Below are 112,044 nucleotides of genomic sequence, written 5' to 3' on the forward strand. Positions count from 1 at the left end.
GGGCGCTATTATTAAAAAAAAATGGGGGGGCGGGGGGGGGGGGGCGGTGGGGGGGGGGTTGGGCGGTTTCGTGGTGTTGGGGGCCGGCCCCGCTTTGGGGGGGGGGGGGGGGGCGGCCCCCCCCCCCCTTCCGCTCTTACAGGTGCTGGCCGAGGAACGTCAGCGTCCGGCCGTGTGCGAGCGCCGACGCCTTCGCGTTGTACGACGCGCGATCGCCGCAGTTGAAGCCGTGGTCGGCGGCCGGGTAGACGTACAGTTCCGAATCCGCGCGGCTCGCGAAACGCTGGCGCACCGCGTCGACGGCGTCGGCGGGAATGTGCGTGTCGAGTTCCCCGTAGTGGAACTGGATCGGCGCCTTGACCTGATCGGCCTTATCCAATTGATTCTGAATGCCGCCGCCGTAGTAGGCCACGGCCGCATCCACCGAGCCTTGCGCCGCCGCGAGATACGCGAGCCGGCCGCCGAAGCAATAGCCGATCGCGGCGACCTTACCGCTCACTTCCGGCAGCGCGCGCAGCGCCGTGGCAGCCGCGCCGACATCCGCGACGGCCGAATCCACATTGGTCTTTTGCAGCAGCTCCATCGCCTTCTCGCGATCCGCGCCTTCGTAGCCGAGCTCGACGCGCGGCTGCGTGCGCCAGAAAACGTCCGGCGCGAGCGCGACATAGCCATCGGCGGCGTATTGATCGGCGACGCTGCGGATATGCGCGTTCACACCGAAGATCTCCTGCAGGATGATCACAGCGGGCCCCGTCCCCGTCTTGGGCACCGCGAGGTAGCCCTGAAAGCTGCCGCCGTCGGCGGGAATGTCGATCCATCGGGAAGTCACGGTTACGGTCACGTCGATGCTCCTTGCTTGGTTGACTGATAAGAACGCAGGCGAGTGAGTTTGCCAGCTTTCCCTTTCAGCCGCCTGAGCGCGGTCCTTCGTTGACGGGAGGCAGGCACGCGGATTGACCATGCAGGTGATTTTAGAGGTGCATGCCTAAAGCCCAAGCGTTAAACGGCTTTTGAAACTGGCTAATGGCGACGGGCGGCGCGCGATTATCGGCGGACTTGCGAAAGAACTAGAAGGCGGGCCGAAACCCGCATCGGTTGGGCCTCGCGGCGCGACCGCCACCACAAACGGGCGGCGTTCTCAACTGGCCGTTAATCGGTAGTCACACCAGTATCTTAAAAAACTTCCCTAAATTAATTTGACAACCCTACACTTCTCGCGCGGTGCGGATGGCGGCTGCCACAAACAGCCGGCCGGAAGGACTTGCCAAGTGCAATACGATGCATCCGGCGTGGTCGTCCACGGGACTGAGCGATCGTGATGAAAACGGGGCACAGGGCGATTACGTTGTTTTTGGGACCGAAACTGGAGACTTACATGAACACCAAGCTTCACAAAGTGTTGCCGATCAGCGCCGCAGCCGTGCTGTTCGCTACGTTGGCAACGTCCGCAGCAGCCGACCAGGTCGTCAAGATCGGTCACGTCGCACCGCTGACCGGCGGTATCGCTCACCTGGGCAAGGACAACGAAAACGGCGCGCGGCTCGCAGTCGAAGAGATCAACGCAAAGGGTCTCACCATCGGCGGCCAGAAGGTCACCCTGCAACTGGACCCGCAAGACGACGCAGCCGACCCGCGTACCGCCACGCAAGTCGCGCAGAAGCTCGTCGACGACAAGGTCGTCGCAGTGGTCGGTCACCTGAACTCCGGTACGTCCATCCCGGCATCGAAGATTTATAGCGACGCGGGCATCGTCCAGATCTCGCCGTCCGCAACGAACCCGACCTACACGCAGCAAGGCTTCAAGACGACGTACCGCGTCGTCGCGACCGATGCGCAGCAAGGCCCGGCGCTCGCGAACTACGCGGCGAAGAACCTGAAGGTGAAGAGCGTCGCCGTGGTCGACGACTCGACCGCGTACGGCCAGGGCCTCGCGAACGAGTTCGAGAAGACCGCGAAGTCGCTGGGTCTGAAGGTCGTCTCGCACGATGCGACCAACGACAAGGCCGTCGACTTCCGCGCGATTCTGACGAAGATCAAGGGCGAGAACCCCGACGCCGTGATGTACGGCGGCATGGACGCGACCGGCGGCCCGTTCGCCAAGCAGGCGAAGCAGCTCGGCCTGCGCGCGAAGGTGCTCGCGGGCGACGGCGTCTGCACGGAAAAGCTGGCTGACCTCGCTGGCGACGCGACCGACAACGTCGTCTGCTCGGAAGCAGGCATGGCGCTGGAAAAGATGGAAGGCGGTCAGGCATTCGCTGCGAAGTACCAGAAGCGTTTCGGCCAGCCGATCCAGATCTACGCGCCGTTCACGTATGACGCCGTGTATATCATCGTCGACGCAATGAAGCGCGCGAACTCGGTCGATCCGGCCAAGATCCTCGCCGCGATGCCGAACACGGATTACAAGGGCGTGATCGGCCAGACCACCTTCGATTCGAAGGGCGATCTGAAGCACGGCGTGATCTCGCTGTATGACTACAAGGCAGGCAAGAAGACGCTGCTCGACGTCGTCAAGATGTAATCGCAGTCGGGCGTGAGCCCAGAAGACGCGCGGACTTCGAAGGTCCGCGCGTTTTTTTATATCTTCAGGCGCCTGAGGATGCGCGGACCGATCAGCGCGATCGCCGCGCAGCACGCCGCGACGACGCACAGGCCGATGGGCAACGTGCTCACCTGCGCGACGCCGCCAATCAGCACCGGCCCGAGCAGCAAACCGAAGTACGCGAGCCCGGCGACCTGCGCAAGCCCTTCGGCCGCCGTGACGCCTTCGACGCGCGCCGCCGCCGCGAAGAGCACCGGCATCATGTTCGCGAGGCCGAGGCCCATTAGCGTAAAGCCCGTCATCGTGACAAACGCGTTCGGCACGACGAGCGCCATCACCATGCCGACGAAGGCGAGCCCAGCGCTGCCGAACACGAGTTGCGGGGCGCCGAAGCGCGCGCGCACCGCATCGCCGCCGAAACGCCCGGCCGCCATGCCGCCGGAAAACGCGGCGTACGCGGCGCTCGACAACGACGGCGACGCCTCGACCACATCGCGCATATAGACGGTGGCCCAGTCGTACATGGCGCCTTCCGCAATCAGCGCGACGAGCGCCAGGCCGCCCAGCGCCCACAGCGCCCCCGAGCGCCAGCGATTCGAGGACGACGCCTTCGCGTGCGCCTCGTGATGCGGCACGTGCGGCAGCACCGACGGCATCGAAGCCAGCAGCACGACGAGACTCGCGCCGGCTGCGAGCGCCAGATGCGCCGCCGGCGCGAGCCCGTGCGCGAGGAGCGTGCCGCCGATTGCCGCGCCCGCCATCCCGCCGATGCTGAACATGCCGTGCAGCGACGACATGATCGGACGCCCGAGCGCCTCTTCGACGGCGCTCGCTTCTGCGTTCATCGCGACATCGAGCGTGGCCATGCCCGCGCCGAACACCGCGAGCACGATTAGCAGCAGCCAGAAAGACGGCACGACGAGGATCAATGCGCCGCATACGGTCATCGCGACGCCGCCCGCCATGCATGCCGTGCGCGTGCCGGCGCGCGCGATCCACGATCCCGTGGTGATCATCGCGAAAATGGAGCCGCCGGCGACCGCGAACAGCGCGAGCGACAGCATGCCGGGGCTGAGCGCGAACTTGTCGCGCACGGTCGGGACGTGGACGCCCCACGACGCGTACATCATGCCCGCGATGAAGAAGACGGCCATCGTGGCGTAGCGGGCGCGCCGGCGCGTGGCTTGAGGAAGACTGCGATGCACCGCGAGCGATGGATTGGACTCGCGGGTGGAAGAAGCGGAAGTCGAGTCGGACACGGTTGAGCCGTTGGAAAAGTGGCGCGTGACGGCAATGACGCGGGACAACCGCCGATCATGCCGCCTTTCGCGAGAGCTTACGATTCTATCGAACGGCCAGGAGACACGCTGACCGGGCTGATTTACCATTTTCGGCAGTTCACATGTAGACCTCTTTTCATGAATATTCCGCCGCAAGCGCCGCTTCATTTGCTGCATCGTGTTTCGGAAGGAACGCTCGCGACTCATTCGCGCGATCCGGCCGGCTTTCCTTATCCGACTGCATTGCCATTCGCGCTTACCGCGCGGCATGCGCCGATGCTGCTCATCAGTCACCTCGCGGAACACACGCGTAATCTCCAAGCCGATCCGCGCGCCGGGTTTCTCGTCGCGCATGCCAATGGCGCAAGCGTCCTGGAAGGTCAGCGCCTGACTTTGCTGGGCACGTTCGAACCGGCGGCGAAACCGGATCACGAACAACTCGCGCGGCGATATCTGCGCTATCACCCGGATGCGGCGCGTTATCTCGCGTTAGGCGACTTCGCATTCTGGGTACTGTCGACGCGGCGCATGCGCTATATCGGCGGCTTCGGGGCGATGGGCTGGCTCGATGGAAATGAGATCGATCCGCTGGAACCGTTGAGCGATGACGAAGAAGCCGCGCTTTGCGCATTCTCCGACACCCATGCAAGCCGGCCAGCCGACGTTCAATTAATGGGGATAGACCGATACGGCTGCGATCTGCTCGAATCCGGCATGCGCAATCGTTTTACGTTCGATAAACCCAAGCTGAATGCTGAAGAACTGAAAGCCGCGCTCATAGACTGTTTCGAACGGCACGCGTAAGACGCATCGACTCGTATGCGCTTTACGACGACTGCTGACTGTCGCTGAGCCAGAAAATTGCATGAGAAGCTGCCATCTCATGAGAATTTGTGTGCAATGCAGAAGTGTTGTTTTCGTCTCATGCGATTCTCAGGCTCATCGGACACTGAATCGGAGAATTACGTCAACGTCAGCGCGTCAGCGTTCAATACGATGAGCGAGTCGGCAAATGTTACGAGTAATTAGCCAATACAATTAATCGTAATCCTTCTATGCCGCGATTTAGCGGAAATGTGTTAATCTGCGATTCAGTCCGAGGCTATACTGATAACCGAAGAGCGAGCACTCGACTCGCAAGCCAATACACTACTTAGGGATTTGCCATGCCTTCATACAAGGAACTGCTCGCACAGCGCGAGTCTCTCGAGCGTCAGATCGAAGAAGCGAAGTCGCGCGAATACGCCGAAGTACTTAATGAGATCAAGCAGAAAATGGCCGATTACGGCATCACGCTTCAGGAATTGGCCGGTGGCCGAGGCGCGAAAACCGCTAAGGCATCGCGCAGCCGCACGGGTGTCGCGCCGAAATACCGTGATCCCGAGAGCGGCAGCACGTGGTCCGGCCGCGGCAAGCCGCCCAAGTGGATTGCGGGTCAGGATCGCGATAGTTTCCTGATCGGCAAATAAGCCGCGCTTCGGTCAGAACGCGAAAAGGCCGCGCCCGAAGGCGCGGCCTTTTCGTTTTAGCCGCGCTATTCGCTCACTGTACTCAGTTAATCGTGCGGCGAGAATGCGTCGCGTTATTAAGTCGTTGATTCGAAAGCGGAACCGCCGGGTGCCTGATAAAATGCTGTCAATGAACACCGCGAGCACTTTACATGACACTTTCGACGGCGCATGCCACTGAGAAGCACGATGTCGCAGTTCGAACGACCTGGACGAGTATCGCGCTTAACAGCGGACTTACTACCGCCCAGCTTGCGGTCGGTCTTACTGCGCATTCGCAGGCATTGATTGCGGACGGCGTTCATTCGCTCGCCGATATCGTTTCGGATCTCGTCGTTCTGATTGCAAACCGAAAGGCGGCGGCCGTGCCGGACGTGGATCATAACTACGGTCATAGCCGTTACGAAACCGTGGCGTCGCTATTCCTCGGTGGATTGCTGATTGCCGTCGGCGTCGGCATGTTATGGCGCGCTGGCGCGCGCATCATGAATCTCGGCGAAATACCGCCGGTTCATGCGAGCGCCCTGGTCGTCGCCATAATCGTTCTTGTTTCCAAAGAGGCGCTGTTTCGCTATATGCTGCGCGCGGCTGAACGCGTGCGGTCCGCAATGCTCGTCGCGAATGCGTGGCATGCGCGATCCGATGCGGCTTCTTCGCTTGTAGTCGCGCTCGGCATCGTCGGCAGTCTCGCAGGATTCCGTATTCTCGATCCCATTGCGGCGGCGCTTGTCGGTTTTCTGGTAGGCCGAATGGGTTGGACGTTCGCGTGGGATGCGCTGCAAGACCTTTCGGACCGCGCGCTGGATGAAACGACCACTACCGATTTTCGCGGCCTTTTGCTGGGAACACCTGGCGTACGTGATGTGCACGACTTGCGTACCCGCAAAATGGGCGATCTCGCCATTGTCGACGCGCACATTCTGGTGGACCCGCTGATTTCGGTTTCAGAGGGGCATTACATCGCCGAGTCCGCGCGGGCGCATATCCTGGCCGATTCCCGGGTAATCGACGCGCTCATTCACGTCGATCCCGAAAGCGATGCGGTGAATCCGCTGCCCGGCAATTTTCCGCTGCGTTCCACGGTGACGAAGGCGGTGACCTCAGCGTTTTCGGAGCAGGGATTATCCGTCGATACATTGAACCTGCACTATCTGAAGCGCGGCTTCGACGTGGAAATTGTTCTGCCGTACGCGGCGGAGAGCGAGACGGCTCCCCGACTCGCGAATGTCGATCTGGATGCGCTCAGGCGAAGACTGGGCGCGCGTCAGATTCGCGTGACGCAGGCTGTGAAAGTGGCCGCGCCTCAGCCTGCAAGAAACGCCGCAGAATAGGCGCGCGGTTAAAGCGGCAATTGGGTATCGAACTTGATTTCCCGCAGAACGACGCTCGTGCGCACTTGCGCGACCGCTGGAATCTTGAAAATGCGATCGTGAAGAAATGCGTCGTACGCCTTGATATCGGGCGCGACGATCTTCAGGATGTAATCGGATTCGCCCGTCGTGCTGTAGCACTCGGTCACCTCGGGACAGGTGGCGATTTCGCGCTCGAATTGCTCGACTCCGCCTTCCGTATGGCGCGTCAGATGAATATGCGCGAGCGCGCAGACGTGCAGCCCGAGCTTTTCACGGTCGAGCAGCGCCGTATAACGCTGAATGACGCCGGACTGCTCCATGTCCTTGATACGGCGCCAGCACGGCGTACTCGACAGCCCGACCTGATCGGAGATTTCCTGAACGGAACGCCGCGCGTCCAGTTGCAGAAGACGCAGGATTTTTTGTGAGAATGTATCGAGAGTCAACTGCGCCTCCGTTCGGTCGCGATCTGACTCCAATGGTAGAGGCCCCAGAAAAGAAGCGCAATGCAACGTGGGCGCAACGAGGGAGATTCCCTAACTCATTGCCCTGCGGGCGGCGTTTTACCTTCAGGACGATTTTGCGTCGGTTCGTCAGCGCTCGCTGCCGATTGCGATGACGCCAAAGCCGCCTGCGACGCGCGCAGATCGGCGAGCATGTTGCAGAAGAGCGCGCCTTGCTCGATGGCGTCGTCGAGCGCCACATGCGTGTGCGGCAAGTCATCGAACCAGTGCTTCGGCAAGCGCGGCTTGATCGCCTTCCGATACGGCAGGCCGGTGATGGCGAAGGCGAGCGTCTTCATGTCCAGCGCCGACCACGAAAACGGGCAGCGTTGGGCGAAGCGCATCATGTACCAAAACATGTGTGTGAAGTCGAAGCCCGCCGGATACGCGACGAACACCGGCTTGCCCGGCAGCGCCTCGACCCATTCGACGTAATTCACGAGCGCCACTTCCGGCTTCTGCAGATCGGTCCGGCATGCGGCCCACGCTTCGGGCTGCGTTTTCCACCACGCGGCCTGCACCGGATGCGGGGCCGCGCCTTCCAGCGTTTCCAGATTCGCGGAGAAGGTGGCGATGAGTTGCTTGTCGGCCGTGTACGCCGCCGACGCGAAACTCAGCATCGAGTGCGGGCCGGGAATCGGGCCGTCGGCTTCGACGTCGGTGCTGACGTAGATCTCGGGAATCGCGTTCATGCGGCGACCCCATCGCGCACGAACGGATTCGTGCGGCGTTCCTCGCCGAAGGTCGATGCCGGGCCGTGGCCCGGAACGAACGTCACGTCGTCGCCGAGCGGCCAGAGCTGCTCGCGAATCGAACGGATGAGCTCGGCGTGATTGCCGCGCGGAAAGTCGGTCCGGCCGATGGAGCCGGCGAACAGCACGTCCCCGACGAACGCGAGCCGATGCTCGCGGCTGAAGAACACGACATGCCCCGGCGTGTGGCCGGGACAGAAGAAGACTTCCAGCGTCTCGTTGCCGAACTGGACGGTCTCGCCTTCTTCCAGCCATCGGTCGGGCGTGAATGCTTGCGCGTTCGCGAAGCCGAACCGCTGTGACTGCGCCGGCAACTGGTCGATCCAGAACGCGTCTTCCTTCTGCGGCCCTTCGATCTGCACGCCGTAATGATCCGCGAGCGCCTTGGCGCCGCCGCAATGATCCAGATGACCGTGCGTCAGCAGAACCTTCTCGACCGTCACGCCCTGCCGATCCACCTCCGCGATGATCCGCTCGATGTCGCCGCCCGGATCGACGACGGCCGCGCGGCGCGTCGCCTCGCAAACGACGATAGAGCAGTTCTGCTGGAACGGCGTGACGGGAACGAGAGTGACTTTCATCGGTCTGTCCGGGGGACGGCGCCTGTAAAAACGTTCATTGTACCGGCCGCTCCGAAGACGCGACGGTCGCGTGCGAAGGCTTGGGAAAGGCTATGGCAATCGGAAATTCTTGCGCCCATAGGCAGAATCAATGACGATTTCCACAGTCGGCGCAGCCAGACCCCGCTTTTTTTGTATAATGGGCTCACTAGTGCATGGATTTGGTCATGCCGTCAACGGGCGACTGCCGAAACGCCAGTGCGTTTTTACAATCGCCATCAGTAAGCTGTTAGGGGTCGAAAGCCTCGCAACTGCAACTCAACGCACCTTCTTGTAGGTGCACACGTCTTGTCCAGCCGGGCGCTGCGCGTCCGTTCGATGGCCTTTGCCGCCGTCACGCTGGATGGGGCCTACGCCGCCGTTCCTGCGCCGTCTCGTCGTCGAGGCGGGCACGAGCGTGATGCCACGTTCGATGGCGGCATGTGGGGTCTGGTCAGGCTGCCGGGGACAGGTTGCGCCAGACGTGAACGATAACCGGGCGTTTGCGGCACGAGTACGCCGCATCCGAGCATCAGTCTGCCGTTCGCCGAGGCGAGCGGCGCGCTGCTTTGCGCGGAGAAGCCTTTGGCTGCCTGACGCGCGCTCACAAGCGCGGCGCGGCGGCCCTTTACCGTTGGTAACCGCCTATGAATGCTCGATTCATTCGACATATCGCAAGCCTGTTCGCTGTCGGCGTCCTGGCAGGTTGCGCCGCGCCCGGTTCGGGCGACGTCGCGTCATATCATCAGACCACGCCTACCATTAGCATGGCAAGTGCCCGCTCGAATGCGCCGCTCGCGTTCGACACGAACCTGAGCACGGTTCCGGCCGACACCGCGAACAAGAGCCAGTCGCTCTCCGAAGCGCAGCCGATCACCGACGGTCCGGACGTCGGCGCGTTCGAACAAAAGGGCAAGGCTTCGTGGTACGGCCGCTGGTTCCATGGCCGCAAGACGGCGAGCGGCGAGAAGTTCGACATGAACGCGATGACCGCCGCCCACCGCACGCTCCCGCTCGCCTCATGGGTGCGCGTGACGAACGAGTCGAATCACAAGACCGTCGTGGTGAAGATCAACGATCGCGGTCCTTATGTGCGTGGCCGCGTGATCGATCTGTCGTATGCCGCCGCCGCCGCGCTCGGCATGCGCGGCGCGGGGACGCAAAAGGTGAAGATCGAAGGCCTGACGCAGCAGGAAGTGCGTGCGGCGCGCGAGCAGTCGCAGTCGCTCGCGGACGACAGCGTGAACTGAGCTTTTTCGCGCTGCTAGGACATGGACGGGCCGTCTTTCGACGGCCCGTTTTCATTCCTGCGCCGGCTTTTTGAGCTGCAGCGCGCGCTCGTACAGCGCATTGCGCGGCGCGCCCGTCAACGTCGCCGCAATCCGCGCCGCGCTTTTCACCGACAACTCCTCCAGCAGCGTAAGAAGCAGCGCATCGTGCGCGTCCTCGGCATCCTCCGCTTCGGGCGCGCCTTCCACGACGAGCACGAACTCGCCGCGCTGACGGTTCGCATCGCCTTCGAGCCACGTTGGCCCTTCGGCCAGGGTGCAGCGATGCAGGCTCTCGTGTAACTTCGTCAACTCGCGTGCGATCAGAAGCTGCCGCTCGCCACCCAGCGCATCGGCGAGCGCGCGCGTCGTTTCGACAATGCGATGCGGCGCTTCATAGAAGACGAGCGCCATCGGATGATGCGCCAGCGTGCGCAATTGCGAGGCGCGCTGCTTGGCCTTCGCCGGCAAAAAGCCGACGAACGTGAAGCCGTTGACCCACGCGCCTGCCGCGCTCAATGCGGTGACGACCGCGCTCGGCCCCGGAAGCGGAACCACAGCCAGGCCGGCTTCGCGCACGGCATCGACGAGACGCGCGCCGGGATCCGAAATGCCGGGCGTGCCTGCATCCGACACACACGCGACGCGCTCGCCGCTACGCAGATGTTCGATCACGCGCTCGGCCGCGCTGCGCTCGTTGTGTTCGTGCACGGCGATGGACGGCTTCGAGATGCCGTAACGCGCGAGCAGTTGCGCGGTGTTGCGGGTGTCTTCGGCGGCGATGCGATCGACGAGCGAAAGCACATGAAGCGCGCGCACGGTGATATCCGCGGCATTGCCGATGGGCGTAGCGACGACGTAGAGCGTGCCCGCCGGATATTGCTGCCTGGCGGCCAGTTCAGTGATTTGCAGCATGTGCGCGGACGGGCGTAGAGCAAAGAGGAGAGGACGTCATTTTGCCACGCGCGCTTCGGCCTGCCCGCCGACAACTTTCACGAGGCACGAATGTCCAAAACGCTCGGCGATGCCTTCGAGGCACGCGCGCTTCACTATCTCGAACGCCAGCGCATGCGTCTTGTCGCGCGAAACGTGCGCTGTCGCGGCGGCGAGATCGATCTCGTGATGATCGATGAAGGCGGCGCGCTGGTGTTCGTCGAAGTGCGGGCGCGCAGGAGCCGCCGCTTCGCGGACGCAGCGACGAGCATCGGCGCGACGAAGCGCGCGCGCCTCGTGCGCGCCGCGCAGCACTATTTGACGACGTGGCGCGGCGCGCTTCCGGCATGCCGCTTCGACGTGATCGCGTTCGACGCGGGCGAGATTCGCTGGTTGCCGGATGCGTTTCGCGCGGACGAGTCTTAGCGCGCGGTTCGGCGCAGGGTGCATGCGGTAAACTGCGCAGACTCAACGCCGGAACGCTCGCCGCGATTTGCGCGCGCTTCGCTACCAACGCCACACGCAACGAACGCCGCATCGCGGCCGAACACCGAGAGTCGATGTCAGTCGAACGCATTCAACAGCAATTCCGCGACAGCGCCGCGCTCACGCTCGAAGCACTCGATACGCTCGCGGTGCCCATCGCGGCCGCCGTCGATACGCTGTTCAGCGCGCTTGCCAACGGCTCGAAGATTCTCGTATGCGGCAACGGCGCCTCGGCGGCGGACGCTCAACGCTTCGCGGCCGCGCTGATCGGCCGCTTCGAGCGCGAGCGCCCCGGCTTGCCGGCTGTCGCGCTCACCACGGATTCCTCGATTCTCACGGCCATCGGCAACGACTTCGCGTTCGAGCAGATCTTCTCGAACCAGGTCCGCGCGCTCGGACACGCCGGTGACGTGTTGCTGGCGATCAGTTCATCGGGCAACTGCGTGAACGTGCTTGCCGCCGTGCAGGAAGCGCACGAACGCGAGATGGTCGCCATCGCGCTGACCGGCGACGGCGGCGGCGCGATGACCGACGTGCTCGCCGATACCGACATCCACATCTGCGTGCCGTCCGAGCGGACCGCGCGCATCCACGAAATTCATCTGTTGACCATTCATTGCCTGTGCGACGGCATCGACGCGATGCTGCTGGGCGAAGACTGAATCCAAAAGGGGGAACGGAGTTGATGAAGAAGACACGCGTCAAGGCGGCGCTGGCTCAAGCCACGCTGACGGTCAGCCTGTTGTCCGGCGTCGCGCTGACGCTGCAGGGCTGCGCGCTCGCCGTGGTGGGCGCGGCGGCGGGCGGCACGCTGATCGCCACGGATCGCCGCACGCTCGGCGCGCAGACCGAAGACCGCGAGATTCAGGTGAAGGCGCTTTCGCGGATCAAGGAAAACGTGTCCGATCAGGCGCACATCAACGTGACGGTGTTCAACCGGCGCGTGCTGCTGACGGGCGAAGTGCCTGACGACGCGTCCAAGCAAAAGGCCGAAGCTGTCGTGCGCGATATCAACAACGTGGGCGGCATCGTGAACGAACTGTCGGTGCAGCCGGCAAGTTCGATTTCGTCGCGCGCCAACGATTCGTACCTCGAAGGCCGCGTGAAGACCGCGATGGTCGGCGAGAAAGATCTGTCGACGAACTACTACAAGGTCGTGTGCGAGCGAAGCATCATCTATCTGATGGGCCTCGTCACGCAGGACGAAGGCGCGCATGGCGCCGATGTCGCGGCACGCGTGTCGGGCGTGGAGCAAGTCGTGAAGGTCTATCAGTACATCAAGCCGGAGGAGGCGAAGGCGCTGGCAGCGGCGGCGGCGTCGGGCGCCAGCGCATCGACGGCGGCGACGCCCGCGCCTGCGGAAGCGACGGTCGGCACGGTGCCGGATTCATCGGTGAGCTCCCGACCGCTCGATCAGCAGTCTCCGGCGCCCGTCAAGAATTCTGATGTGCGTCCGGGCAGTTCCAGTTCAGCGAAGTAATGGTGCGTGAAGATGGTTGAAGCAAGGTTTGTCGTGGCTGCGTTGTTGGCGGCATCGGGTTATGCGGCGGCGGATCAGCCGGTTGCGTCGGTCTCCTCTGCGAGCGCGATGGCGATTGCGCGCAGCAATGCGTGCATGGGTTGTCACGCGGTGGATCGCAAGCTCGTGGGGCCGTCGTTCCAGCAGGTCGCGCAGAAGTACAAAGGCGATGCTCAGGCGAGCGCGAAGCTCGCCAAGAAAGTGAGGGACGGCGGTGCCGGCGTGTGGGGCTCTATCCCGATGCCCTCACACCCGGCGATGAACGATGGCGACATCAAGACCGTCGTCGCGTGGGTGCTCGCGGGGGCGCCGCAGAAGTGACATGTTCTGGCGCAGCGGAGGGGCTTGCTTGCAGGCCGCTTCGCTGTGGTAGAATCGCACTTCGTTGGGGGGGTAGCTCAGCTGGGAGAGCGTCGCGTTCGCAATGCGAAGGTCGGGAGTTCGATCCTCCTCCTCTCCACCACGAATCCCAAAGGGCTCGGCACCACACCGAGCCCTCTGTATTTTCCGCGCCTCGCACACACCACATCCCGCGTACACTGCCCTCACGCACCCCGCGAGCGAGCAACGCACCATGCCCATCCAGATCCGCGAAATCGATCACGTCGTGATTCGCTGCATCGACCTCGACGCGATGATCCACTTCTACCGCACCGCGCTCGGCTGCGCGGTCGAGAAAGAGCAGCGCGATATCGGTCTCGTGCAGATGCGCGCCGGACGCTCGCTGATCGATCTGCTTGCCGTCGGCGCATCCATCGACCGCCCGGAGAGCGGTCAGCCTGGCGCCGGCCGCAACATGGATCACCTGTGCCTGCGCGTCGAACCCTTCGATGCCGCCGCGCTGCGCGCGCATCTCGAGACGCACGGCGCGCGCATCGGCGAAGAAGCGCGGCGTTACGGCGCCGAAGGCTTCGGTCCGTCGCTTTATCTCTTCGATCCCGAAGGCAACATGATCGAGCTCAAAGGGCCGCCGGAAGCCTGACCCTCACGCGCCCGGCGCCTTCAGCACGTCCCAGCGAATCGCCACCGGATCGACCGTCGCGCTGCCGAGCGACGCCTCGCCATCCTGTACCGTCAGTTGCAGGCGCATCGTCCGTTCGGCCAGCTTGCCGAGCGCTTCCGCCACGCCGTCCGCGAGCGACCACACCGTCACGTTCTGCAGGCGCTCGACCTTCGCGCGCACGCCCTGCCACCAGATGTCCGCCGTCTTTCCCGCGTACGCGATCACCACCACCCGGTCCGCGCGCCCGCTCGCCTTCGCAATGCGCCGTTCGTCGGGCTGGCCGGCTTCGATCCACAGCTCGATCTGGCCGGTGAGGTCCTTCTGCCAAAGGTCGGGCTCGTCGGTATCCGAAAGGCCCTTGCAGAATTCGAGTCGCTCGTCGGCGAAGAGGCCGAACGCCGCGACGCGAATCATCATGCGTTCATCCGTCTCGGACGGATGCCGCGCGATGGTCAAGGAGTGATCGCCATAGTAATGACGGTCCATGTCGGCGATCTGGAGATCGGCCTTGTAAATGGTGGATTTCAGAGCCATGCAGCGATGACGCCGGCGCTCGCGACCGGCGATTCATAAGAAGTTGGAAAGCGGCACGGCGCAACGGCGAAAGCCGCACATCGGACGCGATGAGCCCGACATTGTGCGGCGAATCGATGTGGAATTGGAAGTGCGGATCGCGCGGTCACCCCGAGCGGGCGACCGCGCCGTTTTCAAGGCGCTCGAATACGACGGCCTATTGATCGATAAAGCGATCCGCGGTCCACATGCCTTGCGTGTCGCTATTCGCTGCATTCACGAATTCGATGTCGTGGCCGACCACGCGCAGCACGCGAAAATGCGAATCCACCGGCGTCGATATGCACTCGTAGCCTTCGAAAAACTGCTGCATTCGCTGATGCTCGCCGGCTCTCGCGTGCTGATCCGCTGAATCGAATTTATCTTTCGACAAGCAGCCGTACGAATTCGGCCTGAATTTGAACGTCTGCTGGGGCTGGATGGCGTTGTCCTGCGCATAGGCCGCGGAGACCGCGACAACCAAGCTCACCACGGCGAAGACAGCACTGGCGCGTTTCTTCATGAATAGAGCCTCCGGACTCAAGCCGCGACATTAGCAACGTATATAAAACCCGTTCCGTGAACTCATGCTAAATGAGCGGCGTCGCGTTGCAAGCATATGTTGTGTGCGATTGCAACAAGACGCAATGTCGCAGTTTTTATCTCCGAGATTACTCGCGGTCCCCGTTACGACGAACGGCCGATTAACGGGCGAAAGTGAAAACGAATTCACCGAAAGGCGCGTGTTGGTGCGGCGATTTGTCTCGTTCCGCTTTTGATGCGCCGCAGAAGCGGTCCCAGTCGGGCCGCGACAACGCGCATAGCAGCCGACGGTCAGTGGCGGAAGCTAGCCGAACGGCCTATTGTCACGCACGCCGGTTCGTGGATAAATCGACGGCATTACTCAAGGAGAACTCGGAATGACGCTCGCTCAATGGCTGCCGTTCGCAATCGCTTCGGCGATCCTGGTGGCGATTCCCGGGCCGACAGTCCTGCTCGTCGTCTCGTACGCGCTCGGCCACGGCCGCAAATACGCGCTTGCCACGACGGTTGGCGTCGCGCTCGGCGACCTCACCGCGATGACTGCTTCCATGCTCGGTCTGGGCGTGGTGCTCGCGGCATCGGCGGAGCTTTTCATGGCCGTGAAATGGATCGGCGCGGCTTATCTGTTCTATCTCGGCGTAAAGCTGTGGCGCGCGCCCTTCGTCGATACCGACGCGGTCAAGCCGGCTGGCGAACTGCGCACGAGCCGGATCATGGCGCACGCCTACGCAGTCACTACGCTCAATCCCAAAAGCATCATTTTCTTTGTCGCCTTCGTGCCGCAGTTCGTAGATCCGCACGCGGCGTCCGTCTCGCAGATCGCCATTCTGGAAGCTACGTTCGTGGGCATCGCGGCGGCGAACGCGTTCGCTTATGCGCTGCTCGCATCGGGAGCGCGCCGCGCGATCCGCAAGACTTCGGTGCAGCGCGCCGTGAACCGCACCGGCGGTGCGTTGCTGATGGGCGCGGGCGTGTTCGCCGCGGCTTGGAAGAGGGCGGCATGAACGGCATCGACGACTGGACCGCCAGCGCGCGGCGCGTGTATTTCGCGCTGCTCGACGACTGGAATCGGCAGGACGCCGCCTCCATGGCCGGGCGCTTTGCCGAGCGAGGCAGCCTCGTCGGCTTCGACGGCAGCGTCATCGACGGTCGGGCCTGCATCCAGGCGCATTTGACGCCGATCTTCGCGGCGCATCCGACGCCGCTTTTCGTCGCAAAAGTGCGCGAGGTCAGGCGCATGGCGGCCGGGCAGACGTTGTTGCTGCGGGCGGTGGCCGGCATGTGGCCGCGCGGACAGGACGCGCTCGATCCGCGCTTCAATGCCGTGCAGACGCTCGTGCTTTCCCTTTGTGACGGAGCGTACGCGATCGAGATGTTCCAGAACACGCCGGCGGCATTTCACGGACGGCCCGAGGAAGCCGAAAAGCTCACGGCCGAATTGCGTGAGTTGGGGCCTCCGCGCTCGGCTTGACGGCTTTACTTCCCGATGCAGAACCGGCTGAAGATAACGCCGAGCAGATCGTCGGAAGTGAATTCGCCGGTGATCGCGTTCAGGCTGTCCTGCGCCAGCCGCAATTCTTCGGCGAAGAGGTCGAGCACCTGCGATTGTTGGCTCGCGTGGTCGGCGGCGAGCGCAAGATGCTCGCGTGCTTCGCGCAGCGCAATGAGGTGCCGTTCGCGCGCGAGGTACACGCTTTCGGCGCCCGCCTGCCAACCGGCGATTTTCAGCAATTGCTCGCGCAGCAGCGCTATGCCGTCGCCCGTCTTGGCGGACAGGTTGACTTCGCGCGCTTGGTCGTCGCCTTCGCGCACGGCGGCCGGCGCGCCCGCGAGATCTGTCTTATTCAGCACGCGAACGACCGGCACGCCCTGCGGAAAGCGGGCAGCAATCGACTCGTCGTCGGAGGTCATCCCGGTGCGAGCGTCGAGCAAGTGGAGCACGACGTCCGCGCGCTCGATCTCGCCCCACGTGCGCTCGATGCCGATGCGCTCCACTTCGTCTTCGGTCTCGCGCAAGCCGGCGGTGTCGATAATATGCAGCGGGATGCCCTCGACCTGAATCGTCTGCGCAACCTTGTCGCGCGTGGTGCCCGCAATCGGCGTGACGATCGCCAGTTCCGCTCCGGCGAGCGCATTCAACAGCGACGATTTGCCGACGTTCGGCTGGCCCGCCAGCACCACCGACATACCCTCGCGCAGGAGCGCGCCTTGCCGGGCATCCGCGAGCACGCGATCCAGCCGTTCGCGGATACGCGCGAGCTTGCCGCGCGCGTCGGCGGCTTCGAGAAAGTCGATCTCTTCTTCGGGGAAATCGAGCGTCGCCTCGACCAGCATGCGCAGCGTAATGACGTCCTCGACGAGCGCGTGAATCTCGCGCGAGAACGCGCCTTCCAACGAGCGGCCGGCTGAACGCGCGGCGGCTTCCGTGCTCGCTTCGATCAGGTCGGCGACGGCTTCGGCCTGCGCGAGATCCAGCTTGTCGTTGAGAAACGCGCGGCGCGTGAACTCGCCGGGCTCCGCGAGCCGCAGGCCGAAGTCGCGTCCGGCCTCGATCGCCCGTTGCAGCACGAGTTGCAGCACGATCGGCCCGCCGTGGCCCTGCAACTCCAGAACGTGCTCGCCCGTGTACGAATGCGGTGCGGGAAAGTACAGCGCGATGCCGCGGTCGAGTGCCTCGCCGTTGCCGTCGATGAACGGCACATAGCTCGCGTGGCGCGGCGTGAGCGGCTGGCCGCACAGCGCCTGCATCGCGTGCTGCGCGGCCGCCTCGCCCGCCCGCCCGAATGACAGCCGCACGACGCCGATTCCGCCGCGCCCCGGCGCGGTGGCGATAGCGACGATGGGATCGGTGTCGTTGGTCAGCATGGCGGCGGTCGGAGGGGTGCGTCGGGAGGAGCCGGCATTGTATCGCGCGTTCATTGATCCGATTCGCTAGGACAATTCTTGCATTATCTTAAACAAGATACGATTTCGGATCGCGCTGTGCAGCAGCGTATTGACTGGCGCACCGACCGATGCGCCCGCACGCACGGTCAGACAGGATTTGCATGGCTGACATCAGGCAAGCATCGAGTCGCTTATACAGGATAAAGACCGTCTGTAACACGTGATATCTAGCGCAGGTGGTTGACGTATAGGCAGCGATTGCCTTGCACAATTGAACGCATGCCAACACAGCAAGAGAAGGCCGATTTCTCAGAACGGCTCAAATTTTCCATGGCCCGCGCCCCCGAGAGGATGCGGGGCGCGACCGATCTCGCGAACAAGTTCAATCTGCGCTACCAGGGCGAGCCGGTGTCTCCGCAAACCGCGCACAAGTGGCTCACCGGGCGCTCCATTCCCACGAGCGACAAGCTCCAGACACTCGCTGAATGGCTAAAGGTGGATCTCCACTGGCTGCATTACGGCCCGCCGCCGAGCGGCGGGGCGCAGACGGCGCCAAAGCCGCTTCCCCGCGACGAAAAGTACCCGGCGTCCGAGGTCACGCTGGAACTTGCGTCGAAGATCGAGGCGCTGTCGCCGCATCATCGGTATTTGCTGGAGGAACTTATCGACCAGTTTTATGGGGCGATGAAGCGCTAGAAGGCCACGAGCCATCATTTTTCACCAATTTTTTCGCTCGTGTGGTTGCGATTCCGAGCTTGAATTATCCTGCCTGAGACGCCCGCCGGATAAGGCCGAGCGGGTTGTCTCTTCTCGCGCCGCAACCTTGGTTGAGGAAACCGCAATCCAGGCGTTGCGACGCAAACGGCAAAATCTTTGAAACTTGCTGCATGAAAAATTTTCTAGATTCGGCCAAATTCGGGGAGCAATTGCGGCGTGCGCTCGAGGCCAAACGAGACGAGATCGAGACGCTGCCGCGGTTCAAGGAGAAGCGGTTCAGGACGGATAGCGGCGCCGATTTCTTACTTTTTTGGAATCACCGTTATCCGCATTCCACCATGGCGGAAAACACGGCACGAAACTGGGTTCTGGGGAGGCGCTTCCCACTCAAAAGCAACTGGCCCCTGCTAACTCATCTCGTAGGAAAAACGGAAGCATGGCTGCGCGGCTGGGAAGACGATGAAGCAGCTTCTCGCTCGTCCGTCGAAGCTGCGGAAGTGTTGCCGCCGTACGCCGAAGAAGATAAACCGCGAAGAAGACGTGAATTAATCGACGAGATCGGCGACAAGTTGCAGCAACTGAGGTCGCTAGAGTGAATTCACTTTTGCCCAAGCTGTAAGCGCGGCTCAAAAAAAACGCCCGGCAAAGCCGGGCGTCTTCACATCCAAAACAGCAGTCAGGAACTCAAGCCACCTTCTTCTTACGCTGTCCCATCATCCGCGTGATGTAGTACTGCTGCGCGATCGACAGCACGTTGTTCACCACGTAATACAGCACGAGACCAGCCGGGAAGAAGAAGAACATGACCGAGAACGCGATCGGCATGAACATCATCATCTTGGCTTGAACGGGGTCCGGCGGCGTCGGGTTCAGCTTCGTCTGAAGGAACATGGACACGGCCATCAGCACCGGCAGGATGAAATACGGGTCCTGCTGCGACAGATCGTGAATCCAGCCGATCCACGGCGCGCCGCGCATTTCCACCGACGACAGCAGCACCCAGTACAGCGAGATGAACACCGGAATCTGAATCACCACCGGCAGGCAGCCGCCGAACGGATTCACCTTCTCGGTCTTGTACAGCTCCATCAGCTGCGCGTTCATCTTCTGCGGATCGCTCTTGAAGCGTTCGCGAATTTGCTGCATGCGCGGCGTGATTTCCTTCATGCGCGCCATCGACTTATAGCTCGCCGCCGACAGCGGGAAGAACACGGCCTTGATGAGCAGCGTCAGCAGCACGATCGCCCAGCCCCAGTTGCCGACAAAACCGTGAATCTTCTCGAGCAGCCAGAAAAGCGGCTTGGCGATGATCGTCACCATGCCGTAGTCCTTCACCAGCTCCAGACCCGGCGCGATGCCTTCCAGCATGCGCTCTTCTTCCGGCCCGGCGAAAAGACGCGCATCGACGGTCACGCTTTGTCCCGGCGCGATGGTCTGCACCGGCTGCTGCACGCCGACGCGGTACAGGCTCGGGTCGATCTTCTGGACATAGATATCGCGCTGCGCGCCTTCCTTCGGAATCCACGCGGACGCGAAGTAGTGCTGCACCATCGCGACCCAGCCGTTGTTCGCGGACGGCTCGAACGTGGCCTTGTTTTTGTCGATGTCGCTGAAATCGATCTTCTGGAAGTGCTTCTGATCGGTATAGACAGCCGGCCCGATGAACGTGTGCGAGAAGCGCGGCGTCTCCACCGGCGTGTTGTCGCGCACGAGTTCCATGTAGAGCTTCGGCGTGACCGGCGCATTGCCGACGTTCTCGATCTTCGTATCGACGTTGATCACGTAGCTGCCGCGCGTGAACGTGTACGTCTTCACGACCTTCACGCCGCCCTTCACCGGCGATTCGAACGCGAGCGTCAGCGTCTTCGCGTCGCCCGACAGCGACGTCTGGCCCGGCACCGCCGTGAAGACGTCGTTGTGATTCGGGAAGTCGCCGCCGAGCAGGCCGGTGCGCGCGAGATACGTGTGGTTCGCGGTGTGATCGAAGAGCGTGATGTAGAGGTCGGGCTGCTTGCCGTCGCCTTCCTTCAGCAGCGAGAGCTTCGAGAGCGTGCCGCCGCGCGTGTCGATCTCACCGGAATACACGTCCGTCGTGAACTTGACGAGCTGCGAAGCCGCCGTGGCGGGCGGCGTCGAGGTGCCCGGCGCGGCGCCGGCCGGCGCGTTCGTCAGTTCGGAAGGCTGCGCGCCCGGGGTGGCCGAGCCCGGTGCCGGGTTGCTGGCGGTCTTGGCCGGCTGCGTCGCGCTCGGGAAGAACATCGACGGGCGCCCATGGTCGCGCTGCCAGTTGTCGAACAGCATGACAACTGACACGAAGAAGATGACCCATAGGACGGTGCGTTTGATATCCATGCGTTGTCTCAGTGTCGATCGGTAAGCGCATTTGCGCCGTTTAGTGGTGAATGCTTTTCTTGGGCGGAACCTGCAGCCGGGCTATCCGCCTGCGTGGAAGCGGATGAAGAACCGGGAGCACGGGACGGTGTCGGCACGAGATCGACGCCGCCCGCCGAAAAGGGATGGCAGCGGCAGAGCCGTTTTGCGGCGAGATACGTGCCATGCGCGGCGCCATGATACTGGATTGCCTCGCGCGCGTAGTCGGAACAGGAAGGGTAAAAGCGGCACCGGTTGCCGAGCAGGGGGCTGATCGCAACCTTGTAGAAGCGCAACAACGCGATGAGTGCCGTTTGCATAAGCTTCGCGCTGCGCGCCCGGCTTGCGGTGAGAGGCAAACCGACGCGGCCCGCGCTTCATGACCCGGAAGGGCCGGATGATTCGTCGACGGCGGGCGCCGAAGGCGGCGCCGCCACGGGTTCGGCCACGCGGCGCGCTGCTTCGCGCACGGCACGGTCGAAGAGTGCTTCCAGTTCGCCGCGGCACAACGCACCGAGCGGCGGCGAACTGGCGCTCGGCATCGCCTTGCGGTCGATTTTCGCGTGCAGCCGCACGAGGATGTCGAATCCGCGCAGCTCTTCGCGACGCAGCCGGAACGCTTCGCGCGCAAGCCGCTTGATCAGATTGCGCGTGACGGCGCGCGGCGCCTGCTTTTTACCGATGACGAGCCCGAGCCGCGCTTCGTTGCCCGTGGGCTTTCCGTACAGAACGAAGTGCGGCGAACGCCGCCAGGGGCGCAAACGAAAAACGGATGAGAACTCATCCGTTTTCAGCAGCCTTGCGGCCTTGGGGAACGCGGCCGACGCCGGCAACTCGACGATGTCCTGTTTCAAGACTTCTGTGCGGCGCTCGGCAAGCGGCTCGCCACCTTCCGATGCGTCCGTCTCCGAACGCGACGCGGCTGCGAGCAGCACCGTGCCTGTCTTAGATAGCCAGGCGCTTGCGGCCCTTCGCGCGGCGAGCGTTGATGACCTTGCGGCCGCCGGCGGTCTTCATGCGAACGCGGAAGCCATGGGTGCGCTTGCGGCGCGTCACGGAAGGTTGGTAAGTACGTTTCATGGTGCTCTCACTTGAGTTGATTGACCGCGCGGGCTTGGCTCCAGTGTGGTCACTGCAAGCACGATGGCCGGAGGTTCAGGAATTCTGTTTTCGCGGAACCCGCTATTTAAACCGTTTTCCTATTGACCGTCAATAGTTTAGCGCCCATCGACGGTCCAGCCCGCGTCTTTCGCCCTCTTTCGGCGCGGTGATGTGACCCTGTGGATAACTCGCGCGCCGCGAGGGTTTGGCGTTAGAATCTCGCCTTACTCCCAAATATCCGCCCGCTGCTTCGGCCCGCCGTTCGCCCGCAAACCCTTGCGGCGTAAGCCTCCGGAGCATGCCTGCTTGGCCGTGCCGGGACTTGCCGACCCATCCGACGAAATCGGACGCGTTCGGCAAGCATGGCCGCAGGTGGCGCGCAGCAACCATAACGACCGCACTCGATGAACGATTTCTGGGAACACTGTTCCGCACTGCTGGAGCGCGAGCTCACGCCTCAGCAGTACGTCACGTGGATCAAGCCGCTGACCCCGGTCGACTTCGATGCCGACGCGAGCACGCTGCGCATCGCCGCGCCGAACCGCTTCAAGCTCGACTGGGTGAAAAGCCAGTTCTCCGGACGCATCGCGGACGTGGCGCGCGAGTTCTTCAGCGCGCCCATCGACGTGCAGTTCGTTCTCGATCCGAAAGCGACCGCCCGCAGCGCTGTCGGCGGCGCGCCGAACGCCGCGCCGCGCGTGAGCGTCACGCCGCCGCGTCCGCCCGCGCCGGCGGCTGCGCCCGCCGCGCCCTCGGTAGTGGCGCACGCGAACGCGACGGCGCACGTCAACGCGCTCGCTGCCGAAGCGGCGCAGCAGGCGCAGTCCACGCAAGATGAACAGGTCGACCTCGATCTTCCGAGCCTCGACGCCAACGAGGCCGCTGCTGGCCGGCGCACGTGGCGGCCGGGCGGGGCGCCGTCGGCGGGCGGTGAAACCGATTCCGCCTACGAACGTTCGAAGCTCAATCCGGTGCTCACGTTCGACAACTTCGTGACCGGTAAGGCGAACCAGCTTGCTCGCGCGGCGGCCATTCAGGTGGCGGACAACCCGGGCATCTCGTACAACCCGCTCTTTCTGTATGGCGGCGTCGGCCTCGGCAAGACGCACCTGATCCACGCCATCGGCAATCAACTGCTGATGGACAAGGCCGGCGCGCGCATCCGCTACATCCATGCGGAACAGTACGTGTCCGACGTGGTGAAGGCGTACCAGCGCAAGGCGTTCGACGACTTCAAGCGTTATTACCACTCGCTCGACCTGCTGCTAATCGACGATATTCAATTCTTCTCCGGCAAGTCGCGCACGCAGGAAGAATTCTTCTATGCGTTCGAGGCGCTCGTCGCCAACAAGGCCCAGGTCATCATCACGAGCGATACCTATCCGAAGGAAATCTCCGGCATCGACGATCGCCTGATCTCGCGCTTCGACTCCGGTTTGACGGTCGCCATCGAGCCGCCGGAACTGGAGATGCGCGTCGCCATTCTGATGCGCAAGGCGATTTCCGAAGGCGTGAGCCTGTCGGAAGACGTGGCGTTTTTCGTCGCGAAGCATCTGCGCTCGAACGTGCGCGAACTGGAAGGCGCGCTGCGCAAGATTCTCGCGTACTCGAAGTTCCACGGCCGCGACATCACCATCGAGCTGACCAAAGAGGCGCTCAAAGACCTGCTGACGGTGCAGAACCGGCAAATCTCGGTCGAGAACATCCAGAAGACGGTCGCGGATTTCTACAACATCAAGGTCGCCGACATGTACTCGAAAAAGCGGCCGGCCAATATCGCGCGTCCGCGTCAGATCGCCATGTATCTGGCGAAGGAACTGACGCAGAAAAGCCTGCCCGAGATCGGCGAGCTGTTCGGCGGCCGCGATCACACGACCGTGCTGCACGCGGTGCGCAAGATCGCCGCCGAGCGCGGCAACGACGCGCAGCTGAACCACGAACTGCACGTGCTGGAACAGACGCTGAAGGGCTGACGAGAGCCGCCGGGCGGCGCGCGGCGGCAGGCGTCGATTGTTGCGCGTGCAAGCCTGTTTATTGGCGGAAACGCCCCCAATTTCTAGGGAGCCGTGCTGTTTTCAGGCACAATACAGGTTTGCCGTCCGCTGGCCTGGACGGTTCTGAAGCGCAAGCTTTCGCGAGTGACCGGCGGGGGGCCGGCAACGCGTGTTACGAGGTTGTCCGGCGGGCGAACGGTGGCGCTACGGTGGCGAACCGCCCGGACAGGCCGTCACATCAATGAAGGAACTCTATGCAACTGGTCAAGACCGAACGAGATAATCTTCTAAGGCCGCTGCAAACCGTGAGCGGTATCGTAGAACGCCGCCATACGTTGCCTATCCTCGCCAATCTGCTCATCACCAAGAACGGCGCGGACGTGTCGTTCCTTTCGACGGACCTCGAACTTCAGATCACCACGCGCGCCGACTTCGGCGTCGGCGGCGATCAGGTCGCCACCACCGTCGCCGCGCGCAAGCTGCTCGACATTCTGCGCGCCATGCCCGCCGGCGAAGTCGCGCTCGACCTCTCCGACAAGCGCCTCACCGTGCGCTCGGGCAAGAGCCGCTTCAACCTGCAGACGCTCGCCGCGGACGAGTTCCCCACGGTCAACCAGGCTACTGACTTCGGCGCGAGCCTGTCGGTTCCCCAAAAGACGTTCCGCCAGCTGCTCGGCATGGTGTATTTCGCGATGGCCCAGCAGGACATTCGCTACTACCTGAACGGCATGCTGCTGGTGGTGGACGGCGATCAGCTGATGGCAGTAGCCACCGACGGTCACCGCCTCGCGTTCTCGTCCATGAAGATCGAAGGCGCGTTCCCGCGTCAGGAAGTGATCATTCCGCGCAAGACCATTCTGGAATTGCAGCGTCTGCTGGAAGACATCGACGACACGCTGAAAATCGACATCGCTGCGACGCAGGTGAAGTTCACGTTCGGTCAGGTGGAACTGGTGTCGAAGCTGGTCGAAGGCAAGTTCCCCGACTTCCAGCGCGTGATTCCGAAGTCGCACAAAAACACGTTCGAGATCGGCCGCGAAGAATTGCAGCGTTCCCTTCAGCGCGCGGCCATTCTCACGTCCGACAAGTTCAAGGGCGTGCGCTGCCTCGTCGAACCGGGCCAGCTCAAGATCATGTCCACGAACGCGGACCAGGAAGAAGCGCAGGAAGAACTCGAAATCGCGTATCAGGGCGATACCGTCGATATCGGATTCAACGTCACGTATCTGCTCGACGTGCTCGCGAATCTGAAGGTCGACACGCTCCAGGTGGCGCTCGGCGACGCGAATTCCAGCGCGCTGATCACCATTCCGGAGAACGAGGAATTCAAATACGTGGTGATGCCGATGCGCATCTGACGCGTACGACACCGACCACACTCCAAGGGGCGACGCGCCCCTTTGGCGTTTTTAAGGTGTTTTGAAAAGTTCGAGCATTTACGAGCAGTTATCGAAGCAGTGTCGAAGCAGTGACGCAGAACCGGAAGAAATCCATGACTGAAAACACACATTCGCAACCCGACAACAGCTACGGCGCATCCTCCATTCAGATCCTCGAAGGGCTGGAGGCGGTGCGCAAGCGTCCGGGCATGTATATCGGCGATACGTCGGATGGCACCGGTCTGCATCACCTCGTGTTCGAAGTGCTGGACAACTCCATCGACGAGGCGCTGGCCGGCTACTGCGACGACATCCACGTGACGATTCACGCGGACAACTCCATCTCCGTGACGGACAACGGCCGCGGCGTGCCCACGGGCCTGAAGCGCGACGACAAGCACGATCCGAAGCGCAGCGCCGCCGAAATCGTGATGACCGAGCTGCACGCGGGCGGCAAGTTCGACCAGAACAGCTACAAGGTGTCGGGCGGCCTGCACGGCGTGGGCGTCTCGTGCGTGAACGCGCTGTCCGAATGGCTGCGCCTCACCGTGCGCCGCGACGGCAAGAAGCACTTCATGGAATTCGCGCGCGGCGTGGTGCAGAACCGCGAGATCGTCGAGGAAGACGGCGTGCAGTATTCGCCGATGCCCGTCGTTGGCGACACGGAAAAGCGCGGCACAGAAGTCCACTTCCTCGCGGATGCGACCATCTTCGGCAATGTCGAATTCCACTACGACATTCTCGCCAAGCGCATGCGCGAGCTGTCCTTCCTGAACAACGGCGTGCGCATCCGCCTGACGGACCTGCGCACCGGCAAGGAAGACGACTTCGCATTCGCGGGCGGCGTGAAGGGCTTTGTCGAATACATCAACAAGCAGAAGCAGGTGCTGCATCCGACCGTCTTCCACGCGACCGGCGAGCGCGAGAATGTGACCGTCGAAGTGGCCATGCAGTGGAACGACAGCTTCAATGAAAGCGTGCTCTGCTTCACGAACAACATTCCGCAGCGCGACGGCGGCACGCACTTGACCGGCCTGCGCGCCGCGATGACGCGCGTCATCAACAAGTACATCACGGACAACGACATCGCGAAGAAGGCGAAGGTGGAAACCACCGGCGACGACATGCGCGAGGGTTTGTCGTGCGTGCTCTCCGTGAAGGTGCCGGAGCCAAAGTTCAGTTCGCAGACGAAGGACAAGCTGGTGTCGTCGGAAGTGCGCGCGCCGGTCGAGGAGGTCGTCGCGAAGGCGCTCGAAGACTACCTGCAGGAAACGCCGAATGACGCGAAGATCATCACGGGCAAGATCGTCGATGCCGCGCGTGCGCGCGACGCGGCCCGCAAGGCGCGCGAGATGACGCGCCGCAAGGGCGTGCTCGATGGCATTGGCCTGCCGGGCAAGCTCGCGGACTGCCAGGAGAAGGACCCGGCGAAGTCGGAGATTTATATTGTCGAGGGCGACTCGGCGGGCGGGTCGGCCAAGCAAGGACGCGACCGCAAATTCCAGGCGATTCTCCCGCTGCGCGGCAAGGTGCTGAACGTGGAGAAGGCGCGCTTCGACAAGCTGATCTCGTCGGAGCAGATCGTGACGCTCGTGACGGCGCTCGGCTGCGGCATCGGCAAGGACGATTACAACCTCGACAAGCTGCGCTATCACCGCATCATCATCATGACGGATGCGGACGTGGACGGCGCGCACATTCGCACGCTCTTGCTGACGTTCTTCTACCGGCAGATGCCGGAGATCGTCGAGCGCGGGTATATCTACATCGCGCAGCCGCCGCTGTACAAGATCAAGGCGGGCAAGGACGAACGGTACATGAAGGACGCGCACGAGCTCAACCAGCACATGCTGAAGCTCGCGCTACAGGGTTCCGAACTGATTCCGAGCGAAGGCGCAGACCCGATTTCGGGCGATGCGCTCGGCGAACTGGCGCGTGCGTATTTGCTGGCGCAGGCGGTGGTGGATCGCATCAGCCGCATTTACGACGCGGCCGCGCTGGAAGCCGTGATGGATGGAGTCGTGATCGATCTGTCGACGGAGGAAGCGGCGGCTGCATCGGGGAAGGCGCTCGAAGCGCGGCTGCGTGCCGATCCGCTGAAACCGGAAGTGACGGTGGAGCCGGCCTACGATCAGGTGCGCGAAGTGCGCTCGCTGCATATCAAGCGGCGTCATCACGGCAACGTGAAGGTTTCCGTGTTCGACGAAGACCTGCAATTGACCGCTGACTACAAGCAACTGGTTTCGACGGCGGATACGTTCAAGGGCTTGATCGGTGAAGGCGCGCTGATCAAGCGCGGCGAGCGGTCGATGGCCGTGTCGGACTTCAAGAGCGCAATGAAGTGGCTGATCGCGGACGCGGAACGCAACGTGTCGAAGCAACGCTATAAGGGGCTCGGGGAGATGAATCCCGAGCAGCTTTGGGAAACGACGATGGACCCGAACGTGCGGCGTCTGCTGCGCGTGCAGATCGAAGACGCGATTGCGGCCGATGGCATCTTTACGACGCTGATGGGCGATGACGTCGAGCCGCGTCGGGCGTTTATCGAGAGCAATGCGTTGCGGGCGGGGAATATTGATGTTTGAGGGGAGCGGGGCAAACCCCGTCGCCCGCATTTGAATCAAGCAGCATGCAGCGCCGTCACCCGCCCGACATCCTTCAACGCTTCGAGGCGTTGAAGGTGTGGCAACGCGGTGACGAGCGCGCGCCTCATAAGCCATTACTGATATTGCTCGCGCTCGGCTTGTACCGCCGCGGAGTCCGCGAGGTGCCGTTCAATCAGTACGAAAGCAAGCTGAACGAACTCTTGCGCGAGTTCGGCCCTTGGCGGCGCACGCTGTATCCGGAGATGCCGTTTCTTCGCCTGCAGAGCGACGACGTCTGGCGGGTCGCCGCGCGCCGCTCGGGCGCTCTGCTCGCGTCCAACGCGGCGTTGACCAAGACGCAGCTGCGCACCGTCGACGCCACCGGCCGGTTCTCCGATGACGTCCTACGCACCTTCGACAGCGACCCGCAAGCCATTAGCGACGTCGCGCGTGGATTGCTCGACGCGCATTTCCCGGACAGCATGCACGAGGACATTCTCGCCGCAGTCGGCCTCGCGCTTGACGCGCCGCTGACAGCCAAAACGCGCCGCAGTCCAGACTTTCGCAACGACGTGCTCAGGGCGTACCAATACCGCTGCGCCCTGTGCAACTTCGACATGCGCATCAGCAACCGCACGATCGGCCTCGAAGCCGCGCACATCAAATGGTTCCAATTCGAGGGACCGGATGTCGTCGAGAACGGTATCGCGCTCTGCTGCCTGCATCACAAGCTCTTCGACATCGGCGCCTTCACGCTCGGCGACGAGCGGCGCGTGCTGGTCTCCGAAGAAGCGCACGGCACCGACCAATTCGACCACATCTTGCTACGGCATCACGGCAACCGACTGAACGCGCCCGTCAGAGCGGAACATCACCCGTCGAGCCGGTTCGTCGCCTGGCATCGCACCCAAGTCTTCCGCGGACAACCGCGCCCCCTCTAATCCCCGAAGCCCCGCGCCAACCCGCGTACACTTCGGCTTCGAGCCAATCCATCGCGCGCGGGCGCACCCCGCGCGGATCGCAATCAAGAGAACTTCCCCCATGTTCACCTGCCGAAACCAATCCTGCCAAGCAGAATGGCAGCCCTCGGACGTCGTCATCAAAAACGAAGGCCAAGGTTTGCTGTTCCGCTGCCCGATGTGCGGCGCGCGTAACTACGTGACGCGCCACGAGTCGCCGGAGGGCGCCGTCTCCTACGAACAAGTCAGCGACATCCCGCCGCGAGGCTCGCATTAACGCCATGACCACCGACACTTCCTTCGCGAACCTGCCGCTTTCCCCGGCGATGCAGGCGAACCTGCAACAACTCGGCTACGCGTCGATGACGCCGATTCAGGCCGCCAGCCTGCCGCATGCGCTCGCGGGGCACGACCTCATCGCGCAGGCGAAAACCGGCAGCGGCAAGACCGCGGCCTTCACGCTGCCGCTGCTCGCGCGGCTCGACGCGAAGCAATTCGCCGTGCAGGCGCTCGTGCTCTGTCCGACGCGCGAGCTCGCCGATCAGGTCACGCAGGAAATCCGCCGCCTCGCGCGCGCGGAAGAAAACGTGAAGGTGCTGACGCTGTGCGGCGGAACGCCCATGCGTCCGCAGATCGCGAGTCTCGAGCACGGCGCGCATATCGTCGTGGGAACGCCGGGGCGCATCATGGATCATCTGCAGCGCGAAACGCTTTCGCTCGCCGCGGTCCGCACGCTCGTCCTCGACGAAGCTGACCGCATGCTCGACATGGGCTTCTTCGACGACATCGCGTCCGTCGCGCGGCAGTGCCCGAAGGACCGGCAGACGCTGCTCTTTTCTGCGACGTATCCCGAAGGCATCGCGAAGCTGAGCCAGCAGTTCCTGCGCAATCCGCGGGAGATCAAGCTCACCGAGCAGCACAGCAATGCCAAGATCAAGCAGCGGTTCTATCAGGTGGAAGACCACGAGCGGCTGCACGCCGTCGGGCTGTTGCTGGATCACTATCGTCCGGTGAGCACGCTCGCGTTCTGCAACACCAAGCAGCAATGCCGCGACTTGCTCGACGTGCTGCGCGCGCAAGGCTTCGAGGCGCTCACGCTGCATGGCGAGCTCGAACAGCGCGAACGCGATCAGGTGCTCGTGCAGTTCGCCAATCGCAGTTGCTCTGTGCTCGTCGCGACCGATGTGGCGGCGCGCGGGCTCGACATCGCGCAACTGGAAGCGGTCATCAACGTCGACGTGACGCCGGACCCGGAAGTGCATGTGCATCGCATCGGCCGCACGGGGCGCGCGGGCGAGGAGGGCTGGGCGCTGTCGCTCGCAAGCATGGACGAAATGGGACGCGTGGGCGCCATTGAAGAAGCGCAGCGCGCGGAAGTGGAGTGGCATCCGCTGTCGGAACTGACGTCGGCCGAGCCCGGGCATCTGAAGCCGCCGATGGCCACGTTGCAGATTCTCGGCGGACGCAAGGACAAGATCCGCCCGGGCGACGTGCTCGGCGCGCTCACCGGCGATGCGGGTTTCGACGGCGCGCAGATCGGCAAGATCAACGTGATGGATATGGTGACTTACGTGGCGGTAGAACGCGGCATTGCCGATGACGCCATCCGCAGGCTCGGCGCCGGGAAGCTGAAGGGGCGCAAGGTGAAGGTGCGGCGGATCTGAGCGGCGGCATTTAGTTCGCTTCTGCGTCACGCGGGCCGCCGCGGGTTCGGTGTTGGACGTTGCAGGCGGCAAATCCGGGCCGCTTCGATTCATGCCCGCGCCGTGTCAGTCGACGCCGCACTGGGCTCGCGCGTCGCCACAGCGGCGACTTTGGGTCCCTTGGATTTCGTCGCGTGCTGCGGGTGGCCGAACCGGACGCCTTCGATTGGGTCCGGCGTGTCGTCGGATACACCGCCGTTCCCGCGTTGAAGCGGCGAGTCCGGCGCGTCGGATTCACGCTCGCCCCAATGCCGACAACGCCGCGCCAGCGTCGCGCGTCGCCCGTAACCTGCGGCAAGTAACGCCTTCGATGCGGTCAAGCGGCAACTGCCGCCGCGCAGAATCGGCTGGTCCCAACGGCATGTTTCAGCGCACGTACGCGACCCCGCGACGCCACGCTTCCGCTGGGCAACACGAGCTTCTCGGTGCGCCCGCTTTAGCCAACGCCTTGCCGAAAAGGTGCGTCCCAATCACCGCGACTCACTCCCGCGCCATCCCCGCCGCCGAGCCGGCATCACGCGTCGCCAGCCGCAACCCGCTCGCGACGCTCGCCGCTCCTGCAAAGCCCGCGCCCAGCGAAAGCGCGAGCGCCGGACCGTGCTTTCCCGCGATGCCGAAACACAGCGCCACGAGCGCCGCGCCCGTCGCCTGCCCGACGAGCCGCGCGGTCGCGACCACGCCGCTCGCGCCGCCGCTTCGTTCGCGCGGCGCGCTGGCCATGAACGCCTTCAGATTCGGCGACTGAAAGAAGCCGAACCCCGCGCCGCAAACTGACATGCGGATGCAAATATCCAGCGCGTGCGGATTCGCGGGCAGCGCCGCGAGCGACACCATGCCGGCGCACAGCATGGCGAGGCCGATGCCGCCGAGCAGACCCGGCGGGTAGCGGTCGGACAAGCGCCCCGCGATGGGCGCCATCAACGCGACGAGCACCGACCACGGCGTCATCAGAAAGCCGGTTTCCACCTGCGTGCGGCCGAGCACCGTCTCGAAGTAAAACGGCAGCGACACGAACGCGAGTCCTTGCGCGGCGAACGAGCAGACGGCGGTCATCGTGGACAGCGCGAACATCGGGCGTCGAAAGAGATCGACGGGCAGCATCGGCGCGGGATGCCCGCGCTCGCGCCGAAGCATCAGCGCGCCCGCGACGAGCGCAACGGCCAGCGCCGCGAGCACCGTGTGCGACGGCGCGCGCTGCGCCGCTTCGCCGAGCGCGAAGATAAGCGACGCGAACGTGACGACGTTGAGCGCCGCCGCCACGCGATCGAAGCCGTGCGCGCTGCGCCTCGTTTGCGGCAGCGCGGGCCACGCAATGAAAAGGGCGAGCACGCCGACCGGCAGATTCACCGCGAAGAGCCACGGCCACGTCCCGAGCGACAGCACGATGGACGCCACTGTCGGCCCGACCGCGAACGCAATGCCGACGATCAGCGCGTTCAGACCGACGCCGCGCCCGAGCCGGTGCAGCGGAAACAGCGCGCTGATCAGCGCCGTATTGACGCTCATGATCGCGCTCGCGCCGAGCCCTTGCAGCAGCCGCGCGGCGACGAGCGTCGGCAGCGACCACGAGAACGCGCATATCGCGGATGCGATCGTGAACACGACGAGCCCGCCCAGATAAACGCGCCGGTGCCCGACGATGCCGCCGAGCGCCGCGAACGGCAGCAGCGTAGCGACCATCGCGAGCTGGTACGCGTTGATGATCCAGACGGACGCGGCCGGCGTCGATCCGAGGTCGGCGGCGATGGCGGGCAGCGCGGTATTGGCGATGGCGGTATCGAGCGTGGCGAGCGCGACGGCCAGCAAAATGGCGGCCATGCCGCGCCGCTCGCGGGAGGTCATCGCCGCATCGGGGTCGCGGGGTGCGGATTGGGCGGGATCGGCGGGCACGTCGTGTTCCGGATGTAAGCGGAAGAAGAATAATCCAACACGATACGGGAACGCGACGGATCGCGCTCGAACGCGTCGACGGCGGTTATGCTGTGACGACCAAAACAGGGAGACGGAGCATGGCCATTCGAATCGTGCGGCTCGGCTCACCGCGCAGCGAAAACGAAGGCTTGCGCATCGGCACCGTTCGCCGGCCGCCGCGCGGCGTGCCGAAAGCCGAGTTCGCGAGCCGCAACTTCTATGACGTGTGGTACCCGAACCTGGCGCCATCGGCGGAACGGGTGGCCGAGGCGCTGAGCGCGCAGACGGAGAAGGAGTGGAGCGCCTTCGTGAGGAAATACAAAGCGGAGATGGCGACGCCGGAGGCGAGCAGGTCGCTCGACCTGCTCGCGGCGCTCTCGCATACGACCAATCTGTCGGTCGGGTGCTACTGCGAGAATGAGGCGCGGTGTCACCGGTCGGTGCTGCGAGAGCTTTTGCTCAAGCGCGGCGCGGAGGTGGCATAGGCGCGATAGACGCCTGTGGGAGCGTCTATCGCGAATGCTTCAGTCGGTGCCGAATTTCGGCGAGCGAGGGCCGTAGAGCAGGCCTGTCTTGTCGCCCGTCGCGAGCAGGCGCTGGCTCGTCAGACCCGCAACGTCGAACGATTTATCCGTCAGCGAGTGCGTGACCTGTTTGGCGATGCCGCCAACCACCATGCCGATCAGGCTGCCGTTGCCCGCGCCGACGTTGTAGCCGACCTCGTTGCCGTTGGCCGTGGCGGAGCCTTTCCACAGTTCGTCGCCCGAGCGGAGATCGACGAGCTTCGCGTTCGCCGACACGACCGTCTTGCTGTCGACGACGACGAACTTCGTGCCGTAGCTCGTGACCGTCGTGTACAGCGCGGCGTCCGCGCCGAAGATTTCGCGGAGCTTCGCGGGCGCGACGTTCTGGATATCGGTGGGCGTGGTGAGGCCGTTGTGCTTGAACGTTTCGTCCATCTCGGCCACCGGCACGACGTAGTAGCCGGCTTCGGCGAGCGGCATCGTCATTTGCGCCAACATGCCGTGCGTCGCGCCGATGTCCGACGTGTCGTTGATGGGCGGCAGCACGAGAATCGAATGCGGCTTGCTATTGCGGAACGCGGTGTAGTCCGTCTGATTCGGCGCGCGCGAGGCGCAGGCGCTCAGCATCAGCAGAGCGGAGAGCATCGCGAGGAACTTGCGAGAGAAAGTCATGGTCATGGCCGGCGCTTATTTGAGATGGCTCAACAAAAAGTCCATATAAACGGACGACTCGGGAAAGGATTGCTTCTCGGCATTCAGTTCCTGCCGGGCGGAATCGACCTGTCCGACGCTTGCGTACAGCGTACCGAGATGCGCATGGAATCCCGGCGGCAACGCATTGCCCTTCGCGAGAATCTGCTGCCGCGCTTTTTCCAGTGCATCGATCTGCTCGGCCGGGCTCTTCTGGCCTTTGAAGTATTCGTACACCTGGGGCTGATAGCCGTCCCATTGATAGAGCGGCGGCGTGCCTTGGGTGGCGCAACCGGCGAGCAGCGCGCACGCTGCCGCGACCGGCAGCGCGAGGCCGGTCAAGAACTGCTTCTTGTAATACATGGTGAGACCTGCTGATGAGTGATGATGCTGTTACTTCGCGGCTTGCAACGCGCCCGCGTCGACCTTTTCCACGAGGTGGTTGACGGCTTCCTGAATCGCCAGATCGAGCACTTTGCCGTTGAGCGTCGAGTCGTAGCTGGCGGTGCCGCCGAAGCCGATGACTTCGCGATTCGACAGGCTGTATTCGCCCGCGCCCTGGCTGGATGCGACGACTTCGGAGGTCGTGGCATCGACGATGTTGAGGCTGACCTTCGCGTACGCCACTTGCGTCTTGCCGCTTCCGAGCACGCCGAAGAGTTCGCGATCGCCGACGTCCTTGCGGCCGAACTCCGTGACATCGCCGGTGATGACGTAGCTCGCGCCCTTGAGCGCCTGGTTCTTGTTGGCGAACGCGGCTTCCTGCTTCAGTTCGTTCAGGTTGTCGCGCTCGAGGACAGTGAAGCGGCCGCTCTGCTGCAGCGTCGTGAGCAGAATGGTCTTCGCCTGACTGCCGACGCGATCGACGCCGTCCGAGAACACGCCGCGCATATAGCTGGAGCGGTTGTCGAACTTGCCGACGGATACGGCGACCGGCTTGCCGGCGTAGTGCGTGCGGGCGCTGCTGACTTCGGGTACCGGCAGTGAGCGCGATGCTTCGGTCGCGCATCCGCACAAGACGGCGGCGACGGACGCAGCGACGAGCGCTGTGCGGGCTTTCGGGACTTTCATGGTTTTGCCTCCGGGAATGCGCCGTCGTTCCCGCGTGTCTGTCTGACTGCGACAGAATGGGCGGACGGCGGAAATGGGAGGCGAATTGTTAAGCCATTCGGGGAGCGGGTTTTTCGGAGCGGTCCGAAAGTTCGAAGGGCTTGTCGTGCGGGCGAGGCTGTGCCAGCGCTGCGCGCGAAAAGGAATGCGCAAAAGAAAAAGGCCGGTCCGCTTTCGCTAGACCGGCCTTGAGAATTCTTGGTGGGGCGTGAGTGACTCGAACACTCGACCTACGGATTAAGAGTCCGCTGCTCTACCAACTGAGCTAACGCCCCAACAGAAGCGAAATTATAGCGGCAGAATTTCGAAAAGCGCAAGCCCTCCGCATGAAAATTCGACGCCGCAACGACGCACGCGCCGAACAGCGCGCGCCACAACAGCCGTTATCATGACGCATCGCCGAACCATCGTTCGATTCGTCAACTCATTACGGAACAGGAAGACATGGACGAAGCCGCCATCCGCGCGTTGCTGGACCGCATCCTCGCGCCGTGGGTCCGCGAGCTGTCGCTCGCGCCCGAGGCCATCGGGACCGACTCCGTCACGCTGCGTCTGCCGTACTCGGACCATCTGCGTCACGCGGGCGGCGTCATCTGCGGTCAGGTGTTCATGGCCGCCGCGGATACCGCGATGGTCGTCGCCATATCGCACGTCATGGGCGGTTTCTCGCCGATGACCACTGTCTCCCTCAACACCACGTTCATGCGCCCGGTCAAGTCCGGCGACGTGCTCGTCACGGCGCGCGTGATGCGGCGCGGGCGCAATCTCGTCTTCGGCGAAATCGACATGCACGACGACCAGGACGAACTCGCCGCCCACGCCACGACCACCTACGCGCTCATCAACAAAGACCAGTAAGCAATGTTCGATCAAGTCGTATTCGCGGGCGGCGGCAACCGCTGCTGGTGGCAAGCCGGATTCTGGAACGTCGTGCAGCCGGAGCTGGACCTCCGGCCGCGGATCATCGCGGGCATTTCGGCGGGCGCGGCCACCGCCTGCATGCTCTACACGAACGATGCGCGCTGGGTCATGCGCTATTACGCGGACGTCCTGCGCGGCAACACGAAGAACGCCTACTGGGGCAATCTTCTGCGGCGCCAGTCCGTGTTTCCGCATTACCGCATCTACCGGCAGGCGCTACTTGATATCTTCGCGGATCGCTTCGGCGAACTGGCATCGGCACCGGAAATTCGCATCGGCGTGTCGCATCTGCCGCGCTGGCTCGGCGCGCGCAGCGCCGTCGCGGCGGGCCTGATCGCCTATAACATCGAAAAATACGTGCGCAAGGCGCTGCATCCAACGCTCGGTCAGGCGCTCGGCTTCCATCCCGAGTTCGTGACGGCGCAGGAATGCGCGACGATCGAAGACCTGGCCGACCTCGTTCTGCAATCGTCGAGCACGCCGCCGTTCACGCCGATCCTGCGTCGCAACGGGCGTCCGGTGCTCGACGGCGGCATGGTCGACAACGTGCCTGTTTCCGCGCTCGACGCGTCGCCGGGCACGGTGCTCGTGATGGTCACGCGGCTGTATCCGCGCGAGCGCATGTTCGTCGTGCCGCACGGCGAGCAGCGGCGTCTTTACGTGCAGCCCTCGCGCAAGGTGCCGATTTCGAGCTGGGACTATACGAGCCCGTCGCAGATGGAGCATGCTTACGACCTGGGTCGCGCGGACGGCGAAGACTTTCTGGAACGCCTGCCGCGTCTTCTGGACACCGCGTCGCATATCGCCTGAGTCTGAGTGGAGGCATGCCGTGTCGAAGCTGCATCGCTATCAACTGACCGTCGCGTGGACCGGCGATCTCGGCTCCGGCACGTCCGCCTACGACGCGTACTCGCGCGATCACCTCGTGCGCGTCGCCACCAAGCCCGCAATCGAGGCATCGAGCGATCCGGCGTTCCGCGGCGACGCCGCCCGTCACAATCCGGAGGAGTTGTTCGTGGCGTCGCTCTCGTCGTGCCACATGCTCTGGTATCTGCACCTTTGCGCGACGAACAAGGTCGTCGTCACCGGCTATGTCGATGACGCCATCGGCACGATGCAGGAAGAGCGGGGCGGAAGCGGGCGCTTCGTCGATGTGCTGCTGCGCCCGAAGGTGACCATCGGCGCGGGCGGCGACGCGGCGCTCGCCGCGCGGCTGCATGAAGACGCGCACCGGTACTGTTTCATCGCGAACTCGGTGAATTTCCCGGTGCGCTGCGAGCCGGCTATCGACGTGTCGACGCTCTGAACGTCAACGGCGGCGCGCGTGCTGAAGCGCCTCGGGATTCGCCACGCTCGACATATCGCCGGCATCGAACGCGAGAATGTTCTTAAACGCCGCGCTGAAGTACAACTCGTAGCTTTCGCGCTCCACGTAGCCGATGTGCGGCGTGCAGATCACGTTTTCCATGCGCAAGAGACCGTAGCCTTGCAGAATCGGCTCGCTTTCGTAGACGTCCACCGCGACCATGCCCGGCCGGTTGTGATGCAGCGAATTCAGGAGCGCGTTCTCTTCGAGCAATTCGGCGCGGCTCGTGTTGACGAAAAGCGCAGTCGGTTTCATGCGCATGAGATCGTCCGTTTTGACGATGGCGCGCGTTTCGTCGTTCAGACGCAGATGCACGGTGAGCACGTCGCTTTGCTCGAACAACATCTCACGGCTTTCCGCGATCGCCACGCCGTCCTCGCGCGCCGCTTCCTGCGAGTGCTCGCGGCCGTAGACGAGCACGTTCATGCCGAACGCCTTGCCGTAGCCCGCCACGAGCCTGCCGATCTTCCCGTAGCCCCAGATGCCGAGCGTCTGGCCGCGCAGCACTTGCCCGAGCCCGAAGTTGGGCGGCAGCGCGGACGTCTTCAGTCCCGACTGTTGCCACGCTCCCTGCTTGAGATTGGCGACGTACTGCGGAATGCGCCGCTGCGCCGCCATGATCAGCGCCCACGTCAGTTCGGCCGGCGCGACGGGTGAACCGGTTCCTTCCAGTACCGCGATTCCGCGCTCCGTACACGCGTCGATGTCGATGTGGCCTCCGCCCGCGCGGCCGGTCTGGCTGATCATGCGCAATTTCGGGCACTTATCGAGCAACTGCGAACTAATGCGCGTGCGTTCGCGAATGAGCACCAGGGCGTCCACTTCCGACAGTCTGCTAGCCAACTGTCCGAGCCCACGCACCGTGTTATTGAAGACCTTCACCTCATGGTCATCGAGCAGACGGAAGCAGTCGAGCTTCCGGACGGCGTCCTGGTAGTCGTCGAGAATGGCGATTTTCATGGAATGTGATTGCGTATTGTTGGGCATTAAACCTGCTGCGTCGTCGAACCGGCGATTGAAAGAAGCGCGGATTAACTTCGGGTAATTACCGATAAATCCGTGCTATTCCGCCGAAACCTGTGCTTTATGCGCAGCGTCAATGTCTCGCTGCCATGCGGTGTTATGCTTGATTCCCCTTAATCGGCGGCGGATAAAGGTCCGCGTCGAGAAGCGAAAAATCGCGGCGCCCATTGCGGAAAACACGGTAATCAGCAAGGGGACAGGCCGCTTAGTATCTCTTTTTAACAGTTTGTTCCTTTGCGGCGCAAGCCACGGCAGGAAGCGCCCGAAGGTCAGCAAGAGTCACGCCCCGGGGACGCCGCACTCGGCTGGTCGACCGCATTTGCGTGAGCACGCTTGCGCGAAGCGCCCGCGGTCCCGTCGAAACGCCTCTCGCAAGCAGCGTCCGGGCGCACGGTTTTTCATTGCAGAAGAACGGAGACAGCTCGATGAACCAGTCCGCAGTAGTCGAACAAAACAATAACAATGCCATCGACGTCGAAGCGCCGGCCTATGTCCGGCACGCGAGACTGATCGAATGGGTTCAACGCGTCGCGGCGCTTACCAAGCCGGAACGCATCGTCTGGTGCGACGGCTCGCAAGAGGAATACGACCGGCTCTGCGCACAGATGGTGGCTGCCGGCACCATGAAGAAGCTCAATCCCGAAAAACGCCCCAACTCGTACCTCGCGTGCTCCGATCCGTCGGACGTGGCGCGCGTCGAGGACCGCACGTTCATCTGCTCGCAGCGTCGCGAAGACGCAGGCCCGACGAACAACTGGATCGACCCGCAGGAAATGCGCACTACGCTCGACGGCCTCTTCGAGGGCGCCATGCGCGGCCGCACGATGTACGTCGTGCCGTTCTCGATGGGCCCGCTCGGCTCGCCCATCGCGCATATCGGCGTGGAACTGTCGGATAGTCCGTACGTCGTCACGAACATGCGGATCATGACGCGCATGGGCCGCGAGGTGTACGACGTGCTCGGCGCGGACGGCGAGTTTGTGCCGTGCGTGCACTCGGTCGGCGCGCCGCTCGCGGACGGCCGCCAGGACGTGCCGTGGCCGTGCAACGACACGAAGTACATCGTGCATTTCCCCGAATCGCGAGAGATCTGGAGCTTCGGCTCGGGCTACGGCGGCAACGCGCTGCTCGGCAAGAAGTGCTTCGCGCTGCGCATTGCATCGACCATGGGCCGCGACGAGGGCTGGCTCGCCGAGCACATGCTCATTCTCGGCGTGACCTCGCCGCAAGGGCGCAAGTACCACGTCGCGGCGGCATTCCCGTCCGCGTGCGGCAAGACCAATTTCGCGATGCTGATTCCGCCTTCCGACCTCGACGGCTGGAAAGTGACGACCATCGGCGACGATATCGCGTGGATCAAGCCGGGCCGCGACGGCCGTCTGTACGCGATCAACCCGGAAGCAGGCTATTTCGGCGTCGCGCCGGGCACGAGCGAAAAGACCAACTTCAACGCGATGGCGACGTTGAAGGAGAACGTGATCTTCACGAACGTCGCGCTGACCGATGACGGCGACGTCTGGTGGGAAGGCATGACGGACACGCCGCCCGCGCATCTGATCGACTGGCAGGGCCGCGACTGGACGCCTGCCATTGCGAAGGAAACCGGCGCGAAGGCCGCGCATCCGAACGCGCGCTTCACCGCGCCCGCGTCGCAGTGTCCGTCGATCGATCCGGACTGGGAGAACCCGGCCGGCGTGCCGATCGACGCCTTCGTCTTCGGCGGAAGGCGCTCGAACACGGTGCCGCTCGTGACCGAAGCGCGCGACTGGAAGGAAGGCGTGTACATGGCCGCGACGATGGGCTCTGAAACCACGGCCGCCGCAGCGGGCCAGCAGGGCGTTGTGCGCCGCGATCCGTTCGCGATGCTGCCGTTCTGCGGCTACAACATGAGCGACTACTTCGGCCATTGGCTCAAGATGGGCGAGCGCCTGCAAGCGCAGAAGGCAAAGCCGCCGAAGTTCTTCTGCGTCAACTGGTTCCGCAAGGGCGAGGACGGCAAGTTCGTGTGGCCGGGCTTCGGCGAGAACATGCGCGTGCTGAACTGGATGGTCGGACGCATCGAGGGCACGGCGAGCGGCGACGAACACGCGTTCGGCATCTCGCCGCGCTATGAAGACATCGACTGGGGCGCGCTCGATTTCACGCGCGAGCAGTTCCAGCAGGTCATCTCGGTCAACGACGCTGCATGGCGCGACGAACTCACGCTGCACGACGAGCTGTTCGCGAAGCTTCAGCAAGGGCTGCCCGACGCGCTTCCGGAAGCCAAGGCGGACATGGAAAAGCGTCTCGCTGCCTGATCGTCTCCGCGTTGCATCGCCCGGTGGCTGACGCTGCCGGGCGCGCCTTCCCTTCAAGAAGATGACCGAACGGTCATCTTTCTCCGCCCAACGCGTTTCTCAACGATTTTTTCTAAAAACCACGGCGCGTCCGCAACTTCTGCACGAATCTTCGAGTCCTAGGATAATTCTGAATTGCCTTGCAGCAGGATTTATAGCCGCGTGGCGGCAGGAGTTGTCCCATGGATCATTTGCAGTCGATGAAGGTGTTTGTTCGCGTGGCCGATCTCGGCAGTTTCGCCCGGGCCGCAAGCGCGATGGACATCTCGAACGCGGTGGCGACGCGCCACGTCGCCGATCTCGAAAGTCGTCTCGGCACGCGTCTGCTCAACCGCACGACGCGCAGCCTTTCGCTCACGGAATCCGGTCAGGTGTATCTGGAGCGGGCGCGCCAGATTCTCGATGAACTCGAAGATGTCGAACAGATGGTGGTCGCGCGCAATCACGAGCCGCTGGGTTCGCTGCGCATCGTCGCGCCGGTCGTGTTCGGGTTGCACAATCTCGCGCCCGTATTGCAGACGTACGCGCAGCGATATCCGAAAGTCGTGCCCGACGTGACGCTGGTGGATCGCCAGGTCGATTTGGTGGAAGAAGGGTTCGATGTCGGCATCGTCATTGCGCGGCAGGTGAAGAGCGCAAGCGTCGTGACGCGACGCCTGACCACGGGCTGCATGACCGTGTGCGCGACGCCCGAATACCTCGAAAAGCACGGCACGCCGACGCGGCCGGAACATCTGCTGGAGCATCCGTGCCTGAGCCTGCCGTCCGAATACTGGGGCGACGAGCGCGTGTTCACGGGTCCGGACGGCGAAGTGCGCGTGCGTCCGCAGAACGTGATCATCGCGAACAATACGGAAATGCTGCGCCAGTTTGCGTTGCTCGGCATGGGCATCGCAATTTTGCCGAGCTATCTGATCGGCAACGACATGAATCGCAATCAACTGGTGCGCCTGCTCGGCGACTATCAGTTGCCGCAAGTGGAAATCAATGTCGCGTATCCGAGCCGGCGGCACTTGCCCGCGAAGGTGCGCACGTTCATCGATCATCTCGTCGAGCACTTCAGCCAGACGCCGAATCATCAGCTCGGCGAGCAGTGGATTCGCGATGGCGTCGGCAAGCCGGCGGCCGCGAGCAGCGCGGACGCCCACTACGCCCACGACGATGAAGCCAAAGCGCCGCCGCCCGCGCCGCGTTCCCGCTCGATGGACGGCGAACTCGGCCCGAAGCTGGCGAAGCCTTCGAGAACGCGAGGGCGTGTGCCGGCAGCGTCGCCGTTCTGATCGACGGCGCGCCTTCAAGCGCGCATCGGATGAAAAAAGAGCCCGCGAATCGCTTCGCGGGCTCTTTTGTTTCTAGACCGGCGCGGCGGATCAACTCGCTTTACGCGCCGCCGTCTTCTTCGCCGCCGCTTTCTTCGCGGGGGCTTTCTTGGCCGCGACCGTCTTCGTCGCCGCCTTCGCCCGCGTCGTCTTCGCGGCTACGGCGACGTCGCTATCGCCTTCGTCCGCGCTGTCGGACTGGGCATCGGCGGTCGCGCCGCGCTTCGCCGCCGCTGTCTTCGCGCCCGGCTTGGCCTCTTTCTTCTCGAATTCGAAGCCGATCTTGCCGTCCGGTTGCTTGACGAGATACGCCTTGAAGTTACGCCCCGTCCGCGACGACTTGAAGTTCGTCAGCAAATCGGTGCGGCCTTCGTTCAGCAGCTTTTCCATCTGCTCGCGCGCAATCTCCTGTTGCAGGATCACTTTGCCCGAGCGGAAATCGCAGGTCTTCGGATTCGCGACCGAGTTCTCGCACACGAAACTCATGCCGTGCTCGAACACGCGCGACTGACACTTCGGACACGCGCCGACCGGCGTCTGCTCGGAGAAATCGGGCGGTTCGCCGTCCTCGCCGCCGGTGTCCTGACCGAAATCGAACTCCAGCTTGAAGTTCTTGATCTCGTCGTCGAACGCGAGCTTGAGAATGGCCGAGAACGGACGACCCATCTTGCTGCGGAAACCCGACAGCGGACCGATGGTTTTCTCGCGCAGCAGTTCCTCGACTTCCGGAATCTCGAACTGACGCCCGCCCGGAATCTTCGAGATCGAGAACTCGCACTTCGTGCAGGCAAAGCGCCGGTAGTTCTCCTTCACCTGCGCGCCGCAATTCGGGCACGGCGTTTCCAGCGTCGCGTAATCGCCGGGAATCGTGTCGGAGTCGTATTCCTTCGCGCGCTTCACGATGGTTTGCGTCATGCGCGCGATTTCCTGCATGAACGCATCGCGATGCAGGTTGCCGCGCTCCATCTGCGAGAGCTTGTGTTCCCACTGGCCGGTCAGTTCCGGCGCGGTGAGTTCCTCGACACCGAGGCCGCGCAAGAGCGTCATCAACTGAAAGGCCTTGGCCGTCGGAATGAGCTCCCGGCCCTCACGCACCATGTACTTCTCGCCGAGCAGACCTTCGATGATGGCGGCGCGCGTCGCTGGCGTGCCGAGGCCCTTCGCAGCCATTGCGTCGCGCAATTCCTCGTCTTCGACGAGCTTGCCCGCGCCTTCCATCGCCGACAGCAGCGACGCCTCGTTGTAACGCGCGGGCGGCTTCGTCACGAGCCCATGCGCCTCGACCTTCTCGACGTCGACCGTTTCGCCCTTCTGCACCGGCACGAGATTGCCTTCCTCGCCCGCGGCTTCGCGGCCGTAGACCTGCAACCAGCCCGGCTCGACGAGCACCTTGCCCTCGGTCTTGAAGTGATGCCCCGAGACTTCGGTGATGCGCGTGGTGACGAGGTATTCCGCCGCCGGGAAGAACACGGACAGGAAACGCTTGACCACGAGGTCATACAGCTTCTGCTCGGGCTCGGACAGCGCTTTGGGCGCTTGCAGCGTCGGAATGATGGCGAAGTGGTCGCTGATCTTCGAATTGTCGAAGATGCGCTTGTTCGGCTTCACCCAGCCCTTGTCGAGCACCTGCTTGGCGAACGGCAAGTAGTTGTTGCTCTCTTTGAGCATGGTCAGCGTTTCCTTGACCGTGCCCAGATAGTCTTCCGGCAGCGCGCGTGAATCCGTACGCGGGTAGGTCAGGACCTTGTGCTTTTCATACAGCGCCTGCGCGAGCCCGAGCGTGTTCTTCGCGGAAAAGCCGAAGCGGCTGTTGGCTTCGCGCTGAAGGCTTGTCAGGTCGAACAAGAGCGGCGACATTTGCGTGGACGGCTTCGATTCTTCCGTCACCGTGCCGGTCTTGCCGCGGCACGCCGCGACGACCGACTCGGCCGCCGCGAGGCTCCACAGGCGCGAGTCGCGCTGCTCGGGATCGTTCTCGACGCGCTTGAACTTCGGGTCGAACCAGCGGCCCTCGTAGAGGCCCTTCGCCGCAATGAATTCCGCGCGCACTTCCCAATAGTCGCGCGGCACGAACCGGCGAATCTTCTCTTCACGTTCGACGACGATCGACAACGTTGGCGTCTGAACGCGGCCGACGGTCGTCAGGAAGAAACCGCCGCCCTTGCTGTTGAACGCGGTCATCGCCCGCGTGCCGTTGATCCCGACGAGCCAGTCCGCCTCCGAGCGGCAACGCGCGGCGTCCGCGAGCGGCTGCATGTCGGCGTCGCTGCGCAGATTCGCGAAGCCTTCGCGGATGGCGGCGGGCGTCATCGACTGAAGCCACAGGCGCTGGATAGGCTGCTTCGCTTTGGCGTGCTGCGCGATCAGGCGGAAAATCAGCTCGCCCTCGCGCCCCGCGTCGCATGCGTTGATGAGCCGGTCGATATCCTTGCGCTTCAAGAGCTTGGTCAGGACCTTCAGCCGGGATTCGCTCTTCGCGATGGGATTCAGATCGAAATGCGGCGGAATCACCGGCAGATTCGCGAAGCTCCATTTGCCGCGCTTGACGTCGTATTCCTCCGGCGCGGCAATCTCCAGCAGGTGGCCGACCGCGGACGAGAGCACGTAGTCGTCGCTCTCGTAGTACTCGTCATGCTTGGTGAAGCCGCCCAGCGCGCGCGCGATGTCGTTCGCGACGGAGGGCTTCTCAGCGATGATCAGGGCTTTGGACATGACTCAATATGGTTGGGAACTGGCAGCGGCCCCGTTTGGACCGCTATAACGACCGCTTTATAGCACACGGTTTGCGCCGTGCGCGTCGCGGTTTCGATAACGACGCTCGGCGAAGCGGCGCCCGGGCGCGTTTCAGGACCCGCAATCGGGTCGCGCCGGTTCGTTTTGTCTACGCCGTAGCAAGCGCCGGGCGCAGCTTGGGCGCGCCGGTCATGTCGGGCAAGGCGGTGAGGTCCGTGAGCATGCGCTCGACGATTGAGACCTGCGGCAGCACCGTGCCGAAAAATCGGGTCGTGACGGAATCCTCGATGAGAATCGTCGGGAAATTCTCGACGTCCAGGTCATCGAACCGATCCGCCTGGTTCTCGATGTCGATCCACGCGAAGCAGATGTCCGGATGCGCGTCGGCCAGTTTATTGAAGCCGTCGCGATAATCCCGGCACGTTCCGCACCATTCCGCGCACAGGCAGGCGACGAACAGCGTGCCCGGCACGGCGAGGCGTTCGGCGATTTGTTCGGCGTCGGTATCGAGATTGAACGCGGACATGGGGTTGAAACAATCCTTTCTTATGGCGAAGCCGTGCGGCGCAATTTCTCGCGAATGTAGCACGAGGCGGGCTCAGGAGCGTTCGAGCGCCCCGTACCGGCCCCCCGGCAGCGCCGCCGCCAGCCCGGCGAGTTCGAGCTGAAGCAGCGCGCCCTGAAGCGCCGCGCCGTCGAGATCGGTACGCTCGGCCAGAATTTCAAGCGTCGCCGGCGCGTGACCGAGCGCGGCGAGCACGCGTTCGGCGTCCTCCGTCGGCGCGTCGGCAGTCACGCGGGCGGACGCCCACGACGCGCTCGGCGCTCGCGGCTTGCCGCGCCGGCCCGATGCGGCGCCGTGAGCGGCCGGGAAGCCGAACTCTTCGAGCACGTCTTCCGGCGTCTCGACGAGCTTCGCGCCCTGTTTGATGAGCCGGTGACAGCCTTGCGACAGCGGCGCGTGAATCGATCCGGGAATCGCGAACACGTCGCGCCCGATCTCGGCGGCAAGGCGCGCGGTGATGAGCGAACCCGAGCGCATCGCGGCTTCGACGATCAGCACGCCGCTCGACAACCCCGCGATCAGCCGGTTGCGTTGCGGGAAGTTCGCGGACCGCGCAGGCGTGCCGAGCGGCCACTCCGACAAGATGGCGCCGTCGCGGGCGATTTCGTGCGCGAGCGTGTGGTTGTGAGCCGGATACACGAGATCCGCGCCCGTGCCGATGACGGCAATGGTCCCCGCGCGGCCGTCGAGCGCGCCGCGATGCGCGGCCGCGTCGATGCCGAGGGCGAGCCCCGATATGACTGCGAGCCCCGCATCCGACAGCGCCCGCGCGAAGCGCCGCGCGTCTTCCGCGCCTTGCGGCGTCGCGTTACGGCTGCCGACGATCGCCACCGCCCGCGACTGAAGCACGTCGAGCCGTCCTTTCGCGTACAGCACGGGCGGCGGGTCGGGCATGGTCAAGAGCGCCTGGGGATAGTCGGCGTCTGCCAGCGTGAGCAGGTGATTGCCGGGCTCCGAGGCCCAATCGCGCACACATTCAATATAGTCATCGAAGGGAACGCCTTCGATGTCCGCTGGCGGCGCGGTCACGGCTTTCGCAGCGCTTTCGTCGGTGGCGCGGGCGAGCGCGGCGAAGCTCTCTGACAGCACTTCGAGCGGGCCGCCGAACGCGCCGAGCAACGTGCGCAGCGCGAGCGGGCGCAAGCCTTTCGCGTGCGCGAGCCACAGCCACGCGCGGAATTCGTCGGATTCGAGTGCCGGCGCGTCGCGTCCAGCAAGGGGCGCCGGGTCGGTCGGCAGGGTGTCGGTCGTCATGTTAAGATTTTTGATCCCGTACAAAGAATGAATCGTCGCCCGCCGCGCTGCCGGTCCGTAGCGACGCTGTCTGCCGCTTGCCGGCGGCGTTGAATCCCGTGGATTCGCCCGCATATCTTCGGCAAGCCGCAAGGCCCCCGCAACCTGGCCGAATGGCCGACTTCACCGCGTCGCGGCGCGTGTAGATAATCCGAATCATGGCTCTGCTCAAGATACTCAACTACCCGGATAAGCGGCTGAACAAGGTGGCCAAGCCGGTCGCCGTCGTGGACGACCGCATCCGCAAGCTCGTCGCCGACATGGCCGAGACGATGTACGCCGCGCCCGGCGTCGGCCTCGCGGCCACGCAGGTGGACGTGCACGAGCGCGTGATCGTCATCGACGTTTCGGACGCGCACGACGAACTGATGGTCTTCATCAATCCGGAAATTGTCTGGGCGAGCGAGGTCAGGAAAGACTGGGAAGAGGGCTGTCTGTCGGTGCCGGGCATCTACGACATCGTCGAGCGGCCGGAGCGGGTCCGCGTCAAGGCGCTGAACGAAAAGGGCGAGACGTTCGAGCTCGATTGCGAAGGGCTGCTCGCCGTATGCGTGCAGCACGAAATCGATCACCTGGACGGACACGTGTTTGTGGAATATCTGTCGCAACTCAAGCAGACGCGCATTCGCGGGAAGATGAAAAAGCTCGAAAAGGCGCTGTAACCGGCGGTACGATTCACGTTTTTGCAGACGCGCCGAACGCGCTTTCTCCGATGACTCAATCGCTGCGTGTGGTTTTCGCCGGTACGCCTGAATTTGCCGCCGCCGCGCTCGCGGCCATCCACGCGGCAGGCTTTCCGGTTCCTCTCGTTCTCACGCAGCCCGACCGTCCCGCCGGCCGCGGCATGAAGCTGACTGCCAGTCCGGTCAAGCGTTTCGCGGTCGAGCACGGTCTTCCGGTCGCGCAGCCGACGTCGCTCAGGCGCGCGGGCAAGTATCCGCAAGAGGCGGCGCAAGCCATCGATTTGTTGCGCGCCACGCCGCACGATGTGATGGTCGTGGCGGCATACGGGCTGATCCTGCCGCAGGAAGTGCTCGATATCCCGCCGCGCGGCGCGATCAATATTCACGCGTCGCTGTTGCCGCGCTGGCGCGGGGCCGCGCCGATTCATCGCGCGATCGAAGCGGGCGACGCGCAAACGGGCATCACGCTCATGCAGATGGACGCCGGTCTCGACACCGGCGCCATGATCCGCGAAGTCCGCACGCCCATCCTTCCAGACGACACCACGGCCACGCTGCACGACCGGCTCGCGCAGATGGGCGCGGAACTGATCGTCGCGGCCCTGCGCGATCTGGAACGCGACGGCACGCTTCCCGCCACGCCTCAGCCGGAAGACGGCACCACTTACGCCGAGAAGATCGCGAAGCACGAGGCGGCGCTCGACTGGCGTCGTCCGGCGGACGAACTCGCGCGGCAGGTCCGCGCGTTCGATCCGTTCCCGGGCGCGTCCGGCACGCTGGACGACACGGCGATCAAGGTCTGGTCGGCGCAGCCGCTCGGCAGCGCGCACGGCGCGGCGGGTGCGCAGCAGCCGGGCGTCATCCTGGACGTCTCGCCGGAAGGCATCGTCGTGGCTTGCGGCTACGGCGCGCTCAAGCTGACGCAGCTTCAGAAGCCGGGCGGCAAGCGGCTCCCGGCGCGCGAATTTCTCGCGGGAACGCCTCTGGTAAAGGGGCAACGTTTCGCCGTTCACGACGACGCGCGCAGCATAGAATAAAAAGTCGCTCACGTTTTTCGGGGTTCCCCCATGCTCGGCATCACAGGTTTCGCCTTCTTTCTCGTCGCCGTGTTCCTGCTGAACGTCACGCCGGGGCCGGACACCGCGTACATCGTCGGGCGCAGCGTTGCGCAGGGACGCGGCGCGGGCATTGTCTCGGCGCTCGGCATTTCGGCGGGATGCGTCGTGCATACGCTCGCTTGCGCATTCGGCCTCACCGCGATCCTCGCGGCATCCGCGACGGCGTTCACCGTCGTCAAGATCGCGGGCGCGCTCTATCTGATCTACCTCGGCGTGCGGCTCATCTTCGCGAAGCACGAGGCCGCGAGCGAATCCGCACCGAACAAGGCCAGCGCCAGGAGCGCGCCGAAGTCGCTCCGTCAGCTTTTCGCGCAAGGCTTCGTGACCAACGTGCTCAACCCGAAGGTCGTGCTCTTCTTCGTCTCGTTTTTCCCGCAGTTCGTCGCGGCCGACAGCCAGCACAAGACGCTCGCCTTTCTCACGCTCGGCCTCGTGTTCATTGCGATGAGCACCGTCTGGAACAGCTTTGTTGCGTGGATAGCAGGCAGCGTCACGCAACGCTTCTCCGGCAAACCGGGCGTCAAGCGATGGCTGGATCGCGGCGTGGGCGGCGCGTTCGTCGGTCTCGGCATCAAACTGGCCACTTCGCACCGATAGTTGAATTTTTTGCGGATGCCCCTATCTAACGTTTTGCTTACAATGAGCGTCCCGGCCGACGTGGCCGGGACCACCGCGCACATGGCGCACCGTGTCTAGGGAGAAGGAGCTCCGCATATGTTCAACTGGGTCAAAACCGCGATGCTGATGGCAGCGATCACGGCCCTTTTCGTCGTGATCGGCGGCATGATCGGCGGGTCGAAGGGCATGATGCTCGCGCTCGTCGTGGCGCTCGGCATGAATTTCTTCTCGTATTGGTTCTCGGACAAGATGGTCCTGCGCATGTACAACGCGCAGGAAGTCGACGAAACCACCGCGCCGCAGTTCTATCGCATGGTGCGCGAGCTGGCTACGCGCGCGCAGTTGCCGATGCCGCGTGTCTATCTCATCAACGAAGACGCGCCGAACGCGTTTGCCACCGGCCGCAATCCGGAGCACGCGGCGGTCGCGGCGACGACCGGCATCCTGCGCGTGCTGTCCGAGCGCGAAATGCGCGGCGTCATGGCGCACGAACTCGCGCACGTGAAGCATCGCGACATTCTCATCTCGACCATCTCGGCGACGATGGCCGGCGCGATTTCCGCGCTCGCGAACTTCGCGATGTTCTTCGGCGGGCGCGACGAGGAAGGCCGTCCGGCCAATCCGATCGCGAGCATTGCCGTGGCGATTCTCGCGCCTATCGCGGGCGCGATGATCCAGATGGCGATTTCCCGTGCGCGCGAATTCGAAGCGGACCGCGGCGGCGCGCAGATTTCGGGCGATCCGCAGGCGCTCGCAAGCGCGCTGGAGAAAATTCACGCGTACGCGTCGGGCGTGCCGTTCCCGGCGGCGGAAGCGCATCCGGCCACCGCGCAGATGATGATCATGAATCCGCTGTCGGGTGGCAGCATCGCGAATCTGTTCTCGACGCACCCGGCCACGGAAGAGCGCGTCGCGCGTCTCATGGAAATGGCGCGGACCGGGCGCATGTAAGCGCGTCGCATCGGTAGTCGAATACAAGGCCGCTCCGGCATGTCCGGGCGGCCTTTTTGTTTGTTCCCTGCGCACGGGTCGCCTTTGTGGCGCACGTTACAATCGTCGTTTGATATGCGCGCGCCAGCCGCAAGACTCCCATTTCGACATGACCGACAAGCCTTCCCGGCGATCCGCCGCCGCGCAACAGCCGCACGCGCACTCCCGCATGAGCGCGCTGCATCTCGCGCCTGATTCGCTCGCGTTCGCGCTCGACGGCGCGGCGCAAGCCGTCGGCGCGGTGCGGGCCGGTTCGGCGTTGCCGGCGGCAATCCAGACGGTCGCGGCGTCGGGCAAGCACGCGGCGGCGCGCGGCGCGATTCAGGACATCGCGTATCGCACGATGCGCCGGCTCGCCCTCGTCGATGCGCTCTTGCACAAGCTCGTGCGCAAGGCGCCGCCGCCGCATGTCAGCAACGTGCTCGCGTGCGCGTTCACTTTGCTCGCGGACGACGAAGCGCACGCGGCCTATGCGCCGTTCACCGTGGTCGACCAGGCGGTGAGTTCGATCGCCGCGCGGCGCGAGTTTTCTTTCGCGAAGGGGCTCGTGAACGCGGTGCTGCGCAACTTCCTGCGCGAACGGGACGCGCTCATCGCCGAAGCGATGCAAAGCCCCGTCGCACGCTGGAACTATCCGCAATGGTGGATCGACGCCGTGAAGCGCGCCCAGCCCGAGGCATGGGAGCGCATTCTCGCGGCGGGCAATATGCAGGGGCCGCTCACGTTGCGCGTCAACGCGCGGCACATGACCGTGAGCGCGTATCTGGAGCTTCTGAAGGCTGAGCACATCGAAGCGCGCGCAGCGGGGCAGCACGCGGTTCGGCTGAACACGCCGATGCCGGTCGATCGCATTCCCGGCTTTGCGGACGGCGTGGTGTCCGTGCAGGACGCGGGCGCGCAACTCGCCGCGCAATGGCTCGATGTTCGCGACGGCATGCGCGTGCTCGACGCGTGCGCCGCGCCCGGCGGCAAGACCGGCCACATTCTGGAGCTGGCGAATGTCGAACTCGTCGCGCTGGAAAGCGATGCGACGCGAGCGAGCCGCATCGCGCAGAATCTGGAGCGCCTGAAACTGCAAGCGGACATTCGCGTGGGCGATGCAGGCGATCCTTCGCAGTGGTTCGACGGCGCGCCGTTCGATCGCATCCTCGCGGACGTGCCATGTTCCGCGTCGGGCATCGTGCGGCGGCATCCGGACATTCGCTGGCTGCGGCGAGCGTCGGACATCGCCGCGCTCGTCGCTGAACAAAGACGAATTCTCACGGCGCTGTGGCCGCTCGTCGCGAAAGGCGGCGAACTGCTCTACGTGACGTGCTCTATCTTCCCGGAGGAGGGCGAAGAACAAGCCCGCTGGTTTGGAGCGTCGCATGAAGATGCGGTACGATTGGACGCGCCGGGGCAATTGTTGCCGACAGCGGCGCGCGCAAGCGCGGGTGCGGTTCAAGCGTCACCGGACGGTACACATGCCGAACGCGCCGGTTCCGGCGAGGCAGAGAACGCAGGTCCGCCGTCGAGCTTCAACGCGGAAACCTTCGCGGATCACGACGGATTCTTCTACGCGCGCTTTCAGAAACGGTGACGATCAAACGCTTTTTTCCGCTTCGGCTCGCGGCCGTCATCTGGACTGCGCTGACGCTCTGGCTAAGTTTCGCGCCGGCTGCGCCCGCCTTCGCCGAGACCATCTCGGTGCAGCGCGCGTCCTTGCAGGCGGACAACAACGGCTGGAGCCTCGATGCGCATTTCGACTTCGATCTCAACAGCAGTCTCGAAGAAGCCGTGAATCGCAGCGTGCCGCTCTATTTCACCATCGACTTCACGCTTTCACGGCCGCGCTGGTACTGGTTCGACGAAGAGCCGGTCAATGTCTCGCAAAGCATTCGGCTCTCCTTTCAGCCGCTCACGAACGAATACCGCGTCTCGACGGGCGGGTTGCAATTGCGCTTCGCGTCGCTTGCCGAGGCGCTCGCGGTCATCAAGCACGTGGCGTCGTGGCACGTGATCGACCGTAATCAGGTGCATGGCGGAGAAACGTACACCGCATCGGTGCGCATGCAGTTGGACATCGCGCTGATGCCCAAGCCGTTCCAGATCGACGCGGTCAACAACCGCGACTGGAACCTGTCCTCGGATTGGAAGCGGTTCACTTTTACGGCGGCGGAACGTGCGAAATAGATTTCGACGCGGCCGCACGGACATGAAGAGTTTCGTGGTTCGGTTGCTGGTCACTACAGTCGCGCTCACGGCGGTTCTGCTGCTCGTGATGCTCGCGCTCGCAAGTGCGAATACCGAATTCTTCGACCGCTATTACGGCTGGCTCTACGCGGCGAACGTGGCGGTGGCGCTCATCTTCATGCTGATCGTCATCAGCCTGACGCTGATAATCGTGTCGCGCGTGCGGCAGGGGCGCTTCGGCACGCGGCTGCTTGCCAAGCTCGCGTTGATTTTCGCGCTCGTGGGCGTGCTGCCGGGGGCGATCATCTACGTCGTGTCGTATCAGTTCGTGTCCCGAAGCATCGAGTCGTGGTTCGACGTGAATGTGGAAACCGCCCTCACGTCGGGCTTGACGCTCGGGCGCGGCATGCTCGAAACGTCGCTCGCGGACTTCAAGAATCGCGGCCGGCAAATGAGCGATCAACTCGCGAGCGCCGATCCGTCGAGCCTCACGCTGTCGCTCTTGCGGCTGCGCGATCAGTTCGGCGTTCAGGACGCCGTCGTGTTCGAGCGTCCGCGCGATCAGTACAACCGCGAAGACCTGAACGCCGGCGGACCGTTGCAGCGCGTGGCGGGCTTGCGGACCATCGCGCAGGCGTCGGGCAACTACTATTCGCTCTTGCCCACGAACGAGCCGACCAGCGCCATGCTAAAGGAAGCGCAGGATCGTCCGTTCGGCGCGATCGAAGGAGAAATCGACGGCGATCCCAAGTCGAACGGGCCGAAGGGCGCGCTGCGGCTGCGCGTCATCACGAAGATTCCGGACCCGACGACGACCACCGAATTCCAGCACGTCGACCGCTTCTTGCAGATCGAGCAGCCGGTGAGTCAGGAACTCGCGCGTAATGCCGACGCGGTGCAGCGCGCGTATCGCGAGTATCAGGAGAAGCGGCTCGGGCGCACGGGCTTGCGCAAGATGTATATCGGCACGCTGACGCTTGCGCTCTTTCTCGCCACGTTCATCGCGATGATGCTCGCGCTCGCGCTCGGCAATCAGCTTGCGCGGCCGCTTTTCCTGCTCGCGCAAGGCACGAAGGAAGTGGCCGAAGGCGACTACACGCCCAAACGCGAGATCAATTCGCGCGATGAACTCGGCTTCCTCACGCAGTCCTTCAATGCGATGACGCGCCAGCTTTCGGAAGCGCGGGCGGCGGTCGAGAACAACCGCATCGCGCTCGAACATTCGAAGGCCTATCTCGAAAGCATTCTCGCGAACCTCACGGCGGGCGTGTTCGTGTTCGACCGGCAGTTCCGGCTCACCACCGCGAATCGCGGCGCGGAGCGCATCTTCCGGCAGCCGTTTCGCGCCTTGCTGGGGCATCCGCTCGAACAGATCGACGTGCTCGCCGAATTCGGCGCGATGGTCAAGAAAGCGTTCGCCGAGCGCGATGCGGCGGCCATTGGCAGCGGACATCCGACGGGCGATCGTGGGCACTGGCAGCAGCAGGTCGCCGTGACCGTGCCCGGCGAGAACGATCCGCTGACGCTCCTTGTGCGCGGCACGCAATTGCTGAGCGCCACCGAGAGCGACACCGAAGACGCCGAGACCACCGGCTATGTCGTCGTGTTCGACGACATCTCCGACGTCATTTCCGCGCAGCGTTCCGTGGCGTGGGGCGAAGTCGCGCGGCGTCTCGCGCATGAGATCAAGAATCCGCTGACGCCCATTCAGCTCTCCGCGGAGCGTCTGCAAATGAAGCTCGCCGACAAGCTCGCGCCGCAGGACGCCGAAGTGCTCAAACGCGCATCGACGACCATCGTGAATCAGGTACAGGCGATGAAGCACATGGTCGACGACTTCCGCGAATACGCGCGCACGCCGCCCGCGGTGCTCGGCAACCTGCAGTTGAACGATCTCGTCGGCGAAGTGCTGGCGCTTTACGGCATCGAAGAAGGCAAGAGCCCGATCAAGGTGGACCTCGCGAAGCTGCCCGTGATCCGGGGCGACGCGACGCAGATTCGCCAGGTCATCCACAACCTGCTGCAAAACGCGCAGGACGCCGTCGCCGATGTGCCGGAGCCGCGCGTGCTGCTCGAAACGAGGACAGTAGAATATGGCGAGCCCGATGCCTCGGGTCATGCGCGCGTCGCGGTTCGTCTGAGCGTATCGGATAACGGCGCGGGCTTTCCCGCGCGCATCCTGTCGCGGGCGTTCGAGCCTTACGTGACGACGAAGGCGAAGGGCACGGGTCTGGGACTTGCAACGGTGAAGAAGATCGTCGACGAGCATGGCGCGCGCATCGACATTCGCAATCGGTCGAAAACAGGCGACGTAGTAGAAGGCGCGCAAATCTCGATTCTGTTTCTTCAACTCGCGGACGACACCGCCGCCGATGGCGCAGCGCCTTCGACTCCGGCGGCCGCGAAACAGGGAACGACAAAAGCAACAGTGCAGACAAGGGCAGCTTAAATGGCAACCATCCTGGTGGTAGACGATGAAATGGGGATCCGGGAACTGCTCTCCGAGATCCTGAGCGACGAGGGGCACGTGGTGGACGTGGCGGAGAACGCGCAGCACGCGCGCGAATACCGCTTGCAGCAGACACCCGATCTCGTCCTGCTCGACATCTGGATGCCCGATACCGATGGCGTCACGCTTCTGAAGGAATGGGCCGCGCAGGGCAAGCTCACGATGCCGGTCATCATGATGTCGGGCCACGCGACCATCGACACGGCGGTCGAGGCGACGAAGATCGGCGCGCTGAATTTTCTCGAAAAGCCCATCGCGCTGCAGAAGCTCTTGAAGGCGGTCGAGCAGGGACTCGCGCACGGCACGGCGGCACCCGCTGCGGTCGCGGCGGCCAAGCCTGCGCTTAGCGCGGGTTCGTCGGGCGTGCCGATCGCGGCGGCATTGCCGACGGCTTCGGCCTTCAACGCATCGCCCGGCGATGCAGGCGCGGGCAGCGCGGGGCAAAGTCAGGCGGGACAGACGGCGTCGATCTCTTTCGACATTCCTCTGCGCGATGCGCGCGACGCGTTTGAGCGCGCGTACTTCGAATATCACCTCGCGCGCGAGAACGGCAGCATGACGCGCGTCGCGGAAAAGACGGGGCTGGAGCGCACGCACCTGTATCGGAAGCTGAAGCAGCTCGGTGTCGATCTCGGAAAGAACAAGAACGAAGTTTGAGGCGCACGCTGAAGTTGAACTGGGTGAAAGCGTGAAAAATTCGGTGAAAGGCTTGAGCACCGTGCCTGTCTCTGATATAGTCTCACTTCTTCGTTGGCCCGGTAGCTCAGTTGGTAGAGCAGCGGATTGAAAATCCGCGTGTCGGTGGTTCGATTCCGCCCCAGGCCACCAGAATGCAAGAAGCCCGAGAGTGTTTTCGCTCTCGGGCTTTTTCATTTGCGGCGCCGTGTTGTTCAGCGGTGCGGATCACGCGCTTTGAGTGGGCCGGCCGCGAGCCGGCGAACAATCGTTCAGCGTGATAAAATCCGCGTCGAATTAAGGACTTGCCTCGTCCTCGGACCGCAAGTCCTTTTCTTTTCGATGCCCGAAAAGCATCGGCGAATGGCCTCGCAGGTTGCTATCGGAGGCATAAGGGCCGCCTGCGTCCGACAAAACGCCACCGGCCTATACTGGATTCGCAGATCGCCGCAGCGCGCGTGTTCAACGCGACGCCGGTTAATCGACCGGCCATGCGACCGGCCATGCGGCGCACGACGCCAATCTCATACACGGAGTTTTCACGGTGACTCGGATAGACGCGAAGGACAGCGCTCTCGTGCTGTTTTCCGGCGGACAGGACTCGGCCACGTGCCTGGCATGGGCGCTCGACCGCTATAAGACCGTCGAGACGCTCGGCTTCGACTATGGCCAGCGGCATCGCGTCGAACTGGAATGCCGCGACGGGTTTCGCGCAGCGGTCGTCCGTGAGTTTCCGCATTGGGCCGAGCGGCTCGGCGAGGACCACATGATCGACTTGTCGGTGCTCGGCGCGATCAGCGATACGGCCATGACCCGCGAAATCGAGATTCAGTCGACCGCAAACGGCCTGCCGAACACCTTCGTGCCGGGGCGCAACCTGCTGTTTATGACCATCGCGGCGGCCCTCGCGTATCGGCGCGGGTTGAAAGTGCTCGTTGGCGGCATGTGCGAGACGGATTTCTCGGGGTATCCCGATTGCCGCGACGACACCATGAAGGCGTTGCAGGTCGCGCTGAATCTCGGTATGGAAACGCGGTACGCGCTGGAAACGCCGCTTATGTGGCTCGACAAGGCCGACACCTGGCGTCTCGCGGAAACGCTCGGCGGCGAGGCGCTCGTCGAACTGGTTCGCGTGGAGACGCATACGTGCTATGTCGGCGAGCGTTCCGAACTGCACGAATGGGGCTTCGGCTGCGGCCAGTGCCCGGCGTGCAAGCTGCGCAAGCGCGGCTACGAGGCGTATCGCGCGGGCGAGCAGGTCACCATCGAACCGGTCTGATCTCGAAGACAGACCACAGCCAGATCACACGGACTACAGAGCAGTCATGACGTACGCGGTAAAGGAAATTTTCTACACGTTGCAGGGCGAGGGCGCGAACGCCGGACGTCCGGCCGTGTTCTGCCGCTTCGCCGGCTGCAATCTGTGGTCGGGCCGCGAGGAAGATCGCGCGGAGGCGGTGTGCCGCTTCTGCGACACGGATTTCGTCGGCACGGACGGCGAAAACGGCGGCAAGTACAAGACGCCCGCGGACCTCGTCGCGAAGATCGCGTCGCTGTGGCCCGAGGGCGCGGCGCACAAGTTCGTCGTGTGCACGGGCGGCGAGCCGATGTTGCAGATCGACCCGCCGTTCGTCGACGCGCTTCACGCGGCGGGCTTTGAAATCGCCATCGAAACGAACGGTTCGATGGCCGTGCTGGAGAGCATCGACTGGATTTGCGTGAGCCCGAAGGCCGACGCGCCGCTCGTCGTGACCAAGGGCAACGAACTGAAGGTCGTCGTGCCGCAGGACAACCAACGGCTCGCGGAGTACGAAAAGCTCGACTTCGAGTACTTCCTCGTGCAGCCGATGGACGGCCCGTCGCGCGACATCAATACGAAGCTCGCGATCGACTGGTGCAAGCGGCATCCGAAATGGCGGCTGTCGATGCAGACGCACAAATATCTGAATATCCCCTGAAAGACGATCGAGCCGACGTGCAGACGATTACCCGAAAACTCGAATTCGATGCGGGCCACCGCATTCCCGATCACCGCAGCCAGTGCCGCAACCTGCACGGGCATCGTTACGTGCTCGAAATCACGCTGCAAGGCGAACTCGTCGATACGGAAGGCGCGCCGGATCGCGGCATGGTGATGGACTTCGCCGACGTCAAGTCTCTCGCGATGGAGCATCTCGTCAACAAGTGGGATCACGCGTTCATCGTCTATGAAGGCGACGTGAAAGTGCGCGAATTCCTGCAATCGATGACGGATCACAAGACGGTTGTGTTCGACCGCATTCCGACCGTCGAGAACATGGCGGCGGTCGCGTTCCGCATTCTCGCGGATGTCTATGACGCCCACTATGGTGTCGATCTCAAGCTCAAGCGCGTGCGGCTCTACGAAACGCCGAACTGCTGGGCGGACGTGGAGCGCGCGTAAGCGCTTGGGCGTCGAAGGCGCGGCGAACGTCCGCGCCGTTGTCACGGTATGATCGCTCGGTGAGTCGGCCAACTCTGGCCGACGCCACGCAGTGCATGTCGATCATCCGGAGCGCAACATGCCGTCACTCTTCCCGTTGTACCTGTTCGACGCATCGCGCGAATCGCGCTCCCACGGAGCCGCGCGATGAGCACCTTCACCAATCCCCTCAAGCAACGTCTCGCCGATTCCGGTCCGCTCTTCGGCCTGTGGCTGTCGCTGTGCAGCGCCGATGCCGCCGAAGCGCTCGCGCACGCCGGTTTCGACTGGCTGTGCATCGACATGGAACACTCGCCGAACGATAGCCGCGATGTGGTCGAGCAGCTTCGCGCGATCGCCGCCGCGCACTTGCCGACCGAGCCCGTCGTGCGGGTGCCGTTCGCGGAAGGCTGGCTCGTCAAGCGCGTGCTCGATGCCGGCGCGCGCACGCTGATGTTCCCCAACGTGCAATCGGCGGAAGACGCGGCGCGCATCGTGCGGCTCACGCGCTATCCGACCGAGGCGCAGCTCGAAGGGCTGCGCGGCGTCGCGGGCGCGGTGCGGGCGGCGGCCTACGGCATGCGGCGCGATTACGTGTCCGGCGCGAACGAGCAGATTGCGACCATCGTGCAGATCGAGTCGGTGGCGGCGCTTGCCGCCGTCGATGAGATCGCCGCGACGCCGGGCGTCGATTGCCTGTTCATCGGCCCGGCGGATCTCGCCGCGAGCCTCGGCCATCTCGGCGATAGCAAACATCCGGACGTGCACGCGGCGATCACGAAAATCGCGGACGCCGCGAATCGCGCGGGCAAGTGCAGCGGCATTTTCGCGCTCGATGTCGCGAGCGCGCGGCAGTACGCGGAAGCGGGCATCAAGCTGGTCTCGATTGCCGCCGACGTGATGTGGCTTTTGAAGGCGACGCGGCAGGCGTTGCAGGAGGCCAGAGCATGAAGGGCGCTTGGCGTGGCGGCGTGGCGGCGGCATCGGCTGCGCTCGTCTTGACGATGGCGGGCGGCGCGAACGGGCAAGGCATGCCGAAGCCGACCGATCTGGCGACGCAAAACGCCGTTGCGGATTACAACGCGGGCAATCTCGTCGCGGCGCGCTCGGAGTTTCGTCGCGCGGCGGAGAAGGGCAGCCGTCTCGCGCAGTTCAATTACGCGATGATGCTGCTGAACGGCGAAGGCGGCGCCGCCGATGTGCCCGAGGGCAAGAAGTGGCTGCGCCGCGCCGCCGATGCGAACATGACGCACGCGCAGTATGTCTACGGCAAGATGTACGACGACGGCGAGTTCGTGGAGAAAGACCCGGCGGAAGCGCACCGTTGGTTTCTGCGCGCGGCGAATCAAGGCCACGTCCAGGCGGAACTGGCGCTCGCCAATCAGTTTCTGGACGGCCGCGGCACCGCTCGCGACAACACGCAGGCGTTCACCTGGTACAAGAAGGCCGCGCAAGGCGGCGACATGACGGCGCAGTACGTCGCGGGATCGTTCTACGAGCGCGGCGGCGATGGCGTCGAGCGCAATCTCAACGTCGCGCGCGCGTACTACGCGGCGGCCGCTGCGCAGGGTGACCCGGCCGCGAAGCTCAAATACCTGCAGTTGAGCGCCGAGATCGAGCAGCAGAAACCGCCGCCACAGGCGCAGCCGCAGTAATCGCGCGCGGCGTTAGCTTTGCATCAGCCGCTTCTGCCGCGCGACGCTCATGATGAGCCCCACCGCGACGCCCAGCGTGGTCAACGCCGTGCCGCCGTAACTCATGAACGGCAGCGGCACGCCCACGACCGGCAGAATGCCGCTCACCATGCCGATATTGACGAACGCGTAAGTGAAGAACGCGAGCGTGAGCGATCCGGCCAATAATCGCCCGAAGAAGGTCGCGCCGTTCGCCGCGATGTACAACCCGCGCGCGATCAGCGCCATATAGAGAAAGAGCAGCACGAGCCCGCCCGCGAGCCCGAATTCTTCCGAGAACACCGCGAAGATGAAGTCCGTGTGCTTCTCAGGGATAAATTCGAGGTGCGCCTGCGTGCCCTTGAGCCAGCCCTTGCCGAGCGTGCCGCCCGAGCCAATTGCAATCACCGCCTGAATGGTGTGGAAGCCTTTGCCCAGCGGATCGGATGTCGGATCGAGCAGCGTGCAGATGCGGTGCTTTTGATAATCGTGCATCAGCGGCCAGTTGACTTCCGGCTGGCAGATGCGGTCCTGAAACACCGCGACGCTCGCCACCACGATGACCGCCGCCGCGAGCACCGGCACGATCAGCTTGAAACTGAGCCCGGCGAAATAGATGACGAACACGCCCGCCGCGAACACGAGCACCGCCGTGCCGAGGTCCGGCTGCTTCGCGATGAGACCGACGGGCAGCATCAGAATCACGAAGCCGACGATGTAATCCCACCAGCGAATGTTGCTCTCGCGCCGCTGGTAGTACCACGCGAGCATGAGCGGCATCGCGATCTTCATGATCTCGGACGGCTGAATGACGACGCCGACGTTCAACCAGCGTTTCGCGCCCTTGCGCGTAAGCCCGAACGCGGCCACGGCGACGAGCAGCGCGACGCCCACCGTATACAGCGGCACGGCGAAGCGCATGAGCGTCTGTGGCGGAATATTCGCGAGAACCCACATCAGGCCGAACGTCAGCATGATGTTGCGGAGTTGGTCCTCCACGCGGCCCGGCACGTCCAGACTGGCGCTGTAGAGCGTCACGATCCCGACGCACAGCAGCAAGAAAACGATCAGCGCGAGCGGCCGGTCGAAGCCCGCGAACATGCGCTTCGCGCGCTCGATCCACACGTGCTTGTCGAATTGCAGATGCACTTGCATGCCGATTTCCTTATTCGTCGATGCCGCCGGTCGGCGCGAACGTGCGCACGCCGTTCTCCGCGTTGCCGCGCACCATCGTGGGCGTCGGCTCGGTCGGCGCGCTCTTCTGGCCGCGCTTGCGGCCCGGCGCGGCCGACGCAGGCAGCGCGGCCGCGGGCGCGGACGCGGGGCGGCCAGCCGGCACAGCGGGCGCGGAAGCCGCCTTCGCGACATCGGGATTCGATGCAGCCGACGGCGAGAACGCCGGCGACTGATTCGCCACGGACGCTGGGAGCGCAGCCGCAGCCGGCGGTTGCGTACCGCCGATCACGGGCAGGCCGGCGTCTTCCGTCGCGGAAGCGGCGGCGGCGACGGCGGCCGCTTCCGCGCCCGGCTTCATCCGGTCCACCAGGTAGTAGTCGAGCACTTTCCGCGCGATCGGGCCGGCCGCTTCCGCGCCCCAACCGCCGTTTTCGACGATCAGCGCCAGCGCGATCTTCGGATTCTCAGCTGGCGCGAACGCGATAAAGAGCGCGTGGTCGCGCAGATGTTCCGCCGTCGCGTGGCCGTGATAGTTCGCGCCTTGCAGCGAATAAACCTGCGCCGTGCCCGTCTTGCCGGCCGCCAGATACGGCGCGCCCGCGAACACCTTCGCCGCCGTGCCGTTCGTCACCACGCCTTCCATCGCGCGCTTGATGACGTCGATGTCTTGCTGTCGCACGGCGATCTTGTCGCTCGGGTCGCGCACGACCGGGCGTATCGCCTTGCTGATCGGGTTCTCGATATCGCGCACGAGGTGCGGCTTCATCACGACGCCGTTGTTCGCGAGCGTCGCCGTGGCGTGCGCGAGTTGCAGGATGGTGAACGAGTTGTAGCCCTGACCGATTCCGAGGCTGATGGTCTCGCCTTCGTACCAGCGCTGCTGCTCGGGCTTGCGGTACGCCTTGCGCTTCCATTCCGTCGACGGAAGAATGCCGCGCGCCTCGCCCGCGATGTCGATGCCCGTAATCTGCCCGAAGCCCCACGGTTTCATGAAGCCGGCCATCGCGTTCACGCCGAGATCGCGCGCCAGCATGTAGAAATACGTGTCGTTCGACACGACGATCGCGCGGTTCATGTCCACCCAGCCCTGGCCTGAACGCACGTCGTTGCGGAACGTGTGCCCGCCGAACGTGAAGTAGCCGGGATCCTGAAAGCCCCAGCCGGGCGTGCGCTTGTGCAGCGTGAGCGCGGCGAGCGCCATGAACGGCTTGTACGTCGAGCCCGGCGGATACGTTCCGTGCAGCGGACGGTTCAGAAGCGGATGGTCCGGCGAGTTGTTGAGCGCGTCCCACGTCTGCTGGTCGATGCCATCGACGAAGGAATTCGGATCGAAGCTCGGCGCGGAGACGAACGCGAGCACGTCGCCCGTTGATGGCTCGATGGCGACGAGCGCGCCGCGCTTTCCCGCGAACGCCTGCTCGGCGACCTGCTGCAAGCCGATATCCAGCGACAGCACGAGGTTGTTGCCTGGCGTCGCCTGCGTGCGCGACATTGTGCGGACCGGGCGGCCGCCCGCCGTGACTTCCACTTCCTCGAAACCGGTCAGGCCGTGCAGCTCGGTTTCGTAACTCTGCTCGACGCCGATCTTGCCGACGTAATCCGTGCCCTTGTAGTTATTCGCATCGAGGCGCGGATCGTAGTGATCGGAGTTCGCGTCGTTTTCGTCGCTTGCATCGTCGATGCGTTCCTGGTCGCGCTGCGAAATGCGGCCGATATAGCCGATCACGTGCGCTGCCGTCGTGCCGAGCGGGTATTGCCGGAAGAGCCGCGCGCGCACTTCGACGCCGGGAAAGCGGAAGCGTTGCGCGGTGAACTTGGCGACTTCTTCGTCGGTGAGTCGCGTGCGGATAGGCAGGCTCTCGAAATTCTTCGAGTCCTCCAGCAGCTTCTTGAAACGCCGCCGGTCGCGCGAATCGATCGGGATGACTTGCGAAAGCGCGTCGATGACTTCGTCGAGCGTGCCGTTGATCTTCGACGGCGTGATTTCCAGCGTGTAGGCGGAGTAGTTCTTCGCCAGCACAATGCCGTTGCGGTCTGTGATGATGCCGCGGTTCGGCACGATCGGCGCGACCGAGATGCGGTTCTCGTTAGCCTGCAACGAATACTTGCTGAAGTGCCAGACCTGCAAATACAGAAAGCGCAGGCCGATCAGTCCGAAGCAGACGAACACGAACAGTCCCGCCGCCGCGACGCGCAGGCGGAACTTCGACAACTGTTGCTCGGTGTTCTTGATTTCGGTCATGCAGGTTTCGCGAGTGGTTCGCGATTCTTTCGCGATTCAAGTGTAGTCGGCGCGCGGACCTTTATCGGCGCCGTGTCGCGCGCGGCGCTCAGATCGGGCGCGTGTCGTCGGGATCGGCTGCGCGCCGTTGCGGCATCAGAAGCAGGAAGCTCGCGACCGGCCAAAGCAGCGCCTCGACGAAGCCGTTGATGAGGTAACTCCAGCCGGGAAACGCGGCGCCCGTCATCAGACGGATGATGAACGGCACGAGGTGCGCGCCGACAAGCAGCGGAGCGACGACGAACGTCTGCACCGGCAGCGACATCCACAGCACGCGCCGGTGGATGGTGATCGCGCCGTAGGACAACAGCGTGTACGCCAGCGCGTGCTCGCCGAGCAGGTTCGCGCTATGGACGTCCATCAGAAGCCCGAGCAGAAACGCGATGCCCATGCCCACCTTGCGCGGCTGCTGCACGTTCCAGAAGAGCAGCACGAGCGCGACGAAATCCGGCACGCCGACGAGCCGTCCCCAGGGCACGAGATTCAGCAGAAACGCGGCGGCCAGGCTGAACGTGATGAAGTACGGATTGACCGGCTGGAGAATGTACTGCGGACGGTTCATCGCGCGGCTCCCGACGAAGCGGGTTTCGGCGCGTGCGCTTTCTTGCCCGATTTGGCCGATGCGCTCGAAGCCGCTTTCGGCGCGGTCGCCTTCGCCGGGGGATTCGCGGCTGGCGCCGACGCAGCCGCCGCCGCCGACGCACTCGCCGGCGCGGACCCGGCAGCCGGAGCGCTCGCGCCCGCCGCTGCTTTGGCTGCGGGCTTCTTCTTGCCCTTGTTTTCCTTCGCTTCCTTGGCGGCAGCGGCGGCTTCGACTTCGATCGGATTGGGCGGCACGTTGACGTTGTAATGCAGCACGAGCAATTGGCGCGCGCCGCGCACGGCCGCGACCGGCACGCAGACGACGCGCGCGAACGCCGTATCCGCCTGTTTGTCGACGCGCAGCACCTTGGCGACCGCGAGCCCCGGCGGATACACGCCGTCGAGACCGCTCGTCACGAGTTGGTCGCCGACTTGCACGTCCGCGCTGATCGGCACGAAGCGCAAATCGAGCGTGTCGCCCTTCGGCGTGCCGTAGATGACGCTGCGCAGCCCCGTGCGCGCGATCTGCACCGGCACGGCCTGGTCCTTGTCGCTGAGCAGCGTGACTTCCGACTGCATCGGAAAAACGCGCGTGACTTGCCCGATCACGCCTTCTTCGTCCACGACAGGCGCGCCGTCCTGAATGCCTTGCTGCGAGCCCTTGCCGATCACGACCTTCTGCGTGAAAGGATCGCGCGTGTCGTACTGGATTTCGGCGGGCGTGGTTTGCGTGGTGGCGCGCGACTGAAGGTTCAGCAGCGCCCGCAGATGCGCGTTCTCGATGTTCAGTTGCGCGGCATCGCCGGCCTTGATGGACAGTTCGAGATTCTTGTCGGCGAGCTTGCGGTTTTCGCTGCGTAGCGTGGCGCTCGTGACGGCGAGGTCGGCTGCGCCCATGAAAATGTCGCGCGGAACCAGCGCCGCGCGCTGCAACGGATAGAGCCCGGCGCCGAGAATGCCGCGCACGATTTCGAGCGTGTTGAAGCGGACGTCCGACACCAGCAGCGCGATGGCCAGCACCACGAAGAAAATGAGGCGTGCGAGCGCCGAAGGGCCTTGCTTGAAAAGTGGCGGCGGACTGTATTCCATGGTCAGCGCCGAGGGCGTGAGCGGGTGGATGATGCTGCAGGCTGTTTCACTTGTGGCGAGACCTGCCCTACGCTGTTTCGACAAAGGCCCGGACTGATGCCGGGCCGTGCGCGCGTCGCGTTACGCGGGATGCTCGAGTGTCTGCTTCGGCAATGCGTTCGATACGAACCGCGCGCACGCCGAAGCCAGCGATCACTCGTAGGAGAAGATGCTGCCGAGCTTGTCCATGCGCTCGAGCGCCATGCCCGAACCGCGCACCACGCAGGTCAGCGGGTCTTCGGCGACGAGCACCGGCAGGCCGGTTTCTTCCGCGAGCAGGCGGTCGAGGTCGCGCAGGAGCGCGCCGCCGCCCGTCAGCATCATGCCGCGCTCGGCGATGTCCGCGCCGAGTTCCGGCGGCGTCTGTTCCAGCGCGATCTTCACCGACGAGACGATCTGGTTCAGCGGATCGGTCAGGGCTTCGAGGATTTCGTTGCTCGAAATGGTGAAGCTGCGCGGAATGCCTTCGGACAGGTTGCGGCCCTTGACTTCCATTTCCTTTACTTCCGAGCCGGGGAACGCCGAACCGATTTCCTTCTTGATGGCTTCGGCGGTTTGCTCGCCGATCAACATGCCGTAGTTGCGACGAATGTAATTGACGATGGCTTCGTCGAACTTGTCGCCGCCCACGCGCACCGAGCCTTTGTACACGATGCCGCCGAGCGAGATGACGCCGACTTCCGTCGTGCCGCCGCCGATGTCGACCACCATGGAGCCGGTGGCTTCCGAGACCGGCAGGCCCGCGCCGATTGCAGCGGCCATCGGTTCTTCGATGAGGTACACCTGCGATGCGCCCGCGCCGTGAGCCGCTTCCTTGATGGCGCGGCGTTCGACCTGAGTCGAGCCGCACGGCACGCAAATAATGATGCGCGGCGACGGCGAGAACATGCGGGATTCGTGTGCAGTCTTGATGAACTGCTTGATCATCTGCTCGGTGACGGTGAAGTCGGCGATCACGCCGTCTTTCATCGGCCGAATGGCTTCGATGTTGCCCGGCACCTTGCCGAGCATTTGCTTCGCTTCCTTGCCGACAGCCTGAATGGTCTTCTTGCCGTTCGGGCCGCCTTCTTGACGGATGGAGACGACTGACGGCTCGTCGAGGACGATGCCCTTGCCGCGCATGTAGATCAGCGTGTTGGCGGTGCCGAGATCAATCGCCAGGTCGTTGGAAAAATAGCTGCGCAAAAAGCCGAACATTCAAAAATCCTGTCTCGCTGGTAGCCGTGCCTCGCTAAGAGCGCCGGGGACGGCAGCGGAAAAAATAACGGTTTGCCGGGACGGCGAAACGGGCCGCCGTGAATGCAAATCCGAGCAGAAATCTACCGCGGAATTGAACATGCCACGCAAACGTTTCTCGACGAGGGATGATCCAGGGAGAAAGCCGCTGACAGGTCGATCCGGATGTGGGTCGAACGTGTAATGATACCTTATAATTTGGGGGTTTCTATAGGAAAAGGACGGCACTTTTTGCCATCCTCGGCCCCGCTTCGACGGCTTTCCGCCAGGATCGTAACTGACTGTTACAGCGAACCTTTTTGGCGCGGGAGTTGTTCATGTTTTTCTCCGGTGATCCCATGTCATTGACCCTGACCGACGTTAAACGCATCGCGCATCTCGCGCGGCTGGAACTGCCCGACCACGAGGCCGAACCGACGCTTGCGCGGCTCAACGACTTCTTCGGTCTCGTCGAGCAGATGCAGGCGGTCGATACCGCCGGCATCGAGCCGCTCGCGCATCCTATCGACGCCATCGAGGAAGTCGCGCTGCGACTGCGCGATGACGCAGTCTCAGAGCGGATCGAGCGCGAAGAGTTCCAGCGTTGCGCGCCGGCCGTGCAGGACGGGCTCTATCTCGTGCCGAAGGTGATCGAGTGAGCGTGGCGCATCGGCCGCATCTGCTGTATCGGCCGTATCGGTCCATCGGAACAACGATCTCGCGCGCGGCGTGACGCGCCGCGCTCATCAGGGAACTGCAATGCATCAGAAAAGCTTGACCGAACTGCGCGCCGCGCTCGACTCGAAGGCGATCTCCGCCGTCGAGCTGGCGCAGTCGTACCTGCAACGCATCGAAGCCGCGAAGGAGCTGAACGCGTTCATCGGCGTGAATCCGGAGCTCACGCTCGAACAGGCGAAAGCCGCCGACGCCCTCATCGCGCAGGGCAATGCCGGTCCGCTCGCCGGCCTGCCGGTTGCGCATAAAGACGTGTTCGTCACGCGCGGCTGGGCGTCGACGGCCGGTTCCCACATGCTGGAGAACTACGCGAGCCCGTTCGATGCCACCGTCGTCGAGCGCCTGAACCGCGCCGGCATGGTGTGTCTCGGCAAGACCAACATGGACGAGTTCGCCATGGGCTCGTCCAACGAGAACTCGTACTTCGGCGCAGTGAAGAACCCGTGGGACGTGAAGGCCGTGCCCGGCGGATCGTCGGGCGGGTCGGCAGCGGCCGTCGCCGCGCGCCTCGCGCCCGCCGCGACCGGCACCGACACGGGCGGGTCCATCCGTCAGCCCGCGTCGTTCACCGGCATCACCGGCATCAAGCCGACGTACGGCCGCGTGTCGCGCTACGGGATGATCGCGTTCGCGTCGTCGCTCGATCAGGGCGGACCGATGGCGCAAACCGCCGCCGACTGCGCGCTGCTGCTGAACGCGATGGGCGGTTTCGACGAGCGCGACTCGACGAGCCTGCAACGCGAGAACGAAGACTACACGCGGTATATCGGCAAGAACTGGAGCGAAGATGCCGACAAGCCTTTGAAAGGCCTGCGCATCGGCATGCCGAAGGAGTACTTCGGCGCGGGCTTGGCCGACGACGTGCGCGCCGCCATCGACGCCGCCCTGAAACAATACGAAGCCCTCGGCGCGACGCTCGTCGAAGTCTCATTGCCGAAGACCGAGCTTTCGATTCCCGTGTACTACATCATCGCGCCGGCGGAAGCGTCGTCCAATCTGTCGCGCTTCGACGGCGTGCGCTACGGGCATCGCGCGGCGGAGTACCGCGACCTGCTCGACATGTACAAGAAGTCGCGCGCCGAAGGCTTCGGGCCGGAAGTGAAGCGCCGGATTCTGGTCGGCGCGTACGTGTTGTCGCACGGCTATTACGACGCGTACTACCTGCAAGCGCAGAAGATTCGCCGCATCATCGCGCGGGATTTCCAGGAAGCGTTCAAGCAGTGCGACGTCATCATGGGACCGGTCGCGCCGTCGGTGGCGTGGAATCTCGGCGAGAAGACCGACGATCCCGTGCAGATGTACCTCGCCGACATCTACACGCTCTCCGTGAGCCTCGCGGGCCTGCCCGGCATGAGCGTGCCGTGCGGCTTCGGCGCGGGCGCGAATGCGAATCGGCCGGTCGGTCTGCAGATCGTCGGCAACTATTTCAACGAAGCCCGGATGCTCCAGGTCGCCGACGCGTTCCAGCGCGCGACCGACTGGCACCGCAAGGCACCATCGGCATCGGGAGTGTGAACATGCAGTGGGAAGTCGTCATCGGTCTGGAAACGCACGCGCAGCTCTCCACCGTCTCCAAGATATTCTCGGGCGCGCCCACGCAGTTCGGCGCGGCTCCGAACACGCAGGCAAGTCCCGTCGATCTCGCGCTGCCGGGCGTGCTGCCAGTCATGAACCGCGGCGCCGTCGACCGCGCGATCCGCTTCGGGCTCGCCATCGGCGCGCACATCGCGCCGCGCAGCATTTTCGCGCGCAAGAACTACTTCTACCCGGACCTGCCGAAGGGCTATCAGATCAGCCAGTACGAGATTCCGGTCGTGCAGGGCGGACAGATCACGATTCACGTGCCCGCCAATGAAAAGGCCGGCAAGGAAGCGTACGAAAAGACCGTCAACCTGACGCGCGCGCATCTGGAAGAAGACGCCGGCAAGTCGCTGCACGAAGACTTCGCGGGCATGACGGGCATCGACCTGAATCGCGCGGGCACGCCGCTGCTCGAAATCGTCACGGAGCCGGAAATGCGCAGCGCCGCCGAAGCGGTCGCGTATGCGAAGGCGCTGCACGGTCTCGTCGTGTGGCTCGGCATCTGCGACGGCAACATGCAGGAAGGCTCGTTCCGCTGCGATGCCAACGTCTCGGTGCGTCCGGTCGGCCAGAAAGAATTCGGCACGCGCGCCGAGATCAAGAACCTGAACTCGTTCCGCTTCCTCGAAGAAGCCATTCAGTACGAAGTGCGCCGTCAGATCGAACTGATCGAAGACGGCGGCACCGTCGTGCAGGAAACGCGTCTGTACGACCCGGATAAGCGCGAAACGCGCTCCATGCGCAGCAAGGAAGACGCGCACGACTACCGCTATTTCCCTGATCCGGATCTGATGCCGCTGGTGATCGAGGATAGCTGGGTGTCGCGCGTGCGTGACGAGATGCCGGAGCTGCCGGCCGACATGCAGAAGCGCTTCGTCGATACGTACGGCCTGACGTCCTATGACGCCGGCGTGCTCACGTCGTCGAAGGCGATGGCCGCGTACTTCGAAGCGGTCGTCGAGAAGGCGGGCGCGGCGCAGGCGAAGATCGCCGCGAACTGGCTCATGGGCGATGTCTCCGCGCAGCTCAACCGCGAGTCGCTGGATATCGTTCAGTCGCCGGTGTCGGCGGCGCAGCTCGCGCTGGTGCTGCAACGCATCGCGGACGGCACTATCTCGAACAAGATCGCGAAGGACATTTTCCAGTCGATCTGGGAAGAGAAGGCCACCGACGAAACCGCGGCCGACCGCATCATCGAGGCGAAAGGGCTCAAGCAGATTTCCGACACGGGCGCGCTGGAAGCGATCATCGACGAAGTGCTCGCCGCCAACCAGAAGTCGGTTGACGAATTCCGCGCGGGCAAGGAGAAGGCGTTCAACGCGCTGATCGGCCAGGCCATGAAGGCGACGAAGGGGAAGGCCAATCCGCAGCAGGTCAATGAATTGCTGAAGAAAAAGCTGGGCTGAGTCGGCGGCGCATTGTCGCGCGTGGTCTGCTGATTCAGGAGTACGGGCTGTTGCCGGTTGATCTGTGCAGCGGCCCGTTTTTCATTGCTGACGCGGAAAAAACATGGCCAAAAAATCCGACCTGGACGACTATCGCGTTCCGTTCTTCGACGGCGGAAAAAAGGTCAAGTCCTTCGACATCACTTCAGTCGATCCGTCTGTGAAGCCTTTCTCGACGGGCTCGAAAGACGACGACCGCGCGCGCCTCGCTGAAATCGGCGCGCAACTGAACGAGTTGCAGGAGAAGCTGCACGCCCAGCGTCGCGAGCGCGTGCTGCTCGTGCTGCAAGGCATGGACACGAGCGGCAAGGACGGCACGGTACGCGGCGTGTTTCAGGACGTCGATCCGCTCGGCCTGCGCATCGTGCCGTTTCGCGCGCCGACCGAGCGGGAGATGGCGCACGACTTTCTCTGGCGCGTTCACGCGCAAGCGCCGATGGCGGGCGAACTCGCGATCTTCAACCGCAGCCACTACGAAGACGTGCTCGTGCCGCGCGTGCTGAAGCAAATCGACGATGACGAATGCGAGCGCCGCTATCGTCATATCCGCGAGTTCGAGGCGCTGCTCGCGGATGCGGGCACGACCATCGTCAAATGCTTCCTGCACATTTCGAAGGATGAGCAGCGCAAGCGGCTGCAAGCGCGTATTGACGATCCGACGAAGCACTGGAAGTTCGACGTCTCGGACCTCGAAGCCCGCAAGCTCTGGGACGACTATCAGCAGGCGTACTCGGTGGCGCTCGGCGCGACCTCGACGGACTATGCGCCGTGGTACATCATTCCGGGCGATTCGAAGACGCATCGGAACGTGATGGTCGCCGAGCTCGTCTTGCGGACGATGCAGGGCATGAAGCTCGAATTCCCGCCGGCGAAGGAATCGCTCACGGGCGTGAAGGTCGAGTAATTCAAATCAAGAAGAAAGGAAGCGTATGTTTCGCGTGATCACCGCCAACCTGAACGGCATTCGTTCGGCTGCCAAGAAAGGCTTTTTCGACTGGTTCGGCGAGCAAAGCGCCGATGTCGTCTGCGTGCAGGAAATCAAGTGCTCGCAGGACGACCTGACGCCCGAGTTCCTCGCGCCGCACGGCTTTCAGGGCTACTTCCAGCACGCTGTCAAGAAGGGCTACAGCGGCGCAGGCGTCTATACGCGCCACGAACCGGACGACGTGATCATCGGTTTCGGCAGCGAGGAGTTCGATCCCGAAGGGCGCTACGTGGAAGCGCGCTTCGGGAGGCTTTCGGTGGTGTCGGTGTATGTGCCGTCGGGATCGAGCGGCGATGAGCGTCAGCAGGCGAAGTACCGCTTCATGGACGAATTCATGCCGCATCTCGCCGCGCTTTCGAAAGAACGCGAAGTCATTCTGTGCGGCGACGTGAACATCGTGCACAAGGAAATCGACATCAAGAACTGGAAGAGCAATCAGAAGAATTCCGGCTGTCTGCCGGAGGAACGCGCGTGGCTCACCAAACTGTTCGATGAAGTCGGCTATGTCGACGTTTTCCGCACGCTCGACCAGCGGCCCGAGCAATACACGTGGTGGAGCAATCGCGGTCAGGCTTATGCGAAGAACGTCGGGTGGCGCATCGACTATCAGATCGCGACCAGAGAGGTTGCCGCGACCGCGAAGCGCACGTCGATTTTCCGCGACATCAAGTTCAGCGACCATGCGCCGCTGACGATCGACTATGACTGGAAGGTCGGCAAGAACTGATTATCGCCCGATCTTCTTGAACCGCCCCATGCCCGCGTAGTTCGGCAAGGCATCGATGCTCTTGCCGACTGCCTTTGCATAAAGCGGCATCATGTCCGACATGCGTTTCTCCAGATCCTGTTTGCGGTCCGGCCCGTACGGGTGCATCCAGACGAAACCATTGTCCTCGCGGCGCGTGGCCGTATCGATCTTGTTCCACAGCGTGACGGCGGCGCGCGGATCGTAACCCGCGCGCGAGGCGATCTCGCTGCCGATCACGTCGGCTTCGGTCTCGTCGGCGGGCGAATAGCGCATGGCGAGCAGTTGATCGCCGATGCCAAGCGGTGTCGAGCCGACATCCGCGAAGCCGAAAAGCTGCGGCATCGTTCCGGCGGTCAGTTGCTCGGCCTGCTGGCGGCCGAGCCGCTCGCGGGCGTGCTCGCGAAGCGCGTGCGCGATCTCGTGGCCCATCATCATGCCGATTTCGTTTTCGTTCAGATGCAGCTTCTCGATCAAGCCGCTATACACGACGATCTTGCCGCCCGGCAGACAGTACATGCGAATCTCGTTCGACCGCACGACGTTGATTTCCCACTTCCAGTTCTTCGAGCGCTCATTCCACTTGAGCGCAAACGGAATCTCGTGATTCGCGATATCGCGCACGCGCTTCACGAGCGCGTTGTCATTCGGCAGCAGCCGCTTGTTGCGCTCGGCTTCGTGGATGATCGCGGCGTACGCGTCGGCGGATTGCTGTTCGAGCGCGGCCGGCGGAATGAGATTGCGAAAGAGCGCGGTGTTGCCGAAGCGAATCTGGCTGTTCGGCGCGGTGTAAGGCGCTGGAACGCGCTCTTCGTCCTGCGCACGCGCGCGTGGCGATGCGAGCGAGGCGAACGCGAGCGCGCAGACAAGCGTCCGCGCGAGCGCGCGGCCCGCACGGTGAGTCGGTATGCGCACCGTCATCGTTTTGGTCTCCAGGGCGCGATTATCGGCAACAGTAACATGCCCGGAATCGAGAGCGCGATGCAGACGAGGAAGTATTCGAACCAGCCCGTTCGCGCGACGATGAAGCCGCTCAGCGCGGACACGACCGTACGGGGCACCGCCGCCAGGCTCGTGAAAAGCGCGAATTGCGTTGCGGTATAGCGCGGGTCGGTCGTGCTGGCGATGTACGCGGTGAACGTGGCGAGCGTGAGCCCCGTGGCGAATGTCTCGAAGCCATACAGCACCGCGAGCGCGACCGGCGACGGCCCGATCTTCGCGAGCCACGCGAAGCCGAATGTCGCGATGATCTGCAAGACGCCGAAAATCCACAGTCCACGCGCAATGCCGATCTTCACCAGAAACACGCCGCCGATGATCCCGCCTGCAAGGCTCGTCCAGAACGCGACCGTCTTCGCGATCACGCCGAGCTGCAAGGTCGTGAAGCCCAGGTCGAGAAAGAACTTGGTGGCCAGCGCGGTCGCCATGGTGTCGCCGAGCTTATAGAGAAAGATAAAGCCGAGCACGAGAAGCGCGGCGCGCCAGCCGTCGCGCGTGACGAATTCGTGGAACGGCTCGATGACCGCATCGCGCAGACTTTTCGGCGGCGTGCCGTGAACGGCCGGTTCCTTCACGACGAACGTGGTGACGATGCCCGGCAGCATGAACAGCGCCGTCACGATGAAGACCGTCTTCCACGGCAGGAAGCCGGCGAGAATCAGCGCGAGCGATCCCGGCACGAGACCGGCCACTTTGTATGCGTTCACGTGGACCGCGTTGCCGAGTCCCTGTTCGGTGTCCGCGAGCAGTTCGCGCCGGTAAGCGTCGATCGCAATATCCTGGCTCGCGCTGAACAGCGCGAGCAGACCGGCGATGGCCGCGACCGTCCAGATGTCCTGACTCGGCGAAACGAAGCCGAACGCGCCGATGGCCAGCATGACGAGCACTTGCGTGACGAGCATCCAGCCGCGCCGCCGGCCCGGCCGCCAGAACGGCAGACGCGGCACGTAGCGGTCCATCAGCGGCGCCCAGACGAATTTCCATGTATAAGGCAGCCCGAGCAGCGCGAAGAGACCGATTTGCTTGACGTCGATGTGCTCTTTCGTGAGCCACGCCTGCAACAGACTCAGCAGCGTGAAAAGCGGCAATCCCGACGTGAAGCCGAGAAACACGCAAATCAGGATGCGCGCGTTGAGAAACGCGTGCCAGCGGGGATGTTCTTCGTGAGCAGTTAGAGCAGGCGCCTCGTGTGGCGTGTCGGGCATGTCGATGTTGGAAAAGCGTTGTCGATGCGCGATGCGCCGGGTCGCATCACCGGCGCTTCACGCGATAGACCGCAAGACTACCACGCCAGTTCGCGCCCCAACGGATGGACTGCCCGCCGTGCAGCACCACGCGGTCCAGAATCTCGATGCCCACTTCCGGCGCGAGCGCCTCGAAGTCCTTGATGGTCAGCACGCGCACGTTCGGCGTGTTATGCCATTGATACGGCAGCGACTTCGACACGGGCATGCGTCCTTGAATGACCGCAAGCCGGTGCGGCCAATAGCCGAAGTTCGGAAAGGACACGATGCATTCGCGCCCGACGCGCACCGTTTCTCGCAGTATCGCGGCGGTCTGATGAATGGTCTGCAACGTCTGCGAAAGCACCGCGAAATCGAAGCTGTCGTCTTCGAAAAGGCGCAGGCCGTCTTCGAGATTCTGCTGGATCACGTTCACGCCCTTCTGCGCGCAGGCGAGCACGCCGGCGTCGTTGATCTCGATGCCGTAGCCGTTCACTTCCAGCTCTTCGGCGAGCAGCGAGAGCAGCGATCCGTCGCCGCAGCCGAGATCCAGCACGGTCGAGCGCGGTTCCACCCAGCGAGCGATCGCCCGGAAATCCGAACGCAACGCGAGCGAATCAAGCGTGTTCTGGTTCATGCGCCGATCTCCGTGGCAATGCGTTCGTAGTAGGCGCGCATCAGGTTGTGATAGCGCGCGTCGTCGAGCAGGAAGGCGTCGTGGCCGTGCGGCGCGTCGATTTCGGCGTAACTCACGGTGCGCTTGTTATCGAGCAGCGCCTTCACGATCTCGCGGGAACGCGCGGGCGCAAAACGCCAGTCCGTCGAGAAGCTCGCGATCAGATACTGCGCCTTCGTGCGGGCGAGCGCCTGCGTGAGATCGCCGTCGCACGCTTTGGCGGGGTCGAAATAATCGAGCGCGCGCGTGATGAGCAGGTACGTGTTGGCGTCGAAGTATTCGGCGAACTTGTCCGCCTGATAGCGCAAATACGACTCCACTTCGAACTCCACGTCGAAGTTGAAGTTGTACGCGTCGAGCGCGCCTTCGGCACGGCGCAGCGCGCGGCCGAATTTCACGGCCATGTCGTCGTCCGAGAGATAGGTGATGTGCCCGATCATGCGCGCGACGCGCAGGCCCCGGCGCGGCTTCACGCCGTGCGCGTAATAGTCGCCGCCGTGGAAGTCGGGATCGGAGAGAATCGCGGAGCGCGCGGTCTCGTTGAACGCGATGTTCTGCGCCGAGAGCTTCGGCGTCGACGCGATCACGATGCAATGCCCGAGCCGATCCGGGTACATGAGGCTCCACGCGAGCGCCTGCATGCCGCCGAGACTGCCGCCCATCACGGCCGCGAATCGCTCGATGCCGAAGCGGTCCGCGACGCGCGCCTGCGCATGCACCCAGTCTTCCACCGTGACGACGGGAAAGCGCGCGCCGTACGGCTTGCCCGTTGCGCGGTCGATGCTCATCGGCCCGGTCGAGCCGAAGCACGAGCCGAAGTTGTTCACGCCGATCACGAAGAAGCGATTAGTGTCGAGCGGCTTGCCGGGCCCGACCATGTTGTCCCACCAGCCGACGTCCTTCGGATTGTCGGCGTACACGCCCGCGACGTGATGCGACGCGTTGAGCGCGTGGCAGACGAGCACCGCGTTCGAGCGCGCGGCGTTGAGTTCACCGTACGTTTCGACGACGAGCTCATAGTCGCCGAGCGAACTGCCGCTCTGAAGCACGAGCGGCTCGGAAAAGCGCAAGGTTTGGGGAGTGACGATGCCGATGGATTCCATTCATTCCGCCTTTACTGGGCGGCTAAACGGTGTCGGCTGGGCGCTAAGAAGCGGAAGACAGGCGCGGCTGACGACCTCTTTAGCCGCATTTATAGTGAACCGGGACTTGCCCTGGTTCGCGCGCCCGCAATCGAGTCAGCAAATCGGCGCGTGTTCAATTCTTTCAAGCGGTGAAGTATAGCGGAAAACGTAATAAAGCCGCTAATCGTGACGCGGTCGCCAGCTTGGGTGGCGCGTCGTTTTCTGTCTATATTGTCTAGGCATCGCGCCTTGCCTGGAATCGACATGAAACCGAGTCGCGTCAGACCGCTGAGTCATTTGAAGAGCCGCGCAGCCGAGATGATCCGCAACGTCGTGGAGAGCCGCGAGCCGATGCTCATCACGCAGAACGGGGAAGCGAAAGTCGTCGTGCAGGACGTTCAGTCCTACGAGGACCTGCATCAGACCGTCGCGCTGCTCAAGATTCTGGCGATGGGGCAAAAGTATATCGAGGCGGGACATTGCATCAGCGCGGGGGATTTTTTCGCCGAGATCGAGCGGCTCGACAAGGAAGAGGGCCTCAAATGAAGACCGTCTTTCTCGATCCCGTTCGACAGGACCTGCAGGACTTTCGGCGTTACGTGATCAACAAGTTCGGCGGCACCGCATGGAAAGCGACGCGCGACAAGATAGCGGATGCCGTCGCGGACATCGAGGCTTCCCCACGCAAGGGCGCGACGCCGCCGGAACTGGTCGACTTCCGCATGACGGGCTATTACGAAGTCGTTAGCGGAACGAACCGAATCATCTACAAGGTAGACGACGACACGATCTACGTGCATCTCGTCGTCGATATGCGTTCGGACCTCGAAGATATTCTCGCGCGGCGGCTTTTCAGGATTTAGCCGACGGCCGCCGGAGCGCGCCGCCACGCATGCCGAGCGTCAGCGCGCGCAACGATCGCACGGTGCGATCAACGTAATGCGGCCTGCACGTGCCCGGCAAGCGCACGGACACGGCGCCCGCCGACGTGCGCGCGGCCGGCAGATGCCCGACGATCCACACGGTCCGGATGCCCAGCCGCCGATAGCTTTTCAGATGCCCGCGCGTGTCTTCGACCAGAATCGCATCGGCGAGACGCACGTGCGCGCGTCGCATCGCACGGCGAAGCATCGGCGCGTCCGGCTTCGAGCGCCAGCGGTCGCCTTCGCGCATGTCCTCGATCGCGATCACGCGCTCGAATAGCCGCTCGATGCCGAGTTCCGCGAGCACCGCCCGCGCGTACACGGACGGCGCGTTGGTCAGCACGATCTTGCGGCCCGGCAGCGCGCGCAGCGTGCGGCCGATGCCGCGCTCGGCGCGCAGCATCGACGGGAGATCGGCGAACGTGTGGACGACGTGGAGAAAGTCGGCCGGATCGACGCCGTGATGCTTCACGAGCCCGACGAGCGTCGCGCCGTATCGCACCGTATAGCCGACGCGCAGCCGGTTCGCCTCGTCCACATCCACGCCGAGCCGGTCCATGATGTACTGCGTCATCGCGCGATTGATGGCCGGGAAGATCTGATGCGACGCGTGATGCAGCGTGTTGTCGAGATCGAAGAGCCAGACCGGGACGCGCGGCTCGACGCGGCGGCGGCGGGAAGTGGGATGCGAATTCATTGCGCGAAAAGAAACGCCCGCGCGGAGGCGGGCGTCGTCATGAAATGAGCGGGGCTCAATGCGAGCGGATCATCGTGCCGAACGGCTGTTCGGTCAGGATTTCGAGCAGCACCGAATGCTCGATGCGCCCGTCGATGATATGCACCGAGCGCACGCCGCTCTTCGCGGCATCCAGCGCCGACGAGATTTTCGGCAGCATGCCGCCGGAGATGGTGCCGTCCGCGAACAGGGCGTCGATCTCGCGCGCCGAAAGGTCCGTGAGCAGATTGCCTTCCTTGTCCATCACGCCGGGAATGTTGGTCATCATGACGAGCTTTTCGGCGTTCAGCACGACCGCCAGCTTGCCCGCGACGAGATCCGCGTTGATGTTGTACGAGAGGCCGTCTTCGCCGAAGCCGATGGGCGAAATGACGGGAATGAACGCGTCGTCTTGCAGCGCCTTCACGACAGCCGGATTGATCGCTTCGACTTCGCCCACTTGACCGATGTCGATGAACTGCCCCGGATTGTCGCGGTCCGGCATCATCAGCTTGCGCGCGTGGATGAGTCCGCCGTCCTTGCCGGTGAGACCGACCGCGTGACCGCCGAAGTGATTGATGAGCGTGACGATGTCCTGCTGCACTTCGCCGCCGAGCACCCACTCGACGACTTCCATCGTCTCTTCGTCGGTGACGCGCATGCCCTGAATGAACGTGCCCTGCTTGCCGATCTTTTTCAGCGCCTGGTCGATCTGCGGGCCGCCGCCGTGGACGATCACCGGGTTGATGCCGACGAGCTTCAGCAGAATGACGTCGCGCGCGAAGCCTTGCTTCAGGCGCTCCTCGGTCATGGCATTGCCGCCGTATTTGATCACGACCGTCTTGCCGTGATATTGACGAATATAGGGCAGCGCCTCGGCCAGGATTTCAGCTTTCAGGGTAGGCGCGATCTGCGTGAGGTCGGGAAGGTCGGACATGGCGGCAGTCGAGGCGAAGACGTTTAAACAGGCGGAATTGTACAGGACCGATGCGAGGCGACATGACGTTTTGCCGCGACGCCGCCGCGTTTTCCGGCACGACCGGCGACGTGCGATCATCGTGCATCTTGCGATGTCACGAATGCGTCACCATGACGAAGCCACCGTCTGAAACCGACGCGCCGCGCGCCGTCTGCACCCGCTGCGGCGCGACGTTCCGATGCGGCTCGCTCTCGGGCGAAGCCGCCTGCTGGTGCGCGTCGCTGCCCGCGTTGCCCCCCGAGCGCCTGCGCGCGGGCGAAGCGTGCCTGTGCCGGGCGTGCCTGCTCGCGCAAATAGCAAAGGCCGGCATTTCGGATTAGCAGAGCCCATGCCGCGCGGGGTGCGACAAATCGTGCCATCGGCGGTTCGGCGGCGCGCGCAAGCGGGATAATGCCGCATGAACCACGACTTGCCGGCGCGCGCTGTTGCTGCCGGCGCGCACTCGAAGGCACATGCATCGCATAACGAATACCGGTCGCGTCAACCTCGGCCATCTGTTCTGGCTCCGCTCGCTCGCGATCATCGGCCAGTTGACGACCATCGCCGTCGTGCAGATTTCGTTCGGCGCGAATCTGCCGCTGCCGGCCATGCTGCTCGTGATCGCGCTGGAGATGGTCTTCAACGGGCTGACGTGGCTGCGCGTCGCGCGGGCGCGGCCCGAGACGAATCTCGAACTCTTCGGGCAGATGTGCGTCGATCTCGGCGCGCTGTCGGCATTGCTCTTCTTGTCGGGCGGCGCGACGAATCCGTTCGTCACGCTGTATCTGCCGTCGCTTGCCATTGCCGCCGCCATTCTCCCGTGGCACATGATGGCGTGTCTCGCGCTCTTCGCCGTCGCGTGTTACGCGCTTCTCAGCTACAACTACGTGCCGCTCAATATCGAGAATCCGGCGAATCTCTTCGATTATTTCCGCCTCGGTCTGTGGGTCAACTTCATGGTGAGCGTGGGCTTGATCGGCTGGTTCGTCGCGCGCATGTCACGGGCGCTGCGCCTGCGCGACGCCGCGCTCGCCGACGCGCAGCAGCGTCATCTGCGCGATGAACGCGCGGTCGCGCTCGGCGTGCAGGCGGCGACCGTCGCGCACGAAATGGGCACGCCGCTGTCCACCATTGCCATGCTCTCCGAAGAATTGCGCGATGCCGCCGCGCACGACCGCAACCTCGCGCCCTACGCGAACGACTTCGAACTGCTCGAACAGCAGATGGCGCTCTGCACGTCGGCGCTGGCGCGGCTGCGCAGCCGGGCGAGCGGGCCGTCGAACCGGCAGCCGCTCGACGAATGGCTCGCGAGTTTCATCGAGCAATGGCGGCTGCGGCATCCGCAGGTGGAGTTCGAGCAAGTCGGCGAAGCGCCGGCCACGGCGTCCATCGACGACGCGGTGGCCGTCGGCCAGATTCTCACGATCCTGCTCGACAACGCCGCGCGCGCGAGCAGCGAGTTCGTGACGCTGCAAGCCTTGGCGGAAACGGAAACGGAAGAGGGCACGCGGTACGTGCGCTTCGAAGTGTGCGATCGCGGCCCCGGCATTCCGCCCGCGCTGCGCGCGTCGCTCGGCGCGGGTCCTGTCGACAGCACGCAGGGCGGCCACGGCGTCGGGCTCTATCTGGCGTTCGCGGCGGCGGCGCGGCTCAACGGTTCCATCGAACTGTCGGAGGCCGAGCCGCACGGCACGCGCGCCGTGCTCAGGGTGCCGAACCGGGGCGCGGCGGCACCGGTCGCGACGGCGCGAACGGAACCGAGCGGCGCGGCATAAACGCGCTCGGCCAAGAGACACAAGGAGAAATGAACCATGAGCGATAACAACTTCCTGATCATCGACGACGACGAAGTCTTCTCGGGCATTCTGGCGCGCGGGCTGGCGCGTCGCGGCTACACGGCGCACCAGGCGCACAACGCGGACGAAGCCGTGAAGCTCGCCAATCAACACAAGTTCGGCCAGATCACGGTGGACTTGCATCTCGGCAACGATTCCGGGCTGCGCCTCGTCGCGCCTTTGCGCGACTTGCAACCGGATGCGCGCATTCTTGTGCTGACCGGCTACGCGAGCATCGCGACGGCCGTGCAAGCGGTGAAAGACGGCGCGGACAACTATCTGGCCAAGCCCGCGAACGTCGAATCGATTCTGCTGGCGCTTCAGGAAGAGGCGAGCGAGCAGACGGCCGAAGAAGCCATCGAGCACCCGACGCTGCTTTCGGTAGCGCGGCTGGAGTGGGAGCATATCCAGCGGGCGCTGGCGGAGAACAACGGCAATATCTCGGCGACGGCGCGCGCGCTCAACATGCATCGGCGCACGTTGCAGCGCAAGCTGGCGAAAAAGCCAGTGCGCCAGTAAGCGACCGCTGCCCCGCAAGAAACGACGAACAAAAAAAGAACCGCCCAAGCCGGGGAACGAGGGCGGTAATCGGAGAGTTGCAACGACTTCGTGCATATACATGGGGATATGCACGAACGCAGCATACGTGGCGGCATCGCGCCCTTATATACGATAAATCCGAAAAGTAGGAAGTCTCCTAATCGCCTGCTTGTCAGCAGCAAGAAAGGTGTCTCCCACGCCGCCATGCGCGCGGCGACGTTTCCGTCATATGCCCGGTATACCGCGCTCAAGAAACGCGTCGCGAACGCCGTAAAGCCTCCTTGTGCGCGGCATGTATCGCGCAACGCCGGCATTGCACCGGCGAAAAGCGCTGTCCGCGGGCGTCGTCTGCGGGGCGCGGAAACGGAGCCGAGCACTGGAAGCGAGCAAGCGCGTGCGCGCGCTGCGTTCGACGTGCCCGCTCGCGACATTCGGAGACATCGATGAAAGGGTTTGACCGCCTGTCGGTCTTGAGCAAGCTGTTGTTGTCGTTCGCGGTCGTGATTTTGTTCACGGCGTGCGTGGGCGGAACCGGCGTGGTGTCGCTTGCCAAGATGCATAGCCTCGTCGAGGAAATCGGCGACCGTCACATGGACGGCCTCTACTGGGCCGAGGAAATCAACAAGCACAAGGCCAACACGGACCTCGACGCCGCCAATCTGACCTTCGCCGACGACGCCGGCAAGCAGAAGCTCAAACAGGACATGGGCGAATCGCTCGCCGCGATGCATCGCGCGTTCGAGCGCATGCGCCCGACGCTCGCGACGCCGCAAGGCTCGGCGCTCTACGACGCCGCGAGCCAGTCAGTCGCCGCGTGGGAAGAGATCGTGCAGATGCAGATGGGCGTGAAGCCCATGCCCGTCGACGTCGATCAGATGGGACTGATTGCACGCGCGATTGCGGCGAGCGAGAAGGCGCGCGACGCGCTGGAGCGGCTCGCCGACTACAAGCGTGCGCGCGCGACGGCGGCGCGCGCGAGCGCGGCGGCGGAGTACGAAACGATGCGCGTCGTGTTGCTCGCCCTCGTTCTCGGCGCGATGGCGGCGGGCGCGGTGCTGGCGGTGGTCATCGGCCGGCGCCTTGCCGCGCAGCTCGGCGGCGAGCCGGCGTATGCGACGCAGATCGCCAATCGCATCGCGCAGGGCGATCTGACGGCGCGTGTCGAGACCCGTCCCGGCGACGACAGCAGCATGCTGCACAGCCTCGGCAACATGAGCAGCAAGCTCGCGGAGATCGTCGGCGGCATTCGCCACGCGAGCGAGTCGATTCTGTTCGCATCGCGCGAAATCGCGCAGGGCAACACCGACCTCTCGCAGCGCACGGAGGAACAGGCGGCGTCGCTGGAAGAAACCGCGTCGAGCATGGAGCAACTCACGGCGACCGTGCGCCAGAACGCGAGCAATGCCGACGAAGCCACCACGCTCGCGCGCGGCGCGTCGGACGTGTCGGCGCGCGGCAGCGAACTGGTCGGCGAAGTGGTCGACAACATGCGCGAACTGGCGTCGGGCAGCAAGCGCATGACGGACATCATCGCGGTGATCGAAGGCATTGCGTTCCAGACGAACATTCTCGCGTTGAACGCAGCCGTCGAAGCGGCGCGAGCGGGCGAGGAAGGGCGCGGTTTCGCGGTCGTGGCGGGCGAAGTGCGCTCGCTCGCGCAGCGCAGCGCGATGTCGGCGAAGGAGATCAAGGAACTGATCGAAGCCTCGACGGCGCGCGTGGACAGCGGCGCGGCGATTGCCGAGCGCGCCGGCGCGACCATGGCGGAAGTCACTGAAGCCGTGCAGCGCGTGACGGGCATCATGGCGCAGATTTCGGCAGCGTCGCACGAGCAGAGCGCGGGCATCGAGCAGGTGAATCGCGCGGTCGCGCAGATGGATCAGGTGACGCAGCAGAACGCGGCGCTCGTCGAGCAGGCCGCGGCAGCGGCTGGCGCGATGGCGGATCAGGCCGAGCACTTGAAGGGCGCGGTGGCGGTGTTCGAGCTGGAAGGGCGCGCGTAAGCGGACGGCGGCGGCGGGGCCAGGGAACTCGCCCGGGCCGGTGCCCATTCGCGCGTCGTCGCATCGAGCGAACTCCGCTGGAAACAGCCTCCGCCGATCACGCAGGCAACGTCGCCTGTAGGCGCGCGGGAAGGGCGCGTCCGCCCGCAGGCCGCTGCCGGCTCACGCGTCGTCGCATCAAGCGAACGCCGCTCGAACAGCGCCCGCCGATCACGTGGGCAACGTCGCCTGTGGGCGCGCGGAAAAGTTTTTCGCGTTTGCCCCCAGGGGGGTCGCCGGTTCGCGCGTCGTCGCATCAAGCGAACGCCATTCCGCACAGCGACCGCCGATCACGCAGGCAACGTCGCCTGTGGGCGCGCGGAAAAGTTTTTCGCGTTTGCCCCCAGGGGGTCGCCGGTTCGCGCGTCGTCGCATCAAGCGAACGCCGCTCGAACAGCGCCCGCCTATTACGTGGACACAACGTCGCCTGTAGGCGCGCGGGAAGGGCGCGTCCGCCCGCAGGCCGCTGCCGGCTCACGCGTCGTCGCATCAAGCGAACGCCGCTCCACACAGCGTCCGCCGACCACGCACGCAACACGACGCGACAGCGCCCACGCAACCCCAATCTCCGCGAAATCCCTCGCAACATCGCATAAGCAACACCGATTTTCGGCTCGCTTGCCTCGTTTCGGCCCACTCCGTACACTCGCGCCTGTCCGAAGAATCAAGCGCGCCGCGTGGCCGGCGCATCATCGCCGAGAAGGAGAGCTGCCCATGTCCGATTCCTATTTCCCGCGCTGGCCCGAGCAGCCGAATGCCGAAGGCGGGCGCGTCGTCGGGCCTGACGAGCGCCTGCCCTGGCCGCAGATGATCGCGATGGGCGTCCAGCACGTCGTCGCGATGTTCGGCTCCACCGTGCTCGCGCCGCTCCTGATGGGCTTCGATCCGAATCTGTGCATCTTCATGTCCGGCATCGGCACGCTGCTGTTCTTCGTGCTCGTCGGCGGGCGCGTGCCGAGCTATCTCGGCTCCAGCTTCGCGTTCATCGGCCTGGTGATCGCGGTTACGGGCTACTCCGGACACGGTTCTAACCCGAACATTCCGGTCGCGCTCGGCGGCATCATCGCGTGCGGCGTGGCGTATGCGGTCATCGGCGCGATCGTCGCGGCCGTCGGCACGCGCTGGATCGAAGCGCTGATGCCGCCCGTCGTCACCGGCTCGATCGTCTGCGTAATCGGGCTGAATCTCGCGCCGATCGCCGTCAAAGGCGTGAGCGGCAGCAACTTCGATTCGTGGATGGCGCTCGTCACCGTGCTGTGCGTCGGCGGCGTCGCAGTGTTCGCGCGCGGCATGGCGCAGCGGCTCTTGATTTTGATCGGTCTCGCCATTGCCTACATCATCTACGCGGTGCTGACCAACGGCATGGGCATGGGCAAGCCGATCGACTTCGCCATCGTCTCGAACGCCGCGTGGTTCGGCATGCCGCACTTCACCGCGCCGGTCTTCCAGCCGCAGGCCATGACGCTGCTCGCGCCCATTGCGATCATTCTCGTCGCGGAAAACCTCGGCCACATCAAGGCGGTCGGCGCGATGACCGGACGCAGTCTCGACAAATACATCGGCCGCGCGTTCATCGGCGACGGGCTCGCCACCATCGTCTCGGGCTTTGCCGGCGGCACGGGCGTGACGACCTACGCGGAAAACATCGGCGTGATGGCGGTCACCAAAATCTACTCGACGCTCGTGTTCGTGATTGCCGCGCTGTTCGCCATCGTGCTCGGCTTCTCGCCGAAGTTCGGCGCCTTGATCCAGACGATTCCCGGCCCGGTGCTCGGCGGCGTGTCCATCGTCGTGTTCGGGCTGATCGCGGTGACGGGCGCGCGTATCTGGGTCGTCAACAAGGTCGACTTTTCGGATAACCGCAATCTGATCGTCGCGGCGGTGACGCTCGTGCTCGGCGCAGGCGATTTCACGCTGAAGCTCGGCGGCTTCGCGCTCGGCGGCATCGGCACGGCGACGTTCGGCGCGATCATTTTCTATGCGATTTTGCGCCGGCGCGGGGCGGGTGTCGTTTGATGTGTGGCCGGCTTCGCGCCCGGCGCGGCGCGAAGTCGTCGCTCAAGAGCGTTCAACGCTAATCTCGACGACCATGCGCGAACGTTGGCTGCCAAGCGCGTTGCGCCCGCGCCGAGGCCCAGGCGCCAATACGCTACCGGCGTTACGCTTTACGCAATTCGAAAGTCTGCACATTGTTCGCGCTCGCCTAGCGAACGGTGGCCCGACGCATGAGACACCGAACGCGCGATCATCGCAACAACGTCTGCGTCGGAGCGGCTTGCGCGTGATCTCACGTGTCGTTCTTGCCGATCAGGAACGTCGACGCGCCACTTTCCGCCGGCGCCAAATCACGGATCACTTCGACGCGGTTCCGCAAGGCCGGCTCGTGTGACGCGTCGTTGAAGCCAGCGGGCATCACCGTCTGCGCGATGCCTTTCCGGCGTGGCTTTCCGCCGCTCCACTCTCAAGGCGTCATCCCCCGCTTGCGATTCACGATCGCCGTCTCCGAAAGATCGATCTCCCGCATCAGCTTGTTCAGCGTCTCATCGTTGATCGCCTGATCCGTTCTCAGCCGCAGCAGTTCGGCGCGCTCCGCCCGCAGCGCCGCCATTCTGAGCCGCGTTTCCACGATCTCGCTTCGTCTCGCCGCCACGCGCGGCGCTTCTTCGTCGCCGAGCGATTCCAGCCGCAGCCGGTACGTGTCCATCACGCGCGCGGTCGAATCCGCGCAGCGGGCCGACGCGGCCTCGTCCATGTCGTCGGTGAGCAGCGCGTGTGTTTCGTCGATGGCCCGGATCGCCGCCTGCGCCGCGCGGCGACGCGCCAGCCGCTCCTCGGCCGCATGCGGATTGCGCTCGCGCTTCGCGCCGCGCAGCACCACCGGCAAGCCGACGACCGCAATCGAGAGCGAAGCAAGAATCACCGCCGACGCGATGAAAATCGCCAGATCCCGCCCCGCGAGCGCCGCGCCGTTATCGAGCGTGACCGGCAGCGAGAGCACGCCCGCGAGCGTCACCGCGCCGCGCACGCCGCCGATCGTCGTCAGCGCGAGCGTCCGCAAGCCGGGCGCGGCGCTTTCGATGCCGACCTTCGCCGCGCTGCGGCTCGCGACCCAGCGCAGGCAATACACCCACACGAAGCGCAATGCGTAGAGCGCGAACACCGTCGCGATCACATAGCCGATCAGAAGGCCCACTTGCGCGTTGCCGTCCTGATGCGCCTCGATCAACGCGCGCCCGATGATGTGCGGCAACTGCAAGCCGAGCAGGATGAACACCATGCCGTTGAACACGAACTCGATCATCGTCCACGTGCTCGTCATGCGCACGCGCACGGCGCTCGGAATGGTCGCGCGCAGGCTCTGGATGTTCATCATCATTCCGGCGGAAACGGCCGCGAGAATGCCCGAGCACCCCGCGCGCTCCGAGATCACATAGGCGGCGAACGGAATCAGCACGGTCAGGATGACGCCCGCGGCGGGATCGTCGTCTTCCGAGAACTTGAGCACGCGCGCCGGAATCTCGGTGACGATCCAGCTGATCGCCGCGCCGATGGCGAGCCCGCCCACCGAGATCACAACGAAGCTGATGGCCGCCTCGTGCAGCGAAAACACGCCCGTCAGCGCGGCCGCGATGGCGAACTTCAGCGCGACGAGACCCGAGGCGTCGTTCATCAACGCTTCGCCTTCCAGAATATGCATGAGGTTCGCCGGAATGCGGTTGCGTCCGGCGATGCCCGTGAGCGCGACGGCATCGGTCGGCGAAAGCACGGCCGCCAGCGCGAACGCGACAGGAAGCGGCATCGCCGGAATCATCCAGTGCAGGAAGTAGCCGAGCGCGCCCACGGTGATGAACACGAGCCCGAGCGCCAGCATGAGAACGGCGCGGCGCGCGAGATACAGCTCGCGTTTTGGAATGCGCCAGCCGTCCGCGAACAGCAGCGGCGGGATGAACAGCAGCATGAACAGTTCGGGATCGAATGTGACATGCAGCCGGAAGCCGGGCCACGCGAGCATCGCGCCGATGGCGATCTGAATGAGCGGCAGCGGCAGCTTGACCGGCAGCAGGCTGAGACCGACGCCGGATAGCGCCACGATCATCAGCAGGATGAGGACGGTGAAGACGATTTCCATGCCGGATGCGGACGCGCGGGCGTCCGTTTATTTTTCGAGACGACGCGAGAGTGTAGCCCGACGCGTCATCCACGGCATGTTTCCGCGACGCACCCGCGCGGTGCGCGTGCATGCGTTCGCCGCCCGCTCGCGGTGCATGAAGCCTGCGAACGCCCGACAAAGGCGGCGGCTTCGCGCGCATGGACCTTGCTTTATCGACAGCCACGGGACGCGAGACTCCCGACGAGATCATCGAGGGCGGTTCTTATGAAAACGGTATCGGGCGGGACCGGCGCGGGGCCGGAGCAGGAAGCGCGCGGCGCGCGCGCGGGGGCATCCACATGGTGATCGCCAATCCCGAGAAGACGACGCTCTCCGCGCGCAGCTTCGAACTCGGCGTGATGTCGGGCTTGGACCGCTATTCGGTCGAGCACGGCGAGTGGACGCTCTCCAGCGTGTTCCAGCCGGTGTTCAGCCTTTCGCACATGCGCGCGGTCGGCTACGAAGGACTCTTGCGCGCGCACGACGCGCTGGACCGTCCCGTGCCGCCGGTCGATGTGTTCGCGCAGGCGTCGCGCGTCGGCGAAGCGTTGCAGATCGACCGTCTCGCGCAGGCGCTGCATCTCGAAAACTTCAAGATGCTCGGCGCGCAGGACGAATGGCTGTTTCTCAACGTGCATCCCGGCGCGCTGACCGAGCCGTATCACGCGGCCGCGCTGCTCGCCAATCTGAAGCGGCTGCATATCGAACCGCGCCGCGTCGTGCTCGAAGTGCTGGAGCACAGCGCCGGGGACATCGAGCGACTCGCGCAGGCGGTGCAGCAGTTCCGCGAGCACGGCTTTCTGATCGCGCTGGACGACTTCGGCGCGGGACACACGAACATCGAACGGATCTGGCAACTCGATCCGGATATCGTCAAACTCGACCGCGTGATGCTGTCGCACGCCGGCCACAACGTGCATGCGCCGCTGTCGGAGCGCACGCGCAAGCAGCGGCGCAACATGGAAGCGGTGCTGTCGGGCATCGTCTCGCTGTTGCACGAGGCGGGCAAGCTCGTGCTGATCGAGGGCGTCGAAACCGAGCACGAGGCGCAGCTTGCGCTCGCGAGCGGCGCGGACTTCGTGCAGGGCTTTTTCTTTGCGCGGCCGCATCCGGGGCTCGCGGATGGCGTGCATGCGCAGAACATCATCGGCGAATTGACGGAGCGGTATCGCTTGCAGACGGAAGCGCGCGAGCGGCGCGTCGCGACGCGGCTCCAGCCGTATGTGCGCGCGTTCGAGCGCGCGGCGGAGCGGCTTGCAGCGGGCGAACCGCTCGACGAAGTGTGCTGGAACTTCCTCGCGCTCGATCACGCCGCGCGCTGCTTTCTGCTCGACCAGAACGGCCGGCAGTCGGGCCGCAATGTCGTGCTGCGCGCCGACCGCGCCGCGCACGAAGCGCGCTTTCTGCCACTCGTCGATGCGCAAGGCGCGAACTGGCTGCGACGTCCGTACTTTCGCGCGGCGCTCGGCGACCCCGAACGCGTGCATGTGACGAAGCCGTATCTTTCGATCAACGAGGCGATGCCGTGCGTCACGCTATCGGTCGAGACGCGCTCCGGCGGCAAGCGCTGCGTGCTGTGCGGCGACATCGACTGGCTGCCGGACGACGACGCCGACTGACTTCGCTCACTTCGCGACGACGACCGGAATGCCCTTTAGCGACGACGCGCCCTTCATTGCTTCGATGGACGCGCGCACCGCATCGCCCGTCGCCGCTTCGATGCCGAGCCGCGCGACGAGTTCGCGCTCGCTGCGCTTGACCATCGCGAGATTCGCGAGCTTCACGTGACCGTAGCCGCGCACGCGCTCGAAGAGCGCGGCGAGCGCAGCGACATCCTTCGCGTTGCCGGCGTCGAGTTTCGCGAGCGCGCGTTGCATCGTGATTTCGTAATCCTTGGCGAGCTGACGCTCCATGCGGCGTTCGAGCGTCCTGCCGAACGGATCGAGCGCCGTGCCGCGCAGCGCGCGCAGCTTCGACAGACCGCCGAGCACCGGCCACATCCACTGGCCGAAGGTCTTCTTCTTCGGCGCGCCGTGCGACAGCGCGGGCGGCGCGAGGTTGAACTTCACGGTGTAAGCGTCGCCGGGCGCGCCTTCGAACTGCGCGGCGAGCGCGGCGCGGAACGCCGGGTCCGCGTGCAGGCGCGCGACTTCGTATTCGTCCTTCACCGCGAGCAGCTTGTAGAACGTGATCGCCACGGCGCGCTTCACGTCTTCATTCGCCGATGCCTGCGCGATCAGCGAACGATATCGCTCCACGTACTTCGCGCCGCCATACGCGAGCAGCCGATCTTCGCGATCGCGGATGAGCTCGGCAAGCGGCATGTCCGCCATCGGGACGCGCTTCTGCTGCGCTGACGATGCGAGCGCATCGAGCGCGTTGATATCCGCCGCGGCAAGCCGGCCGATCGCGAAGGCCAGCTTGTTCGCCGCGACCGCCACGTTGTTCAGTTCCAGCGCGCGCATCAATGCCCCGTGCGACACCGGCACGAGGCCGAGTTGCCACGCGAAGCCGAGCATCACGATATTCGCGCCGATGGTATCGCCGAGAAAGCGCGTCGCGAGCGATTGCGCGTCGCAGGTGTGCAACGCGTCGGCGGCATCGGCGCCGGCCGCGTGGCGCATCTTGTCGAGCAGCGCGTCGGCGTGCAGATTCGCGTCGGGGTTCTGCACGAAGCTCGCGTTCGGAATGGCGTGCGTATTCACGACGATCTTCGTCCGGTCATGCCGCACCGTTTGCAACGCTTCGGGACTCGCGCCGACGACCATATCGCAGGCGAGCAGCAAGTCGGCCTGCTGGGTGTCGATGCGCACCTGATTCAGCAGCGCGTCCTCGCTCGCTACGCGCACGAACGACAGCACCGAGCCGCCTTTCTGCGCAAAGCCCATGAAATCGAGCACCGACGCGCTCTTGCCTTCGAGATGCGCCGCCATGCTGATGAGCGCGCCGACCGTGACGACGCCCGTGCCGCCCACGCCCGTCACCAGCATGTCGTACGGCGCGTGATCGAGATGCGCGCGCGGTGGCGGCAGCGCATCGACGCGGCGGGCGAGTTCGGCAGGATCGAACGCGTGGCCGTCGGCTTTCTTCAGCTTCGCGCCTTCGAGCGTGACGAAGCTCGGGCAGAAGCCGTTCACGCACGAATAGTCCTTGTTGCACGACGACTGATCGATGCGGCGCTTGCGTCCCAGTTCAGTTTCCACCGGCTCGACGGACAGGCAGTTCGACTGCACGCCGCAATCGCCACAGCCTTCGCACACGGCTTCGTTGATGAAAAGCCGCTTGTCCGGATCGGGAAACTCGCCCTTCTTGCGGCGGCGGCGCTTTTCGGCGGCGCACGTCTGGTCGTAGATCAGCACGGTCACGCCGGGCGTTTCGCGCAGGCGGCGCTGCACGGCATCCAGTTCACTGCGGTGATGAAAGGTCGTGCCGCGCGGGAACTGGTCCTCGTGGCCCTCGTACTTCTCGGGTTCGTCGCTGACCACGACGAGCAGCGCGATGCCTTCCGCCTCCACTTGCCGCGCGATCTGCGGCACCGAAATGCTGCCGTCGACCGGCTGGCCGCCCGTCATCGCGACGGCGTCGTTATAGAGAATCTTGTACGTGATGTTGGCTTTCGCGGCCACCGCCTGCCGGATCGCGAGAATGCCCGAGTGAAAATACGTGCCGTCGCCGAGATTCTGAAAGACGTGCGGCGTCTTTGTGAACATCGCGTGCGAAGCCCAGTCCACGCCTTCGCCGCCCATCTGGATGAGGCCGGTCGTGTCGCGCTCCATCCACGACGCCATGAAGTGACAGCCGATGCCAGCCTGCGCCACCGAGCCTTCCGGCACTTTCGTCGACGTGTTGTGCGGGCAGCCCGAGCAGAAGTAGGGCGTGCGCTTCACGGCATCGGCGATATTGGACAGAATTTGCGGCGCGACGAGATCGACCACTTTGTCGCGGCGGTCGAGCGCCGGCTTGTGGCGCGCGAGCCATTGCGCGAACACCGGCAGCACGCGCGAGGGCCGCAGCTCGCCGAGCGCGGAAAGTAGCGGCGCGCCGTCCTGCGTCGCTTTGCCGATCACGACCGGCCGCGCGCCTTGAGCGCGGTTGTACAGATGATCCTTGATCTGCTGCTCGACGACCGGCCCTTTCTCCTCGATGACGAGCACTTCCGCGAGCCCTTCGACGAACGCATCCAGCCGCGTGGTTTCGAGCGGAAACGACAGCCCGACTTTGTAGATGCGCACGCCGGCGGCGTCGAGATCGTCCACGGTCAGTTCGAGCCGGCGCAGCGCCTCCATCAGATCGAGATGCGCCTTGCCGCAGGTCACGATGCCGACGTTCGCCCGCGGACTCGGCGCGATCCACTTGTCGATGCTGTTCGTCCGCGCGAAGTGGCGCACGGCGTCGAGCTTCGCGTGGAGACGCGCTTCGATGGTGAGGCTCGGCAAGTCGGGCCAGCGGTTGTGCAGCCCGCCCGGCGGCGGCGTGAAGCCTTCGGGCGCGGTCCAGTCGGTCTTCAACGCATCGAGATCCACGGTCGAGCCGGATTCGACCGTCTCGGAAATGGCCTTGAAGCCGACCCACGCGCCCGAAAAGCGCGAGAGCGCCCAGCCGTACAGCCCGAATTCGAGCATGTCCGCCACGTTCGACGGATTCACCACCGGCATATGCCACGCGATCATCGCCTGATCGCTCTGATGCGGCATGGACGACGAGACGCAGCCGTGGTCGTCGCCTGCCACCACGAGCACGCCGCCGTGCGGCGACGAGCCGTACGCGTTGCCGTGCTTAAGGGCATCGCCCGCGCGGTCCACGCCCGGACCTTTGCCGTACCACATCGCGAACACGCCATCGACGGTGCGCTCGGGATCGCTTTCGACGCGCTGCGTGCCGAGCACGGCGGTGCCCCCGAGTTCTTCGTTGATCGCGGGGAGAAAGCGCACGTCATGCGACGCGAGCAGCTTCTTCGCCTTCCACAATTGCTGATCCACCATGCCGAGCGGCGAGCCGCGATAGCCGCTGATGAACCCGGCCGTGTTCAGATGCGCGGCGCGGTCGAGCGCGCGCTGCATCAACACGAGACGCACCAGCGCCTGCGTGCCCGTCAGGAAGATTCGGCCGCCCGTGGCGCTCAGGTTGTCGGCGAGTTGGTAGTCGGACAGCGCGGGTTCGTTGAGGCGAGGCGAAAAGGCATCGGCGGGGACGCGTGCATTCATGGTTGTCTCGTTATTTGTCTGTGAGGCGATACGTCATTTTTTGTCACCGAAAGCGGAATGTTTTTTCGCACTCGCTGCAATTCGGCAGACGTTGAGAAACCACGCAGACTTTTTCGGGATAAACGGGAGAAATCTGCTCGAATAGGGCGCGCGTCGGCGTAAACCCGCAGCCGTGCCGCTCGCGTGGCGGCGCTGATTGGGACTAACCTGATCGCTTTCGAGAACGAGAGAAGGCCGACGCCGATGAAACTCTTCTACTGGCCGAAGACGCGCGCGTTTCGCGCGCTGTGGATGCTCGAAGAACTGCGCGAGCCGTATGAACTGGCGTTCGTGAACATTCGCGCGGGCGCGCAGAACGAAGCCGCGTTCAGCCGCGTGAATCCGATGTCGAAGCTCCCCGCGCTCGACGACGGCGGCGTGCGCGTGGCGGAATCCGGCGCGGTGCTGCTCTATCTGGCGGACCGGTTTCCGGAGGCGCGTCTGGGCGCGCCGCTTTCGGACCCGGCGCGCGGCCGGTTCCTGCAATGGATGTTCTTCACCGGCTCATGCCTGGAACCGGCGATGGCCGAGCGCATGACCGGCGCGCAGGGCAACACCTTCAGCTTCGGCTGGGGCGATCTCGCGCGGGTGGAGCATGCAATCGAAAGCGCGCTCGAAGAAGGGCCGTGGCTGCTCGGCGAGCCGTTCACCGCCGCCGACATCCTGCTCGCGAGCACGCTGCAGATTGCGTTCGTCGCGAGGCTGATCGAGCCGCAGGGCGTGCTCTTCGATTACGTCGAACGGGCGGTGGCGCGCGAAGGCTACGAGCGCGCGGCCGCGATCGATCATCGCGAGGCGGAGCGCCTCGGACTCAGGCCGCACCCGAAAATGCCGGTGGATTGAGCGGAAAGTCAGGGAAACGCGCGCGGCTTGGGAATGCCCGCGCCGGCGTCGATGTCCGCGACCGCGCGCAGGTGCGCGAGCTGAATGGCTTCATTGGACGTCGGCAGTCCGCCGTCGCCGCCGACTGTCTTCCAGTCCTGCACGGCTTTGTCCAGATGGCGAATCTCGTACTCGGCGTCCCAGCGCGGACCCTGAAGCTCGATGGGCCGCACGTGGATGGAATAGACGCCATATAGGAAGACCTGGTCCGGCATGTCGCCCTCCGATGCAGTGGACGGCGCGCTCGCGCCGTCTTTCTGCCAGCTACAGTTCGATTTCCCCGAGGATGCGGTGGGCAAGCGCCCGCGCTTCGTCGAGTGCTTCGTGCTCGTTCTCCGATGCCGCTTCCACTTCGTAGAGCGTCGCGTCGGGCTGCTCGCCGTCGTCGCGCGAGAGGGAGACGAGCCCCTGGAACTTGCCGCCGTCGATGGCGCGCACGCCGATCGTCGCGGTGTAAATGCCTTTCGTGTAGGTCGTGTCTTCCATGATGGATTCGCCTCTGGCCCAAGGACTCAAGCATGAAATTCATGCTAGCACGCGGTCATGCGCCGCGTGTGACCGCGGCGCGCTCGCGTCCGCGCTCAGTTCCTAGCCGAGCAATTCCTCGACCTCGTCGAGCGACGGCGAATGCGCGCCCGAATGACGGCACGCCGCCGCGCCCGCCGCGAGCGCGAACTTCAGATGATCGGGCCAGCCGCCGTGACGCGCCATCAGGCTATAGAGCAGTCCGCCGATGGACGCATCGCCTGCGCCGACCGTATCCGCCACCTCGATGACCGGCGGACGCGCGCTGAACGCTTCATCGCCGGCATAGAGCGTCGCCTCCGACGAGCCGCGCGTGACGAGCACGGTGGCTTGCGGGTTCATCGCGCGCAGTTGCGCGAGCGCGTCTTCTTCGGGGATGCCGCGAAACAGCATGTGGAGGTCCTCGTCCGACACCTTGATCAGATCGGCGAGGCCCGCCATATTGCGCAGGATCGGCTCGTAGCCGTGCTCCATCAGGTTCCGGTAGTTCGGATCGAAGCTGATCTTCACGCCGTGTTCGCGCAGTTTCGCGGCGAGCGCGGCGAGCGTCGCGCCGAGCGGCTGGCGCACGAGGCTGATGCAGCCGAAGTGCGCCCACTTCACGCGCTCCATCCAGCCTTGCGGCAGCTTCTCGGGATCGAAGGCAAGATCTGCGCCGTTTTCGCCCATGAAGTAGTAGGTCGGCGGCTGCGTCTTGTGGACGATGGCGAGCAGCGGCGGACGCTCGACGCGCTGCATGAAGCGCATGTCGAGGCCCGCGGCGACGCTCGCCTGCCAGAGGTCGTCGGAGAAGTTGTCGGTGCCGAGCGAACCTGCGCACGCGGTCGGCAGGCCGAGCCGGGCGACCGCGCGCGCGACGTTCCAGCCCGCGCCGCCCGGACGCGACAGCCAGCTCTCGCCGCCCGTGCGGATCAGGTCAGTGAGGATGTCGCCAGCCGAGACGAACTGCGGAAAAGTGGTGTGATCGGTTGCCATCGTGCTTACCGTGAGTTGTGCGGCGAGGCGAGCGCGTTCAGCACTTCGTAGCACGCGCCCATCGTGTGGTAGTCGGTCTTGCCGGCGGGACTCTTTTCGTCGCCGTACTTGCGGTTGTCGCAGGTCAGTATGCGATACCACGCGCCGTAGCGGTGATCGACGAAATGCGCCCAGCTATAGCGCCAGAGTTCGTCGTAGCAGTCCCAAAAGCGTTCACTGCCGGTTCGCGCGCCGAGAAGCGCCGCCGCCGCGAAGCTCTCTGCCTGCACCCAGAAGTACTTGTCGTGATCGCAGATGCTGTCGTCGGGGCCGAAGCCGTAGTACAGGCCGCCGTGCTGGTCGTCCCACGCGCGCGAAAAGCCCGCGTCGAACAGTTCGATGGCGCGCGGCGCGAGCCACGGCAGCGCGCGATGGCGTTCCAGAATCAGCAGCAGCTTCGCCCATTCGGTCTGATGCCCCGCCTGAAAGCCCCACGGCCGGAAGATGTTCGAGCTGTCCGATTCGTTGTAATGCCAGTCCACCGACCAGTCGCGATGAAAATGCTCCCACACGAGGCCGTTCGACAGCCGCGCCTGCCGCAGCGTGATGTTGCCCGCGATCTTCTCGGCGCGGTCGAGGTAGATCACGTGTCCGGTCGCCTCGTACGCCGCGAGCAAGGCTTCGGTCGCGTGCATGTTCGCGTTCTGCCCGCGGTAGTCCGAAAGCTGCCAGTCGGGCGTGGCATCGTCTGCGTAGAGACCGGCTTCGGCGTCCCAGAAGCGGCGTTCCATGAGCGCGAACGTTTCGTCGATCATGGGCCGCGCTTCGTCGATGCCCGCCATGGCCGCATGCGCGCACGCGAGCAGCACGAACGCCATGCCGTAGCAATGCCGCGTGCCGTCGAGCGTGCGTTTCTGGCCGTCGCGCCACTCGATTTCCCAGTCGTAGCCTTCGTTTGCGGCGTCCCAGTGCGCGTCGCGCAGGAAACGGAACGCGTGGCGGGCGTCGTCGAGGAACTGCGCATCGCCGAAGTGGCGATACGCCATTGCGTAGTTGAAAACGAAGCGCGTGCTGCTGACGAGATGGCGCGTCGTGCGGTCGTAGACGGTGCCGTCGTCCTTGAAGAAGTGGAAGAAGCCGCCGGACGGATCGCGGCCGGTCGGCGCGTAGAAGGCCAGCGTGTCGCGGACGTGCGAAAGCAGGAAGTCGCGGCTGCGGAAGTCGATTCCGCTTTCCGGCGCTTCGCCCGAGACGACGGCGGCGACGGCGGCTGAAGCGGTCATGTTCATGGCGTGCGGAGCTCCTCTTTCGCGCCCGAACTCGCGCGGGCGATGAATTCCACGCTCATCAGCGAGTCGGCCTGGTCCGGCAAGGTCGAGTGATCGTCGAGCAGCAACTCGACGCCGCGCCGCCCGAGCGCTTCCTTGTCCACGGCGACCGTGGAGAGCGGCGGCGCGCTGTGAGCGGCGGCGGGAATGTCGTCGAAGCCGACGAACGCGATGTCGTCAGGCACGCGCAAGCCCTGCGCGAGGCAGACGCGCATGGCCGCGAGCGCCGCTGCATCGTTATAGGCGAAAACCGCGTCGGGCAGCGGACTCGATTTTGCGCGCGTCTCGGCAATCAGGCGCTCCATGGCGTCGGCGGCGGCGACATCGGCAGGCACGCCAGCCTGCGCGGTGACTTCGAGCGTCGGGTCGAAGAGCAGGCCGGCGTCGAAGTACGCCTTGCGATACCCGAGCGCCCGCTGCGCGATACTGTGATGCGCGAGCGACCCGCCGATGAACGCGACGCGCCGCCGTCCGAGCGCAAACAGATGCTGCATGGCGAGCGCCGCGCCCTTCGCGTTGTCGATGTCGACTGAACGAAAGCCGGGCGCGCGCAAGTCGATGAGCACGATGGGACGCGCGAGCGACTGCAGATGCGCGAGCAGTTCCGGTTCGACGAAGCCCGCGACCGCGATGGCGTCCGGCGCGTGCAGCCGCATTTGCTGCGCGAGGTCTTGCGTCGGTCCGGCGGTGAGCACGGACGGCACGAGACGACGCTCGCGGCACGCTTCTTCGAAGCCGTGCAGCACTTGCGAGAAGAACGGGCTGACGGCGAAGTTGTTGTGCTGCCGATGCAGCAGAAAGGTCACGCGACGGATGCGCGTGCGCAACTGCGCCGAATCGTAGCCGAGGCGTTGCGCGACTTCGACGACGCGCACGCGCGTGGCCTCCGACAAACCCGGCTGGTTCTTGAGCGCACGCGAAACCGTCCCGATGGAGACGCTCGCCGCGCGTGCGACATCGCGGATGGTAGTGGCCATCGTGTTGTTCTCTATGATGAGGCGAGAGCGCGCGGCATATGCGGCGCTTGTCGGGGCGGATTGTATAGTAAAAGGGCAGCGGGACGCGTGCGGGAGCGCTTAGAGGAAACCACTAAGGCTTGCGGGACAGGCGCTCGCGGTTGAAGGGTTTGTTTAGTAAAAGGGCGAGCGTGTTTGGTCGCCGGGCCGGGTGGCGCGGCGTGCGGTGCGCTGCGGGTCGGCACTGTCGCGCGCGGCCCGCGTCGGCCTGCCGCGCTCCGTAATCGGGCTGTCGGCGCTACGCGGCCGCGATGACGTGCTCTGCCCTGCGTGTTCGCTCGTGATGCACGATTCGCTGGCGAGACGGCATCTTGGCGCGCGGTCGTGTCGGACTCAACTTGTGAGCCTTATTAGTCGCCATCATGCCTTGGCTGTACGACGAACGGACGCAACCGCGGACGTGTCGCGGCATCCGGCCGTGCCTGCACACCGGGCGTCTGTACGATGCGGCGTTGCTCGCGGACGCGTCGTGCGCGTCAGACCTAATACGATTTGATTGCTCGCGCAAGCCGAAGGCAAATGCCGGCGAAACTGTCGCCTGCGTCGGCGCCGCGTTCGGCTCGAGCGGGCTGCGTAAAGCTCGCTCGCAGGTCGCCCGGGTTCAGCGAAAGACGCGATCTCGAGCTTGCCGTCGAAAGCGGCGCTGCTTGCGTGCCCTCATCCCTCGCGTTAGCTCGAGATGCCCGACTCGCGCAACTCAGCACCGTCGGGCGCCGCTCAGATCAGCACGACCTCATAAGGCCGCGTCAGCCGCGCAAGCACATGGTCCGGTAGCACCGCCGCCTGTCCTGTCGCAGTATCCGGCTCCAGTTGGCTGCGGAAAGCCTGCACCGCTCGCAGCTTGCGCGCAAGCGTTGCTTCGTCGAGCACGATCTTGCGGGCGCGGCTCCACGGTACGCGGGTATCGTCGGGCGACGCCCAGTCCCAGGTGCAAAGCGGCACTTCCACGAACGGCAAGCCGAGCGCAGTGGCGGCCGAAAACGCGGCACGTCCCACCGCCTCGTGATCCGGATGGCCGTCGTGACGCCACGTCGCAAAGACGATGTCGTCCGGTCGCAAGTGGCTGGCGAGATAACCGGACAAGCCCGGCTCCATGTTCTGCGCGCTGCCATGCTGCAGGCCGAGCCTCGCTACCTGCACGTTTCGCAGATGCAGCCGCTGCAACGCCTCGCGCGTTTCCATCGGACGAACGGTGGCGAGGCGCTCCGGCGTCCATTCGGTGGAGTTCGGATGGCTTGCGGTACCGTCCGTGACCGCGACGATCAAAAGGTGCCTGCTGGTCTCCGATAGCTGCGCGAGCAATCCGCCCGTTCCCAGAACCTCCGCGTCAGGATGCGGCGCAACGACGACTGCGCGCGCGCCGGGCGGCACGAGATCGCTCGAATGCACTTCAGGCAATGCGCCGAGACGTCCCCAACGTTGCCAGGTGGCTTCGGGCGTGCCTTGAGCGGAGGGCGCGTCCTGCTGCGGCGGAACGCGAGGTTTGAGCGTGGCCATGCAATGCTCTCCCTATCCATTCGCGCGCAGCTTCACCGCAGCCGCGGCATGCGACGCGCGGACAGAGCCCGGACGACCCGCACGATCGCGCAATGCCGGATTGCCGCGATAACCGGCTCCTTGCAGCAGAAGGTCTTGGATAAGTGATGTGCTGTTCATGGCTTTCCCCGTTCTCGCGTATGCGACTTATGACCCCAGTGTGGCAAGCCATGTACCCGACTGATACTCGGCCGAATGGCATAGGCAAAAGCGCCGGACTTCGGGCATTCGACTGTCGCGTAATGCTGCCAACGAGCAGGTTGTTTTGCCTATGCCGTTCGGCAGAGTCGACGTTGAAAGACGCTTCGGCTCAAATGACAAAAAGGCCGCACGAAGCGGCCTGTTCCGAAGCGGAGAAAAACGATGCTGCGATTAACGGCGGGCGGGTGCCCCGACGGTCTTGCCTTCGCGCGCGGGCTCGGCGGCAGTCCTGCGCGAGCCCCAACGCTGCGCGAGTACGGCGCAGACCATCAGCTGGATCTGGTGGAAGAGCATCAACGGCAGTACCACCGCACCCACGGCGTGGGAGGCGAAGATGACCTTTGCCATCGGAATGCCGGACGCCAGACTCTTCTTGGAGCCGCAGAAGATGATGGTGATCTGGTCCGCGCGGCTGAAGCCCAGCCGTTTCGCGCTGAACGCGGTGATGAAGAGCGCGGCCGCGAGCAGGACAATGTTCACGACGAGCAGGCCCGCCAGCGCCGAGATAGGAATCGAATGCCAGATGCCTTCGTTCACCGCTTCGCTGAAAGCCACGTAGACGACCAGCAGAATCGAGCCCTGATCGACGAACTTCAGCACCGGCTTGTGGCGGTCCACCCATTTGCCGATGGCCGGACGCAGCAATTGCCCGGCAACGAACGGCACGAGCAGTTGCAGCACGATGTTGCCGACGGTGTGCCAGGGCGAGCCGGTGGTCGCGCCGTGATTGCTCACGAGCAGGCCGACGAGCGCGGGCGTGATGAAAATTCCGAGAAGGCTGGAGGCCGACGCGCTGCACACTGCGGCGGGCACGTTGCCTTTCGCCATGGAAGTGAATGCGATGGAAGACTGCACCGTAGACGGCAACGTGCAGAGGAACAGGATGCCGGTGTAGAGCGCAGGGGTGACGAGCGGACTCAGCAGAGGCTTGAGCGCGACTGCGAGCAGCGGAAACATCACGAAGGTACTGAGCAGCACGAGCAAGTGCAGACGCCAGTGCGTCGCGCCAGCGACGATCGCCTCGCGCGAGAGCTTCGCGCCGTGCAGGAAGAACAGCAGTCCGATGGCGATGTCGGTGATCCAGTTGAACGCGACCGCCGCGCTGCCGCGGCACGGCAGCAAACTCGCGATGATGACGGTGCCGATCAACGCAAGCGTGAAGTTGTCAGGGAGGAGTTTGGGCCGTGCCATCTAAGAAGTCTCGCACTCGGGCGCGCCGGACCGTTTGGTTCAGCTAGCGTCGCGTCAGGGAAAACCATGATTTTCGCTTGCGGTCGATTAAATTGGCAAATTCATTTCTTCGATCGATTAATTCCCCTTTCGCATGAAAACGCGCGGAGCCGTGGCGACTCGCAGCAACTTTCAGGCCGCGCTCGCTCGCAGAAGACGCCGCTATCGTCCTATGAATCCGCGCGCCAATAAGGACGGCGAAGCGAAAAAACTCTGACGTAACATGGTGTTACAACCATCGCGCGGGCCTAACACTTTTTGGCTCGACGGCTCGCGCGAAGGTTAATAAATTATTGGATGCGCTGGTCGGGCGATGCGCTCATCGTCCTCGTCGGTAGGTTTGCAGATATCGATGACGGCTCGCGCCTCCGTAGGCGGCTATGGCTGCGCTGAGCGGATGAATACTCGTGCTGGATGCAGGCAGTTCTGACATGGCGCTCACAGGCTTTCGCAAGACGACTCGGTTTCTCGCTTCCACCGCGCTCATCGGGCTCGCGGCGGCAGGATCGCTCGCGCTCGCGGGGCCGCGCGTCGAATGGCTGTCGTCGGCCGTTTTCGAGGACTCGCCTGCGAGCCGCCAGTCGCTGCATGCCACGCCGATCGCCGCCAAGGAGGGGCTCACGCCCGTAAGCGCCGAGATGCGCCCGACGCCGCGCGGCGAGCAGGCTGCGGCGTTTCACGGCACAGGCTCCATTCGCGCGGACATCACGCGCTACAACGAAGAACGCAACGTGCCCCGTCCGCAGGGCCGCCCGTCGGACGACGGCCGCGCGCCTGCCGCGTCGAACTTCCGCAACTGAGCGGCCCGCCCGCCAACGCGCGTCTCCCGATCGCGCGGCCCGATGTTTCGTGTTGTTTCGTCCTGGTTAACGAAAAACAATTGGCGCGTCCAGCCCGCATGTCACGGTGACGTAATCTCACCACAATAGGGCGTCACTTTTCCTGTCAGACGTTCCCCTCTTTTTTCCGCGCAAGGACAATGCGGCCTTCGGTTCATTGCGCGCTTCTCTTTGTTTCGAAACTCCTTTCATCGCGTCGGAAGGCGCGCCGCGCCTGCTTTCCGGTGGGTCGCATCGCGTGGTTCGCAGCGGTGCGATGCGGGCGGCGTGCGAGAAGCATGAGCGTCGCGAACGACGCTCGCATGACGGAGTACTCGAAACGCTATACCCGCAATAACGATAAAGATTTTTGACCGGAGAAATGGTCCGTAAAGATGGTGCCGCTCCACACGCGATGCCTCTCGTCAGAAGCCCATTACGCCGGTCAGACGAGGTGAGCCCCAGGTTCCTCGCCCGCCACGCTTTTAATTTTCGACAAAGACAGGAGAGTTCAAGATGCCAACCGTCAACCGTGCGCCGCGCAACACGCTGAAAGCAGCGGTCAGGGCCACCGCAGTCGCAGCGATGATCGGCTTTTTCGCCGCGGGCGCTGCTCACGCGCAATCGAGCGTGTCGCTGTACGGCCAGGTCGACGAATGGGTCGGCGCCACCAAGTTTCCCGGCGGCCAGCGGGCGTGGAACGTCAGCGGCGGCGGCATGTCGACGTCGTACTGGGGCATGAAGGGCGCCGAAGATCTGGGCAACGGCTACAAGGCGATCTTCACGCTCGAGAGCTTCTTCCGCGCTCAGAACGGTCGCTACGGCCGCTTCGACGGGGACACGTTCTTCGCCCGCAACTCGTATGTCGGCATTCAAGGTCCGATCGGTACGTTCACCGCTGGCCGCCTGACCACGCAACTCTTCGTCTCGACGATCCTGTTCAACCCGTTCGTCGATTCGTATGTGTTCTCGCCGATGGTCTATCACGTGTTCCTCGGCCAGGGCACGTTCCCGACCTACACGACGGATCAGGGCGTGACGGGCGACTCCGGCTGGAACAACGCCGTGCAGTACACGACGCCTGACTTCAACGGCCTCTCGGGCAGCGCGATGTACGCATTCGGCAACAGCGCCGGCGACAACCGCTCGAAGAAGTACAGCGCGCAGTTCCTGTACTTCCACGGCCCGTTCGCGGCGACCGGCGTCTATCAGTACGTGAACTTCAACAACACGCCGGGCGACCTGCCGACGTCCAATGCGTTCACCACGCCGGGCTTCAAGAGCCAGAGCGTCGGGCAACTGGGCGCGTCGTTCGACATGAAGTACGTGAAGTTCTTCGCGCAGTACATGTACACGAAGAACGACATCGAACCGACCTCGTTCCACGTCAACACGGGTCAGGGCGGCGTGACGGTGCCGGTCGGCCCCGGCACGGTAATGGCGTCGTACGCGTACTCGCGCAGCAACGGCGGTCTCGATCAGACGCACAAGAGCTGGGCGGTCGGCTACGACTATCCGCTCTCGAAGCGCACCGACGTCTATGCCGCGTACCTGAACGACAAGTACACCGGCATGTCCTCGGGCGACACGTTCGGCGTCGGCATCCGCGCGAAGTTCTGAGCGAAGCGCCGAGCCGCAAACGAAAACACCGCGCCGAGTGCGCGGTGTTTTTTTGCAGGCGACGCCAGACGCGGCGGATCAACGAATCGCCAGCCGCCTCTTCGCCTCCTCATACTCCTCTTTCAGCCGCGCAACCAGTTCGGCGACGCTCGGCGTGTCGTGCATCAGGCCGACGCCCTGACCCGCGCCCCAGATATCTTTCCACGCCTTCGCCTTGGTGGAAGCGCCATCGCCGAAATTCATCGCGGTCTTGTCGGATTCGGGCAGCGCGTCCGGATCGAGCCCCGCGTTCAGGATGCTCCGGCGAATGTAGTTGCCGTGCACGCCGGTGAAGAGATTCGTGTAAACGATGTCCGCCGCGCTCGAATCGACGATCGCCTGCTTGTAGCTGTCGAGCGCATGCGCCTCGCGCGTCGCGATGAAGCGCGTGCCCATGTACGCGAGGTCCGCGCCCATCGCCTGCGCGGCGAGAATCGAGCCGCCGTTGGCGATCGAACCCGACAGCACGATCGGTCCATCGAAGATGCGCCGCACTTCGCCGACGAGCGCGAACGGCGACGTGGTGCCCGCGTGCCCGCCCGCGCCCGCCGCGACGAGAATGAGCCCGTCGACGCCCGCTTCGAGCGCCTTTTGCGCGTGCCGCAGATTGATGACGTCGTGCAGAACGATGCCGCCATACGAATGCACGGCGTCGATCATCTCCTTGACCGGCGCCCGCAGGCTCGTGATGAAGATCGGCACCTTGTGCTCGACGCACACGCGCACGTCATGCTCTAGCCGCGCGTTGGACTGATGCACGATTTGATTCACCGCGATCGGTCCCACGACGGCATCGGGATTCGCCGCCTTGTGCTCGGCGAGCGACGCCTGAATCTGCGTGAGCCATTCGTCGAGCAATTCGGCCGGCCGCGCGTTCAGCGCGGGAAACGATCCGACGATTCCCGCCTTGCACTGCGCGAGCACGAGTTCGGGGTAACTGACGATGAACATCGGCGAGCCGATGACGGGAAGCGCGAGATTCTGCAGGACGGCGGGTAGGGCCATGAGACGAGTCTCCTGATGTGTCATCTCGTTCGACGCAAGCTCAAGCATGCCTCGAAGCGATGAATAGGAACGATCGTTCGATTATAGGCAGCGCGAGCTTGCTGTGCATGGAGGCAAATCCGAGTGAATCCTCGGTTTTCAGGCAATTCGGGCGTTGCACGGGTGAGCATTCGAAGCGCCACGCCTACAATGACCTGCACACCGACAACAACAAGAACCCACATGTCTTTCGCAGGCTACGAGCCGTTTTGCGTCGACGCCGCAGGCGTCGCTATCGCGGGCGTGAAGGGCGGCAACGGTCCGCCGCTTCTGCTCCTGCACGGCCATCCGCAGACGCACGAAATCTGGCACAAGTGCGCCGACGTTCTTGCGCGCCACTTCACGGTGATCGCGACGGATCTGCGCGGCTACGGCGCGTCGGCGAAACCCGAGAGCGACGACCAGCATGCGCCTTATTCGAAGCGCGCGATGGCCGCCGATCAGGTCGCCGTCATGCGGCACTTCGGCTACGAGCGCTTTCTCGTGTGCGCGCACGATCGCGGCGCGCGCGTCGCGCATCGCATGGCGATGGACTTTCCCGGCGTCGTCGATCGCTTGATGCTGCTCGACATTGCGCCGACGCTCGCCATGTACGAAGCGACCGACCGCGAGTTCGCGACCGCGTATTTCCACTGGTTCTTGCTCATTCAGCCGTCGCCGCTGCCGGAACTGCTGGTCGGCGGCAATCCGAACGCGTATATCGACCGCGTGATGGGCAATCGCCACGCGGGCCTTGCGCCGTTCGCGCCGCATGCGTTGCAGGCGTACCGCGATGCGCTCGCGCAGCCGGGCGCGGTCTACGCCATGTGCGAGGACTATCGCGCGTCCGCGAGCATCGACCTGGAACACGATCGCGCCGATCGCGAGCGCGGGCTCAAGATCGCGTGTCCGTTGCGCGTGCTGTGGGGCGAAGAAGGCGTGATCGAGCGATGCTTCGACGCGCTCGCCGAATGGCGGCGCGTGGCCCGCGACGTGAGCGGCCGCGCGCTGCCGTGCGGGCATTACATTCCGGAGGAGCAGCCGGATGCGTTGATCGAAGAGATGCTGGCGTTCTTCGACACCGCGGCTTGACGACGAAGCGTCAACCATCTGTAGGGAAAGCACCGATGCACGGGGTATATCGTCGGGTTACGATCGATTCGACGTTGATCACGTCTATGTTCGCCGCTTGCCGTAGCTGACAAGCGGCTTTCTTTTTGCCCGCGTTTTCTACGCGACGGCCACCACGCCCGCGTTCACCTTCACCGCGCCCGCCTGCGCGAGTTCCCCGACGATTCGCTCCAGCAACGCGCGGCGCTCGCCCGGCGCGGCAAGCGCATTCGCGGCGGCGCGCATGGCGCGCGCCGTTGCGGTGGTCGCGAAGAGCGCGTCGAAGCTCATGGCGCGCACTTCCATCAGCTTGAAGACGATCAGCACCTTCAGCGCGTTCTTTGCGTTGCGGGCAGGATCGGCCTGCAAGTAGTCGAGCCGTGACGAGGCGACATCGAGCGCGCGCGCCACATCCGTGAACGGCGCGCCGTGGCCGGGAATCACGAGACCAACGTCGAGCCGCGCGATGAGATCGAGCACCGCGCGTTCTTCGGCGAAACCGCTTGCGCCTTCGAGCTCCGGAAAGATCACGCCGAAGCCGTTCTCCCACAGCGCGTCGGCGCTGATGAGCACGCGCGTCTCGGCGCAGTAGAGCATCAGCGAGTGCGGGTCATGTCCCGGCGCGCCGAGCACCGACCATGCGAGTCCGCCGAGCCTGAGCGTGCCGCCCGGCGCAATGGTGCCCGTGAAAGCGAAGCGGTCGCACCGCTGAGCGGTGGCGTTGAAACTGAGCGCGTGCTCGTTCCATTCGCGCACGGCGTCGGCCTCGCTCGCGGGGATCAGCGTGTCGCACGCATACGTTTGCTGGAGCAGCGCGTTGCCGCCGCAATGGTCCGAGTGCAGATGCGTATTGACGATCAGATCGAGCTCACGCGCGCCCAGCTTCTGTCGGACCAGCGACAACGTTTGCGGCGCATGGGAGACGTAGCCCGTATCGACGAGCGCCGCGCCTTCGTCGTCGACGAACAGCACATTGTTCGACGAGAGCCAGCCGCGCTCGAAGACGGTCATGGAGTCGGGTAGCGCGTTCAAGGCGCGGTCTCCTTCGGCATGACGACGATGGTCGCCGTCGCCTTCATCACGGTTTCGCCGAGTTGATTCCGGGCGCCGCCTTCGAGCTTCGTCAGGTCGCCGCCGAGGCTCGCTTTCCACATAGCTTCGATGACCCGCCAGCGCATGGTGAGCACGTCGCCCGCCTTCACGGCGCGCGTCAGTTTGATGCCGAATTCGAGGCCGAGCGGCTGTGCGTATCGCGCGAAGTGGTCGGCGATCATCGCCATGAGATGCGCGGTCGGCTGCGTGCCGGACGCGATCAGCGCGCCGAAGCGGCTCGCGCGCGCGTAGGCTTCGTCGTGATGCAGCGGGTTCGTGTCGTTGACGAGCGTCGCGAACTGGCGGATGGAATCGGCCGGCAGTGCGAGCGTCGCGTCGAACGATTCGCCCAGCATCACGACGCGCGCGCCTTGCCGCCGGCTCGGGATGCGCGCGAGCACGCTGCGTTTCGCGGCGTCGTCATAGGCGCTCCATTCGGCGATCTCGTCGATGGTGCGAAAGCAGCCATCGCAGAAACCTGTTTGCGCGTTCATGCGGCAGACGTCGACGCACGGCGACGGCACGCCGTTCATTGGGCCGCCGTCTCGCGCAGCGCGACATCGGCGACCGGCGCGCCCGTCAGATCGATCAGCTCTCGCGGCGACAGGTTGAAGACCGCATGCGGATGCCCGGCCGCGGCCCACAGGCTGCCGAGCGCGAGCAGGTCTTCATCGATCAGCGTCACGGGCTCGACCGCATGCCCGATCGGGCACACGCCGCCGATCGCGTAGCCGGTCTTTTCTCGCACGAACTTCGCATCGGCGCGGGCGAGTGCGCCGACGCGCGCCGCGACTTTCGCTTCGTCCACGCGATTCGCGCCGCTCGCGATCACGAGCACGGGCGCATCGTCTTCGCGGCGGCGGAAAAGAATCGACTTGGCGATTTGCGCGACCGCGCAGTCGAGCCCGGCCGCCGCTTCCGCCGATGTCTTCCCGGTCTCGGGCAGCATCACGACCGGATGCGGATGACCGCGTTCCTGCAACAGCAATGCGACGCGGCGCGCGGAATCGGGCAGGGCTTCGATAGGAGTCGGTTCGATCATGGAGTTTCTCTTCGTGACACGCTTAGACGCAGACTTCGCCGCTCTTTTTCTTCGCGAGCAACGCGCGGCCGGCGCGCGAGGCGCTCGGCTTGCCGATTGCGCGGGAAATGAAGTCGCCAATCTCGACAAGTTCATCGAGATTCACGCCGGTCTCGATGCCGAGCCCGTTCATCAGATACACGACGTCTTCGGTCGCCACATTGCCCGTCGCGCCCTTCGCGTACGGACAGCCGCCGAGCCCCGCGACGGACGCATGAAAAATCTCGATGCCTTCGAGCAGCGCCGCATAGATGTTGCCGATGGCCTGGCCGTACGTATCGTGGAAGTGGCCGGACAGACGCTCGCGCGGAAACACCTTCGATGCCGCCGCGACCACCTCGCGCGTGCGCTTCGGCGTGGCGACGCCGATGGTATCGGCGATGTCGATTTCGTCGCAGCCGAGCGCCTTCATCCGCTCGACCACATCCACCACGGACGCCACGCTTACTTCGCCTTGATACGGGCAGCCGAGCGCGCACGAAATGCTCGCGCGCAGCCGCATGCCGGCTTCCTTCGCGGCTTGCGCGACCGGCTCGAAACGCGCGATGCTCTCCGCAATGCTGCAATTGATGTTCTTCTGCGAGAACGCCTCGCTCGCCGCGCCGAAGATCACGACCTCGTCGGCCTTGGCTTCGAGCGCGCCTTCGAAGCCGCGCATGTTCGGCGTGAGAACGGAGTAGATCGTGCCCGGCCGGCGCTCGATGCGGGCCATCACGGCGGCGGCGTCGGCCATTTGCGGCACCCACTTCGCGGATACGAACGATGTCGCCTCGACATTCACGACGCCCGCGCGCGCGAGCCGGTTCACGAGCTCGATCTTCGTTTCCGTCGAGACGAATTCCTTCTCGTTCTGCAGACCGTCGCGCGGTCCGACTTCGACGATTTTTACTTTGGTGGGAAGCATGGCTGTCTCCGTTATAAGCCCTCGCGCGAATCAATAACCGCGCTTGAAATCCACGACGCCGCTGATTGCTTCGCCGCGCGCGAGCGCCCGGATCTTCGCGGCGATCTGCACGACGCTTTCCTCGCGCAACGTCTCCGCCGATATGTGCGGCGTGACGCTGACGCGCGAATGCCGCCAGAACGGATGATCGGCGGGCAGCGGCTCGGCATGGAACACGTCGAGCATCGCGTGGGACAACTGCCCGCTGTCGAGCGCGGCGAGCAGGTCGGCGTCGACGACATGCGGGCCGCGCGCCACGTTCACCAGATACGCGCCGCGCGCGAGCCTGCCGAACGCGCGAGCATTCAGGATGCCTTCTGTATCCGGCGTATGCGGCAGCAGGTTGATGAGCACCTTCGCGCCGTCGAGAAAGGCATCGAATTGCTCAGGGCCGGCATAGACCGCGACGCCTGCGATGTCCTTCGGCGTGCGGCTGTAGCCGCGCACCGGCACGCCCAGACCGACGAGCGAACGCGCCACTTCAGCGCCGAGCACGCCCAAGCCCAGCACGCCGACCGTGAAGGTCTTGCGCGCATGCTGCGGCAGTTTCTGCCAGCGGCCTTCGCGTTGCTGCTCGTCGTATTCGTCGAAGCGGCGCATGAAGCGCAGCACGGCATAGGTCGCGTATTCGACCATCTGCTGCGCCATGCCGGTGTCTTCCAGACGCACGAGCATGGCGTTGGGCGGCAGCGTGCCCGGCTCCTTGCGTTCAACATCCAGAATGGCATCGACGCCCGCGCCGAGATTGAACACGGCCTTCAGATCCGGACGATCGGCGAAGAGCTCGCGCGGCGCGCGCCACACAACCGCATAGTCGGCGTGCGCGGTGTCGCCCGGTTGCCAGACGCGCACGTCCGCTTCGGGCAGTTCGCGCGCGAAGTCGCGCAGCCAGGCGTCGGTGTCGGTGTGTTGCTCGTAGAAGATGATCTTCATGCGGCTCACTTGGCGAACAACTGGCCGATGTCGTTGAACGCCTTGAATTCGAGCGCGTTGCCGCACGGGTCGAGGAAGAACATTGTCGCCTGCTCGCCCACTTCGCCCTTGAAGCGGATATGCGGCTCGATGATGAACGTCGTCCCCACGCCCTTCAGGCGCTCGGCGAGCGCGTGCCAGTCGCCCATCGAGAGCACGACGCCGAAGTGGCGCACCGGCACGGCGTCGCCATCGACGGCGTTCTTCGGGGCGGGGCGCGCCTCGTCGGGCGAAAGATGCGCGACCAGTTGATGCCCGAAGAAATCGAAATCGACCCACTCCGGCGAACTGCGTCCTTCGGGACAGCCGAGCAATTCGCCGTAGAACGCGCGGGCGTTCTCGAGACTGGTGACGGGGAAGGCGAGATGGAACGGCTGCAGCGTGCGTTGCGTCCTGGAATGGTCCGCGTGCTCGAAGCGGCCGGCGGATTCATCGGGTAGATCGGACATGGTGCCTCCCTGTGACGATTCGGATCATTTTACGGTGACGGCGCGCTCGGCGCGCGGCTGCGAATAACCAAATGACGATTGAATCGTTCGCGGCCGCCCTGCATCACGCGAGAATGACGCCTGAACCCGACGCAGCGCGAGGCATGCATGAACATGAACGACGAACCTTTCCGGCGGCCGGTGCTCGTGACCGTGCCCGGACTGCACGGCAGCGAAGGCGCGCACTGGCAGAGCTGGCTGGAGCGGCAATACGTGGAGGCATCGCGCGTCGAGCAGGCCGATTGGGACGCGCCGCATCTCGACGAGTGGGCGAGCGCCGTCGAAGCGCGGCTCGACGCCTTGCAGCGGCCTGTGGTGCTCGCCGCGCACAGCTTCGGCTGTCTCGCGGTCGCGCATGCGTTCAGGCGTGCGCGCAGCCGCGCGCTCTCTCGCGTGACCGGCGTGTTGCTGGTGGCGCCGGCGAGCCCGGACAAGTTCCGGCTCGCGGGCCGGTTCGAGCCACAGCGACTTGCTGTGCCGTCGATCGTGGTCGGCAGCGAGACGGATCCGTGGATGCCGGTCGACCGGGCGCGCGATCTCGCGCAGCATCTGGGCAGCGCGTTCGTGAATTTCGGCGATGCCGGGCACATCAACACGGCGGCGGGATTCGGTCCGTGGCCGCACGCGAAGTATCTCGTCGATACCCTCTCGCATTACGCGCCGCCCGAGGCGAACGGCGAGCGCGAGCGGTTGCCGCTTGAACATGCGTATGGCTGATGCTGCTTAAGCGCATCCGATAACATACATGGCCGCCTGCGAGCGGCCTTTCGCTTTTTTTGACGGGGAACTCATGGCGGCATTCAGGCAAGTCGCGCTCGCGACATTGATCATGGCGACGGGCGTCGCGCACGCGGACACTACGCTGCTCAACGTCTCCTACGACGTAACGCGCGAGCTATACAAGGACATCGACGCGGCCTTCGTCGCGGACTACAAGAAGCGGACCGGCGAGACGGTTTCGGTGAGGCAGTCGCATGGCGCGTCGAGCGCGCAGGCGCTGTCGGTGATGCAGGGCTTGCAGGCGGACGTCGTGACGATGAATCAGCCGAACGACATCGACCTGCTCGCGGAGCGCGGGCAACTCGTGCCGGCGAACTGGCGCACCCGACTGCCGAACGGCAGCGCGCCGTACACCACGACGATGGTCTTCCTCGTGCGCCACGGCAACCCGAAGCACATCAAGGACTGGAGCGATCTTGCGCGGCCGGGCGTGCAGGCAATCATCGCGAATCCGAAGACATCGGGTAACGGACGCTACACCTATCTCGCCGCGTGGGGCTACAAGAAACAGCAGGGCGCGACCGACGCGCAGGCGCAGGACTTCGAGAAGGCGATCTTCGCGAACGTGCCGGTGCTCGACACCGGCGGGCGCGGCGCGACGACGACGTTCACGCAGCGCGGCATCGGCGATGTGCTCGTGACGTTCGAGAACGAAGTGGGGCTGATCGAAGCGGGTGCGGGCGCGAAGGACTTCGACGCGGTGTATCCGTCGTCGAGCTTGCTGGCGGAGCCGCCGGTTTCGATCGTCGATAAGGTGGTGGACAAGCGCGGCACGCGCAAGGAGGCGCAGGCGTATCTCGACTTCTTGTACACGCCGCAAGCTCAGGAGATCATCGCGCAGCATCATTTGCGGCCGCGTAATGCGGACGTGCTCGCGAAGCACGCGAGCGAATTCAAGCCGCTGAAGACGTTTACGGTGGAGCAGGTGTTCGGGAACTGGCAGAAGGCGCAGCAGACGCATTTTGCGGACGGCGGTACGTTTGATCAGGTCGTCGCCGACAAAAAGTAGATGCGGTGCAAGCCGCGCTGCGCTCCATTTCTCCTGAGGCGCGAAGTGATCGAGCACTTCCGGGTGAGAGCCTTTTATCGCCTGGAAGTGAGCGTTTCGCAGCACTACGCTGCCTATTGAGTAAACATGCCGCTAAAAAAGTAAAGGGCAACGATCACGCCTGTCAGCGATAGCGCATGGTAAGACCAACGCTTGACGCTCCACCTACGCCAGGCGTAAGCGTTCAGCGTTGCGCCCAAAGTGGCCGGGCCGAAGATGAACACATACAGCATGGGCCAGTTGTACCAGGCTAGCGGACACTGTCCCAGTTCATTGCATCCATGCGCCACAGGTTGCGGCGCGCGAAGCCAATCAATATGGCTCAATGCGACTAGGCATATCCACGTGATAAAGAGGCCGTAGCAAAATCCGACAACGCCGACCGCCAGCCGCTTCACTTGATCTCCCAGAAGAGAATGGCCTTAGCCCTGCCGAGGTCGGAGTAACCTACGTTTGTCCAGGGAATGTGCGCACTCGCTATTCCGACTCGCCGGCCGATAACGCCCAGAAGGCCTTCGCCGCTGGAGATGGTGAGTCGGCTGCCATTCCAGAGATCAATGTGACCGCCGCTAGCGTTAGCCGTGCTTTCGCCGTCGCGCGCCCAGTATCGCGAGAACTCGATGATACCCGTGCGACCTTCGACTCTTTTCTCCCAGTCCGCCCCGGTAATGTCCTCGGCCCTTGGCAGACCGGCGAATGGCTGGAGCTGGAGCCATTGCGCCAATTCATCGGCCCGGGTAGCAGTCGGCTTCCCATTGAGCAAGATGCGCCCGAGCTTCCCACCGGACACCGGCCGAACGAGTCTCTCCGAGAAGGACTTCATGCCGATCCCGACGCGTTGGAGCGTCACGCTCATGCGAATGGCGCATTGGTTGTCATAGGCTGGATTGTCGTACGGATCACCACTTGGGTAGTTAGCCCACAGTTCCGCAAATGTGACGGACCTGAGCGGCACTTCCTTAACGGAGCCCGGCGTGTTGTTCGTTCGTACGATGGTTTTTCCGTTCGGCATCACGTCCATCCCTCATGAGCCAAGGCATCGTCGCCCCAATGAACCGTATAGCTCGTTACGTCATCCGTGAATATGCGCGGTAATAAGCCGGCAAACTCAATGCGCCCGCTGTAGACCGCGCCCGCCGATGTCTCTATGACATACGGATAACCGATAAGCGAACCCCGAGCGCTCGCGGCGAGCACTTGTTCGCTGTAATCTGACGTCGGGCCACTACCGGGCGAACTGGCGTCGTTTTCTGCCAGCGTGGCGGATTCTTCCGCAGTGAAACTCATGGACATGTTTCGCTCGGCGTAGAACACCGGCGCGGGACTGCATCCACAGACGTTGATGTCGCCGCTCAGCGCCCATTGCTTGCCGTTGGGCCCCGTTCCGGCATGCCGGGGCCCGCGCGGCGCGATAAAGCCTGCTCGCTTGCAGGCATTGCAGTATGTGCTCATGCCGAGCGTTGCGATTTCTACGCGCGGGGGCGGGTTGGAACACGTAACGGTAGCGAGGCCTTGGGTGATGACGGCATCTCCCGCCCGGTCACCTTTGGCCAGAAATGAACGCTTCAATGTTGGATCATTTTTCGAGAGTGGTTGAAGGGTCGGCGCGCAAATGAAGGATCGGAAGACGCTGCGTAGACCGGCCACAACCTGCCGCATATTCGTGGCCAATTTCCACCAACGTTGTTTCGTTATCCTTGGTTTTCAGCACCCACTGTCGCTATGCTCGATTCTCGTTCGAGTGAAAGCGTTAGGATACGAGAGCAGCGTGGAACTTCAAGTGGACGCCGGTCGACGCATGCCGAAATCGACAAACTATGACGAGATTCTTCAATGCGCAGCGGCCGACGTGGT

At 64.2% G+C, this 112,044-nt stretch carries 108 protein-coding genes, 3 tRNA genes and 1 pseudogene; 60 read left to right on the forward strand and 52 right to left on the reverse strand.

The features are described from left to right. Window positions 1–136: 136 nt before the first annotated feature. A complete protein-coding gene (locus tag NCR37_RS00005) occupies window positions 137–841 on the reverse strand; it encodes a dienelactone hydrolase family protein (protein ID WP_250470949.1) in 705 nt (234 codons plus the stop codon). A 534-nt stretch (window positions 842–1,375) separates the two neighbouring features. Between NCR37_RS00005 and NCR37_RS00010 the strand changes: the two genes are divergently transcribed. Beyond that, window positions 1,376–2,521 (forward strand): branched-chain amino acid ABC transporter substrate-binding protein, encoded by a 1,146-nt coding sequence (locus NCR37_RS00010; protein WP_250470950.1) that lies wholly within the window; start codon window positions 1,376–1,378, stop codon window positions 2,519–2,521. 56 nt (window positions 2,522–2,577) lie between these two features. Here the strand turns inward: NCR37_RS00010 and NCR37_RS00015 are convergent, their stop codons facing one another. Next, the gene (locus NCR37_RS00015; RefSeq protein ID WP_250470951.1) at window positions 2,578–3,801 is read right to left on the reverse strand and encodes an MFS transporter; all 1,224 of its coding nucleotides are present in this window, start codon (window positions 3,799–3,801) and stop codon (window positions 2,578–2,580) included. 159 nt (window positions 3,802–3,960) lie between these two features. On the opposite strand from NCR37_RS00015, the gene NCR37_RS00020 reads away from it, so the two are divergent. The 3 genes from NCR37_RS00020 to NCR37_RS00030 all read left to right on the forward strand — a co-directional run bounded on the left by NCR37_RS00020 (window position 3,961) and on the right by NCR37_RS00030 (window position 6,661). Then, window positions 3,961–4,626 (forward strand): HugZ family pyridoxamine 5'-phosphate oxidase, encoded by a 666-nt coding sequence (locus tag NCR37_RS00020; protein WP_250470952.1) that lies wholly within the window; start codon window positions 3,961–3,963, stop codon window positions 4,624–4,626. 362 nt (window positions 4,627–4,988) lie between these two features. Next, on the forward strand, window positions 4,989–5,291 hold the full coding sequence (locus NCR37_RS00025) for an H-NS histone family protein (protein ID WP_248320803.1): 303 nt from the start codon (window positions 4,989–4,991) through the stop codon (window positions 5,289–5,291). A 191-nt stretch (window positions 5,292–5,482) separates the two neighbouring features. Next, window positions 5,483–6,661 carry a cation diffusion facilitator family transporter gene (locus NCR37_RS00030; RefSeq protein ID WP_250470953.1) on the forward strand — a complete coding sequence of 393 codons (1,179 nt, stop codon included), beginning with the start codon at window positions 5,483–5,485 and terminating at the stop codon, window positions 6,659–6,661. A gap of 8 nt (window positions 6,662–6,669) precedes the next feature. Here the strand turns inward: NCR37_RS00030 and NCR37_RS00035 are convergent, their stop codons facing one another. From NCR37_RS00035 to NCR37_RS00045, 3 genes are all read right to left on the reverse strand, one after another. Next, window positions 6,670–7,128, reverse strand: coding sequence for an Lrp/AsnC family transcriptional regulator (locus NCR37_RS00035; RefSeq protein WP_008352298.1), 459 nt, complete (start codon window positions 7,126–7,128; stop codon window positions 6,670–6,672). A gap of 95 nt (window positions 7,129–7,223) precedes the next feature. Continuing rightward, window positions 7,224–7,877: a 3'-5' exonuclease family protein gene (locus NCR37_RS00040; protein WP_250470954.1), complete on the reverse strand. Its 654-nt coding sequence runs from the start codon at window positions 7,875–7,877 to the stop codon at window positions 7,224–7,226. Then, complete coding sequence (locus tag NCR37_RS00045) at window positions 7,874–8,518, reverse strand: MBL fold metallo-hydrolase (RefSeq protein WP_250470955.1); 645 nt, start codon at window positions 8,516–8,518, stop codon at window positions 7,874–7,876. Before NCR37_RS00045 ends, NCR37_RS00040 begins: the two co-directional genes overlap by 4 nt. Before the next feature lie 665 nt (window positions 8,519–9,183). On the opposite strand from NCR37_RS00045, the gene NCR37_RS00050 reads away from it, so the two are divergent. Next, entirely contained in the window at window positions 9,184–9,786 is a 603-nt protein-coding gene (locus NCR37_RS00050; protein WP_250470956.1) for a septal ring lytic transglycosylase RlpA family protein, read from the forward strand. 51 nt (window positions 9,787–9,837) lie between these two features. Here the strand turns inward: NCR37_RS00050 and rsmI are convergent, their stop codons facing one another. Further along, window positions 9,838–10,719: a 16S rRNA (cytidine(1402)-2'-O)-methyltransferase gene (rsmI, locus tag NCR37_RS00055; protein ID WP_250470957.1), complete on the reverse strand. Its 882-nt coding sequence runs from the start codon at window positions 10,717–10,719 to the stop codon at window positions 9,838–9,840. A 90-nt stretch (window positions 10,720–10,809) separates the two neighbouring features. Here rsmI and NCR37_RS00060 point away from each other — a divergent pair, with 90 nt between their 5' ends. From NCR37_RS00060 to NCR37_RS00085, 6 genes are all read left to right on the forward strand, one after another. Further along, entirely contained in the window at window positions 10,810–11,163 is a 354-nt protein-coding gene (locus NCR37_RS00060; protein ID WP_250470958.1) for a YraN family protein, read from the forward strand. 134 nt (window positions 11,164–11,297) lie between these two features. Continuing rightward, entirely contained in the window at window positions 11,298–11,885 is a 588-nt protein-coding gene (locus NCR37_RS00065; protein ID WP_250470959.1) for a phosphoheptose isomerase, read from the forward strand. Between the two features lie 23 nt (window positions 11,886–11,908). Further along, complete coding sequence (locus tag NCR37_RS00070) at window positions 11,909–12,703, forward strand: BON domain-containing protein (RefSeq protein ID WP_250470960.1); 795 nt, start codon at window positions 11,909–11,911, stop codon at window positions 12,701–12,703. A 12-nt stretch (window positions 12,704–12,715) separates the two neighbouring features. Then, the gene (locus NCR37_RS00075; protein ID WP_250470961.1) at window positions 12,716–13,063 is read left to right on the forward strand and encodes a c-type cytochrome; all 348 of its coding nucleotides are present in this window, start codon (window positions 12,716–12,718) and stop codon (window positions 13,061–13,063) included. A 66-nt stretch (window positions 13,064–13,129) separates the two neighbouring features. Beyond that, window positions 13,130–13,205, forward strand: a tRNA-Ala gene (locus tag NCR37_RS00080). A 111-nt stretch (window positions 13,206–13,316) separates the two neighbouring features. Next, window positions 13,317–13,724, forward strand: coding sequence for a VOC family protein (locus tag NCR37_RS00085; RefSeq protein WP_250470962.1), 408 nt, complete (start codon window positions 13,317–13,319; stop codon window positions 13,722–13,724). A gap of 3 nt (window positions 13,725–13,727) precedes the next feature. On the opposite strand, the gene NCR37_RS00090 is transcribed toward NCR37_RS00085, so the two are convergent. Then, window positions 13,728–14,279, reverse strand: coding sequence for a YaeQ family protein (locus NCR37_RS00090; protein WP_250470963.1), 552 nt, complete (start codon window positions 14,277–14,279; stop codon window positions 13,728–13,730). A 196-nt stretch (window positions 14,280–14,475) separates the two neighbouring features. Then, a complete protein-coding gene (sap1, locus tag NCR37_RS00095) occupies window positions 14,476–14,820 on the reverse strand; it encodes a surface attachment protein Sap1 (protein ID WP_250470964.1) in 345 nt (114 codons plus the stop codon). Window positions 14,821–15,217: 397 nt separating this feature from the next. Here sap1 and NCR37_RS00100 point away from each other — a divergent pair, with 397 nt between their 5' ends. Both NCR37_RS00100 and NCR37_RS00105 read left to right on the forward strand, forming a co-directional pair. Continuing rightward, the gene (locus NCR37_RS00100) at window positions 15,218–15,844 is read left to right on the forward strand and encodes a LysE family translocator (RefSeq protein WP_250470965.1); all 627 of its coding nucleotides are present in this window, start codon (window positions 15,218–15,220) and stop codon (window positions 15,842–15,844) included. Then, a complete protein-coding gene (locus NCR37_RS00105; protein ID WP_250470966.1) occupies window positions 15,841–16,311 on the forward strand; it encodes an SgcJ/EcaC family oxidoreductase in 471 nt (156 codons plus the stop codon). The genes NCR37_RS00100 and NCR37_RS00105 overlap by 4 nt, the downstream gene beginning before the upstream one ends. A 5-nt stretch (window positions 16,312–16,316) precedes the next feature. On the opposite strand, the gene mnmE is transcribed toward NCR37_RS00105, so the two are convergent. Then, window positions 16,317–17,705, reverse strand: coding sequence for a tRNA uridine-5-carboxymethylaminomethyl(34) synthesis GTPase MnmE (mnmE, locus tag NCR37_RS00110; protein WP_250470967.1), 1,389 nt, complete (start codon window positions 17,703–17,705; stop codon window positions 16,317–16,319). A gap of 300 nt (window positions 17,706–18,005) precedes the next feature. On the opposite strand from mnmE, the gene NCR37_RS00115 reads away from it, so the two are divergent. Both NCR37_RS00115 and NCR37_RS00120 read left to right on the forward strand, forming a co-directional pair. Continuing rightward, window positions 18,006–18,422 (forward strand): transcriptional regulator, encoded by a 417-nt coding sequence (locus tag NCR37_RS00115; RefSeq protein ID WP_250470968.1) that lies wholly within the window; start codon window positions 18,006–18,008, stop codon window positions 18,420–18,422. 191 nt (window positions 18,423–18,613) lie between these two features. After that, window positions 18,614–19,039 (forward strand): hypothetical protein, encoded by a 426-nt coding sequence (locus NCR37_RS00120; protein WP_250470969.1) that lies wholly within the window; start codon window positions 18,614–18,616, stop codon window positions 19,037–19,039. 88 nt (window positions 19,040–19,127) lie between these two features. Here the strand turns inward: NCR37_RS00120 and yidC are convergent, their stop codons facing one another. From yidC to rpmH, 4 genes and pseudogenes are all read right to left on the reverse strand, one after another. Beyond that, window positions 19,128–20,795, reverse strand: a complete 1,668-nt coding sequence (yidC, locus tag NCR37_RS00125; protein ID WP_250470970.1) for a membrane protein insertase YidC — start codon at window positions 20,793–20,795, stop codon at window positions 19,128–19,130. Between the two features lie 92 nt (window positions 20,796–20,887). Then, window positions 20,888–21,133, reverse strand: a pseudogene (gene yidD, locus NCR37_RS00130) (membrane protein insertion efficiency factor YidD); the annotation flags it as partial. Between the two features lie 57 nt (window positions 21,134–21,190). After that, on the reverse strand, window positions 21,191–21,667 hold the full coding sequence (gene rnpA / locus NCR37_RS00135; RefSeq protein ID WP_250471082.1) for a ribonuclease P protein component: 477 nt from the start codon (window positions 21,665–21,667) through the stop codon (window positions 21,191–21,193). A gap of 91 nt (window positions 21,668–21,758) precedes the next feature. Continuing rightward, window positions 21,759–21,893 carry a 50S ribosomal protein L34 gene (rpmH, locus tag NCR37_RS00140; protein ID WP_004198824.1) on the reverse strand — a complete coding sequence of 45 codons (135 nt, stop codon included), beginning with the start codon at window positions 21,891–21,893 and terminating at the stop codon, window positions 21,759–21,761. Window positions 21,894–22,318: 425 nt separating this feature from the next. Here rpmH and dnaA point away from each other — a divergent pair, with 425 nt between their 5' ends. From dnaA to dbpA, 6 genes are all read left to right on the forward strand, one after another. Beyond that, complete coding sequence (gene dnaA / locus NCR37_RS00145; protein ID WP_250470972.1) at window positions 22,319–23,887, forward strand: chromosomal replication initiator protein DnaA; 1,569 nt, start codon at window positions 22,319–22,321, stop codon at window positions 23,885–23,887. 275 nt (window positions 23,888–24,162) lie between these two features. Next, window positions 24,163–25,266 (forward strand): DNA polymerase III subunit beta, encoded by a 1,104-nt coding sequence (gene dnaN, locus NCR37_RS00150; protein ID WP_244847616.1) that lies wholly within the window; start codon window positions 24,163–24,165, stop codon window positions 25,264–25,266. A 134-nt stretch (window positions 25,267–25,400) separates the two neighbouring features. After that, entirely contained in the window at window positions 25,401–27,872 is a 2,472-nt protein-coding gene (gyrB, locus tag NCR37_RS00155; RefSeq protein WP_250470973.1) for a DNA topoisomerase (ATP-hydrolyzing) subunit B, read from the forward strand. Between the two features lie 44 nt (window positions 27,873–27,916). After that, window positions 27,917–28,813: a phosphorothioated DNA-binding restriction endonuclease gene (locus NCR37_RS00160; protein ID WP_250470974.1), complete on the forward strand. Its 897-nt coding sequence runs from the start codon at window positions 27,917–27,919 to the stop codon at window positions 28,811–28,813. Window positions 28,814–28,913: 100 nt separating this feature from the next. Next, the gene (locus tag NCR37_RS00165; RefSeq protein WP_244847619.1) at window positions 28,914–29,108 is read left to right on the forward strand and encodes a hypothetical protein; all 195 of its coding nucleotides are present in this window, start codon (window positions 28,914–28,916) and stop codon (window positions 29,106–29,108) included. Window positions 29,109–29,112: 4 nt separating this feature from the next. Then, window positions 29,113–30,495: an ATP-dependent RNA helicase DbpA gene (gene dbpA, locus NCR37_RS00170; RefSeq protein WP_250470975.1), complete on the forward strand. Its 1,383-nt coding sequence runs from the start codon at window positions 29,113–29,115 to the stop codon at window positions 30,493–30,495. 519 nt (window positions 30,496–31,014) lie between these two features. Here dbpA and NCR37_RS00175 read toward each other — a convergent pair. Further along, entirely contained in the window at window positions 31,015–32,376 is a 1,362-nt protein-coding gene (locus tag NCR37_RS00175; protein ID WP_250471083.1) for an MFS transporter, read from the reverse strand. A gap of 167 nt (window positions 32,377–32,543) precedes the next feature. Between NCR37_RS00175 and NCR37_RS00180 the strand changes: the two genes are divergently transcribed. Further along, on the forward strand, window positions 32,544–32,930 hold the full coding sequence (locus tag NCR37_RS00180; RefSeq protein ID WP_250470976.1) for a DUF488 domain-containing protein: 387 nt from the start codon (window positions 32,544–32,546) through the stop codon (window positions 32,928–32,930). A gap of 39 nt (window positions 32,931–32,969) precedes the next feature. Here the strand turns inward: NCR37_RS00180 and NCR37_RS00185 are convergent, their stop codons facing one another. The 4 genes from NCR37_RS00185 to NCR37_RS00200 form a co-directional block, all read right to left on the reverse strand. Then, on the reverse strand, window positions 32,970–33,647 hold the full coding sequence (locus NCR37_RS00185; RefSeq protein WP_250470977.1) for a DUF799 domain-containing protein: 678 nt from the start codon (window positions 33,645–33,647) through the stop codon (window positions 32,970–32,972). A 9-nt stretch (window positions 33,648–33,656) separates the two neighbouring features. Further along, on the reverse strand, window positions 33,657–34,022 hold the full coding sequence (locus NCR37_RS00190) for a DUF4810 domain-containing protein (protein WP_250470978.1): 366 nt from the start codon (window positions 34,020–34,022) through the stop codon (window positions 33,657–33,659). A gap of 30 nt (window positions 34,023–34,052) precedes the next feature. Beyond that, complete coding sequence (locus NCR37_RS00195) at window positions 34,053–34,730, reverse strand: CsgG/HfaB family protein (protein ID WP_250470979.1); 678 nt, start codon at window positions 34,728–34,730, stop codon at window positions 34,053–34,055. Between the two features lie 238 nt (window positions 34,731–34,968). Further along, window positions 34,969–35,044: transfer RNA gene (locus NCR37_RS00200), tRNA-Lys, on the reverse strand. A 169-nt stretch (window positions 35,045–35,213) separates the two neighbouring features. Between NCR37_RS00200 and NCR37_RS00205 the strand changes: the two genes are divergently transcribed. Genes NCR37_RS00205 through NCR37_RS00215 form a run of 3 tightly spaced genes read left to right on the forward strand, consistent with a single transcriptional unit; the run spans window position 35,214 to window position 36,996 of the window. Further along, a complete protein-coding gene (locus tag NCR37_RS00205) occupies window positions 35,214–35,627 on the forward strand; it encodes a PaaI family thioesterase (RefSeq protein WP_250470980.1) in 414 nt (137 codons plus the stop codon). Between the two features lie 3 nt (window positions 35,628–35,630). After that, window positions 35,631–36,500 carry a patatin-like phospholipase family protein gene (locus NCR37_RS00210; protein ID WP_250470981.1) on the forward strand — a complete coding sequence of 290 codons (870 nt, stop codon included), beginning with the start codon at window positions 35,631–35,633 and terminating at the stop codon, window positions 36,498–36,500. A gap of 19 nt (window positions 36,501–36,519) precedes the next feature. Next, a complete protein-coding gene (locus NCR37_RS00215) occupies window positions 36,520–36,996 on the forward strand; it encodes an OsmC family protein (RefSeq protein ID WP_250470982.1) in 477 nt (158 codons plus the stop codon). Window positions 36,997–36,999: 3 nt separating this feature from the next. Here the strand turns inward: NCR37_RS00215 and NCR37_RS00220 are convergent, their stop codons facing one another. Further along, entirely contained in the window at window positions 37,000–38,016 is a 1,017-nt protein-coding gene (locus NCR37_RS00220) for a D-2-hydroxyacid dehydrogenase family protein (protein WP_250470983.1), read from the reverse strand. A 488-nt stretch (window positions 38,017–38,504) separates the two neighbouring features. Between NCR37_RS00220 and NCR37_RS00225 the strand changes: the two genes are divergently transcribed. Together NCR37_RS00225 and NCR37_RS00230 are read left to right on the forward strand one after the other, a co-directional pair. Next, window positions 38,505–40,376, forward strand: a complete 1,872-nt coding sequence (locus tag NCR37_RS00225) for a phosphoenolpyruvate carboxykinase (GTP) (protein ID WP_250470984.1) — start codon at window positions 38,505–38,507, stop codon at window positions 40,374–40,376. A 221-nt stretch (window positions 40,377–40,597) separates the two neighbouring features. After that, window positions 40,598–41,695 (forward strand): transcriptional regulator GvmR, encoded by a 1,098-nt coding sequence (locus NCR37_RS00230; RefSeq protein ID WP_250470985.1) that lies wholly within the window; start codon window positions 40,598–40,600, stop codon window positions 41,693–41,695. 90 nt (window positions 41,696–41,785) lie between these two features. Here NCR37_RS00230 and NCR37_RS00235 read toward each other — a convergent pair whose 3' ends face one another. The 3 genes from NCR37_RS00235 to dprA form a co-directional block, all read right to left on the reverse strand. Next, window positions 41,786–44,446 (reverse strand): DNA topoisomerase III, encoded by a 2,661-nt coding sequence (locus tag NCR37_RS00235; RefSeq protein ID WP_250470986.1) that lies wholly within the window; start codon window positions 44,444–44,446, stop codon window positions 41,786–41,788. Window positions 44,447–44,615: 169 nt separating this feature from the next. Beyond that, the gene (locus NCR37_RS00240; protein ID WP_250470987.1) at window positions 44,616–44,993 is read right to left on the reverse strand and encodes a thioredoxin family protein; all 378 of its coding nucleotides are present in this window, start codon (window positions 44,991–44,993) and stop codon (window positions 44,616–44,618) included. 72 nt (window positions 44,994–45,065) lie between these two features. After that, window positions 45,066–46,286 (reverse strand): DNA-processing protein DprA, encoded by a 1,221-nt coding sequence (gene dprA / locus NCR37_RS00245; RefSeq protein WP_250470988.1) that lies wholly within the window; start codon window positions 46,284–46,286, stop codon window positions 45,066–45,068. 197 nt (window positions 46,287–46,483) lie between these two features. Here dprA and def point away from each other — a divergent pair, with 197 nt between their 5' ends. From def to NCR37_RS00315, 14 genes are all read left to right on the forward strand, one after another. Then, window positions 46,484–46,987, forward strand: coding sequence for a peptide deformylase (gene def, locus NCR37_RS00250; RefSeq protein ID WP_250470989.1), 504 nt, complete (start codon window positions 46,484–46,486; stop codon window positions 46,985–46,987). A gap of 50 nt (window positions 46,988–47,037) precedes the next feature. Beyond that, complete coding sequence (gene fmt, locus NCR37_RS00255) at window positions 47,038–48,045, forward strand: methionyl-tRNA formyltransferase (RefSeq protein ID WP_250470990.1); 1,008 nt, start codon at window positions 47,038–47,040, stop codon at window positions 48,043–48,045. A 30-nt stretch (window positions 48,046–48,075) separates the two neighbouring features. After that, window positions 48,076–48,723 carry a LysE family translocator gene (locus NCR37_RS00260; protein WP_250470991.1) on the forward strand — a complete coding sequence of 216 codons (648 nt, stop codon included), beginning with the start codon at window positions 48,076–48,078 and terminating at the stop codon, window positions 48,721–48,723. Window positions 48,724–48,840: 117 nt separating this feature from the next. Further along, window positions 48,841–49,695 carry a zinc metalloprotease HtpX gene (gene htpX / locus NCR37_RS00265; protein ID WP_175938902.1) on the forward strand — a complete coding sequence of 285 codons (855 nt, stop codon included), beginning with the start codon at window positions 48,841–48,843 and terminating at the stop codon, window positions 49,693–49,695. 148 nt (window positions 49,696–49,843) lie between these two features. Beyond that, window positions 49,844–51,313: a 16S rRNA (cytosine(967)-C(5))-methyltransferase RsmB gene (gene rsmB, locus NCR37_RS00270; RefSeq protein WP_250470992.1), complete on the forward strand. Its 1,470-nt coding sequence runs from the start codon at window positions 49,844–49,846 to the stop codon at window positions 51,311–51,313. Next, window positions 51,310–51,906: a DUF4390 domain-containing protein gene (locus NCR37_RS00275; protein ID WP_250470993.1), complete on the forward strand. Its 597-nt coding sequence runs from the start codon at window positions 51,310–51,312 to the stop codon at window positions 51,904–51,906. The genes rsmB and NCR37_RS00275 overlap by 4 nt, the downstream gene beginning before the upstream one ends. Before the next feature lie 22 nt (window positions 51,907–51,928). Continuing rightward, window positions 51,929–54,355 carry a sensor histidine kinase gene (locus NCR37_RS00280; RefSeq protein ID WP_284506733.1) on the forward strand — a complete coding sequence of 809 codons (2,427 nt, stop codon included), beginning with the start codon at window positions 51,929–51,931 and terminating at the stop codon, window positions 54,353–54,355. Further along, window positions 54,356–55,072, forward strand: a complete 717-nt coding sequence (gene esaR, locus NCR37_RS00285) for a response regulator transcription factor EsaR (RefSeq protein WP_250470995.1) — start codon at window positions 54,356–54,358, stop codon at window positions 55,070–55,072. Between the two features lie 95 nt (window positions 55,073–55,167). Beyond that, a tRNA-Phe gene (locus NCR37_RS00290) sits at window positions 55,168–55,243 on the forward strand. Window positions 55,244–55,634: 391 nt separating this feature from the next. Continuing rightward, complete coding sequence (gene queC / locus NCR37_RS00295) at window positions 55,635–56,369, forward strand: 7-cyano-7-deazaguanine synthase QueC (protein ID WP_250470996.1); 735 nt, start codon at window positions 55,635–55,637, stop codon at window positions 56,367–56,369. Window positions 56,370–56,415: 46 nt separating this feature from the next. After that, window positions 56,416–57,048, forward strand: a complete 633-nt coding sequence (queE, locus tag NCR37_RS00300; protein ID WP_250470997.1) for a 7-carboxy-7-deazaguanine synthase — start codon at window positions 56,416–56,418, stop codon at window positions 57,046–57,048. A 17-nt stretch (window positions 57,049–57,065) separates the two neighbouring features. After that, complete coding sequence (gene queD / locus NCR37_RS00305; RefSeq protein ID WP_250470998.1) at window positions 57,066–57,512, forward strand: 6-carboxytetrahydropterin synthase QueD; 447 nt, start codon at window positions 57,066–57,068, stop codon at window positions 57,510–57,512. Window positions 57,513–57,698: 186 nt separating this feature from the next. Beyond that, window positions 57,699–58,481 carry an HpcH/HpaI aldolase family protein gene (locus NCR37_RS00310; RefSeq protein ID WP_250470999.1) on the forward strand — a complete coding sequence of 261 codons (783 nt, stop codon included), beginning with the start codon at window positions 57,699–57,701 and terminating at the stop codon, window positions 58,479–58,481. Then, on the forward strand, window positions 58,478–59,185 hold the full coding sequence (locus NCR37_RS00315) for a tetratricopeptide repeat protein (RefSeq protein ID WP_502800461.1): 708 nt from the start codon (window positions 58,478–58,480) through the stop codon (window positions 59,183–59,185). Before NCR37_RS00310 ends, NCR37_RS00315 begins: the two co-directional genes overlap by 4 nt. Before the next feature lie 12 nt (window positions 59,186–59,197). Here the strand turns inward: NCR37_RS00315 and rodA are convergent, their stop codons facing one another. The 5 genes from rodA to NCR37_RS00340 all read right to left on the reverse strand — a co-directional run bounded on the left by rodA (window position 59,198) and on the right by NCR37_RS00340 (window position 65,567). Next, complete coding sequence (rodA, locus tag NCR37_RS00320; protein ID WP_502800462.1) at window positions 59,198–60,358, reverse strand: rod shape-determining protein RodA; 1,161 nt, start codon at window positions 60,356–60,358, stop codon at window positions 59,198–59,200. A gap of 10 nt (window positions 60,359–60,368) precedes the next feature. Then, on the reverse strand, window positions 60,369–62,621 hold the full coding sequence (mrdA, locus tag NCR37_RS00325; protein WP_250471000.1) for a penicillin-binding protein 2: 2,253 nt from the start codon (window positions 62,619–62,621) through the stop codon (window positions 60,369–60,371). An 88-nt stretch (window positions 62,622–62,709) separates the two neighbouring features. Then, window positions 62,710–63,222 carry a rod shape-determining protein MreD gene (gene mreD / locus NCR37_RS00330; RefSeq protein WP_250471001.1) on the reverse strand — a complete coding sequence of 171 codons (513 nt, stop codon included), beginning with the start codon at window positions 63,220–63,222 and terminating at the stop codon, window positions 62,710–62,712. Continuing rightward, window positions 63,219–64,331: a rod shape-determining protein MreC gene (gene mreC / locus NCR37_RS00335; RefSeq protein ID WP_250471002.1), complete on the reverse strand. Its 1,113-nt coding sequence runs from the start codon at window positions 64,329–64,331 to the stop codon at window positions 63,219–63,221. Before mreC ends, mreD begins: the two co-directional genes overlap by 4 nt. A 192-nt stretch (window positions 64,332–64,523) precedes the next feature. After that, entirely contained in the window at window positions 64,524–65,567 is a 1,044-nt protein-coding gene (locus NCR37_RS00340) for a rod shape-determining protein (RefSeq protein ID WP_004189550.1), read from the reverse strand. A gap of 377 nt (window positions 65,568–65,944) precedes the next feature. Here NCR37_RS00340 and gatC point away from each other — a divergent pair, with 377 nt between their 5' ends. The 5 genes from gatC to NCR37_RS00365 all read left to right on the forward strand — a co-directional run bounded on the left by gatC (window position 65,945) and on the right by NCR37_RS00365 (window position 71,058). Then, window positions 65,945–66,244: an Asp-tRNA(Asn)/Glu-tRNA(Gln) amidotransferase subunit GatC gene (gene gatC, locus NCR37_RS00345; protein ID WP_159837576.1), complete on the forward strand. Its 300-nt coding sequence runs from the start codon at window positions 65,945–65,947 to the stop codon at window positions 66,242–66,244. Between the two features lie 100 nt (window positions 66,245–66,344). After that, window positions 66,345–67,835: an Asp-tRNA(Asn)/Glu-tRNA(Gln) amidotransferase subunit GatA gene (gatA, locus tag NCR37_RS00350; RefSeq protein WP_250471003.1), complete on the forward strand. Its 1,491-nt coding sequence runs from the start codon at window positions 66,345–66,347 to the stop codon at window positions 67,833–67,835. Window positions 67,836–67,837: 2 nt separating this feature from the next. Then, the gene (gene gatB, locus NCR37_RS00355) at window positions 67,838–69,307 is read left to right on the forward strand and encodes an Asp-tRNA(Asn)/Glu-tRNA(Gln) amidotransferase subunit GatB (RefSeq protein WP_250471004.1); all 1,470 of its coding nucleotides are present in this window, start codon (window positions 67,838–67,840) and stop codon (window positions 69,305–69,307) included. A gap of 103 nt (window positions 69,308–69,410) precedes the next feature. Then, entirely contained in the window at window positions 69,411–70,250 is an 840-nt protein-coding gene (locus NCR37_RS00360; RefSeq protein WP_250471005.1) for a polyphosphate kinase 2 family protein, read from the forward strand. A 25-nt stretch (window positions 70,251–70,275) separates the two neighbouring features. Next, the gene (locus tag NCR37_RS00365) at window positions 70,276–71,058 is read left to right on the forward strand and encodes an exodeoxyribonuclease III (RefSeq protein WP_250471006.1); all 783 of its coding nucleotides are present in this window, start codon (window positions 70,276–70,278) and stop codon (window positions 71,056–71,058) included. Here the strand turns inward: NCR37_RS00365 and NCR37_RS00370 are convergent, their stop codons facing one another. From NCR37_RS00370 to metX, 4 genes are read right to left on the reverse strand one after another with little or no spacing between them, the layout of a single operon-like run. Then, window positions 71,059–71,997, reverse strand: coding sequence for a M48 family metallopeptidase (locus tag NCR37_RS00370; RefSeq protein WP_250471007.1), 939 nt, complete (start codon window positions 71,995–71,997; stop codon window positions 71,059–71,061). Next, a complete protein-coding gene (locus NCR37_RS00375; protein ID WP_250471008.1) occupies window positions 71,994–73,280 on the reverse strand; it encodes an AmpG family muropeptide MFS transporter in 1,287 nt (428 codons plus the stop codon). The genes NCR37_RS00370 and NCR37_RS00375 overlap by 4 nt, the downstream gene beginning before the upstream one ends. 46 nt (window positions 73,281–73,326) lie before the next feature. Next, entirely contained in the window at window positions 73,327–73,935 is a 609-nt protein-coding gene (gene metW / locus NCR37_RS00380; protein ID WP_250471009.1) for a methionine biosynthesis protein MetW, read from the reverse strand. Continuing rightward, window positions 73,932–75,077: a homoserine O-succinyltransferase MetX gene (gene metX, locus NCR37_RS00385; RefSeq protein WP_250471010.1), complete on the reverse strand. Its 1,146-nt coding sequence runs from the start codon at window positions 75,075–75,077 to the stop codon at window positions 73,932–73,934. The genes metW and metX overlap by 4 nt, the downstream gene beginning before the upstream one ends. Window positions 75,078–75,362: 285 nt before the next feature. Here metX and NCR37_RS00390 point away from each other — a divergent pair, with 285 nt between their 5' ends. Beyond that, window positions 75,363–75,644, forward strand: a complete 282-nt coding sequence (locus tag NCR37_RS00390) for a type II toxin-antitoxin system Phd/YefM family antitoxin (protein ID WP_175938940.1) — start codon at window positions 75,363–75,365, stop codon at window positions 75,642–75,644. Continuing rightward, window positions 75,641–75,961 (forward strand): type II toxin-antitoxin system RelE/ParE family toxin, encoded by a 321-nt coding sequence (locus NCR37_RS00395; RefSeq protein WP_175938941.1) that lies wholly within the window; start codon window positions 75,641–75,643, stop codon window positions 75,959–75,961. Before NCR37_RS00390 ends, NCR37_RS00395 begins: the two co-directional genes overlap by 4 nt. On the opposite strand, the gene NCR37_RS00400 is transcribed toward NCR37_RS00395, so the two are convergent. Both NCR37_RS00400 and argB read right to left on the reverse strand, forming a co-directional pair. Next, window positions 75,951–76,718 (reverse strand): pyrimidine 5'-nucleotidase, encoded by a 768-nt coding sequence (locus NCR37_RS00400; RefSeq protein WP_250471011.1) that lies wholly within the window; start codon window positions 76,716–76,718, stop codon window positions 75,951–75,953. The two genes, NCR37_RS00395 and NCR37_RS00400, sit on opposite strands and share 11 nt — an antisense overlap. 55 nt (window positions 76,719–76,773) lie before the next feature. Then, window positions 76,774–77,673: an acetylglutamate kinase gene (gene argB, locus NCR37_RS00405; RefSeq protein ID WP_159837600.1), complete on the reverse strand. Its 900-nt coding sequence runs from the start codon at window positions 77,671–77,673 to the stop codon at window positions 76,774–76,776. 152 nt (window positions 77,674–77,825) lie between these two features. Here argB and NCR37_RS00410 point away from each other — a divergent pair, with 152 nt between their 5' ends. The 5 genes from NCR37_RS00410 (at window position 77,826) to NCR37_RS00430 (ending at window position 84,127) form a co-directional block, all read left to right on the forward strand. Beyond that, window positions 77,826–78,035 (forward strand): cysteine-rich CWC family protein, encoded by a 210-nt coding sequence (locus NCR37_RS00410; protein WP_250471012.1) that lies wholly within the window; start codon window positions 77,826–77,828, stop codon window positions 78,033–78,035. 132 nt (window positions 78,036–78,167) lie between these two features. Beyond that, entirely contained in the window at window positions 78,168–79,469 is a 1,302-nt protein-coding gene (locus NCR37_RS00415; protein WP_250471013.1) for an ATP-binding protein, read from the forward strand. Window positions 79,470–79,505: 36 nt separating this feature from the next. Beyond that, a complete protein-coding gene (locus tag NCR37_RS00420; RefSeq protein ID WP_159837606.1) occupies window positions 79,506–80,048 on the forward strand; it encodes a response regulator transcription factor in 543 nt (180 codons plus the stop codon). A 464-nt stretch (window positions 80,049–80,512) separates the two neighbouring features. Further along, entirely contained in the window at window positions 80,513–82,072 is a 1,560-nt protein-coding gene (locus NCR37_RS00425; RefSeq protein ID WP_250471014.1) for a methyl-accepting chemotaxis protein, read from the forward strand. A gap of 753 nt (window positions 82,073–82,825) precedes the next feature. Further along, a complete protein-coding gene (locus NCR37_RS00430) occupies window positions 82,826–84,127 on the forward strand; it encodes a solute carrier family 23 protein (RefSeq protein WP_250471015.1) in 1,302 nt (433 codons plus the stop codon). Window positions 84,128–84,398: 271 nt separating this feature from the next. On the opposite strand, the gene NCR37_RS28345 is transcribed toward NCR37_RS00430, so the two are convergent. Continuing rightward, window positions 84,399–84,524 (reverse strand): hypothetical protein, encoded by a 126-nt coding sequence (locus NCR37_RS28345; protein ID WP_284506734.1) that lies wholly within the window; start codon window positions 84,522–84,524, stop codon window positions 84,399–84,401. Window positions 84,525–84,572: 48 nt separating this feature from the next. Beyond that, window positions 84,573–86,240: a Na+/H+ antiporter gene (locus tag NCR37_RS00435; RefSeq protein WP_250471016.1), complete on the reverse strand. Its 1,668-nt coding sequence runs from the start codon at window positions 86,238–86,240 to the stop codon at window positions 84,573–84,575. A gap of 320 nt (window positions 86,241–86,560) precedes the next feature. On the opposite strand from NCR37_RS00435, the gene NCR37_RS00440 reads away from it, so the two are divergent. Continuing rightward, on the forward strand, window positions 86,561–87,880 hold the full coding sequence (locus tag NCR37_RS00440) for a sensor domain-containing phosphodiesterase (protein ID WP_250471086.1): 1,320 nt from the start codon (window positions 86,561–86,563) through the stop codon (window positions 87,878–87,880). A gap of 6 nt (window positions 87,881–87,886) precedes the next feature. On the opposite strand, the gene NCR37_RS00445 is transcribed toward NCR37_RS00440, so the two are convergent. Continuing rightward, complete coding sequence (locus NCR37_RS00445; RefSeq protein ID WP_250471017.1) at window positions 87,887–91,465, reverse strand: indolepyruvate ferredoxin oxidoreductase family protein; 3,579 nt, start codon at window positions 91,463–91,465, stop codon at window positions 87,887–87,889. 243 nt (window positions 91,466–91,708) lie between these two features. On the opposite strand from NCR37_RS00445, the gene NCR37_RS00450 reads away from it, so the two are divergent. Then, on the forward strand, window positions 91,709–92,347 hold the full coding sequence (locus NCR37_RS00450; RefSeq protein ID WP_206467336.1) for a glutathione S-transferase family protein: 639 nt from the start codon (window positions 91,709–91,711) through the stop codon (window positions 92,345–92,347). Between the two features lie 8 nt (window positions 92,348–92,355). Here NCR37_RS00450 and NCR37_RS00455 read toward each other — a convergent pair whose 3' ends face one another. The 7 genes from NCR37_RS00455 to NCR37_RS00485 form a co-directional block, all read right to left on the reverse strand. Then, window positions 92,356–92,601, reverse strand: a complete 246-nt coding sequence (locus NCR37_RS00455) for a hypothetical protein (protein ID WP_250471087.1) — start codon at window positions 92,599–92,601, stop codon at window positions 92,356–92,358. 49 nt (window positions 92,602–92,650) lie between these two features. Beyond that, window positions 92,651–92,872, reverse strand: coding sequence for a hypothetical protein (locus tag NCR37_RS00460; RefSeq protein WP_159837620.1), 222 nt, complete (start codon window positions 92,870–92,872; stop codon window positions 92,651–92,653). 102 nt (window positions 92,873–92,974) lie between these two features. Next, window positions 92,975–93,886 (reverse strand): carbohydrate kinase family protein, encoded by a 912-nt coding sequence (locus NCR37_RS00465; protein WP_250471018.1) that lies wholly within the window; start codon window positions 93,884–93,886, stop codon window positions 92,975–92,977. 5 nt (window positions 93,887–93,891) lie between these two features. Then, window positions 93,892–95,148: an AGE family epimerase/isomerase gene (locus NCR37_RS00470; protein ID WP_502800464.1), complete on the reverse strand. Its 1,257-nt coding sequence runs from the start codon at window positions 95,146–95,148 to the stop codon at window positions 93,892–93,894. A 2-nt stretch (window positions 95,149–95,150) separates the two neighbouring features. After that, window positions 95,151–96,170, reverse strand: a complete 1,020-nt coding sequence (locus tag NCR37_RS00475) for a LacI family DNA-binding transcriptional regulator (RefSeq protein ID WP_250471020.1) — start codon at window positions 96,168–96,170, stop codon at window positions 95,151–95,153. 756 nt (window positions 96,171–96,926) lie between these two features. Further along, on the reverse strand, window positions 96,927–97,706 hold the full coding sequence (locus tag NCR37_RS00480) for a PIG-L deacetylase family protein (RefSeq protein ID WP_250471021.1): 780 nt from the start codon (window positions 97,704–97,706) through the stop codon (window positions 96,927–96,929). A 411-nt stretch (window positions 97,707–98,117) separates the two neighbouring features. Then, window positions 98,118–99,137, reverse strand: coding sequence for a bile acid:sodium symporter family protein (locus NCR37_RS00485; protein WP_250471022.1), 1,020 nt, complete (start codon window positions 99,135–99,137; stop codon window positions 98,118–98,120). Window positions 99,138–99,607: 470 nt separating this feature from the next. Between NCR37_RS00485 and NCR37_RS00490 the strand changes: the two genes are divergently transcribed. Next, window positions 99,608–99,976 carry a hypothetical protein gene (locus tag NCR37_RS00490; protein WP_250471023.1) on the forward strand — a complete coding sequence of 123 codons (369 nt, stop codon included), beginning with the start codon at window positions 99,608–99,610 and terminating at the stop codon, window positions 99,974–99,976. Between the two features lie 534 nt (window positions 99,977–100,510). Beyond that, the gene (locus NCR37_RS00495) at window positions 100,511–101,614 is read left to right on the forward strand and encodes a porin (RefSeq protein WP_250471024.1); all 1,104 of its coding nucleotides are present in this window, start codon (window positions 100,511–100,513) and stop codon (window positions 101,612–101,614) included. Between the two features lie 78 nt (window positions 101,615–101,692). On the opposite strand, the gene NCR37_RS00500 is transcribed toward NCR37_RS00495, so the two are convergent. Further along, a complete protein-coding gene (locus NCR37_RS00500; RefSeq protein WP_250471025.1) occupies window positions 101,693–102,658 on the reverse strand; it encodes an NAD(P)H-dependent flavin oxidoreductase in 966 nt (321 codons plus the stop codon). Window positions 102,659–102,880: 222 nt separating this feature from the next. On the opposite strand from NCR37_RS00500, the gene NCR37_RS00505 reads away from it, so the two are divergent. Further along, window positions 102,881–103,768, forward strand: coding sequence for an alpha/beta fold hydrolase (locus tag NCR37_RS00505; RefSeq protein WP_250471026.1), 888 nt, complete (start codon window positions 102,881–102,883; stop codon window positions 103,766–103,768). Between the two features lie 138 nt (window positions 103,769–103,906). Here NCR37_RS00505 and NCR37_RS00510 read toward each other — a convergent pair whose 3' ends face one another. From NCR37_RS00510 to NCR37_RS00535, 6 genes are read right to left on the reverse strand one after another with little or no spacing between them, the layout of a single operon-like run. Next, window positions 103,907–104,818, reverse strand: a complete 912-nt coding sequence (locus NCR37_RS00510; protein WP_250471027.1) for an MBL fold metallo-hydrolase — start codon at window positions 104,816–104,818, stop codon at window positions 103,907–103,909. Next, window positions 104,815–105,372: a DUF1289 domain-containing protein gene (locus tag NCR37_RS00515; RefSeq protein ID WP_250471028.1), complete on the reverse strand. Its 558-nt coding sequence runs from the start codon at window positions 105,370–105,372 to the stop codon at window positions 104,815–104,817. Before NCR37_RS00515 ends, NCR37_RS00510 begins: the two co-directional genes overlap by 4 nt. 35 nt (window positions 105,373–105,407) lie before the next feature. Continuing rightward, on the reverse strand, window positions 105,408–105,920 hold the full coding sequence (locus NCR37_RS00520; RefSeq protein WP_250471029.1) for a YbaK/EbsC family protein: 513 nt from the start codon (window positions 105,918–105,920) through the stop codon (window positions 105,408–105,410). Between the two features lie 22 nt (window positions 105,921–105,942). Then, window positions 105,943–106,863 carry a hydroxymethylglutaryl-CoA lyase gene (locus tag NCR37_RS00525; RefSeq protein ID WP_250471030.1) on the reverse strand — a complete coding sequence of 307 codons (921 nt, stop codon included), beginning with the start codon at window positions 106,861–106,863 and terminating at the stop codon, window positions 105,943–105,945. A gap of 30 nt (window positions 106,864–106,893) precedes the next feature. Beyond that, on the reverse strand, window positions 106,894–107,835 hold the full coding sequence (locus NCR37_RS00530; protein WP_250471031.1) for a 2-hydroxyacid dehydrogenase: 942 nt from the start codon (window positions 107,833–107,835) through the stop codon (window positions 106,894–106,896). Between the two features lie 5 nt (window positions 107,836–107,840). Beyond that, a complete protein-coding gene (locus NCR37_RS00535; RefSeq protein WP_250471032.1) occupies window positions 107,841–108,323 on the reverse strand; it encodes a VOC family protein in 483 nt (160 codons plus the stop codon). A gap of 153 nt (window positions 108,324–108,476) precedes the next feature. Here NCR37_RS00535 and NCR37_RS00540 point away from each other — a divergent pair, with 153 nt between their 5' ends. Both NCR37_RS00540 and NCR37_RS00545 read left to right on the forward strand, forming a co-directional pair. Next, the gene (locus NCR37_RS00540; protein ID WP_250471033.1) at window positions 108,477–109,079 is read left to right on the forward strand and encodes an RBBP9/YdeN family alpha/beta hydrolase; all 603 of its coding nucleotides are present in this window, start codon (window positions 108,477–108,479) and stop codon (window positions 109,077–109,079) included. A 73-nt stretch (window positions 109,080–109,152) separates the two neighbouring features. After that, entirely contained in the window at window positions 109,153–110,151 is a 999-nt protein-coding gene (locus NCR37_RS00545) for a sulfate ABC transporter substrate-binding protein (protein WP_250471034.1), read from the forward strand. 433 nt (window positions 110,152–110,584) lie between these two features. On the opposite strand, the gene NCR37_RS00550 is transcribed toward NCR37_RS00545, so the two are convergent. Together NCR37_RS00550 and NCR37_RS00555 are read right to left on the reverse strand one after the other, a co-directional pair. Further along, on the reverse strand, window positions 110,585–111,202 hold the full coding sequence (locus NCR37_RS00550; protein WP_250471088.1) for a type VI secretion system amidase effector protein Tae4: 618 nt from the start codon (window positions 111,200–111,202) through the stop codon (window positions 110,585–110,587). Further along, complete coding sequence (locus tag NCR37_RS00555) at window positions 111,202–111,759, reverse strand: PAAR domain-containing protein (RefSeq protein ID WP_250471035.1); 558 nt, start codon at window positions 111,757–111,759, stop codon at window positions 111,202–111,204. Before NCR37_RS00555 ends, NCR37_RS00550 begins: the two co-directional genes overlap by 1 nt. Between the last annotated feature and the right edge of the window lie 285 nt (window positions 111,760–112,044).

It is taken from the genome of Caballeronia sp. GAFFF1 (genome assembly GCF_023630705.1).
In the GTDB taxonomy this organism is placed as follows: Bacteria; Pseudomonadota; Gammaproteobacteria; order Burkholderiales; family Burkholderiaceae; genus Caballeronia.

Bases quoted from the DNA above. Each gene is read 5' to 3' on its own strand.
- NCR37_RS00440 (WP_250471086.1), top strand. From the start codon at position 86,561: ATGGTGATCGCCAATCCCGAGAAGACGACGCTCTCCGCGCGCAGCTTC.
- NCR37_RS00370 (WP_250471007.1), bottom strand. From the start codon at position 71,997: ATGACGGTGCGCATACCGACTCACCGTGCGGGCCGCGCGCTCGCGCGG.
- NCR37_RS00395 (WP_175938941.1), top strand. From the start codon at position 75,641: ATGAAGACCGTCTTTCTCGATCCCGTTCGACAGGACCTGCAGGACTTT.
- NCR37_RS00315 (WP_502800461.1), top strand. From the start codon at position 58,478: ATGAAGGGCGCTTGGCGTGGCGGCGTGGCGGCGGCATCGGCTGCGCTC.
- NCR37_RS00030 (WP_250470953.1), top strand. From the start codon at position 5,483: ATGACACTTTCGACGGCGCATGCCACTGAGAAGCACGATGTCGCAGTT.
- NCR37_RS00070 (WP_250470960.1), top strand. From the start codon at position 11,909: ATGAAGAAGACACGCGTCAAGGCGGCGCTGGCTCAAGCCACGCTGACG.
- gatB (WP_250471004.1), top strand. From the start codon at position 67,838: ATGCAGTGGGAAGTCGTCATCGGTCTGGAAACGCACGCGCAGCTCTCC.
- NCR37_RS00310 (WP_250470999.1), top strand. From the start codon at position 57,699: ATGAGCACCTTCACCAATCCCCTCAAGCAACGTCTCGCCGATTCCGGT.
- NCR37_RS00430 (WP_250471015.1), top strand. From the start codon at position 82,826: ATGTCCGATTCCTATTTCCCGCGCTGGCCCGAGCAGCCGAATGCCGAA.
- NCR37_RS00365 (WP_250471006.1), top strand. From the start codon at position 70,276: ATGTTTCGCGTGATCACCGCCAACCTGAACGGCATTCGTTCGGCTGCC.
- mnmE (WP_250470967.1), bottom strand. From the start codon at position 17,705: ATGCTGACCAACGACACCGATCCCATCGTCGCTATCGCCACCGCGCCG.
- NCR37_RS00505 (WP_250471026.1), top strand. From the start codon at position 102,881: ATGTCTTTCGCAGGCTACGAGCCGTTTTGCGTCGACGCCGCAGGCGTC.
- rpmH (WP_004198824.1), bottom strand. From the start codon at position 21,893: ATGAAACGTACTTACCAACCTTCCGTGACGCGCCGCAAGCGCACCCAT.
- dbpA (WP_250470975.1), top strand. From the start codon at position 29,113: ATGACCACCGACACTTCCTTCGCGAACCTGCCGCTTTCCCCGGCGATG.
- NCR37_RS00535 (WP_250471032.1), bottom strand. From the start codon at position 108,323: ATGTCCGATCTACCCGATGAATCCGCCGGCCGCTTCGAGCACGCGGAC.
- NCR37_RS00210 (WP_250470981.1), top strand. From the start codon at position 35,631: ATGTTCGATCAAGTCGTATTCGCGGGCGGCGGCAACCGCTGCTGGTGG.
- NCR37_RS00470 (WP_502800464.1), bottom strand. From the start codon at position 95,148: ATGACCGCTTCAGCCGCCGTCGCCGCCGTCGTCTCGGGCGAAGCGCCG.
- NCR37_RS00375 (WP_250471008.1), bottom strand. From the start codon at position 73,280: ATGCCCGACACGCCACACGAGGCGCCTGCTCTAACTGCTCACGAAGAA.
- NCR37_RS00485 (WP_250471022.1), bottom strand. From the start codon at position 99,137: ATGGCACGGCCCAAACTCCTCCCTGACAACTTCACGCTTGCGTTGATC.
- NCR37_RS00490 (WP_250471023.1), top strand. From the start codon at position 99,608: ATGGCGCTCACAGGCTTTCGCAAGACGACTCGGTTTCTCGCTTCCACC.
- NCR37_RS00420 (WP_159837606.1), top strand. From the start codon at position 79,506: ATGAGCGATAACAACTTCCTGATCATCGACGACGACGAAGTCTTCTCG.
- rsmI (WP_250470957.1), bottom strand. From the start codon at position 10,719: ATGCTGCAAATCACTGAACTGGCCGCCAGGCAGCAATATCCGGCGGGC.
- NCR37_RS00050 (WP_250470956.1), top strand. From the start codon at position 9,184: ATGAATGCTCGATTCATTCGACATATCGCAAGCCTGTTCGCTGTCGGC.
- NCR37_RS00020 (WP_250470952.1), top strand. From the start codon at position 3,961: ATGAATATTCCGCCGCAAGCGCCGCTTCATTTGCTGCATCGTGTTTCG.
- gyrB (WP_250470973.1), top strand. From the start codon at position 25,401: ATGACTGAAAACACACATTCGCAACCCGACAACAGCTACGGCGCATCC.
- NCR37_RS00260 (WP_250470991.1), top strand. From the start codon at position 48,076: ATGCTCGGCATCACAGGTTTCGCCTTCTTTCTCGTCGCCGTGTTCCTG.
- dnaA (WP_250470972.1), top strand. From the start codon at position 22,319: ATGAACGATTTCTGGGAACACTGTTCCGCACTGCTGGAGCGCGAGCTC.
- NCR37_RS00425 (WP_250471014.1), top strand. From the start codon at position 80,513: ATGAAAGGGTTTGACCGCCTGTCGGTCTTGAGCAAGCTGTTGTTGTCG.
- NCR37_RS00160 (WP_250470974.1), top strand. From the start codon at position 27,917: ATGCAGCGCCGTCACCCGCCCGACATCCTTCAACGCTTCGAGGCGTTG.
- NCR37_RS00225 (WP_250470984.1), top strand. From the start codon at position 38,505: ATGAACCAGTCCGCAGTAGTCGAACAAAACAATAACAATGCCATCGAC.
- NCR37_RS00415 (WP_250471013.1), top strand. From the start codon at position 78,168: ATGCATCGCATAACGAATACCGGTCGCGTCAACCTCGGCCATCTGTTC.
- NCR37_RS00445 (WP_250471017.1), bottom strand. From the start codon at position 91,465: ATGAATGCACGCGTCCCCGCCGATGCCTTTTCGCCTCGCCTCAACGAA.
- queE (WP_250470997.1), top strand. From the start codon at position 56,416: ATGACGTACGCGGTAAAGGAAATTTTCTACACGTTGCAGGGCGAGGGC.
- mreD (WP_250471001.1), bottom strand. From the start codon at position 63,222: ATGAACCGTCCGCAGTACATTCTCCAGCCGGTCAATCCGTACTTCATC.
- metX (WP_250471010.1), bottom strand. From the start codon at position 75,077: ATGGAATCCATCGGCATCGTCACTCCCCAAACCTTGCGCTTTTCCGAG.
- NCR37_RS00460 (WP_159837620.1), bottom strand. From the start codon at position 92,872: ATGGAAGACACGACCTACACGAAAGGCATTTACACCGCGACGATCGGC.
- NCR37_RS00280 (WP_284506733.1), top strand. From the start codon at position 51,929: ATGAAGAGTTTCGTGGTTCGGTTGCTGGTCACTACAGTCGCGCTCACG.
- dprA (WP_250470988.1), bottom strand. From the start codon at position 46,286: ATGACGACCGACACCCTGCCGACCGACCCGGCGCCCCTTGCTGGACGC.
- NCR37_RS00190 (WP_250470978.1), bottom strand. From the start codon at position 34,022: ATGTATTACAAGAAGCAGTTCTTGACCGGCCTCGCGCTGCCGGTCGCG.
- NCR37_RS00085 (WP_250470962.1), top strand. From the start codon at position 13,317: ATGCCCATCCAGATCCGCGAAATCGATCACGTCGTGATTCGCTGCATC.
- NCR37_RS00010 (WP_250470950.1), top strand. From the start codon at position 1,376: ATGAACACCAAGCTTCACAAAGTGTTGCCGATCAGCGCCGCAGCCGTG.
- NCR37_RS00195 (WP_250470979.1), bottom strand. From the start codon at position 34,730: ATGAAAGTCCCGAAAGCCCGCACAGCGCTCGTCGCTGCGTCCGTCGCC.
- gatC (WP_159837576.1), top strand. From the start codon at position 65,945: ATGTCATTGACCCTGACCGACGTTAAACGCATCGCGCATCTCGCGCGG.
- gatA (WP_250471003.1), top strand. From the start codon at position 66,345: ATGCATCAGAAAAGCTTGACCGAACTGCGCGCCGCGCTCGACTCGAAG.
- NCR37_RS00360 (WP_250471005.1), top strand. From the start codon at position 69,411: ATGGCCAAAAAATCCGACCTGGACGACTATCGCGTTCCGTTCTTCGAC.
- NCR37_RS00065 (WP_250470959.1), top strand. From the start codon at position 11,298: ATGTCAGTCGAACGCATTCAACAGCAATTCCGCGACAGCGCCGCGCTC.
- NCR37_RS00340 (WP_004189550.1), bottom strand. From the start codon at position 65,567: ATGTTCGGCTTTTTGCGCAGCTATTTTTCCAACGACCTGGCGATTGAT.
- NCR37_RS00520 (WP_250471029.1), bottom strand. From the start codon at position 105,920: ATGATCGAACCGACTCCTATCGAAGCCCTGCCCGATTCCGCGCGCCGC.
- mreC (WP_250471002.1), bottom strand. From the start codon at position 64,331: ATGGAATACAGTCCGCCGCCACTTTTCAAGCAAGGCCCTTCGGCGCTC.
- rodA (WP_502800462.1), bottom strand. From the start codon at position 60,358: ATGCAAGTGCATCTGCAATTCGACAAGCACGTGTGGATCGAGCGCGCG.
- NCR37_RS00390 (WP_175938940.1), top strand. From the start codon at position 75,363: ATGAAACCGAGTCGCGTCAGACCGCTGAGTCATTTGAAGAGCCGCGCA.
- NCR37_RS00105 (WP_250470966.1), top strand. From the start codon at position 15,841: ATGAACGGCATCGACGACTGGACCGCCAGCGCGCGGCGCGTGTATTTC.
- NCR37_RS00075 (WP_250470961.1), top strand. From the start codon at position 12,716: ATGGTTGAAGCAAGGTTTGTCGTGGCTGCGTTGTTGGCGGCATCGGGT.
- NCR37_RS00545 (WP_250471034.1), top strand. From the start codon at position 109,153: ATGGCGGCATTCAGGCAAGTCGCGCTCGCGACATTGATCATGGCGACG.
- sap1 (WP_250470964.1), bottom strand. From the start codon at position 14,820: ATGAAGAAACGCGCCAGTGCTGTCTTCGCCGTGGTGAGCTTGGTTGTC.
- NCR37_RS00165 (WP_244847619.1), top strand. From the start codon at position 28,914: ATGTTCACCTGCCGAAACCAATCCTGCCAAGCAGAATGGCAGCCCTCG.
- NCR37_RS00045 (WP_250470955.1), bottom strand. From the start codon at position 8,518: ATGAAAGTCACTCTCGTTCCCGTCACGCCGTTCCAGCAGAACTGCTCT.
- NCR37_RS00475 (WP_250471020.1), bottom strand. From the start codon at position 96,170: ATGGCCACTACCATCCGCGATGTCGCACGCGCGGCGAGCGTCTCCATC.
- NCR37_RS00455 (WP_250471087.1), bottom strand. From the start codon at position 92,601: ATGCCGGACCAGGTCTTCCTATATGGCGTCTATTCCATCCACGTGCGG.
- NCR37_RS00500 (WP_250471025.1), bottom strand. From the start codon at position 102,658: ATGGCCCTACCCGCCGTCCTGCAGAATCTCGCGCTTCCCGTCATCGGC.
- NCR37_RS00100 (WP_250470965.1), top strand. From the start codon at position 15,218: ATGACGCTCGCTCAATGGCTGCCGTTCGCAATCGCTTCGGCGATCCTG.
- metW (WP_250471009.1), bottom strand. From the start codon at position 73,935: ATGAACCAGAACACGCTTGATTCGCTCGCGTTGCGTTCGGATTTCCGG.
- NCR37_RS00220 (WP_250470983.1), bottom strand. From the start codon at position 38,016: ATGAAAATCGCCATTCTCGACGACTACCAGGACGCCGTCCGGAAGCTC.
- yidC (WP_250470970.1), bottom strand. From the start codon at position 20,795: ATGGATATCAAACGCACCGTCCTATGGGTCATCTTCTTCGTGTCAGTT.
- def (WP_250470989.1), top strand. From the start codon at position 46,484: ATGGCTCTGCTCAAGATACTCAACTACCCGGATAAGCGGCTGAACAAG.
- NCR37_RS00495 (WP_250471024.1), top strand. From the start codon at position 100,511: ATGCCAACCGTCAACCGTGCGCCGCGCAACACGCTGAAAGCAGCGGTC.
- NCR37_RS00400 (WP_250471011.1), bottom strand. From the start codon at position 76,718: ATGAATTCGCATCCCACTTCCCGCCGCCGCCGCGTCGAGCCGCGCGTC.
- fmt (WP_250470990.1), top strand. From the start codon at position 47,038: ATGACTCAATCGCTGCGTGTGGTTTTCGCCGGTACGCCTGAATTTGCC.
- NCR37_RS00205 (WP_250470980.1), top strand. From the start codon at position 35,214: ATGGACGAAGCCGCCATCCGCGCGTTGCTGGACCGCATCCTCGCGCCG.
- NCR37_RS00435 (WP_250471016.1), bottom strand. From the start codon at position 86,240: ATGGAAATCGTCTTCACCGTCCTCATCCTGCTGATGATCGTGGCGCTA.
- NCR37_RS00525 (WP_250471030.1), bottom strand. From the start codon at position 106,863: ATGCTTCCCACCAAAGTAAAAATCGTCGAAGTCGGACCGCGCGACGGT.
- NCR37_RS00115 (WP_250470968.1), top strand. From the start codon at position 18,006: ATGCCAACACAGCAAGAGAAGGCCGATTTCTCAGAACGGCTCAAATTT.
- NCR37_RS00530 (WP_250471031.1), bottom strand. From the start codon at position 107,835: ATGAAGATCATCTTCTACGAGCAACACACCGACACCGACGCCTGGCTG.
- NCR37_RS00235 (WP_250470986.1), bottom strand. From the start codon at position 44,446: ATGTCCAAAGCCCTGATCATCGCTGAGAAGCCCTCCGTCGCGAACGAC.
- dnaN (WP_244847616.1), top strand. From the start codon at position 24,163: ATGCAACTGGTCAAGACCGAACGAGATAATCTTCTAAGGCCGCTGCAA.
- NCR37_RS00540 (WP_250471033.1), top strand. From the start codon at position 108,477: ATGAACGACGAACCTTTCCGGCGGCCGGTGCTCGTGACCGTGCCCGGA.
- NCR37_RS28345 (WP_284506734.1), bottom strand. From the start codon at position 84,524: ATGCCCGCTGGCTTCAACGACGCGTCACACGAGCCGGCCTTGCGGAAC.
- NCR37_RS00515 (WP_250471028.1), bottom strand. From the start codon at position 105,372: ATGAACGCGCAAACAGGTTTCTGCGATGGCTGCTTTCGCACCATCGAC.
- NCR37_RS00450 (WP_206467336.1), top strand. From the start codon at position 91,709: ATGAAACTCTTCTACTGGCCGAAGACGCGCGCGTTTCGCGCGCTGTGG.
- NCR37_RS00410 (WP_250471012.1), top strand. From the start codon at position 77,826: ATGACGAAGCCACCGTCTGAAACCGACGCGCCGCGCGCCGTCTGCACC.
- NCR37_RS00090 (WP_250470963.1), bottom strand. From the start codon at position 14,279: ATGGCTCTGAAATCCACCATTTACAAGGCCGATCTCCAGATCGCCGAC.
- NCR37_RS00550 (WP_250471088.1), bottom strand. From the start codon at position 111,202: ATGCCGAACGGAAAAACCATCGTACGAACGAACAACACGCCGGGCTCC.
- NCR37_RS00060 (WP_250470958.1), top strand. From the start codon at position 10,810: ATGTCCAAAACGCTCGGCGATGCCTTCGAGGCACGCGCGCTTCACTAT.
- NCR37_RS00180 (WP_250470976.1), top strand. From the start codon at position 32,544: ATGGCCATTCGAATCGTGCGGCTCGGCTCACCGCGCAGCGAAAACGAA.
- NCR37_RS00120 (WP_250470969.1), top strand. From the start codon at position 18,614: ATGAAAAATTTTCTAGATTCGGCCAAATTCGGGGAGCAATTGCGGCGT.
- NCR37_RS00240 (WP_250470987.1), bottom strand. From the start codon at position 44,993: ATGTCCGCGTTCAATCTCGATACCGACGCCGAACAAATCGCCGAACGC.
- NCR37_RS00480 (WP_250471021.1), bottom strand. From the start codon at position 97,706: ATGGCCACGCTCAAACCTCGCGTTCCGCCGCAGCAGGACGCGCCCTCC.
- NCR37_RS00175 (WP_250471083.1), bottom strand. From the start codon at position 32,376: ATGACCTCCCGCGAGCGGCGCGGCATGGCCGCCATTTTGCTGGCCGTC.
- mrdA (WP_250471000.1), bottom strand. From the start codon at position 62,621: ATGACCGAAATCAAGAACACCGAGCAACAGTTGTCGAAGTTCCGCCTG.
- NCR37_RS00230 (WP_250470985.1), top strand. From the start codon at position 40,598: ATGGATCATTTGCAGTCGATGAAGGTGTTTGTTCGCGTGGCCGATCTC.
- NCR37_RS00040 (WP_250470954.1), bottom strand. From the start codon at position 7,877: ATGAACGCGATTCCCGAGATCTACGTCAGCACCGACGTCGAAGCCGAC.
- NCR37_RS00465 (WP_250471018.1), bottom strand. From the start codon at position 93,886: ATGGCAACCGATCACACCACTTTTCCGCAGTTCGTCTCGGCTGGCGAC.
- argB (WP_159837600.1), bottom strand. From the start codon at position 77,673: ATGTCCGACCTTCCCGACCTCACGCAGATCGCGCCTACCCTGAAAGCT.
- esaR (WP_250470995.1), top strand. From the start codon at position 54,356: ATGGCAACCATCCTGGTGGTAGACGATGAAATGGGGATCCGGGAACTG.
- NCR37_RS00185 (WP_250470977.1), bottom strand. From the start codon at position 33,647: ATGACCATGACTTTCTCTCGCAAGTTCCTCGCGATGCTCTCCGCTCTG.
- rsmB (WP_250470992.1), top strand. From the start codon at position 49,844: ATGACCGACAAGCCTTCCCGGCGATCCGCCGCCGCGCAACAGCCGCAC.
- htpX (WP_175938902.1), top strand. From the start codon at position 48,841: ATGTTCAACTGGGTCAAAACCGCGATGCTGATGGCAGCGATCACGGCC.
- NCR37_RS00025 (WP_248320803.1), top strand. From the start codon at position 4,989: ATGCCTTCATACAAGGAACTGCTCGCACAGCGCGAGTCTCTCGAGCGT.